Annotated in this window: 105 protein-coding genes and 1 riboswitch; of the genes, 51 read left to right on the top strand and 54 right to left on the bottom strand. The window is 39.0% G+C overall.

Annotated elements, in window-relative coordinates:
* Positions 1 to 33: 33 nt before the first annotated feature.
* The gene (gene punR / locus BTN98_RS06590; protein WP_060997489.1) at positions 34 to 936 is read left to right on the top strand and encodes a DNA-binding transcriptional activator PunR; all 903 of its coding nucleotides are present in this window, start codon (positions 34 to 36) and stop codon (positions 934 to 936) included.
* A 69-nt stretch (positions 937 to 1005) separates the two neighbouring features.
* On the opposite strand, the gene BTN98_RS06585 is transcribed toward punR, so the two are convergent.
* From BTN98_RS06585 to BTN98_RS20605, 15 genes are all read right to left on the bottom strand, one after another.
* Positions 1006 to 1614, bottom strand: coding sequence for a CDP-alcohol phosphatidyltransferase family protein (locus BTN98_RS06585; RefSeq protein ID WP_060997586.1), 609 nt, complete (start codon positions 1612 to 1614; stop codon positions 1006 to 1008).
* A gap of 17 nt (positions 1615 to 1631) precedes the next feature.
* Positions 1632 to 2267 carry an ATP-binding cassette domain-containing protein gene (locus tag BTN98_RS06580; protein ID WP_065190214.1) on the bottom strand — a complete coding sequence of 212 codons (636 nt, stop codon included), beginning with the start codon at positions 2265 to 2267 and terminating at the stop codon, positions 1632 to 1634.
* The gene (locus BTN98_RS06575; protein ID WP_060997490.1) at positions 2264 to 3940 is read right to left on the bottom strand and encodes an ABC transporter permease; all 1677 of its coding nucleotides are present in this window, start codon (positions 3938 to 3940) and stop codon (positions 2264 to 2266) included. Before BTN98_RS06575 ends, BTN98_RS06580 begins: the two co-directional genes overlap by 4 nt.
* A gap of 80 nt (positions 3941 to 4020) precedes the next feature.
* Positions 4021 to 5196 (bottom strand): ABC transporter substrate-binding protein, encoded by a 1176-nt coding sequence (locus BTN98_RS06570; RefSeq protein ID WP_060997587.1) that lies wholly within the window; start codon positions 5194 to 5196, stop codon positions 4021 to 4023.
* 53 nt (positions 5197 to 5249) lie between these two features.
* Entirely contained in the window at positions 5250 to 7415 is a 2166-nt protein-coding gene (locus BTN98_RS06565) for an FAD-dependent oxidoreductase (RefSeq protein ID WP_060997491.1), read from the bottom strand.
* Positions 7405 to 8034 carry a carboxymuconolactone decarboxylase family protein gene (locus BTN98_RS06560; protein WP_060997492.1) on the bottom strand — a complete coding sequence of 210 codons (630 nt, stop codon included), beginning with the start codon at positions 8032 to 8034 and terminating at the stop codon, positions 7405 to 7407. The genes BTN98_RS06565 and BTN98_RS06560 overlap by 11 nt, the downstream gene beginning before the upstream one ends.
* 469 nt (positions 8035 to 8503) lie before the next feature.
* Positions 8504 to 9091, bottom strand: a complete 588-nt coding sequence (locus BTN98_RS06555) for a TfoX/Sxy family DNA transformation protein (RefSeq protein ID WP_060997493.1) — start codon at positions 9089 to 9091, stop codon at positions 8504 to 8506.
* A gap of 375 nt (positions 9092 to 9466) precedes the next feature.
* A complete protein-coding gene (purR, locus tag BTN98_RS06550) occupies positions 9467 to 10471 on the bottom strand; it encodes an HTH-type transcriptional repressor PurR (RefSeq protein ID WP_060997494.1) in 1005 nt (334 codons plus the stop codon).
* Positions 10472 to 10854: 383 nt separating this feature from the next.
* Positions 10855 to 11652 (bottom strand): heme ABC transporter ATP-binding protein, encoded by a 798-nt coding sequence (locus BTN98_RS06545; protein WP_060997495.1) that lies wholly within the window; start codon positions 11650 to 11652, stop codon positions 10855 to 10857.
* The gene (locus tag BTN98_RS06540; RefSeq protein WP_060997496.1) at positions 11649 to 12686 is read right to left on the bottom strand and encodes a FecCD family ABC transporter permease; all 1038 of its coding nucleotides are present in this window, start codon (positions 12684 to 12686) and stop codon (positions 11649 to 11651) included. Before BTN98_RS06540 ends, BTN98_RS06545 begins: the two co-directional genes overlap by 4 nt.
* Positions 12687 to 12704: 18 nt before the next feature.
* Positions 12705 to 13625, bottom strand: coding sequence for a heme/hemin ABC transporter substrate-binding protein (locus BTN98_RS06535; RefSeq protein WP_412779398.1), 921 nt, complete (start codon positions 13623 to 13625; stop codon positions 12705 to 12707).
* Positions 13625 to 14041, bottom strand: coding sequence for an ExbD/TolR family protein (locus BTN98_RS06530; RefSeq protein ID WP_060997497.1), 417 nt, complete (start codon positions 14039 to 14041; stop codon positions 13625 to 13627). The genes BTN98_RS06535 and BTN98_RS06530 overlap by 1 nt, the downstream gene beginning before the upstream one ends.
* Positions 14038 to 14739: a MotA/TolQ/ExbB proton channel family protein gene (locus BTN98_RS06525; protein WP_060997498.1), complete on the bottom strand. Its 702-nt coding sequence runs from the start codon at positions 14737 to 14739 to the stop codon at positions 14038 to 14040. The genes BTN98_RS06530 and BTN98_RS06525 overlap by 4 nt, the downstream gene beginning before the upstream one ends.
* Positions 14740 to 14742: 3 nt before the next feature.
* Positions 14743 to 15024, bottom strand: coding sequence for an energy transducer TonB (locus BTN98_RS20610; RefSeq protein WP_240616110.1), 282 nt, complete (start codon positions 15022 to 15024; stop codon positions 14743 to 14745).
* Between the two features lie 200 nt (positions 15025 to 15224).
* Positions 15225 to 15518, bottom strand: coding sequence for a hypothetical protein (locus tag BTN98_RS20605; protein ID WP_105029969.1), 294 nt, complete (start codon positions 15516 to 15518; stop codon positions 15225 to 15227).
* A 405-nt stretch (positions 15519 to 15923) separates the two neighbouring features.
* Between BTN98_RS20605 and hutW the strand changes: the two genes are divergently transcribed.
* From hutW to BTN98_RS06495, 4 genes are all read left to right on the top strand, one after another.
* Positions 15924 to 17336: a heme anaerobic degradation radical SAM methyltransferase ChuW/HutW gene (gene hutW / locus BTN98_RS06510; protein ID WP_412779396.1), complete on the top strand. Its 1413-nt coding sequence runs from the start codon at positions 15924 to 15926 to the stop codon at positions 17334 to 17336.
* Between the two features lie 47 nt (positions 17337 to 17383).
* Positions 17384 to 17905: a heme utilization cystosolic carrier protein HutX gene (gene hutX / locus BTN98_RS06505; protein WP_060997501.1), complete on the top strand. Its 522-nt coding sequence runs from the start codon at positions 17384 to 17386 to the stop codon at positions 17903 to 17905.
* An 82-nt stretch (positions 17906 to 17987) separates the two neighbouring features.
* Positions 17988 to 18545, top strand: coding sequence for a heme utilization protein HutZ (gene hutZ / locus BTN98_RS06500; RefSeq protein ID WP_060997502.1), 558 nt, complete (start codon positions 17988 to 17990; stop codon positions 18543 to 18545).
* Between the two features lie 214 nt (positions 18546 to 18759).
* On the top strand, positions 18760 to 19155 hold the full coding sequence (locus BTN98_RS06495; RefSeq protein ID WP_060997503.1) for a hypothetical protein: 396 nt from the start codon (positions 18760 to 18762) through the stop codon (positions 19153 to 19155).
* A gap of 101 nt (positions 19156 to 19256) precedes the next feature.
* Here BTN98_RS06495 and BTN98_RS06490 read toward each other — a convergent pair whose 3' ends face one another.
* Positions 19257 to 19835 carry a hypothetical protein gene (locus BTN98_RS06490; RefSeq protein WP_060997504.1) on the bottom strand — a complete coding sequence of 193 codons (579 nt, stop codon included), beginning with the start codon at positions 19833 to 19835 and terminating at the stop codon, positions 19257 to 19259.
* A gap of 415 nt (positions 19836 to 20250) precedes the next feature.
* On the opposite strand from BTN98_RS06490, the gene hypB reads away from it, so the two are divergent.
* Genes hypB through BTN98_RS06465 form a run of 5 tightly spaced genes read left to right on the top strand, consistent with a single transcriptional unit; the run spans position 20251 to position 23720 of the window.
* Positions 20251 to 20985 (top strand): hydrogenase nickel incorporation protein HypB, encoded by a 735-nt coding sequence (gene hypB, locus BTN98_RS06485; protein ID WP_060997505.1) that lies wholly within the window; start codon positions 20251 to 20253, stop codon positions 20983 to 20985.
* 2 nt (positions 20986 to 20987) lie between these two features.
* Positions 20988 to 21227: a HypC/HybG/HupF family hydrogenase formation chaperone gene (locus tag BTN98_RS06480; protein WP_060997506.1), complete on the top strand. Its 240-nt coding sequence runs from the start codon at positions 20988 to 20990 to the stop codon at positions 21225 to 21227.
* The gene (hypD, locus tag BTN98_RS06475) at positions 21224 to 22345 is read left to right on the top strand and encodes a hydrogenase formation protein HypD (protein WP_060997507.1); all 1122 of its coding nucleotides are present in this window, start codon (positions 21224 to 21226) and stop codon (positions 22343 to 22345) included. The genes BTN98_RS06480 and hypD overlap by 4 nt, the downstream gene beginning before the upstream one ends.
* The gene (gene hypE, locus BTN98_RS06470; protein WP_060997508.1) at positions 22342 to 23373 is read left to right on the top strand and encodes a hydrogenase expression/formation protein HypE; all 1032 of its coding nucleotides are present in this window, start codon (positions 22342 to 22344) and stop codon (positions 23371 to 23373) included. The genes hypD and hypE overlap by 4 nt, the downstream gene beginning before the upstream one ends.
* Positions 23373 to 23720: a hydrogenase maturation nickel metallochaperone HypA/HybF gene (locus BTN98_RS06465; protein ID WP_060997509.1), complete on the top strand. Its 348-nt coding sequence runs from the start codon at positions 23373 to 23375 to the stop codon at positions 23718 to 23720. The genes hypE and BTN98_RS06465 overlap by 1 nt, the downstream gene beginning before the upstream one ends.
* Before the next feature lie 133 nt (positions 23721 to 23853).
* Here BTN98_RS06465 and BTN98_RS06460 read toward each other — a convergent pair whose 3' ends face one another.
* Both BTN98_RS06460 and BTN98_RS06455 read right to left on the bottom strand, forming a co-directional pair.
* Positions 23854 to 24444: an isochorismatase family protein gene (locus tag BTN98_RS06460; RefSeq protein WP_060997510.1), complete on the bottom strand. Its 591-nt coding sequence runs from the start codon at positions 24442 to 24444 to the stop codon at positions 23854 to 23856.
* A gap of 17 nt (positions 24445 to 24461) precedes the next feature.
* Positions 24462 to 25274 carry a pirin family protein gene (locus BTN98_RS06455; protein ID WP_060997511.1) on the bottom strand — a complete coding sequence of 271 codons (813 nt, stop codon included), beginning with the start codon at positions 25272 to 25274 and terminating at the stop codon, positions 24462 to 24464.
* 101 nt (positions 25275 to 25375) lie between these two features.
* Between BTN98_RS06455 and BTN98_RS06450 the strand changes: the two genes are divergently transcribed.
* On the top strand, positions 25376 to 26266 hold the full coding sequence (locus tag BTN98_RS06450; protein WP_060997512.1) for a LysR family transcriptional regulator: 891 nt from the start codon (positions 25376 to 25378) through the stop codon (positions 26264 to 26266).
* A gap of 150 nt (positions 26267 to 26416) precedes the next feature.
* On the opposite strand, the gene BTN98_RS06445 is transcribed toward BTN98_RS06450, so the two are convergent.
* The 8 genes from BTN98_RS06445 to torC all read right to left on the bottom strand — a co-directional run bounded on the left by BTN98_RS06445 (position 26417) and on the right by torC (position 37328).
* Entirely contained in the window at positions 26417 to 28159 is a 1743-nt protein-coding gene (locus tag BTN98_RS06445; protein ID WP_060997513.1) for a Kae1-like domain-containing protein, read from the bottom strand.
* The gene (locus BTN98_RS06440; protein ID WP_060997514.1) at positions 28156 to 28701 is read right to left on the bottom strand and encodes a HyaD/HybD family hydrogenase maturation endopeptidase; all 546 of its coding nucleotides are present in this window, start codon (positions 28699 to 28701) and stop codon (positions 28156 to 28158) included. Before BTN98_RS06440 ends, BTN98_RS06445 begins: the two co-directional genes overlap by 4 nt.
* 5 nt (positions 28702 to 28706) lie before the next feature.
* On the bottom strand, positions 28707 to 29453 hold the full coding sequence (gene cybH / locus BTN98_RS06435; protein WP_060997515.1) for a Ni/Fe-hydrogenase, b-type cytochrome subunit: 747 nt from the start codon (positions 29451 to 29453) through the stop codon (positions 28707 to 28709).
* A gap of 13 nt (positions 29454 to 29466) precedes the next feature.
* Positions 29467 to 31170 carry a nickel-dependent hydrogenase large subunit gene (locus tag BTN98_RS06430; RefSeq protein ID WP_060997516.1) on the bottom strand — a complete coding sequence of 568 codons (1704 nt, stop codon included), beginning with the start codon at positions 31168 to 31170 and terminating at the stop codon, positions 29467 to 29469.
* Positions 31171 to 31173: 3 nt separating this feature from the next.
* A complete protein-coding gene (locus BTN98_RS06425; protein ID WP_060997517.1) occupies positions 31174 to 32310 on the bottom strand; it encodes a hydrogenase small subunit in 1137 nt (378 codons plus the stop codon).
* Between the two features lie 429 nt (positions 32311 to 32739).
* Positions 32740 to 33387 carry a molecular chaperone TorD gene (gene torD / locus BTN98_RS06420; protein WP_060997518.1) on the bottom strand — a complete coding sequence of 216 codons (648 nt, stop codon included), beginning with the start codon at positions 33385 to 33387 and terminating at the stop codon, positions 32740 to 32742.
* Between the two features lie 152 nt (positions 33388 to 33539).
* Entirely contained in the window at positions 33540 to 36068 is a 2529-nt protein-coding gene (gene torA, locus BTN98_RS06415; RefSeq protein WP_060997519.1) for a trimethylamine-N-oxide reductase TorA, read from the bottom strand.
* 93 nt (positions 36069 to 36161) lie between these two features.
* Positions 36162 to 37328 carry a pentaheme c-type cytochrome TorC gene (torC, locus tag BTN98_RS06410; RefSeq protein WP_060997520.1) on the bottom strand — a complete coding sequence of 389 codons (1167 nt, stop codon included), beginning with the start codon at positions 37326 to 37328 and terminating at the stop codon, positions 36162 to 36164.
* Positions 37329 to 37527: 199 nt separating this feature from the next.
* On the opposite strand from torC, the gene torR reads away from it, so the two are divergent.
* The gene (torR, locus tag BTN98_RS06405; RefSeq protein ID WP_005368225.1) at positions 37528 to 38241 is read left to right on the top strand and encodes a two-component system response regulator TorR; all 714 of its coding nucleotides are present in this window, start codon (positions 37528 to 37530) and stop codon (positions 38239 to 38241) included.
* Positions 38242 to 38816: 575 nt separating this feature from the next.
* On the opposite strand, the gene panP is transcribed toward torR, so the two are convergent.
* Both panP and BTN98_RS06395 read right to left on the bottom strand, forming a co-directional pair.
* Positions 38817 to 40481, bottom strand: coding sequence for a pyridoxal-dependent aspartate 1-decarboxylase PanP (panP, locus tag BTN98_RS06400; RefSeq protein ID WP_060997521.1), 1665 nt, complete (start codon positions 40479 to 40481; stop codon positions 38817 to 38819).
* 162 nt (positions 40482 to 40643) lie between these two features.
* Positions 40644 to 41636: a DUF2860 domain-containing protein gene (locus BTN98_RS06395; protein WP_060997522.1), complete on the bottom strand. Its 993-nt coding sequence runs from the start codon at positions 41634 to 41636 to the stop codon at positions 40644 to 40646.
* Between the two features lie 414 nt (positions 41637 to 42050).
* Here BTN98_RS06395 and BTN98_RS06390 point away from each other — a divergent pair, with 414 nt between their 5' ends.
* On the top strand, positions 42051 to 43265 hold the full coding sequence (locus tag BTN98_RS06390; protein ID WP_060997523.1) for a patatin-like phospholipase family protein: 1215 nt from the start codon (positions 42051 to 42053) through the stop codon (positions 43263 to 43265).
* A 92-nt stretch (positions 43266 to 43357) separates the two neighbouring features.
* Here BTN98_RS06390 and BTN98_RS06385 read toward each other — a convergent pair whose 3' ends face one another.
* The 5 genes from BTN98_RS06385 to BTN98_RS06365 all read right to left on the bottom strand — a co-directional run bounded on the left by BTN98_RS06385 (position 43358) and on the right by BTN98_RS06365 (position 50375).
* Positions 43358 to 45805: a VolA/Pla-1 family phospholipase gene (locus tag BTN98_RS06385; RefSeq protein ID WP_060997524.1), complete on the bottom strand. Its 2448-nt coding sequence runs from the start codon at positions 45803 to 45805 to the stop codon at positions 43358 to 43360.
* A gap of 34 nt (positions 45806 to 45839) precedes the next feature.
* Positions 45840 to 47069, bottom strand: coding sequence for an outer membrane protein transport protein (locus tag BTN98_RS06380; protein WP_060997525.1), 1230 nt, complete (start codon positions 47067 to 47069; stop codon positions 45840 to 45842).
* Between the two features lie 351 nt (positions 47070 to 47420).
* A complete protein-coding gene (locus BTN98_RS06375) occupies positions 47421 to 48329 on the bottom strand; it encodes a manganese-dependent inorganic pyrophosphatase (RefSeq protein ID WP_060997526.1) in 909 nt (302 codons plus the stop codon).
* A 249-nt stretch (positions 48330 to 48578) separates the two neighbouring features.
* Entirely contained in the window at positions 48579 to 49580 is a 1002-nt protein-coding gene (locus BTN98_RS06370) for a GGGtGRT protein (RefSeq protein ID WP_060997527.1), read from the bottom strand.
* Between the two features lie 102 nt (positions 49581 to 49682).
* A complete protein-coding gene (locus tag BTN98_RS06365; RefSeq protein WP_060997528.1) occupies positions 49683 to 50375 on the bottom strand; it encodes an iron-sulfur cluster assembly scaffold protein in 693 nt (230 codons plus the stop codon).
* Positions 50376 to 50585: 210 nt separating this feature from the next.
* Positions 50586 to 50660: riboswitch (Fluoride riboswitch) on the bottom strand.
* A gap of 322 nt (positions 50661 to 50982) precedes the next feature.
* Here BTN98_RS06365 and BTN98_RS06360 point away from each other — a divergent pair.
* The 3 genes from BTN98_RS06360 (at position 50983) to emrD (ending at position 54679) form a co-directional block, all read left to right on the top strand.
* Positions 50983 to 52266: an alpha/beta fold hydrolase gene (locus tag BTN98_RS06360; RefSeq protein WP_060997529.1), complete on the top strand. Its 1284-nt coding sequence runs from the start codon at positions 50983 to 50985 to the stop codon at positions 52264 to 52266.
* 259 nt (positions 52267 to 52525) lie between these two features.
* The gene (locus tag BTN98_RS06355; protein ID WP_060997530.1) at positions 52526 to 53122 is read left to right on the top strand and encodes a GTP cyclohydrolase II; all 597 of its coding nucleotides are present in this window, start codon (positions 52526 to 52528) and stop codon (positions 53120 to 53122) included.
* A 342-nt stretch (positions 53123 to 53464) separates the two neighbouring features.
* Entirely contained in the window at positions 53465 to 54679 is a 1215-nt protein-coding gene (emrD, locus tag BTN98_RS06350) for a multidrug efflux MFS transporter EmrD (RefSeq protein ID WP_060997531.1), read from the top strand.
* A 120-nt stretch (positions 54680 to 54799) separates the two neighbouring features.
* Here emrD and BTN98_RS06345 read toward each other — a convergent pair whose 3' ends face one another.
* Entirely contained in the window at positions 54800 to 55126 is a 327-nt protein-coding gene (locus tag BTN98_RS06345; RefSeq protein ID WP_060997532.1) for an HI1450 family dsDNA-mimic protein, read from the bottom strand.
* A gap of 215 nt (positions 55127 to 55341) precedes the next feature.
* On the opposite strand from BTN98_RS06345, the gene BTN98_RS06340 reads away from it, so the two are divergent.
* Positions 55342 to 56112: a hypothetical protein gene (locus tag BTN98_RS06340; protein WP_065190216.1), complete on the top strand. Its 771-nt coding sequence runs from the start codon at positions 55342 to 55344 to the stop codon at positions 56110 to 56112.
* 40 nt (positions 56113 to 56152) lie between these two features.
* A complete protein-coding gene (locus BTN98_RS06335; protein ID WP_174545304.1) occupies positions 56153 to 58534 on the top strand; it encodes a DNA polymerase II in 2382 nt (793 codons plus the stop codon).
* Positions 58535 to 58590: 56 nt separating this feature from the next.
* Here BTN98_RS06335 and BTN98_RS06330 read toward each other — a convergent pair whose 3' ends face one another.
* A complete protein-coding gene (locus BTN98_RS06330; RefSeq protein ID WP_060997534.1) occupies positions 58591 to 58908 on the bottom strand; it encodes a hypothetical protein in 318 nt (105 codons plus the stop codon).
* A 259-nt stretch (positions 58909 to 59167) separates the two neighbouring features.
* Here BTN98_RS06330 and BTN98_RS06325 point away from each other — a divergent pair, with 259 nt between their 5' ends.
* Positions 59168 to 59470 carry a DUF1289 domain-containing protein gene (locus BTN98_RS06325; protein ID WP_105029968.1) on the top strand — a complete coding sequence of 101 codons (303 nt, stop codon included), beginning with the start codon at positions 59168 to 59170 and terminating at the stop codon, positions 59468 to 59470.
* Positions 59471 to 59503: 33 nt separating this feature from the next.
* Here the strand turns inward: BTN98_RS06325 and rplY are convergent, their stop codons facing one another.
* Positions 59504 to 59782: a 50S ribosomal protein L25 gene (gene rplY / locus BTN98_RS06320; RefSeq protein WP_060997591.1), complete on the bottom strand. Its 279-nt coding sequence runs from the start codon at positions 59780 to 59782 to the stop codon at positions 59504 to 59506.
* 308 nt (positions 59783 to 60090) lie between these two features.
* On the opposite strand from rplY, the gene BTN98_RS06315 reads away from it, so the two are divergent.
* The gene (locus BTN98_RS06315) at positions 60091 to 62226 is read left to right on the top strand and encodes a TonB-dependent hemoglobin/transferrin/lactoferrin family receptor (RefSeq protein ID WP_060997536.1); all 2136 of its coding nucleotides are present in this window, start codon (positions 60091 to 60093) and stop codon (positions 62224 to 62226) included.
* 98 nt (positions 62227 to 62324) lie between these two features.
* Here the strand turns inward: BTN98_RS06315 and gss are convergent, their stop codons facing one another.
* Positions 62325 to 64208, bottom strand: a complete 1884-nt coding sequence (gene gss, locus BTN98_RS06310; RefSeq protein ID WP_060997537.1) for a bifunctional glutathionylspermidine amidase/synthase — start codon at positions 64206 to 64208, stop codon at positions 62325 to 62327.
* A 304-nt stretch (positions 64209 to 64512) separates the two neighbouring features.
* On the opposite strand from gss, the gene BTN98_RS06305 reads away from it, so the two are divergent.
* The 3 genes from BTN98_RS06305 (at position 64513) to BTN98_RS06295 (ending at position 66178) form a co-directional block, all read left to right on the top strand.
* Positions 64513 to 64737 carry an amphi-Trp domain-containing protein gene (locus BTN98_RS06305; protein ID WP_060997538.1) on the top strand — a complete coding sequence of 75 codons (225 nt, stop codon included), beginning with the start codon at positions 64513 to 64515 and terminating at the stop codon, positions 64735 to 64737.
* A gap of 9 nt (positions 64738 to 64746) precedes the next feature.
* The gene (locus tag BTN98_RS06300) at positions 64747 to 65613 is read left to right on the top strand and encodes a hypothetical protein (RefSeq protein WP_060997539.1); all 867 of its coding nucleotides are present in this window, start codon (positions 64747 to 64749) and stop codon (positions 65611 to 65613) included.
* Between the two features lie 214 nt (positions 65614 to 65827).
* Entirely contained in the window at positions 65828 to 66178 is a 351-nt protein-coding gene (locus tag BTN98_RS06295) for a hypothetical protein (protein ID WP_060997540.1), read from the top strand.
* A 75-nt stretch (positions 66179 to 66253) separates the two neighbouring features.
* Here BTN98_RS06295 and radD read toward each other — a convergent pair whose 3' ends face one another.
* On the bottom strand, positions 66254 to 67996 hold the full coding sequence (gene radD, locus BTN98_RS06290; RefSeq protein WP_060997541.1) for a DNA repair helicase RadD: 1743 nt from the start codon (positions 67994 to 67996) through the stop codon (positions 66254 to 66256).
* 339 nt (positions 67997 to 68335) lie between these two features.
* Positions 68336 to 68569: a hypothetical protein gene (locus BTN98_RS20175; RefSeq protein ID WP_060997542.1), complete on the bottom strand. Its 234-nt coding sequence runs from the start codon at positions 68567 to 68569 to the stop codon at positions 68336 to 68338.
* Positions 68570 to 68817: 248 nt separating this feature from the next.
* Here BTN98_RS20175 and BTN98_RS06285 point away from each other — a divergent pair, with 248 nt between their 5' ends.
* The gene (locus tag BTN98_RS06285) at positions 68818 to 69468 is read left to right on the top strand and encodes an NlpC/P60 family protein (protein WP_082732125.1); all 651 of its coding nucleotides are present in this window, start codon (positions 68818 to 68820) and stop codon (positions 69466 to 69468) included.
* A 61-nt stretch (positions 69469 to 69529) separates the two neighbouring features.
* On the opposite strand, the gene BTN98_RS06280 is transcribed toward BTN98_RS06285, so the two are convergent.
* The 3 genes from BTN98_RS06280 to BTN98_RS06270 all read right to left on the bottom strand — a co-directional run bounded on the left by BTN98_RS06280 (position 69530) and on the right by BTN98_RS06270 (position 71691).
* Complete coding sequence (locus BTN98_RS06280) at positions 69530 to 70489, bottom strand: DUF3137 domain-containing protein (RefSeq protein ID WP_060997543.1); 960 nt, start codon at positions 70487 to 70489, stop codon at positions 69530 to 69532.
* Between the two features lie 13 nt (positions 70490 to 70502).
* Positions 70503 to 71057 carry a LemA family protein gene (locus BTN98_RS06275; protein ID WP_065190217.1) on the bottom strand — a complete coding sequence of 185 codons (555 nt, stop codon included), beginning with the start codon at positions 71055 to 71057 and terminating at the stop codon, positions 70503 to 70505.
* Between the two features lie 139 nt (positions 71058 to 71196).
* A complete protein-coding gene (locus BTN98_RS06270; protein ID WP_060997544.1) occupies positions 71197 to 71691 on the bottom strand; it encodes a GNAT family N-acetyltransferase in 495 nt (164 codons plus the stop codon).
* A 305-nt stretch (positions 71692 to 71996) separates the two neighbouring features.
* Here BTN98_RS06270 and rsuA point away from each other — a divergent pair, with 305 nt between their 5' ends.
* The 3 genes from rsuA (at position 71997) to BTN98_RS06255 (ending at position 74814) form a co-directional block, all read left to right on the top strand.
* Positions 71997 to 72695: a 16S rRNA pseudouridine(516) synthase RsuA gene (gene rsuA / locus BTN98_RS06265; RefSeq protein ID WP_060997545.1), complete on the top strand. Its 699-nt coding sequence runs from the start codon at positions 71997 to 71999 to the stop codon at positions 72693 to 72695.
* 229 nt (positions 72696 to 72924) lie between these two features.
* Positions 72925 to 74115: a Bcr/CflA family multidrug efflux MFS transporter gene (locus BTN98_RS06260; RefSeq protein ID WP_060997546.1), complete on the top strand. Its 1191-nt coding sequence runs from the start codon at positions 72925 to 72927 to the stop codon at positions 74113 to 74115.
* Between the two features lie 45 nt (positions 74116 to 74160).
* Entirely contained in the window at positions 74161 to 74814 is a 654-nt protein-coding gene (locus BTN98_RS06255; protein WP_060997547.1) for a DUF2913 family protein, read from the top strand.
* Between the two features lie 87 nt (positions 74815 to 74901).
* Here BTN98_RS06255 and BTN98_RS06250 read toward each other — a convergent pair whose 3' ends face one another.
* Positions 74902 to 76062: an MFS transporter gene (locus BTN98_RS06250; protein ID WP_060997548.1), complete on the bottom strand. Its 1161-nt coding sequence runs from the start codon at positions 76060 to 76062 to the stop codon at positions 74902 to 74904.
* Positions 76063 to 76269: 207 nt separating this feature from the next.
* Between BTN98_RS06250 and BTN98_RS06245 the strand changes: the two genes are divergently transcribed.
* The 4 genes from BTN98_RS06245 (at position 76270) to BTN98_RS06230 (ending at position 80559) form a co-directional block, all read left to right on the top strand.
* Positions 76270 to 77046 carry an AraC family transcriptional regulator gene (locus BTN98_RS06245; RefSeq protein ID WP_060997549.1) on the top strand — a complete coding sequence of 259 codons (777 nt, stop codon included), beginning with the start codon at positions 76270 to 76272 and terminating at the stop codon, positions 77044 to 77046.
* 273 nt (positions 77047 to 77319) lie between these two features.
* Positions 77320 to 78495 carry a PcfJ domain-containing protein gene (locus tag BTN98_RS06240; protein ID WP_060997550.1) on the top strand — a complete coding sequence of 392 codons (1176 nt, stop codon included), beginning with the start codon at positions 77320 to 77322 and terminating at the stop codon, positions 78493 to 78495.
* A 39-nt stretch (positions 78496 to 78534) separates the two neighbouring features.
* Complete coding sequence (locus BTN98_RS06235) at positions 78535 to 79320, top strand: AraC family transcriptional regulator (RefSeq protein WP_060997551.1); 786 nt, start codon at positions 78535 to 78537, stop codon at positions 79318 to 79320.
* 48 nt (positions 79321 to 79368) lie between these two features.
* Positions 79369 to 80559: an MFS transporter gene (locus BTN98_RS06230; RefSeq protein ID WP_060997552.1), complete on the top strand. Its 1191-nt coding sequence runs from the start codon at positions 79369 to 79371 to the stop codon at positions 80557 to 80559.
* 88 nt (positions 80560 to 80647) lie between these two features.
* Here the strand turns inward: BTN98_RS06230 and BTN98_RS06225 are convergent, their stop codons facing one another.
* Positions 80648 to 81322: a peptidoglycan DD-metalloendopeptidase family protein gene (locus BTN98_RS06225; RefSeq protein WP_060997553.1), complete on the bottom strand. Its 675-nt coding sequence runs from the start codon at positions 81320 to 81322 to the stop codon at positions 80648 to 80650.
* 23 nt (positions 81323 to 81345) lie between these two features.
* Positions 81346 to 82581 (bottom strand): MFS transporter, encoded by a 1236-nt coding sequence (locus BTN98_RS06220; RefSeq protein WP_060997554.1) that lies wholly within the window; start codon positions 82579 to 82581, stop codon positions 81346 to 81348.
* Positions 82582 to 82838: 257 nt separating this feature from the next.
* Here BTN98_RS06220 and BTN98_RS20750 point away from each other — a divergent pair, with 257 nt between their 5' ends.
* Entirely contained in the window at positions 82839 to 82964 is a 126-nt protein-coding gene (locus BTN98_RS20750; protein ID WP_268875317.1) for a hypothetical protein, read from the top strand.
* Complete coding sequence (locus BTN98_RS06215) at positions 82946 to 83491, top strand: C69 family dipeptidase (RefSeq protein ID WP_082732126.1); 546 nt, start codon at positions 82946 to 82948, stop codon at positions 83489 to 83491. Before BTN98_RS20750 ends, BTN98_RS06215 begins: the two co-directional genes overlap by 19 nt.
* A 66-nt stretch (positions 83492 to 83557) precedes the next feature.
* Here the strand turns inward: BTN98_RS06215 and BTN98_RS06210 are convergent, their stop codons facing one another.
* Positions 83558 to 84130, bottom strand: coding sequence for a hypothetical protein (locus tag BTN98_RS06210; RefSeq protein WP_060997556.1), 573 nt, complete (start codon positions 84128 to 84130; stop codon positions 83558 to 83560).
* A gap of 200 nt (positions 84131 to 84330) precedes the next feature.
* On the opposite strand from BTN98_RS06210, the gene BTN98_RS06205 reads away from it, so the two are divergent.
* From BTN98_RS06205 to BTN98_RS06195, 3 genes are all read left to right on the top strand, one after another.
* Positions 84331 to 84921, top strand: coding sequence for a TetR/AcrR family transcriptional regulator (locus BTN98_RS06205; RefSeq protein WP_060997557.1), 591 nt, complete (start codon positions 84331 to 84333; stop codon positions 84919 to 84921).
* Positions 84922 to 85025: 104 nt separating this feature from the next.
* Positions 85026 to 86054 (top strand): NADP-dependent oxidoreductase, encoded by a 1029-nt coding sequence (locus BTN98_RS06200; protein ID WP_060997558.1) that lies wholly within the window; start codon positions 85026 to 85028, stop codon positions 86052 to 86054.
* Positions 86055 to 86070: 16 nt separating this feature from the next.
* The gene (locus BTN98_RS06195; protein ID WP_060997559.1) at positions 86071 to 86685 is read left to right on the top strand and encodes a glutathione S-transferase family protein; all 615 of its coding nucleotides are present in this window, start codon (positions 86071 to 86073) and stop codon (positions 86683 to 86685) included.
* A gap of 100 nt (positions 86686 to 86785) precedes the next feature.
* On the opposite strand, the gene BTN98_RS06190 is transcribed toward BTN98_RS06195, so the two are convergent.
* On the bottom strand, positions 86786 to 88150 hold the full coding sequence (locus BTN98_RS06190; RefSeq protein WP_060997560.1) for a CynX/NimT family MFS transporter: 1365 nt from the start codon (positions 88148 to 88150) through the stop codon (positions 86786 to 86788).
* 96 nt (positions 88151 to 88246) lie between these two features.
* Here BTN98_RS06190 and BTN98_RS06185 point away from each other — a divergent pair, with 96 nt between their 5' ends.
* Together BTN98_RS06185 and BTN98_RS06180 are read left to right on the top strand one after the other, a co-directional pair.
* The gene (locus tag BTN98_RS06185; RefSeq protein ID WP_060997561.1) at positions 88247 to 89029 is read left to right on the top strand and encodes an AraC family transcriptional regulator; all 783 of its coding nucleotides are present in this window, start codon (positions 88247 to 88249) and stop codon (positions 89027 to 89029) included.
* A gap of 129 nt (positions 89030 to 89158) precedes the next feature.
* Positions 89159 to 89929: a class II glutamine amidotransferase gene (locus tag BTN98_RS06180; RefSeq protein WP_060997562.1), complete on the top strand. Its 771-nt coding sequence runs from the start codon at positions 89159 to 89161 to the stop codon at positions 89927 to 89929.
* A gap of 48 nt (positions 89930 to 89977) precedes the next feature.
* Here BTN98_RS06180 and BTN98_RS06175 read toward each other — a convergent pair whose 3' ends face one another.
* Positions 89978 to 90256, bottom strand: a complete 279-nt coding sequence (locus BTN98_RS06175; protein ID WP_060997563.1) for a C69 family dipeptidase — start codon at positions 90254 to 90256, stop codon at positions 89978 to 89980.
* 370 nt (positions 90257 to 90626) lie between these two features.
* Between BTN98_RS06175 and BTN98_RS06170 the strand changes: the two genes are divergently transcribed.
* Positions 90627 to 92201 carry a BCCT family transporter gene (locus BTN98_RS06170; RefSeq protein WP_060997564.1) on the top strand — a complete coding sequence of 525 codons (1575 nt, stop codon included), beginning with the start codon at positions 90627 to 90629 and terminating at the stop codon, positions 92199 to 92201.
* Between the two features lie 102 nt (positions 92202 to 92303).
* Here the strand turns inward: BTN98_RS06170 and BTN98_RS06165 are convergent, their stop codons facing one another.
* On the bottom strand, positions 92304 to 93770 hold the full coding sequence (locus BTN98_RS06165) for an SDR family oxidoreductase (RefSeq protein ID WP_060997565.1): 1467 nt from the start codon (positions 93768 to 93770) through the stop codon (positions 92304 to 92306).
* 544 nt (positions 93771 to 94314) lie between these two features.
* Between BTN98_RS06165 and BTN98_RS06160 the strand changes: the two genes are divergently transcribed.
* The 6 genes from BTN98_RS06160 (at position 94315) to BTN98_RS06135 (ending at position 102116) form a co-directional block, all read left to right on the top strand.
* Positions 94315 to 94986, top strand: a complete 672-nt coding sequence (locus BTN98_RS06160; RefSeq protein WP_060997566.1) for an ABC transporter ATP-binding protein — start codon at positions 94315 to 94317, stop codon at positions 94984 to 94986.
* Positions 94967 to 97426, top strand: coding sequence for an ABC transporter permease (locus BTN98_RS06155; RefSeq protein WP_060997567.1), 2460 nt, complete (start codon positions 94967 to 94969; stop codon positions 97424 to 97426). Before BTN98_RS06160 ends, BTN98_RS06155 begins: the two co-directional genes overlap by 20 nt.
* Positions 97426 to 98535 carry a lipocalin-like domain-containing protein gene (locus tag BTN98_RS06150; protein WP_060997568.1) on the top strand — a complete coding sequence of 370 codons (1110 nt, stop codon included), beginning with the start codon at positions 97426 to 97428 and terminating at the stop codon, positions 98533 to 98535. The genes BTN98_RS06155 and BTN98_RS06150 overlap by 1 nt, the downstream gene beginning before the upstream one ends.
* Before the next feature lie 12 nt (positions 98536 to 98547).
* A complete protein-coding gene (locus BTN98_RS06145; protein ID WP_060997569.1) occupies positions 98548 to 99237 on the top strand; it encodes a potassium channel family protein in 690 nt (229 codons plus the stop codon).
* Positions 99238 to 99396: 159 nt separating this feature from the next.
* Complete coding sequence (locus BTN98_RS06140) at positions 99397 to 100578, top strand: YcjF family protein (protein WP_060997570.1); 1182 nt, start codon at positions 99397 to 99399, stop codon at positions 100576 to 100578.
* The gene (locus BTN98_RS06135; protein ID WP_060997571.1) at positions 100575 to 102116 is read left to right on the top strand and encodes a GTPase family protein; all 1542 of its coding nucleotides are present in this window, start codon (positions 100575 to 100577) and stop codon (positions 102114 to 102116) included. The genes BTN98_RS06140 and BTN98_RS06135 overlap by 4 nt, the downstream gene beginning before the upstream one ends.
* 122 nt (positions 102117 to 102238) lie before the next feature.
* Here the strand turns inward: BTN98_RS06135 and BTN98_RS06130 are convergent, their stop codons facing one another.
* From BTN98_RS06130 to BTN98_RS06115, 4 genes are all read right to left on the bottom strand, one after another.
* Complete coding sequence (locus BTN98_RS06130; RefSeq protein WP_060997572.1) at positions 102239 to 103939, bottom strand: chitinase; 1701 nt, start codon at positions 103937 to 103939, stop codon at positions 102239 to 102241.
* A gap of 239 nt (positions 103940 to 104178) precedes the next feature.
* On the bottom strand, positions 104179 to 105201 hold the full coding sequence (locus BTN98_RS06125; protein ID WP_060997573.1) for an acyltransferase: 1023 nt from the start codon (positions 105199 to 105201) through the stop codon (positions 104179 to 104181).
* Positions 105202 to 105394: 193 nt separating this feature from the next.
* Entirely contained in the window at positions 105395 to 106084 is a 690-nt protein-coding gene (locus BTN98_RS06120; protein ID WP_060997574.1) for a DUF3334 family protein, read from the bottom strand.
* Positions 106085 to 106256: 172 nt separating this feature from the next.
* Entirely contained in the window at positions 106257 to 106613 is a 357-nt protein-coding gene (locus BTN98_RS06115) for a glutathione S-transferase N-terminal domain-containing protein (protein WP_060997575.1), read from the bottom strand.
* 304 nt (positions 106614 to 106917) lie between these two features.
* Here BTN98_RS06115 and BTN98_RS06110 point away from each other — a divergent pair, with 304 nt between their 5' ends.
* From BTN98_RS06110 to BTN98_RS06085, 6 genes are all read left to right on the top strand, one after another.
* On the top strand, positions 106918 to 107901 hold the full coding sequence (locus BTN98_RS06110) for a response regulator (protein ID WP_060997576.1): 984 nt from the start codon (positions 106918 to 106920) through the stop codon (positions 107899 to 107901).
* Positions 107898 to 108923, top strand: a complete 1026-nt coding sequence (locus BTN98_RS06105; protein WP_060997577.1) for a sensor domain-containing diguanylate cyclase — start codon at positions 107898 to 107900, stop codon at positions 108921 to 108923. Before BTN98_RS06110 ends, BTN98_RS06105 begins: the two co-directional genes overlap by 4 nt.
* 99 nt (positions 108924 to 109022) lie before the next feature.
* Positions 109023 to 109751 (top strand): tRNA-uridine aminocarboxypropyltransferase, encoded by a 729-nt coding sequence (locus BTN98_RS06100; RefSeq protein WP_060997578.1) that lies wholly within the window; start codon positions 109023 to 109025, stop codon positions 109749 to 109751.
* A 161-nt stretch (positions 109752 to 109912) separates the two neighbouring features.
* A complete protein-coding gene (gene nagK, locus BTN98_RS06095) occupies positions 109913 to 110824 on the top strand; it encodes an N-acetylglucosamine kinase (RefSeq protein ID WP_060997579.1) in 912 nt (303 codons plus the stop codon).
* A gap of 137 nt (positions 110825 to 110961) precedes the next feature.
* Positions 110962 to 112242: a DEAD/DEAH box helicase gene (locus BTN98_RS06090; RefSeq protein ID WP_060997580.1), complete on the top strand. Its 1281-nt coding sequence runs from the start codon at positions 110962 to 110964 to the stop codon at positions 112240 to 112242.
* Positions 112243 to 112440: 198 nt separating this feature from the next.
* Positions 112441 to 113766 carry a GGDEF domain-containing protein gene (locus tag BTN98_RS06085; protein ID WP_060997581.1) on the top strand — a complete coding sequence of 442 codons (1326 nt, stop codon included), beginning with the start codon at positions 112441 to 112443 and terminating at the stop codon, positions 113764 to 113766.
* A gap of 92 nt (positions 113767 to 113858) precedes the next feature.
* Here the strand turns inward: BTN98_RS06085 and BTN98_RS06080 are convergent, their stop codons facing one another.
* Positions 113859 to 115277: a basic amino acid/polyamine antiporter gene (locus BTN98_RS06080; protein ID WP_060997582.1), complete on the bottom strand. Its 1419-nt coding sequence runs from the start codon at positions 115275 to 115277 to the stop codon at positions 113859 to 113861.
* Between the last annotated feature and the right edge of the window lie 66 nt (positions 115278 to 115343).

Below are 115343 nucleotides of genomic sequence, written 5' to 3'. Positions count from 1 at the left end.
TTTAAACCATGCTTTCAAAAAATTTGATGTGATATGTTTTCCTATAATGATCTACAGGTTATTGACGTTGTTGCCCGTCGTGGCAGCTTTTCAGGAGCAGCAGAAGAACTACATAAAGTACCCAGCGCTATTAGTTATACCGTAAGATTGATAGAAGAGCGTTTAGCTGTCGAATTATTTGTTCGATTACATCGGCAGGTTAAACTAACACCTGCTGGGGAATATTTTGTCGAAGAATCCCGCAAAATAATTAAACAAATGCAGTTAATGAAATACCAAACTCAGCGAGTTGCAAATGGCTGGTCGCAAAATGTATCAGTTGCTTTAGATACAGTGGTGCGTCAAAGTCGCGTTAATATGTTGGTTCGTGATTTTTATGAACACTTTCCTGATGTTGAATTGCACCTTACGATGGAAGTGTTTAATGGAGTATGGGATGCATTGGCTGATGGCCGAGCAGACATTGCGATAGGTGCTACAGCAGCTGTGCCAGTGGGGGGCAGCTTTGATTATCGTGATATGGGAACATTAACTTGGAAATTCGTGATTGATCCTCAACATCCGTTAGCAAGTTGCGATCATCCATTAGAAGCGTATGAGTTGGCGCAATATCCCGCGGTTTGTTTAGAAGACACCTCACGAACATTGCCAAAACGGATCACTTGGTTGATGGATAATCAACGCCGTATTCTGGTTCCAAATTGGCACAGTGCGATGCAGTGTTTAAAGGCAGGGTTAGGTGTGAGTGTAGTACCCAGTCATATGGCTGTCCCATTAATTGAAACGGGAGAGTTAATTGAAAAAGAACTCGCTATCAAACCATCAGTTAGCCCATGTTGTTTAGCATGGAATACTGAAACTATGAATCCTGCGGTAACTTGGCTGCTAGATTATTTAGGCGATAGCGAGCAATTACACCGTCAATGGGTACGTTGATGAATCGCACAATAAGCGGAGTGTGAGGCGGCTGGATATAAGTGTTTATTTATATCCAGCGCTGCGGCACTAATTTTTTAAGGTGTGATAACCTGCCCAAATACGGGTGGAAGTGGTTATCCAACATAAAGAACCAAAAATCCATGCGATAGTGGCAAAGTGTTGTGGGAATAAACAAAATAGCACGAAGCAGGCGATGGTTTCAGTGCCTTCTGTTAGGCCACCAATGTAGTATAACGACTTTTGTTTATATACAGGGCTTTCTATATTACGTTTACTCGCCATGATAGCAAATGCAAGAAAACTTGAGCCGGTACCAATAAAAGAGAAGATTAAGAACGCACCTGCTATCGCATTTTGACTAGGGTCGGCCAGTACAAATCCAAATGGAATTAATGAATAAAATAAAAAATCCAGAGTTATATCAAGAAACCCACCGCAATCAGTGATCCCCTGCCGACGAGCAACCGCACCATCTAAGCCATCAAATAATCGATTAATAACAATAAAAAATAGAGCTAATCCATAATATTCAAATGCAAGAGCTGGTAGGGCAAAGAGGCCAATTGCAAACCCACTAAGAGTAATTTGGTTGGCACTAATACCATAGTTTTCAGGTAATGCCGCCAGCTTTGCTAAAGGTTGGCGTATAAGAGTAATGCTGTAACGGTCAAGCATGGTATTTTCCGTATTAATTAGTGCCAAGGCCAGTGTAAGACATCACCATCAGTGGGAATATCATCATCATCATGAGTAACCATTAATGCAGGAATGTTGCGTTGTTGAATTTGATCAAACACAAACTGACGAAATGCAGCGCGTAAGGTTTTATCTAATTTGCTAAATGGTTCATCAAGTAATACGGCTTGGGGTTGCGATAATAATAGTCGCATCATGCTGATCCTTGCTCGTTGCCCACCGGATATTTGATGTGCTTGTTGATGTCGTAAATCAAGCAAACCTAATTCGTCTAGTGTTGCTAATGCCATTTTTTTTCGTTGTGGCCCTTTTATTTGAGAAGGTAAGCCAAACGCTAAATTCTGCCAAACATTAAGATGAGGGAACAATAAATCATCTTGAAAAACAATCCCAATATGGCGCATATTCGGTGCTAGTGACATTATAGATTGCTGATTTAATTGAATATTACCCGTTGCTGTGAAGTCAGCAGATAAATGACCAGCAATTGCACTAAGAATGGTTGATTTACCACTACCACTTGGACCCATTAGGGTCTTTATTTGTCCATTTTCAACATCAAAGCTAAGAGGGCCTATGAGGATGTTATTGTTATTATGGCGTAAAGTCAGTTGTGAAACAGACAGCGTCATAAGGTCACCTTTGTTGTTGGTGTATCAGATGTTTGCTGTCTTGCAAACATCATCGCGAGAGTAAAAAATACTAAGGGTAATAGACCTTGTAAGAGGCCATAAACGGCGCTTATACGACGATCTTGACCACTTGCAAGAGTAACAGCTTCTGTCGTTAGGGTTGGTATACGCCCTGCGCCAAGCATTTGTGTCGGAAGGTACTGTGCCAAACTGACACTACATCCAACTGCAAATGCTAACCATAATGCAGGTTTTAATTGTGGAAATTTTACTCGCCACCATGTTTGCCACCCGGTGAGTCCTAAACTGCGTGCGGTTTGATCTAACCGTTGATCATAACTGCGCCATGGTCCATCTAACGTAAGGTAAATATAAGGGAATACGTACAACCAATGGCTCCAGCTGACCCATAACCAAAAATGTTGTCCCGTCACAAAAGAGACCGCTATTTGTATACCAAACAATAATGATAATTGCGGTGCAACCATTGGAATAGCAATCAACACCGTGGGAATACCGCGGAGGTACTTTTGGCGGTACTCGAGACAAATAATGACCATGATTAATGCGCAAAGGCTACTGGTTAACGCTAAAACAATGCTGTTACTTATCAGTTGTTGTAGTGGTTCAAGTTGTTGTTGCCAAAAACGAAGGCTGTATCGACTCGGTAATAAATCAGGAAATCGCCAACGTAGGGCAAATGACCACACAGCTAAAATTGGGAGCATGATTAATGGCAACAATAATAAGCCGTAACTGCATAAAGTTGCAATTGCTGATGATGGTTTAGAGTTACGTGAGTGAGTCGATTGTGCGCCACGATATTGCCATGATGTTGAGTATGATAAAAACCACCATTCAAGACTGCGTAATAATCCAAACGTGCTAATAACAATAGCTAATAATAATAATGCAGCCGCTGCTGCACGTGGAAGTTGAGTTAAATCGGCATCAGTAAACCATTGCCAAATGAGCATTGATAAGGTACTTGGGTGAGTAGGACCAATAATTAATGCCACATCGACCACTGCTAGCCCATAACCAGTAACGGCAAAAATTGCCAAACGTAATCTGGGTAACCATAATGGTAGAATGACGCTTCGCCATGTTTGCTGGTGGCTGTACCCGAGACTCACTGACACATTATAAAGCCGTCTTATATTGAGCTGCTTCAATATGTTCAGGCTCATTAATAATAAAAAAGGTGTCTCTTTAATCGCTAATGCAAACAGTAACCCTAAACCATAACGATCATGGATCAGGGTTGGGTATAGCGTATCAGCTAACCCAAGATGGTGCCAAATACGTGCCAGCCAGCCAGTAGATGAAAACAGTAATCCAAACCCAAGTACAAAAGCAACATGTGGAAATGCTAACAGTGGCGCTAATAAGCGTTCAATTTTTTGCCATTGTGTCGTTAGCCAAAAATGACGCAAAATTAAATAGCACCACCATAAAGCAAGTGCTGTGCTTCCTATACCTGTTAATAATGTTAACCCAATCGAATGACTAAGATCTGGCCAAGAAAACAGTTGTTGCCAACCTAATAATGAGGGTTGATGCATGTTTAATGCAGGTAACCATGCAGCAGCTGGCGCCAAAATACCCACAAAACCAATTATCAATGGGCTTGCAAATAGCAATAAGGTAACAATAAAGATAAGGGCTAACATAGGGTTTACATCGATCTCAGACGAAAAAGCTAACTTGCTATCATAGTGCAAGTTAGCTCAATTTATAATAACTATAACAATTAGTTACCGTATCTTTGTTGCCATTGCTGCTCAATGGCGGCTAGCCATGTCGGATTTGGCTCTGCAATTGCAGGATAGGGTTTAAAACTTTGTTGGTTATAAGGTGCGGGTAATAGTTTAAAAGCTTGTGGGCTTAAAATGGTGGGATCGCCCCATAAATTGGTATCGGCTTTACGTGCTTGTGCTTGTGGGCTTAACAAAAAATTAATCGCCACTAATGCCCCTGCTTTGGCATTGGCATTCCACGGAATCGCCAGAAAGTGAATATTGGTTAACGCACCGGCATTAAAAGCATAGGTTTTCGCTTTGTCGGTTAAATTACCATTGGCAATCGCAGCAGCTGCCGCATTTGGGTTGAAGGTAATGGCTAACAATAATTGTTGGTCATCAAGTAATTGTACCGTTTCTGCAGTACCTGCGGGAAATTGCTTACCTTGATGCCATGCCACTTTATGGAGTTGATCGAGATAATGCCACAGTGGTGCGGTAACACGTTCAAATAAAGCTTGATCTTGAGGCAATTTCAAGGGTTGATATAAAGCTTTTTTATCTGTAGTTAACTCTAATAATGCCGCTTTTAAAAAGCCCGTACCATGAAATTCTGGTGGCTTTGGATAGCTGATTTTTCCTGGGTGTTGCTGCGCTAAAGCTAATAATGCTTTAAAGCTTTTAGGTGGGTTTTTTAATGTTTCGGGATCGTAAATAAACACCAATTGTCCCACCCCCCAAGGTGCTTCTAGCCCTTGAGTAGGCTCTGAAAAATCTTTATCAATTGGCAGTGATTTATCAACATATTTCCAGTTGGGTAATTGATGAGTAAATGGTCCATAGAGCAAACCGTTTTGCTTCATTGAACGAAAATTCTCACCATTGATCCATACCATATCAACACTACCACCACTGTTTTTTCCCGCGGTTTTTTCGGCTAATAAACGTTGAGTGGTCTCTGCAATGTCAGTGACTTTAACTTGTTTTAGGGTGACGCCATAACGCTGTTGTAATTGGGTGTTAGCCCACAGTAAATAATCATTAATTTCTTGGCTGCCACCCCAAGCATTAAAATACACGGTTTCACCTTTGGCTTGAGTGAGCGTTTGTTGCCATGTTGGCGTAATGTGGGTGACAGTTGGTGCTTCACTAGCGTGTGCCGCAATACTACTGACAAGCAATGCCATTGCAACAGGTAGTTTTTTTAGAGTTTGAAAGCGTCTGTTCACAATTGATATCCTTATTTTTGGCGCGATGAATTGCGCATCCAGTGATGGTATTTTTTAACCCAAGCAAGTAATGTTTGGGGTGCATGGGCTTGTTTCCATACGCCGGCTGTATATTTTGCGCCTTCGCTCATGGTTGGATAAGGATGTATGGTGCCTAAAATCTTATTGAGCCCTAGATTGTGGCGCATGGCTAAGGTAAATTCTGCCAGTAAATCGCCACCATGATGACCAACAATCGTCACACCCAGAATTTTATCGCTGCCTTTAGGCGTTAAGACTTTAATAAACCCCTCATCATAGCCATCGGCAATAGCACGATCTAAATCATCAAGCCCATAGCGAGTGACTTCATAGTCAATATCTTGCGCTTGGGCTTCTTTTTCGTTAATCCCCACGCGCGCTAATTCAGGTGCAGTATAAGTTACAGCTGGGATCACAGAATAATCGACTTTGAACTTCTTAAGTGCACCAAACAAACTGTTTACAGCGGCATACCAAGCTTGATGAGCGGCAACATGCGTCAGTTGATAGGGGCCCGCAACATCACCAACAGCATAAATATTTGGGTATTGCGTTTGTAGATACTGATTAACCGCGACAGTACCGCGTGCAGTCGTGGTGATGCCAAGTTGTTCTAAGCCAAACCCTTGCACATTTGCTATGCGTCCTAACGCGACCATTACCGTATCAAATTCTATAGCAAGCTGGTGGTTATTGTGTTCTAGCAACACTCGTTGAGTTCGAACCCCGTTATCATCAATAATCGATTCAAACTTTACAGCGTTATGTTGCAATAAAACATTAACACCATCACTAGTGAGGGCTTGCTCAACCAATGTTGCAGCGTCAGTATCTTCATGACTCAATAGTTGTGATGAGCGTTCAACAACGGTGACTTCAGCGCCTAATCGACAGAAACTCTGTGCTAATTCACATCCAATCGGGCCACCACCTAAAATCAATAATCGTTTTGGAAGGGCTGTAAGTTGCCAGATGGTGTCTGAAGTTAAGTAATCAACAGTGCTTAAACCTGGAATGTCTGGCACAAGAGGACGGGCACCCGTTGCGATGACAATACTACGGGTTGTAATACGGTCGCCATTTACTTCAACTTCCCATGGTGACAAGATTTTGGCATCACCCGTTACGCAGTTAACCCCGAGTTTAGAGTAACGTTCGATAGAATCATGTGGCTCAACTTTTGCTATCACGTTATGAATACGGCCCATAACTTGTGCAAAATTCACATTGTCGATATGAGCATCGATACCCAATTTAGCAGCATTTTTAATATCAGCGACAGTGTGCGCTGCACGAATAAGCGCTTTAGAAGGAACACAACCGGTATTTAAACAATCGCCGCCCATTTTGTGGCGTTCAATTAACGTGACTTCTGCTTTTATTGCCGCGGCAATGTAGGCGCTGACTAAACCACCCGCACCGGCACCAATTACCACTAAATTTTGATCAAAGTGGGTCGGTTTTTGCCATTGCTGATAGCGTTTTTTATTTTCCATCGCTTTCATTATCCATTTCGCGATGAGTGGAAACAGCCCCAGTAAAAATAAAGATACTAAAACGGGCGCAGAGATAATGCCGCTTAATGATTCTATTTTTCCTAGTTGAGTACCTGCATTAATATAAACCGCAGTCCCTGCTAACATACCTAATTGGCTCACCCAGAAAAAAGTCCATGCTTTAATCGATGTTAATCCCATTAGTAGGTTAATTAGAAAAAACGGAAAAACGGGGATTAAGCGTAAGCTCAGTAAATAAAAAGCCCCTTCTTTGGCGATACCTTGATTTAATGTCGTTAAACGCTGACCAAACTTTGCCTGTACCCAGTCGCGTAAGATAAAGCGGCTAGATAAGAATGCCAATGTTGCGCCAATGGTGCTGGCAAATGACACCATGATCAAACTTGTCCAAAAGCCAAATAACGCAGCGCCTAGTAAGGTTAAAATTGATGCACCAGGAATAGAAAGGGCAGTAACTAACACGTATAGGCTAAAAAAGCTGACATAAGATGTTATTGGGTTTTCGGTAATATGGTGCTGTAACGCTAACTGTTCACGCTTGGCATATTCAAGAGTTAGAAAATGTCCTAGATCAAAATAGAACCAAGCACCAATAAATGCTGCGATAACAGCCAATAATAAAATTTTGTTATTTTTCATCTAAGCTCCTTGCTGGCTGTTCAGTTGAGGTCGAAGAAGCGTGAGTTGGTGGTTGTTGAGTATCATGGTTTGATTGCGGTTGAATCGGCAATGAGCAAAAACCTTGTGCCGGAACATCAAGCGCAGTATTAAATTTAGCGGATAAATTTTGAAAACTAATTAATGCTGTTAACTCAATAATATCATCACTGCTATACCACGCTGCAAGAGCAGCAAGTATTTCGTCATTAACCTGTTCACCAGTAATGGTCATGGCTTCAGTGTAGGTCAGTACGGCTTGCTCTTGTGCTGAAAAGTGGTTAGAAGATTGCCAATTTGCCAATGCTTTGATTTTATCGACTGAGTGACAGCGTTCAGCAAGTTTCATGCCGTTAGCATCAACGCAGAAGGCACAGTTATTCAGCTGTGATACTCGTACGCAAACTAATGATCGTATCACGGCATCAATTGGGGATTTTTTACGGTCAAGGTAACCAAAGAAAAGCGCCACTAACCAGAAGAGTACCGGTTTACGTCCCCATAACTTAGCAGGATTGAGTACTTTTCCAAAATGGCGAGCTTGTAACCACAGTAAAGGTTTTACCCATAATGAGAATGTATTTTTGGTTAATATACGCAAGGAATTTCCTTATAAAAAGTAAGTCACAATGACCTTAACTAGCAAGACCGGAATAAGTAACATTGTATTTCATTTAATAAGAAATAATTTGTTTATTCGAGCAATTGGTTGAAATTACAGCAACAAATTGAACCTTGATAGGTGGCAGAAAAGAGGTGATGGATATAATGATATGAGGGAGTTGATGAATGGTAAATAATCATTATCGAACGTTAAAAAGACGTTTAAGGCAGCAAAAGGGAACTGACAAATAAATAAAAAATAAAACAAAAAAATTACGTTTTATTTTGATATTTATATAATCTATTAGTGGACATTTTTAAATGAATAATATTATGCAATTCTTTTTAATTTAAATTCTATTGAGGGATGCTTTAAATAGTACATTAATGCCAAAGTAGAATAAATTAAAGAGGCACAGAGCCTCTTTATTCTTAAGCGTCACTTAGCCAGTTGACGAGTATATTTATTATAGTTTTGCTAGCAGTTCATTGCGTCTGCTTTCTGGTATTACTGACCAATGTTGGCCATGTATAGCACCTTCTAGTGCCCACAATAGTTCTATACTTAACGACGTTTCTTGTGTTTTTTGTAACGCCTTATAAGCTTCGAGTGCACCAATATCGTGTAGTTGCTCGATAGTTTTAACACCTATTTTTTTTAGCATTCGTTCATTTGAAAGCCGTAAGTTAGGTAAGTCCTTAATTCTATCTGGCGTACAGCAATCTTTGGCTTTTTTATCAGCTTGTGCCGCCTCAAGAGAATACTTTGCCTGCTCGACTATTTTATCTGGGTGTTGCCACCATTCATCAAGAATAGCGTAATGCTTTGTAATAACTGGGAAACCACGTTTTTTATAAATATATGGTTCTAGACCCGCTTGTTTAAATTCCTCTTCTGTTTTCGCGTTTGCGCGTAGGTGGAGTTTATTATTTACCACAAGAGCAAACATTGCTTCTCCTGCGAAAATACCAAAACCGCCAAACATCGAACGCGATTTTATATTACCTAAATGGTCTAATAGTTTTAATGAATCTTTTAATATTGGTTTGTCCATACTTCTACTCGGTGAATAAATGAGTGTCACCTAACATTAAAGTAGTTGTCACTTTACTTTTATTAATAAAGTTATTTACATCACAAACGAACTACTTTAAATCATTATGTATTACCTTATAAATAAACTTGTCAATAGCGAAAGTTTATTTAGGGATTGTAAGTCTTCTGCTTACTATTATATGTATTTACATAAATCATTATATTCGATCTTTTAAAAAGTTAAGTTTGAATATTAATGAAAGCTGGTGAATATGTGATATCGCTCATATTTCTTGGTAAGAAACAACGTTTTAATAGCGTTTTGAAGCAGGGAAATTATTTTGAGGGGAAAAAAAGCCAATATAATTATTGGCTTGATAAATAGATAACGCTATTAGCGTAGATCTTTAACAGATTTTCGTTCAACGATAGCAGGGGCCATCTCAAAAATTTGAGGTTCGTGATCTTTGTCCTTCATACGCTCCATCAAAATCTTAATCGCCGTTTTACCTAAGCGACGTTTCGGCTGGTGGATAGTCGTTAGTGGCGGTGCAAAGTAGGGCGCAAGGTCAATGTTGTCATAACCAATGATAGAAATATCATTCGGTACGCGTAGTCCTGCTTGTTCAAAGGTACTAATAAGTGCCATCGCCATAATGTCATTAAAGCAAAAAATAGCGGTTGGGCGATCGGCCATGGCAATATATTTTTCAGCAGCCTCGACAGCAGAATCACACTCAAAGTCGCCTTCAAGGATCCAGTCTTGGTTGACTTCTATATTTGCTTCTGTCATTGCTTTATTGAAGCCTTTTAAGCGTTCTCGACAGGTCGATTTATCATTGTGGCCAGATAAACAGCCGATACGAGTATGGCCACGATCGATAAAATATTTAGTCGCAATATAGCCACCTTGTTCGGCATTATCTTGAATCTTATCTGTATGTGGGCTTTCAGGGCCCCAATCCATTACTACCATTGGTAAATCTTTTTGGCGTTCAAGCAAATCTAATAATTTCTGATCGAGATCAGAACACATCACCAATAAGCCATCGACACGTTTTTCTGCCAGCATGCGTAAGTAATCGCGTTGCTTAGAAAGGTTACCTTCGGTATTACATAAGATCAGAGTGTAACCCTCACGGTAACAATATTCTTCAACACCATGTACAACTTCAGCAAAAAAAGGGTTGGTTGATTTAGTAACCAGCATACCGATGGTACGCGTGGTGTTACATTTTAAACTACGTGCCACTGCACTTGGTGCGTAGTTAAGATCTTCAACGGCAGTAAGAACTTTTTTCTGCGTTGCTTCTGCGACAAAGCGCGTTTTATTGATCACGTGTGAGACTGTTGTTGTTGAAACACCAGCCATACGTGCAACATCTTTAATGGTTGCCATATTTATTCTTCTAATAATGAGCGCTAGAAATGGTTCTAGCCAATTGTGTGGTACCAAATTGAGTAATCACTGAGAGATATAAAATCTATCTTATTTACGTTAATCATCTCGTTAATTATTCAATTTGGCACCGATAATGTGTTTGTTACAGTCTTAAATAGTATCCAACAACAAAATCCACATCTATTTGCGGCTTTATAATTATTACATATTTTTCAAGTGTAATCGCTTGCGTTCACATTTTACTGAGTGTTACGCGTAGTGCAACGATTCTATTGTTTTGGATTAAAATATTTGATGCTATCAACAAAAAAACGTAAATCTCAGCAAGTTTATCGCAGTGTCACTGAAATTTACTTGATGGACTCATCATGTGTGGTTAGTTAGCATGCTGATAATAGATAAGGATAATTATGGATAGGATGGGGGTGAACAGAAACTTGCCAACCATAGACAGCATTAATTACGGCGGGATCTAACGCTTGCCACGGTGTGCCGTCAGCCTGAATTCTTCCGTGTTGAATAATTACCATCCGTTGGGCATATTGCGCCGCTAAATTAAGATCATGTAATACCACGATCACCGCCGCACCTTGAGCTGCCATCGTTTGTGCCATTTGTAGGGTTTTATGTTGATGGGATAAATCTAAGGCTGAGGTTGGCTCATCTAACATTAAAATGCATTTATCATCGGCTTGGCTTAATTGGGTTAATACTCGTGCAAAATGGATCCGCTGTTTTTCACCACCAGATAAGGTCGGATATAACCGCTGGGCAAGTTCAAGCACATCGGTATTAGCCATTGTTTGGCTAGTGATGTGATCGATTTCTTGGCGAGATAAACACAACGGCATAGTGCCAAGTTCTACCACTTCTTTACAGGTAAAGCCAAAAGAGAGTGAGCTGTGCTGCGGTAGAATACCTAAATGGCGCGCCAGTTCTGCGCGTTGCCAGTCATTGATATCACGATTGAAAAATGCCACTTCACCACTTTCAGGCGACATCTCACCACATAAGATTTTAAGCAAGGTGCTTTTACCTGCGCCATTAGGGCCTAATAGCGCAGTAACTTGACCAGCTTTAATATCAATACTGAAATTATCTAATAACACTTTATTGGCTAATGTGAGCTGTAAGTTACGTGCTGTAATCGCCGTCGAGTGTGAGAATGTTACCGTCATGCGATTCTGCCTTTTTGCTTATTTAATAAATAGATAAAAAATGGAGCGCCTAAAATCGCAGTAATAATACCTACCGGAAGTTCTTGCGGTGCAAAAGCACTGCGGGCAATCATATCTGCGACGAGGAGTATTAAAGCGCCTAAAATCGCCGATATTGGCAATAATGTTTTATGGTTAGGGCCTGAGATCATGCGGCCTAAATGCGGAATAACCAGTCCAATAAACCCAATTGGGCCGGTTATCGCAACGGTGATCCCAACACCGGCAGCACACACAATAATTAAACTGCGTTTAAGGTGTTGGACATCAACCCCCATATGACGGGCTTCAGCTTCACCTAATAAAAACGCATTCAGTGCATTTGCTTGACGGTAACAATAATAATAAATTGTAATAAGGCTAATAAAGGCTAGCCCAATACCAGACCATGTAGCTCCAGCAAGTGATCCCATTGACCATAAAGAGAAATCACGTAGGGCTTGGTCATCAGCAATGTAATTTAATAACCCCAGTCCTGCGCCAGATATAGCACCAATTGCAACCCCTGCAAGCAGCATAACCACGACAGAGGTGCCGTTTTTATCAGTACCAAGGTGATACACCAAATAGGTGCTTATTGCGCCTCCTAAAAAAGCAAAAAACGGCACAGCACCAATGTTCATTAATAGCGGATAATGTGCCATTAGCGGAGCAAATAAAATGATTGCAAAGGCCGCTCCCAGTCCTGCGCCGCCTGATATACCAATAATACCTGGGTCGGCAAGAGGGTTACGAAATAACCCTTGTAACACGGCACCACAAATTGCCAATATAGCGCCAATCGCAATACATAATAATGTCCGTGGTAACCGTATTTGATGGATCACTAAATCAACATGAGTTGCAAGTTGGTGCTCGCCGGGTAATAGGGCAATAAAGCTGTCTTTATAGCTGATATCCATCGGTCCAATCGCAATCGAACTGAGTAACGCAAATAAAAGCGAACCGATACTGATCACGTAAATGACGGAGGGTGAAATACGAGTAACATTCATGACGTCATTGATCTCAAATTACGATTGTGGATAAAAAACACCATTAAGGCGCATGGCTTCATTAATACTGTGAATCCCTAATCCACCAATTAGAGCTGTGCCGTCAATCACCGCAATAGTATTGTTTTTTGCCGCAGGTGTTGCCGCTAACATGGGCATTTTTTCCAGCAATTGTTGCATGTTGTTAATTGATGCGGTGGTGCGATCACTTAATAAAATAATGTCTGGTTGCATCTGCAAAATAGCTTCTGTAGATACTGGCTTATAATTAGCGACTAATGGCGCAGCAGGATTAATTGCACCTGCTAAAGTAATAATGCTATCGGCGGTGGTATTTTTGCCTGCCACACTGATTGGGCGACCATCATGGATCATTAAGAACAACACTTTTTTTAAGGGGTGTTGCTGATCTAAATTGTGTTGTTCAATCTTATCAACGCTGGTTTGAAGTTGTTGCTTAAGTTGCTGCGCTTGTTGCTGATGTTGAGTTAATGCCGCGACTTGATCTATGCGATGGAATAAGTCATTCACTGTTTCGCCGCCATTGACGATATCCACTTCAATCCCTGACTGTTTTAAAAGGGTTAATGTTTTTGGTGGCCCCATTTCATCAGAGCCAATGATTTTAGTTGGCGCTAATGCAATTAGGCTTTCTGCTGATAGTTGGCGGTGATAGCCCACTTTAGGCAGGCTCTGTGCGACTAAGGTTTTACTAGTGACATCCACTGCAATTAATTGTTGCTGAGCACCTAAGGCATTAATAATCTCAGTAATTGCCGCACCAGCACTGATGATGCGTGGCGAATCTGAATTAGGTTGAGCCTGAGCTTGTGGTGAAAATAAGCTTGATGCTGTTATTAATAGTGTGATTGGTAACAGCATTTTTCGAGCAACGTGCCCCCAAGAAGGTGCAGTAAAAACAGAGTGTTGACGGTCCATCATTGTTGTTCTTCCATTAATAGTTGAGTGGCTTTGATGTCGTTTTTTTGTAGAAAAGCTAACAGTTTGAGCATTTGTTCGACTGAGGCTTTTTTATCTGCCCCAATCACTACTGGCTTATTGGGCGCTGCTTTGACTTTGGCTAATAGCTGTTGGTTAAAACTGTCCCAGTCGTTGATAGCTTGGCCTTGTAATGCCCAATGAGGCTCAGTTGCGACCAAATTGATAGTAATTGGATCAGCTTTAGTCGTTTGTAATATTTGGGTAGATGTTTGTGGTAAGTCGACATCTAACGCTTTGATTTGAACCGTCGCGGTCAGTAGCAAAAACACCATCACAATAAAAATAATATCTAATAAAGGGGTTAAATCAGGTGTTAAGTTATCGCTATTGTGGCGGTTATTAATCGTTATCATGCTGATGTACCACTATAAGCTGGGTTTTCTTCACAAGTATCACACGGCTTTACTGGACTATTCTCAGCATCAATATTCATACCTTCGAGCCACAAATTACAGCGGTTTAAGCTATGTTCAAGTTTTGCCATAATGCTGTCAGCCCATAGCCCTAATAATTGCGAACCAGTAATTGCGGGTAGGGCAATAATCAATCCAGCAGCAGTAGTACGCATTGCTAATCCCAAACCATCAGCAAGATCACTAGGGGTAACCGAGCCTGTAGAGAGGGCAATTCCTTTAAACATATCAATTAAGCCAAGCACAGTACCAAGCAAACCGAGTAATGGACTAATCACACCAATTAAGCTCAGTAAGCGTAATCCTGACCGTAACTGTTGACGTTTTTGCAATAACCAAATATTGGCCGCATCTTCTCGCAATGGTTTAGTAAAGTGGCGATGAGCAATCAACATCGCAATACCTTTACACAATAACGGTCGTTGGTGCTTGAGTTGGGCTGCTAATTGATCAAGTGCGCGATCGTCATGTCTATTTTGCTGCTCAAGTAAGGTTGTGACTTTGGTTTTACCAACACCGGTACAAAGAAAAACTTGTATTAAGCGTTCGACTAAAATCATGACCGTTAAGGCAGAGCAAGCAAGTAACGGCCATGTCATGAGGCCAAATTGTTGAGTAAGCGTGTCGACTACAGTCATGATTTAATCCAATTTAAAACGTACAGGGATCTGTACTCGGTGGGCAATTGCCTTACCGTTAACAATATGAGAAGAAAAGCGCCATTTCTTAATCGCTGCAATCGCTGCATTATCTAAAATCTGTGCACCCGATGATTTAATCAGTTTTTGTTTAAGTTGTTGTCCTTGAGCACCTATCCACACCTCAATCAATACTTGACCTTCAATACCACGGCGCTTGGCTAATTTGGGGTAATTAACCGGACTTGGTCGAGTTGCAAACGTTGGTTTTGAGACTAATTTCAATATCTGTGTCCCACTATTGTTAGTATTTTTTTGTGATTTATTATTTAATTGATTTTTAATTATTTTTTTATTGTTTTGTATATTTTTTTTAATGGTTGATGTGTTTTTTATTTTTTGTGGTGTTTTTTTAACTTTTTTTCTTTTTTTACAACCGCCGTTTTTTTTTTGTGGTTTTTCAGGCAATAGTTTTTTCGTTTTTGCTATTGTCGGTTTTTTTTGACAATCTTCTGAGTAACAGTGTCGGTGTTTGCTAAACGTTTTATCTTTGATTTTATAGGTTTTTTTACTGTTTTATTAACGGTTGGTGCTACAGGGGTAACCGTTGGAGTATTATTGCTCTTAGCGGGTGGCGTTGCTGTAAATGTTAAACTAACACGAGGGGTATCAGTACCCATAGTAAGTGTCAGTGGCTCTTTGGTTGGCATTGCAGCAAGGAACATACTGTGCACCAAAAGTGATACCGCTCCAGCGGCTATATAACGTTTAGTATTCACTCTTTTCACCTAAGGCCAAGGTGATATCGACGTCTATGGTAGCAATTAAATGTCTGTGCAAAATAGCGTCCTCACGATGCAATGTGTATTTTGTTAATATTTTTAATTGGTTAGCGATATAACATTCACAGCCCAGCTTGTTTTTAGCTATTATCCACGAAATGCGAATAATATCAATTATCATTTGCAATATTATTCAATGCAAAATATCATGCTCACCAACAACATTTATAAGCACTGATAAATGTGGCGATGTACCACTTTTACGCTGATATTATTGTGATAAGCATTTAGAAAGTGACAGTAAACCATTATAAATAGTGTGGTTAGTATCGATATATAGCCAACCTTATCGAAAATACTAATAACAACTGACGTAGAGGGGCTAGTGACATAGCCATTAAAATGATAAATGCCGACCGATTAACATTGCCAGCTAATATGCCCGTAATATTGGACACATCTGTTTTTGACCGTGATATTTTAGGTGAGAGTACACCCGATCCATTGCGGTTTGGTTTTCGACGTAAGTTATCAGCCCATGCTGGTGGCAGTCACCATGCACCTATTGCTGTCGAACAGATTCAGCCACTCACTCAACGTGTTTTGCAGCAAACGACGCCGCCTTTTAATAAGCGTTGTTTATACGTTCATATTCCATTTTGTCGTGTGCGGTGCACTTATTGCAGTTTCTTTGAATATGCTTCAAGCCAACGCTTAATTGATGATTATTTTGCAGCATTAATGGTTGAGCTTAAATTTAAAGCATCACAACCATGGACGCAGGCTGCCCCGTTTCAGGCGGTTTATATTGGTGGTGGTACGCCAACTGATTTAACAGCAGCGCAAATTAAACAACTTGGCACTATGATCCGCCGTTATTTTCCATTAGCTACTGATTGTGAGTTGACCTTAGAAGGGCGTATTAACCGTTTTAATGATGAAATGTTTGATTCAGCACTCGAAGGTGGATTTAACCGATTTTCATTTGGGGTTCAAAGTTTTGATACTCAAGTGCGTCGCCAAGCAAAACGGTTAGATGATCGCGAAGTGGTACTTAAGCGCATCAGCGAACTAGCAGCGACCGATCAAGCACCGATTGTGATTGATTTACTTTACGGCTTGCCTTATCAAAGTATCGATGTATGGCTATATGATCTTGATGACTTTCTTGATTCAGGCGCACACGGCGTTGATTTATATCAATTAATTGAAATGGGTAATACTCCGATGAGAAAAATGGTCGAACAAGGCCGTTTACCTGAGCCTGCTGATACCATCACTAAAGCCTCAATGTTTGAAATTGGGGTCGATTATATGGCTAAGCATCACTTACGCCGGTTAAGTGTTAATCACTGGGCGCGAGATAACCGTGAGCGGAGTTGTTATAACAGCCTAGCAAAAACAACCGCAGAAGTGTTGCCACTTGGTGCTGGTGCAGGAGGGAATGTTGGTGGTTATGGCTTTATGCAACACCGTAAATTAGAACGTTACATGGATGACGTTAGCCAGCAGCATTTTCCTTTGGCGATGATGGTTAAATCGTCATCCCATGCAATGATAAATACCACCATTAAAGCAGGATTTGATCGTGGTGTGGTTGTTGCCAAAGAACTCGATAAACAAGCAGGGTGGCCATTATTTAGTTATTGCTTACCGCTATTTGAGCGTTGGCAAAAAAATGGCTTCGTGACCTTAGAACAACACGGTAATCACCGTTATTTGAATTTAACCTTAGCAGGGCAATTTTGGTCAGTGACACTGGCGCAGGCGTTGATTCAAGTGGTAACAACAGCGATATCGAAAGGGCAACCGTAGCGATATTTCAACGTAAAATATTTATTAATTAAATAAGGATGATAACTGTGTTTACTCGCTATTCTCAGACAGAATTAAAAACCAAGGTTACTGATATTCTGCAACAAAATGACAAATTGCATGCTGGCGCTATCGCTGAACAATTACAAGTTACAGAAGGCGAAGTGGTGCTATCGTTACCATCAGAGTTGGTTGTGCCGTTAGTTGGTCATTTAGCCCAATCTATTGTTGAAGCCTTACCGAGTTGGGGAGTTGTGACAACAATTGTACATTCAATGGGCTCTATTTTTGAAGTTAAAGCTCCTTTCCCTAAAGGCAAGTTCGCCCGTGGCTACTATAATTTAATGGGTAAAGATGGCGAACTACACGGCCATTTACGCTTAGATCTAGTTGAATATATCGCATTAGTCAGCAAGCCATTTATGGGTCAAGAGAGCTACTTTATTGGCTTTTTTGCAGCCAAAGGTGAATGTGTGTTTAAAGTTTATTTGGGAAGAGATAAACAGCGTAATTTATACCCTCACCAAATTGAAAAATTCCACCAGTTAAAGCTATTAGCGAATCAATAACCTTCGTCAGTTAAAAAATAATAACAACATACACAAATAGAAAATAAGTCAGCCCGAATTAAAATGGAAGAAGGGATATAAAATGAGTGAAGTAAAACAACAGCGCTTACAAAACCGCTTAGGGCCAGAGATTAAAGAATTTCGTGAAGCGTGTTTAACACTGCAACTTGCAACCGTCGATATGAATGGCAAACCCAATGTGAGTTATGCGCCGTTTGCATTACTTGATGATGGTTACTATGTATTAATTAGTCAAATTGCCAAACATGCGCGTAATTTACTAGAAAATCCGCAGGTCTCTTTGATGATGATTGAAGATGAAACTGCAGCGAAAACCTTGTATGCCCGTAAACGATTAACCTTTGAAGCTGATGTCAGTGTGGTTGATCGAAATTGCGAGGGTTGGACGTTAGCTGTTGCTGCTTTACGTCAACGTTTTGGTGAAATTATTGATGGATTGAGTGGCTTAGAAGATTTTGTTTTATTCCGTTTAGCGCCAACTCAGGGGTTATTTGTAAAAGGGTTTGGTAAAGCGTTTCAAGTCAGCGGTGATGATTTGGTAGATTTTGTGCACCTAGAACAAGGCCATCGCCGTATTAAAGATGGTTCAGAAATTGAAACACCCGATGAGAAATTATAAAACGTTTATTACTAACGACTAACTATCACTAGTTAACCTATCATGCCTGCTGTTTATCACAGGCATGTGTTCTTTTAGGGCGTTATAGCAGACTCTAGCGACAGTGGTTGTTGATAAGTTGATCCCGATCATCGTAATTTAGAGCGTAACTTGAACTTGGTAAAATACCTGTGATAATTAGGTTATTAATTGCTTAATTATTCGGATAAAAATGATGACGGAAGAATATAAAAAGGGTATTTGGTTTGCCTATATTGCCAGTTTTCTGACCCCATTTACTTTACTATTATCAGGTATTATCGCCATTATTTATGCGGGTTATAAACTCGATAAAGGCACTGATGAAGTAACTTATAGCCATTACTACACCATTATTCGTAGCTTCTTTTTGTTTTTAACCTTTTTTGTGGTGTTAGGTGTGTCGGCTGCAACAACAACAGGCATGATTGCAGGGGCTGAATATTGGGTTCATAGTGATATTTTGGCTAATATTTTAAATGTTCTGCCTTTCATTGGTGGTGCGATTGCGATTGTGGCGATAGTGGTGTGGTTTGCAAAAATTATTAACGGCATGCGATTGTTAAGTCAAAATCAAGCGGTGAAGTTGTAACTCTGGCAGCTTAAATACAATCAAATTAAATAGCACCAATAAAAAAGGATAATCAATTGATTATCCTTTTTTTACGGCAAAGAGAGTCATCTCAATGGCGATTATTTCTTAAATTGCATTACAAGTTGGTCTAGTTGCTTAAGCAGATCAGTTGTTTTTGGATCTTGCTTTTTCATTGCATTAATAACGTCATCTTGTACTTGCTTGTCTTGCTTGCTGATTGCAGGATCATTCAAGATAGTGAGTTGTTGCTTCTCAAGTGTAGTACGGATAGTAGTAAATTCTTTTACTAACTCAGTACGCTTGTCGTTAGAAATATCTTTCTTTGTCGCTTCAACTTGAATTTCTTGAGCACGTTTAATTAGCTTTTCAGGTTGGTAACCCAATGCTTTTACTTTATTGTTAAACGCTGTTTCGTAAGCTTTCATCTCAGTGATAAGTTGAGGGTTTGCTTTTAGTGTTTCTACACGAATAGCGGCAAGCTGTTGTTGGATTTTACCAATTTCGCCAGCTACATGCTGTTGTTCAGCTGTGATCTGGTGAGACGAGGCCATAGGCACAGTCGTTGGCGCATCTTTAGCCATTGCTACTGCTGGTGCTGCTGCAAACGCACAAGCTAAAGCGATAGGCGCTGCAACTTTAAGAAGTTTAGTTTTTAAGCCAGATGTTTTAGTCTGCATTATGGTTTCTCTTATGTTCAATGAATAACGTTTCTATTCAAGAAAGGGTGAGAGAGCATCGTTAGCGAGTCTCAGCATTATAATCTTGAAGTGCTTACGACATAACATACGCACACTAATCTACTGTTATGTCAGATCAGTGTCATTAAGCCTGAAGCTAAACTGAATAAAATAAGTTTGCATTTTATCAGTTAGTCGAAAAAGGAGATATATATATAATATCAATCTAATGATCCGTAAAATAAATTATCACACAAATTGCATTATTCTTTTAAAGCATAGATAATCAACGCTCATAATTCTCAGAATTTGAGTGTTTAATAACCTGAACTGAGTCCTATTTGATTTTGTCTAACGTTATCGATCTGTTTGACTAATTCGTTAGCTAAAATCCCCCCCCTCTGCTGGAGTTCATATGTGCCAAGATTGCGGTTGCTCATTACCGAGAGGTGATCATCATCACCATCAATTACAAGCTAATCCACAATTAAATGATAAAAAGACCTTATCAGTTATTCATAAAATTCTTGATAAGAATGACGTGGAAGCTGCTCATAATCGAGCACATTTTGAAGCACAAAATGTGACGGCATTTAATTTAATGAGCAGTCCTGGTAGCGGTAAAACCACATTACTTGAGCATTTGCACCAGCATACCGATCTTAAATATGCCGTGATTGAAGGTGACCTAGAAACCTCGCGTGATGCTGATCGTCTAAAAGCACACGGTATTGACGCTTACCAAATTCAAACAGGTTCAGCTTGTCACCTTGATGCCTTTATGGTGCATGGCGCATTACACCATGTTGATCTTAAAAATCTTGATATTTGCTTTGTTGAAAACGTAGGTAACTTGGTTTGTCCTGCAAGCTATGACGTGGGCACACATAAAAATATTGTCTTAGTTTCTGTTCCAGAAGGTGACGACAAAATAGAAAAATACCCAGTGATGTTCCGTCGTGCTGATTTAGTATTGATTACTAAGTGCGATTTACTGCCGTATTTTGACTTCAGCATTGAAGAAGCGAAAGCACAGCTTAAAAAGCTTAATCCTGAGGTACAAGTAATTACATTATCAACTAAAGACGCAGCAACATTTGCCCCTTTAGTTACTTGGTTAACGGCGAATCAACGCCCACAGGAAGCGTAATCATGTGTTTATCTATTCCTTCTCAAGTAGTTGAAGTTCACGAAGATAATACCGTTACTGTTGATACTATGGGTGTTAAGCGTCGCGTTAGTTGCCATTTATTAATGGATGAGCTGGTGGTAGGCGAGTATGTGTTGATTCACATTGGTTTTGTAATGAGCAAAATCGACGATAAAGATGCACAAGAAAGTCTTGAAATGTATCAATTTATTATGGATGAATCAGGGCCACTTCCAATATGAGTTTTGATCTAAAAAAACTGTATGAAGGCTTTCGTGATGCCGATACAGTTTTAAACTTAGCTGAACAAATTAAGCAGTTGGCGGTTGATTTACCCGAGCCTATGCAAGTAATGGAAGTGTGTGGTGGTCATACCCATACCATTATGAAGTTTGGGTTAAAGCAGCTATTACCTGATAATATTGATTTTATTCACGGCCCCGGTTGCCCAGTGTGCGTGATGCCCAAAGAGCGTATTGATCATGCCGCTGCATTAGCGAGTCAACCCAATGTTATTTTAGTGACGTTGGGCGATATGATCCGTGTGCCAGGTTCTAAAGGCAGTTTGGCACAATACCGTGCTCAAGGGTGTGATATTCGACCTATTTATGACCCACTTGATTGCTTAACGATTGCGATTGATAATCCTGATAAAGACGTGGTTTTCTTTGCGATTGGTTTTGAAACCTCAACGCCAATGACTGCCATTTTAATTGAATTGGCTGAACAGCGTCAGGTTAATAACCTCTACTTTCACATTAACCATGTGCTAGTACCACCTGCGATTGATGTGGTAATGGCAGATCCTGCGGTGAAGGTAAATGCGTTTATTGGTCCTTCGCACGTAAGTGTTATTGAAGGTGCTAAAATTTATCGCTCGGTAGTTGAAAAGTACCAAACCCCAGTCGTTGTAGCAGGCTTTGAGCCGGTTGATGTAATGGAATCTATTCTGCGTTTAACCAAGCAAAGAGTTGCGGGTGTGGCAGAACTTGATGTGCAATACACACGAGCGGTAACCGAAGAAGGTAATACTGTTGCTCAAGCTGCCGTAAAACGTTGTTTTGATATTCGAGATAGTTTCCGCTGGCGTGGTTTAGGCCCAATCGCTAATTCAGCGTTACAACTAAATGAAAAATACCGTCATCGTGATGCTGAAATTAAATTTGCACAAATTTTGCCAATGACACCGATTGATGATCATAAGGCTTGTCAGTGTGGTGATATTTTACGTGGTTTAGCAAAACCAAAAGATTGTAAAGTTTTTGGTCGTGGTTGTACGCCACAAACGCCACTTGGCAGTTGCATGGTGAGTTCAGAAGGTGCGTGTAATGCGTATTTCCGATACCGAGGTGTGAAATGAGTGAACAAGATTTTTCAGCATTATCGACCACAAAATCGATTCAACTAAGCCACGGTGGTGGTGGTCAGGAAATGAATAAGCTAATTAAAGGCTTATTCTTTAAAGCGTTTGATAATGCCATTCTGCGCAGCGAAGAAGATGCAGCAGTATTGACCCTTGAAGGTAAAACTGCCTTTACTACTGATTCATTTACGGTGTCACCGTTGTTTTTTGCTGGTGGTAACATTGGTAAATTAGCCATTGCAGGCACTGTGAATGATTTAGCGATGATGGGCGCACAACCGCAATATTTAAGTTGTAGTGTGATTATCGAAGAAGGGTTTGAAATCGGTAAGCTTAAAACCATCGTTGAAAGCATGGCCACCGAGTTAAGTATCTCTGGTGCTAAAATCGTTTGTGGCGATACCAAAGTCGTGCCCAAAGGGTGTGCTGACGGTATTTTTATTAATACCACTGGTGTTGGTAAAATTATTCAAAGCGGTATTTCAGTACGTAACCTTGCTGATGGTGATGCAATTATTGTGTCGCGTGATGTTGGTCGTCATGGCGCAGCTATTTTAATGGCACGTGAAGGCTTAACCCTTGAATCAGAGCTTATCAGTGACTGCAATACGCTATGGCCTGCAGTTGAGGCACTTATTGCTGCTGGGCTTGATATTCATGCAATGCGCGATGCAACCCGCGGTGGTTTATCGGCAGTATTAAACGAATGGGCACAAGCGTCTGATGTTGGCATCAATGTCGTTGAAGATGATGTACCGGTGAGTGAAGAAGTGCGCGGTCTATGTGAATTATATGGTTTTGAACCGTTTGATTTGGCCAACGAAGGCACTTTCATTATTGCACTGCCACAAGCGCAAGCACAACAGGCGTTAGCGGTACTTGAAGCCTTTGCAGCCTGTGAAAATGCAGCAGTGATAGGCTCGGTTAATAGTGATCATAGTGGTCGAGTTATTTTAACCAGCGGTTGGGGCAGTCGTCGTTATTTAGATCTTCCTCAAGGTGAATTACTACCGAGGATCTGTTAATGCACGAGTATTCCATTGTCGGCGCACTTATCGAACAATGCGAACAACATGCCCGTGATAACAATGCTGATAAAGTCACTCGAGTTGCGATTAAAGTCGGTATTTTAAGTGGGGTAGAGCCTGCGTTACTTGAAACTGCTTTTCAGACTTTTAAGCTTGAAGGTATTTGCCATGACGCTGAGTTTGAAATGAATATTCAGCCACTGGTGTTATCCTGCCTTGAATGTGGTCAAGAAACTATTCATAACGAACGCAGCATTATCTGTCAGCATTGTGGTAGTAATCATACCCATGTTTTGGATGGTGAAGACTTAATGCTAATGCAGCTTGAAGTCGAGCAAAGCTAAATCGCATAAGCAGCTATCATCACTAAGAAAGGCCATATCAGTTAATGCTGGTATGGCCTTTTTTGTCTCGTCATTTCCTACCGTGAATGCCCGCGAGGGCGATAGGGAATCTACTCTCCGCGCGTCCTAGACCCTATTGTTTTGATAGTATTTCTTCAAATAATACCGTCATTAATTTTTGACCATTTTCTGTGGTCCAATCTTGTGCTAATTCTGCAATTAATTGGTTAGTTGAAGTTAGTGTTACTCCATTTGATTCCATGCGGCGCAATGCGGTTTCATCCGCTAATGTCGTTGGCGATCCTGAGCCATCCACGACAACTTGTACTCGATAACCTTCTTGAACAGATGTAAGCGCAGGGTAAACAACGCAAACGTCAGTGGTTATACCTGCAATGATTAAGTTTTTACGGCCTGTTGCAGCAACAGCTTTAGCAAAATTTGGATCTTTCATTGCATCGACAATACCTGCTCTTTGAATGCGTAATGCATACGCTTCAGGTACGGCTTGTTGCAACTCATCAAATAATAACCCTTGGACATTACTTTCTTGGCTAGAGGTTAAAATTAGAGGCATTCTTGTCTCTTTTGCAGCACGCGCTAAGGCTAATGTATTACGTTTAATTTGCTCCAAATCAGCAGAATGAACCCATCCCATAGTGCCCACTTGATGATCAATGAGAAGCATTGCACTGTTTTCTGGTGTGAATAGTGTGTTTGTCATAGTGGTGTTCCTTATTATTATTTCATCATTGTTTTAAGAAGTTGCGCAATATTTTGCTGGCCAATTTGGGCATTTTCGTAACTCGTGTGGACCGATGGCCCTGTGGGTAAAATCGGTTGTGCTAAAGAAGCCGCTGACACAAAAATAAATTCACTATTATCCGTTTCAGCGATGATCTCTAACATCGCAGCATTATCAATGGTGATTAATTGTTGGGTTGCGACACGCTCGCCAGATATTGAGATGCCACCTTTTAGTACATATATAAAGCGTGAATCCTGCTCTGGTGTCGGCGCATAACGCCAGTTGGCACCTCTGGCTGATAACGTTATATGATAATAGTTCATATCAATAATATGGCTAATTGGACTTTTGATCCCGGCGTATTCACCAACCAATATTTTCGTCGATGTATTTAGCTCTTTGATAATAGGTAGATTTTCGCTAGATACACCTTGATAGCGGGCTTCACCCATTTCGATGTTTTTGGGCAAAGCAGTCCAAAGTTGAAATGCCTCAAAGTGACCGTCTTGTGAGGTTAATGTTTCTTTATGCAGCGCGCCTGCACCCGCTACTAATAGTTGAACACTGCCTGTTGGTAATTTAGTAACGTTACCTTGTGAGTCTTGATGGGTGAGATCGGCATGAATAACATAAGTAATGGCAGCAATACCTGAATGGCCATGAAAATCGAATCCAGCTTCCGTTTGGGTCGAATTCAATTGGAAATGATCCCACATCACAAAAGGATTTAATTGCTGCATATTATCTTGTCGAATAAAGCTGTTTATTGGCCCATGACGCAGACCAGTATAGTTTGATTTAATCACGATAAACTCCTTCTGTTTGATGGAATAAGTGTATGCTTTAATCGAATGCTTTATTAGATGGTATAATTAAATTTATTTATCCCATATTTGTTGGCAATTGAATGATTGATTTAAACGAGATTAAGATCTTTGCAACTGTTGTTGAGATGAACAGCTTTGTTGATGCTGGCAAAAAGTTAGCCATGCCATCAACCACCGTTAGCCGCAAAGTTCAGCAATTAGAAACAGCGTTAGGGGTACGGTTATTAAATCGCAGCACCCGTAAATTATCGTTAACTAATTTAGGTGAAATTTATTACCAACAGGTGAAGCCTTTTTTGTATGCTATGGAAGAGGCAAATCAATCGCTACAACAGAGTCAGCAAATACCTGATGGCTTAATTCGTATAACAGCCCCGTTTGATTTCTCTGTTTATTATTTACAGTCAGTGATTAACGATTTTCTCGATAGTTATCCAACAGTGAAGATAGAACTGATCGTCAATGACAATCTACTGGACATGATTGATCACAACGTCGATATTGCTTTTCGTTCCGGTGAGCTTGCAACACCAACATTGATAGCGAGAAAAATACTGCGTAAGCAAATCATCTATTGCGCCAGTAAAAGCTATATCTCACACTATGGCGCACCTCAATCACCGAGTGACTTAATCGATCATAATTGTATTTTATGGCAGCAATCTGAAGCCAAGCAATATTGGACATTTGCGTATGAAAATGGCTTAAAAGAATTCCCAGTTAAAGGCCGTTTTGCTGCAGACAATACCCATTTACACATTACTGCAGTGCGTGAGGGCAGAGGCATTGCACGGTTACCTGAAGGGTTAGTTGAACAATATATTGATAGCGGGGAACTGATACCGATTTTATCTGAATATAGTCATGAATCAGGAAATATGTATATGGTGTATCCATCTCATCGCCTACAACCACAAACCACCCGCTTGTTTATTGATTATGTGATGGATACTTTTCATGGGTATCTGTAATGCTCAAACACGCGGTGAGTAGATCACGGATAGCTTCGTTCCTCAACTTCCGAGATGACGAATAATAGGCTGTGTTATTTCAACAAAACTCCTACAAAAAAGCCCCATCACTAACAGCAATGGGGCTATTTAATTCAATAAGATAAAACCTTAACGGCGACGCATTTTCAAGAACAATGCACCAGCGCTTAAGTTACTGCCATCAAGTTCTAATTTACGGTTTGCAACGATAGGGAAGTTCTTACCGACGCGTAAGCAAATACGATCTGCCAGCACTTCATTAGCGAAATCACTACCAGCAAGGGTTACGGCTTTAATACCTGTGGTTTCGTCCATACGCTCAATCCAATTAGCGATATAGTCCGCTAGAGAGTCCATAATGCCAAAGGCAAGTTTGTCGTAATCAACTTCATCAACCACGAGACAGAAACTCATTAAACTACCGACCATTTTTGCCCAATCAATCGTGCGTTTACCATCGACCATATCTAATGAGAAATCGACGCGGTGGCCTTTATTATCGGCATTTTGCAGTGATTTGGCGATCAGAGCATCATTAAGATATTGAACGTTATCTTGACTTGATTTAGATAAGCCTAGGATGGTTGCAGCAAGGGCAAATAAACCTGACAGATGATCATTACACTCATTTAAAATTAACTTATTAAGTGCGTTGTAGCTAACAGGAATTTGATGCTTAAATTTAGCTAATACTTCAGCTTGCTCACCCGCAGCCAGTGCAGCGATCATTTCTGAACCTGAATGTGGCAGAGTAGGCATAACTAAGAAGGTATCAGTACGGGTGAACTTATCTTGGCTAACAATTTCACCTGCGGCATGGCGACCAAAATAAATAGCAGCACTATGACGGCCAACACCTGATTCCAGCATACCGCCGTGCAGAGCACAAATAGGCAATGCATGCTCAGGAGCATCGTTGGTGTGATTAGGTTGGTAATCAAACCGAATTCGACGCTTGCTCCAATAGGCATTAAGGCCATTGATGCAGGCTTGGTCGTGTAACGGTTCAACAGATTTAAATGGTACTAATGGATGAATAACAGGATCACTACATACCTGACTCCAACCTTTATTGATTCGAGCTACTAGCGGTTGCAGGTGATTGGTTTCAATATGTAAATAATCAATACCACGCACGCGCAGCATTTCAGTTAATACCGTTAAGATACGATTGTAACTAAAGCATAGATCATACAAGGGTTGATCAAGCTGACCATGATGTTGCTTAGGACGTACGGTTACGCGTGGTTTTTCTAAGCTTGATAACGCTAACACATGCTGTGATGGCACAATAAAATGCATCGGCACATTGTTCGGGTTACAAATAATCACTTGTTGACGTTGACGGTGAGCTGCAGCAATTGGGCCGCGGCTTAAATGAAACTCATGCTGGTGGTTATTTGCTAGTGGTAAGCTAAAACTCACATGGCCAGTGCTAATGATGCTATCTGCCCATTGTTGAATTTGTTGACGATCGATAGAGGCTTCCACCGATGTTTCACCATGACAATGTGAGCAGGCAATAGAAATTTCACCAAATAACTCAGATTGATTATCACCTAATGCTGGTTCGCAATAGCTGCAAAATGGCAAATGATGCGGTGAGGTAATTAAAGGAACTACACGACCTTCACGATGGCGAATTTCTTTAATTGAAGAGTCGATTAACCAAATAGACAATAGAAAGTCTTTAGCTATTTGATCGGCTAATGCTTCAAGTTGGGGTTGAGTGCCAACCGCTTCAATTAAGTAACGGTTTTTATCATAACCAATGGTGATTTCTAACGTTTGGTTAGCGAGATAATCATTACATAATTGGGCGTAAAAAGGCACAGGGCGTGAACAGGTAAAAGAAAATTGAATTAATTTCATTGTTCAACGCCTCGCTTATAAGCTGTTGGAATCAAGCTGTTTATATCGATGTTATTAACTTTTTCACAGTGGATATTAAATTCGGATAGGTGACGAAGTAATGCTGTTTCCATTACTGGAATCGCAGCATTAATTTTAGAGGTTAGCCCCATATGCATAGGTTCTAATACCGTTGGTGTTACGCCAAGAACATAAGTTTTTGGGCGATCGCCAACCAAATCCATCATAATAAGTGTTTGCAGCATCTCAACTTCGTGAGCACTACCTTGCCAATCAATTTCGGCAGGGGCTTTGTCGAAGTCAAAGAAGTACACTTCGCCAGCATCCACATCAGCAGCGTTAACAGTATCAACCACAATTAAATGATCATATTGGGTTAACGTTGGAATAAGACAATGCGCTAGCGTCCCGCCATCAATAAGATCAATCTGATGGTCAGGGTGCGTAAAGCGGTAGTTTTCAGTGAGATAATTGACGAAATGTACGCCGACTCCTTCGTCGGCGTACAAGACATTGCCAATACCAAGCAGCAATATCTTCATTTGCGCTAGTGGCCTTTATTTTTTGAATGACTATTGTGGTGAGCATGATGCTGAACCGGATCATTACCCTCATGTTCATCTTTAACATGAACAGGGTGATAGTCGAAACCGGACATAATGGCATCAGCAGAACCGTTACGGAAACGGATCCCTGTCCAAATCACCATATATACGTGGATCAATACAAAAATAATGAATGCCCAAGTAATATAATGGTGCCATTTACGTACTTCATCTAACCCGCCCATCGCATAAGCGACCCATTGAGCTGGTTCCCACATCATGCCACCAATACCTAAGTGGTATACATTAGCATATAGCGTTAAGCCAGTCACACACATGAAGATTGCAGCGATAGAAATACCTGCATAAACCATAAGTTGCAACGGACCATAAGCACCATGGTGAGGTGCATTACCCATCCAAAAATAGGCTTTAATTTGTTGAACCCAGCTTTTCGGGCTAATAATATCTTGCACCGAGCGCCGTTCAACATTACTGCGACTGAAGAAGAACAGATAAACACGAATCAGCGTCACAGCTATTAAAATAAAGCCTAACACTTCATGTGCTAATCGAATCCAACCTTGTTCAAGGACATTGGTACTGCCTGGAGCAACCAAAAATGGCCATGCAATATAAAAGCCGGTGATCACCAGACCAAAAATTGCAAACGCACGTAACCAGTGACATAAACGGATAACGAATGAAAATACATAGGATCGTTTATACAACACGGTATCTGTTGACATGATAAATCCTTAGTTACATTGCCTGAGCTGGAATACGGAACTCACTTAATGATTGGCCTTTGTAATCCATTACGTGTACTGAACACGCCATGCAAGGGTCAAACGAGTGAATCACACGTAATACTTCTAATGGTTTTTTCGGATCTTCAAGTTGTAGGCCAACTAAAGATGCTTCGTATGGCCCGATTTTACCGTTACCATCAATTGGACCTGCGTTCCATGTTGTTGGTACTACTGCTTGGTAGTTTTCAACTTTAGCGTCTTTTATACGTAACCAGTGACTTAAGAAACCACGTGGTGCTTCAATGATACCCACACCTTTATATTCTTTATTTGGATCAATGGTTGGTTCAATGTAAGTGGTTTGGTCTGAATTGAGGTTAGTTACCATCGATTCAAATGTCTCTAAACCATGACGAGTGATGGTAAGTGCATGCAGCATACGGGCAGCAGTACGACCAAGAGTGGTAAATAATGCCGCAGCAGGTAAACCTGTTTGCTGTAAGAATTCGTTCACTATTGATGTAACACGAGTGTTACCTTTAGCATAGTTAACTACCATTGTTGCTAGTGGGCCAACTTCAACTGGTTCACCATTGTAACGTGGTGATTTAACCCAAGAGTATTTACCTGCTTCATTGATTGTTGGGCGTTTACCGACAATAGTGTCACGCTCAATAAACGGTGTATGTTCAGGAATCGTTGTGCCATCGTATGGGTGTTGCGGTTGATTAGCGTCATACCAAGAGTGAGTCACATCTTCAGCAATCATATTAAGATCAATAGCTTCTGCTTTAGATAAATCTTTATTGCGAATAACACCACTTTCAAAAAGATGATCATCAGGATTTAGCAAAATAGATTCGCTACACATGAAGGTATCAACGTTACAGCCACCTAATACACTTGGCTCTTTAGCATAAGCTGCGGCAGCCATTTTAATATCGGCTTGGTAGACACGCTCAATGAACTCAGCAACATGAACATACTTTTGCTTAAATTCTTGCAGGCGAGCAGGGTCTAGCATGTCACGTACACAGGTTACACCACCAACAACAATTGATTGTGGGTGCGGGTTTTTACCACCCCAAATAGCCATTGCTTCTGCTGCAACCCGCTGAACTTCTAGCGCTTTAAGGTAATGACTTAAACCAATAAGGTTTTGTTCTGGTGTGAATTTATAGGTTTTATTACCCCAATAAGCATTGGCGAATGGCCCTAACTTACCGGTGTTAACTAAACCTTGCACTTTCTCTTGTGCTGCACGTAAATCACCTTCACCAGCTGCCATTGGCGTAGCGGAGTACTTCATCGCTTCAACAGCGGCTTTTGCTGGATCAGCACTTAATGCAGATACAATATCTATCCAATCTAAGCCATGTAGAATATAGAAGTGAACAATGTGGTCATGCATTTGCAGAGTAGTAAGAATTAAACTACGAATATATTTCGCATTAAGCGGCACTTGTGCATTAATCGCATCTTCTACTGCTAATGTGCCGCAAAGGTAGTGTGATGATGTACATACACCACAAATACGTTGTATAAGCAGGCCCACATCATAGGGTGTGCGGCCTTTCAGAATAATCTCAAGACCACGGAACAGGGTAGATGATGCCCATGCCTTGTTGATTACATTATTAGCATCAAGTTCAACTTCGATGCGTAAGTGGCCTTCGATACGAGTAATGGGATCGATTACGACGCGCTTGCTCATGAATTATTCCTCGACTTTCTTAGCAAAAATACTACTCACTGCATGGGCACCAATACCCACCGCAGTAACACCTAAAATAACAGCACCAATGGTATCGGCCGTGGCATCTAGACCATGCACTGGTTGGCGACTTAATGGCTTTTCAAAATCAGCCATGTCATCCCAGAAATCAGGCTCTGAACAACCGATGCAACCATGACCTGCAAGTACTGGCCAGCTAGTGTGAGCGTTAAAACGTTCTGTTGGACAGTTGTTATAGGTGTAAGGGCCTTTACAACCCATCTTGAATAAGCAGTAACCTTTTTTGGCATTATCATCGCCAAACTCTGTTACGAACTCACCGGCATCAAAGTGACCACGACGCTCACAGTTATCATGAACACGTGCACCATAAGCCCACTTAGGACGATTAAACATATCTAATGCAGGTAGGCGACCAAACATGATGTAGTACATTAATGTACCAGTAATATTGGCAGGGTTAGGTGGACAGCCAGCGACATTGATAACAGGACGATCAATCACAGCACCAACACTTTTCGCGCCAGTAGGGTTAGGGCGCGCTGCTTGTACACCACCATAAGATGAACATGTACCGACACAAATAACGGCAGCGGCATCTGCAGCAACGCGTTTAATTAGCGATAAACCTGTTTCTGCTTGGCTACCTAAGGTTAGGAAAGTACCGTTGTTTGCTGTAGGGACTGCACCTTCAGCAGCAAGCAGGTATTTGCCTTTGTAAGCTTTCATGGCGTTATCAAGGTTTTCTTCTGCTTGATCGCCGGCTGCTGCCATCAGTACTTCTTGGTATTCAAGCGAAACATGCTCAAATAATAACGCACTAATATCAGGCGTAGTGCTACGTACTAATGATTCAGAACAACCAGTACATTCAGCCAAGCTCAACCAGATAAGTGGTACACGATCTGAAAGCTCAGCAGCTTCTGCAACCATGGTACTAAAAGGTAGGGGTAGTGCCAGCAATGAAGTGATGGTTGCACTCCAGATCATGAAGTCACGACGAGTAATGCCATTTTTTTCTAATTTTTTTTGGAAAGATCCCTCACGAAGAGGTTTCGTTTTTCGAAGCTCAGCAAGACGTTTCTGGCCGAGTTCAAAAAGGGCTGCATGCGAGTCCATCTATCAACCTTTTTAGCTATGAATAAATATACGTTATTGGTATTGCCTTGTGATTTTATGATTTAAATAAATACAATTATTTGATCTGAATCAGATTTTAAAATTTTGTATGACAATATAAAAAATCAAAAATGAGGCTATGCATAAAACAGAAAACGGTAATGAGAAAGACTATTATTTTAATATGTTATAATGAATATTAATGATTTAAGTGCATGATAATAAATAACTTGTTATTTTTAGCACAAAGAGCGTGATGATCTGTGTAATGCGTAGTTATGCAAGATAAAATGGCATTAAAATATAAATCTTTTGAAGGGATAATTTGGCACTAGCTAAAATGAGAAATTTTTAGATATCGCGTATAAAAAACGCCCTTATTAGGAGTAATAAGAGCGTTAAAAGTCTATTGTTTTTGGCTAAAAAGCGTTATTCACCCGCAAGAAATTTCTTATCTAGCATACAGAATGCAAGCAGTAGATTTGCCGCCGCGGCATAGAAGCCAAATTGATCATGTCGGTGACATTCTTTAACAAATAACGGTAACCAGTTTAGTAGCATGGTATCGATGAATGATAACTGTGACTGCATTAATGCTTCACGTTGTTCTTCTGTTTGCTGTTGGTTACCCATGATGATTAGATTACCCATGAAGTCTAATTCAATCGCAAGGTGATCCGCTGGCTCATTAAAGTCTTTACGCTGTGTAATATCAAAAGAGGCCATCAGCTCATGCATTTCTTGAGCAGGTTTATCGTTTAATAAACCCGTCGTGCCAACATACATTGATGCGTAAGGTAGCGCACCTGATTTAGGCGTACTTAAAAATAAACCACAAAAATCCGCAGCAAGTTCTAGTTGTTCGTCATTGCGAGCATGCGATTTTTTAATGGCAGCACGAAAGCTATCTACTGGTGCTTTTAATTCTTCTGTCATACCAAGACCAGACAGAAACGTATACATCTCACCGCCATGGTATTCATGTAAATCTGCATCAGTTAATTCGCGAGCGAACAGTGATGACATCCACCAGTAGATTTCAGCACGTTGTTCGTTGAATGCGATAAATTCTTGCATGGTCACTCCAGACATAAAACATATTCAAATAAAGCAATTAGGCAGAGTATACCTAAGGGTTATTAGAATAGGTTCTAAAAAATGAAATAAAGGCGATGAAATTATTGTTCATCGCCTTTATAGGTTAATTTACTACGCTAACAACGGATTAATTACTTATCCATTGCAGGGAATAGTGGGTCGATACCTTCTTCGTAGATAGGACCGTTAAAGCCTGTTACTGCATGAATAGGGCCAGTATATTTCTCAATCTGAACCAGTGCAGCTGCCGCAGATGTTGCTTGTGCTAGGCTTGAACTACCGATGTCTTCAGTCAGTACGTTAGGATCGCCGTAAGTACAGATAGTGCCAGCTTTACCGCCTTCTAATGGGCTGTACCATGCACCTTCTTGCAGACGACAAACACCAGGTAGGTAATCGTCAGTCACAACAGCACCTGCCATTACTTGACCACGGTCGTTGAAAACACGCACGATATCACCAGATTGAATACCACGTGCTTTTGCATCTTCAGTGTTGATGAAGATAGGCTCACGGTCAGCTACAGCATAAGTTGCACGGAAATCCGTTGACGAACATAGCTGTGAGTGTAGGCGATCTTTCGGGTGCGTACTTTGCATGTTAATCGGGAAACGATCAGAGCGAGGACCACCGTGGCTACGTTCTGTTTTCTCGAACCACATTGGGTGACCTTGACAGTCGTTGTAACCCATATCTGCAATTGTCTTACAGTAAATTTCAATCAAACCTGATGCTGTACCTAATGGCTCAAGATCCGGTTCTTTACGGAATGATTCGTGACGGATCCACTCTTTACCAGCAGGGAATTCAATGAAGCCTTCACCATCCCAGAATTTCTTGAAGTTAGGCATACGAACACCTAGACCACGACCTTGTAAACGCGCGCCGTTGTAGATTTCTTCAATCCACTCCATTTGCGTTTTACCACCAGTAAATGCTTCTTCGCGGTTATAGCGAGAACATAGTTCACTGAAGATTTCAAAGTCATCTCGAGACTCAAACATTGGTTCAACAATCTTACGCAGAGCAATAATACCGGCATTAGAGTGGTTACCGTACTGCTCGATATCGTTACGCTCGTAAGTGGTTGTTGCAGGTAATACGATATCTGCAAAACGACACGTCGCTGTCCATTGGTGATCAATCGATACAACAGTTTGTAGTTTAGTCCACGCCTTGATCATTTTGTTACGATCTTGGTGGTGACCAAATGGGTTGTTACCACTGAAAATAGCCATCTTCATAAATGGATATTTGAGCTTCTGACCGTTGTAATCGATAGTCTTGCCTGGGTTATCAATACAGTCAACAAAACGTGCAACTGGAATGAAAGTAGAGTAACCGTTGTATGAACCGCTATGAATTGGGTCAACACCTGTTACACCACTAAAGCCAGACATTAGTGGACCGTTAGAGGTAATTGAACCCGCATCATTGTAGTGCCAGCCAAAGCCAAAACCACCGCCTGGTAGACCGATTTGGCCCAGCATTGCAGCAAGAACAACCAACATCCAAGCATACTGCTCGCCGTGTTGCATTCGCTGTAGACACCAGCCACCAATAATCTGAGTACGGCCTTTAGCCATTGTGCGAGCAAGAGCGCGAATATCATCAGCTTTGATACCACAAATCTTTTCTGCCCACTCAGGATTTTTAATAACGCCGTCTGTTTCGCCCAATACGTAAGGCATAAACTTATCAAGACCCGTTGTGTAATCAGCAACGAATTCTTTGTTGTATAAGTTTTCAGTGTATAGCGTGTGTGCAATCGCCAGCATTAATGGTACGTCAGTCTGTGGGTTAACACGGATCTGCTCACCACCAACGGCTTTTTGAGTGCAAGAAACCACAGGATCGACGTAGATCACTTTGATTTCTTTGTTCTTCACTTTCTCTGCAAGTTGCTCATAGTATTGGTATGGGCTGTGGTCTGGTACTAACCAACCCACTTGCAGGTTTTTAATTGGGTCAGAGGCCCACATCACGATAGTGTCAGTGTGTTCAAGCACTAGTGGCCATGATGTTTGTTGTTCGTAAACTTCCATTGCACCAGCAACGTAAGGAAGAATTACTTGTGCAGCACCAGTAGAGTAGTCACCCATTTTTCCTAGTGTTGTACCGTGAAGGCTAACACCACGCTTCATCATGGTACCTGCGTTATGCAGTTTACCTACTGACTGCCAACCTGTATGACCAGCGTAAAGTGCGCTTGGACCAAAGTTGTCCTGTACGCGCTCCATTTCATGGTATAGGAAGTCTAATGCTTGCGACCATGGCACACGTACAAAGCGGTTATTACCACGTTGGGTTGTATCTGACTTGTAGCCTTGCTTTAGCCAATCGATACGAATCATTGGGTACTTAACACGTGCAGGGTTATAAACCACTTCACGTACCGCTTTGATCATATCGGTTGGGTTTTTGTCTTTTTCAAACGGTGTTGTTTCAGTCCATACACCATTTACAACTTTAGCGCGGAAAGCACCCCAGTGAGAACCTGATAGAACGTCACCAGAGAAGGCTGCTTTCACTTCATCAGCTGCCATCGCTTTACGAGGTGCTAGCAGGCTAGTGCCAACAACTGATGCAGCACTTGCTACAGCAAGGCCAGAAAGAAAGCGGCGGCGTGAGATGCCAGTTTTATTAGTTTGAGTCGCCATAGTTGGAGAATCCTTAAACTTTAATTTTTATCGATGGGGCGGGGATAGTTATTATCGCCCGCCTATCATTTAATCGTTTATTGGAGCGCTGGATTAATGCGCGCCAGCACCACCTGTATCGCTGCCGTGGTTCTGAAGATATTTAAGTAGTGTACGTTCTTCAGTCTTAGTCAGACGGTAGTAAGAGCTCATGGCTTTCAGACTTGCGATCCAGCCATTTGCAGTAAAATGGCCTGGGTCTGGCGCCGCGTGACAAGCGTTACATGTAGACGCGTACATATCTTCTGCGTAGTTCCAGATTGGTTTGATACTATCAATCATGTCTGATTTAGTTACCCAACCTTGAACACTGATGTTTTGCCATACAATGTTAGTTGCAGGGTCAGTTTCTTCTTTAATGATTTTCTCGTTCGCTTTGATTTCGCCACGAATAGTTGCCTTAAAGACACGTTTACCCATGTACTCAGTCATTACGCGACCTTTACCTGCTTTTTCTAACCAGCCGTTTACTTCAACTTTTAGCATGTCGCCTTTACGTTCAAGTACAGTAACTTCTGAAGCAGGAAGTAATTTACCTTCTGATTTACCTTTTGGATCATCAGTTGCAAAGATATCTTTTTCACCTAGAGAGTAAAGCTTCTCGGCTGTTGCACCTTGAGAGGTTGCTTCAGCTTGTAGGTTTTGGAAATCTTTCTGGAAACCGCCAGCCATGTTTGGTAATTCGTGTGCAATACCTTTGTGACACTCAATACAGTTCATGTCTTTTGCTGCTGCATCAGTCATTGCCGCTGCTGCTTCAGGTGATTGCTTAGCGTGATCCATTGCTGAATAGTTATGGCAACTCTTACATGTGCTTGAGTTTTGTTTTTCCATACGCTTCCAAACCATCTGAGCTAGCTCTAAGCGGTGCTCTTCAAATTTTTCAGGAGTGTCGATTTTCTTAGTAATAAACTGGTTATATACATCTTTTGATGCCATTAACTTTGTTTCTACCATACCAACTAAATCTTTCGGTTGGTGACAGTCAACACAATCAGCACGTACGCCAGAAGCATTTTTGAAGTGTACCGATTGGGTATATTCTTCGTAGTTTTGCTTCATGGTATGACAACCAACACAAAACTCATTGGTTGATGCGTATTCAAAACCTTTGTGAACAGCAAAAATACCACTAACGGCGATACCAATACCAACAAGTACAAGAGCAAGGATTGAGTACTTGCTACTTGGTTTTGTCAACATCTGCCAAATTTTCTTCATCTTGAAAGATTCCATTTAAAAAGAATGCACACCGTAGGGTACGGTGACGGTTAAAATTTTATGGGGTAATCTTATTGTCACGATATGAATAAGGTTAACGCAACGAATGAATAGCAAAGGCATAGTTATGACAAATTGTGAATGGTCTTAGTTTGTGCTACCGTTCAGTTAGAAAGCCAAAAACTAAAAAGAGAACGACATGACCCATCACGTACTTGTTGTAGAAGATGAAATTGTTACCCGCACAAAATTGGTTGGGTATTTTGAGAACGAAGGATACAAGGTAAGCCAAGCAGACAGTGGTGCGCAGATGCGCGAGATAATGGCAACGGAAAAAATTGACCTTGTAATGCTAGATATTAACCTGCCAGGTGAAGATGGTTTAATGCTAACTCGTGAGCTGCGTAGCCGTTCTGAAGTAGGCATTATTTTGGTGACTGGACGTACTGATAGTATCGATAGAATTGTCGGGTTAGAGATGGGCGCAGACGACTATGTAACCAAGCCTTTTGAACTGCGTGAATTGCTTGTTCGAGTTAAAAACTTGTTATGGCGCATGACGTTAGTCGAAAAAGCGCGTGATGAAACCATGGTCGAAATGCAGGAAGATAACATCATTCGTTTTGGCGAGTGGCAGTTTGATATTAACAAGCGCGCACTGACTCATAACGGTCTTCCTGTGAAGCTAACTAAAGCAGAATATGAGCTGTTAGTTGCCTTCTCATCACACCCTAATGTAGTGCTTAGTCGTGAGCGTATTTTGAACATGTTGAGCCATCGAGTTGAAGCGCCAAATGACAGAACAATCGATGTTTTAATCCGTCGTATGCGTTCGAAAATGGAACTTGACCCGAAGAATCCACAAATTTTCGTTACCGTTCACGGTGAAGGTTATATGTTTGCTGGTGACTAATTTATACCGACATTGAGTGACTATTGTCGAGTTGTTAACAAATATTTATGACATAAATTGACATAAAAATGCCCTATTTAAAGCAAATAGGGCATTTTTTTGGCTTCAGTTGTTGTGTTTTTTGATTTAAATCAATATTTTGTGAGATATTTTTTTGGGTCAAAAAGGAACAAAATGGAGTATTGAGAATTATTATTAATTGCAACGTGTTTTTGTAACAACTTGGAAATAATATTAATCATTTTTAGTATCAGTTGCTAAGCAATCAAATAACAGCGCCATAAAAAAATGAAATCTTATGAACATGCATTTTGAGCAATATTTCCTTGAAAAATCGATTTTACCCAAAAAGCACTTTTTAAGTGGGTAATTGAATGAATATAAACAAGGGTAAACGGGACTATTTTATGGCGCTATTCATACTATAAACATCCACTGTTCATAGTTAGATCGCGAGTTATTCATAAGATAGTCATATATTGAATACCGTTTACCATTCAGTTTAATGAGAGAAATGGGCAAAAAAATGCGAGATAAGCTAAATATTCATAAAATATCGTATAGAAATAAAGGCGTTATATGTCGATTTTTGCGCTTTTTTTTGTTATTTGATCAGTCAAAGTAATGATTTCAGGCAGACTAATTGTACTTTGTTGTGCAAGTTGCTGTTGCTCAATCAATACATTTTCTAAAATCTCAGTAGTTGTAAGTGGATTAGCTAGCACTACGCGAAACACTGTTGTTGGCTTGCGTTGCCATTTTTCTGGTGTGATACGGGTACGGGATACAAACGATTTACCAGATTCTCGCTGACGTTTTTGAATGAATTGGGTGAGATCGTTTAACAATTCTAACAGTTGATCACGTTGTTCTGGTGTTGCGTGCAGTAATGCTTGTTGCGTTTTAGCTGGTACATAGCGGTAAGTCAGCAGGCATAATTCTGGGTGAGTAACTAATTCAAACTCGGGATGTTGTTCAATGCAATAAGCAAAATAATGCGCTTTTTCAATGCTATTATTAATCAGAAGTTCATAGCCTGGACGGCTAATAATATTCATGCTGGCATAGAGTAGCATTGCCATTCCACTGCGCGAACCTTCAAGCGTATGACTACCTAGATCTTTAGATCCTTTACGAAGAATATATTCAGCGTGATGTTCAATTGCTGTCATTAACTCTGGATTTTTAAATATCACCATGCCTGCGCCCATTGGAATATAGAGCTGTTTATGGGCATCAATGGTAATCGAATCGGCTCGCTCGATACCTTTAAGTAAATGACGGTACTTATTAGACATTAATGTCGCACCACCCCAAGCGGCATCAACATGAAAATGACACTGATGTTCTACGGCAATGTCTGCGAGTTGATCAAGAGGATCAATATTGCCAGTCTCAGTCGTACCTGCAATGCCAATGATGGCAAAAGGTTTAATATTGTTACGCTTTAAATCAGCCAGTGTTGTTTGTAGAGCATCAAGATCAACCCGGTTATTATCATCAGTTTTAATTGCAATAAGACTGTCACGTCCTATACCTAATACATCTGCTGCTTTTTTAAGAGAGTAGTGACCACGCTCAGAGACTAAAATAGCAAGATCATCATAGCCATAATGTCGCATTGCGCGCAGTAATCCTTGCTGACCAACTCCTGTAAATTCACCATCAGGTTGTAATGCGGCATTACGGGCAACCCAGAGTGCTGTAATGTTAGCGATGGTACCACCAGAACAAAAAGCCCCTAAAGAATGGTCGGCACTGTGCATCCATTGTTGATAGAAACTTTCATTTTGATTGAAGATTAACTTATGCAGCATACCCAATACTTGGCGCTCAAGTGGCGTAAACGCTTTTGAGGTTTCTATTTTTACTAAGTTTTGGTTAAGTGCAATCATGATTTTAGATAAAGGCATCATGAAGTAAGGCAGGGCAGAAGTCATGTGACCAATAAATGTCGGTGCTGCAGTATGAACAGATTGAGCAACTAATTTATTGAGTAATAATTGGGTATGATCAGAAACAAACGATGGAAGTTCAGGAATATTGGCGTTAGAGAAATCTTTTTCAATTTCTGCCAGCGGTTTTTCTGTGGCTGCGATATGGGTACGCAGAAACTCATTGAGATTTTCTGACAGTTCTTTTTCAATCAAGCCTAAGGTTGAATCCGGAGCTTCTGGTACAGTGAAAATGCGATGCAAGGATTCTAGAGATGCATCAGCAGTACGATTATTAGCCGCCATAATTTATTTAACGTTTCCATAACTTTGGCAAAGAGTGTTCAATCTAATCGATATTTTGATGGATGTCTCGAATTATTTCGGAATGGTTAAATTAAAACCACTCCGAAATACAAGCTATTTATTCACAATAAACTCAAGCAATAGCTATAAATTGCATTGTCATTAGAATTTATAGTTTAAGCCGACACTGACTAACATATCGTTACTGTCATAAAAGTTGATATTTGATTGGGTTGAGCTATAGCCAATCAGAGAAACTAAGCCCCAGTTTTTCCAATTAAAGGGTTGGTTATATTCATACGCTAAGAATGCACCAAACTTATTATCTTGTTGCTTTTTATTAAATACCGGATGGGTGGCATCAAATAATGCTGTTTTATAACTTAGAGTAAAAGCAAGGCTAGAATGAGGTAACAGCTGAATAATGGTTGCAGCTGCGCCATAGATATTATTGCTCATGGCATGACCGTCTGCATCTATATTGGTGAAGTTTACTGCTGTACGTAGAATCAAACTACGGCTAAAAGGTTGTACAAATGTACCTTCAGTATAAAGAACGTTAGCATTGCGATTTAATGATGCTTTTTCATTAGAGGTTAGATGTAGTAAAGGATCGTTGCCACTATTTTCATGATCAATACTGAACTTACCGTAGGCGATTTGGCCAGAAAAACGTGAACCACGAATATTATCCAGCTTGACACTAAAGGCATTAATATTAGAGTTTGTTTTGTTACGCTTCACACCTTGCAGGTAAGGATCTTGCCATGTTTTTTGACTTAATAAGCCAGGAATATAGCTTAGAGTTAGTGTTGAAGTATCAGCAAATTTTTGTCGGTATCCTGCTTCAATATGAAAACGTCCCAGTGCGATATCGGAACGGCTGGTACCAAAATAGAGTTGTTTGTCACCACTACTAAAGGTGTAATTTAGGCTACCAATAGGTGCGACGAACATTTTAGTCTGATCATTACCATTATTATTTAAGTTTTCAGTAGTATGATTATCACTATTAAATTGTGAATTTGATTTGTTGTAGCCAACCATTAAAGAAATTTCACCGCCAATACCTGGTGTCCAATCGACAGGTTTTGCCATCGCTGTCGTGGAAATGATTGTAGTAGCAATTAAGCTTACAGTGAGTAATGGTTTCATTTTGTTTCCTATAAAATAAGCCACGTATATATATGGTAGTACGCCATTTTATTGATGGTATCGCATGAATATATAAAGCGCTAACAGTGTGATCAAAATTATAATTATTGTAATTGATATTGATTTTCTTAACAATCTAACCATACAATTAAGTTAATAAACTGTTACAAAATAAGGGTAGTTAATGATGAATATTGAATTAAAAATAGCGCTAGTAACCGTAACGATTACGCTTTTTACACTGGCCAGTTATGGGTTGGTTGCTCTGCATGCGTAATACTCAAAATAATAAAGATTAGATAATTATCGTGGGATTTTATAAAAAATATTTCCTATAGGTATGTATAGATTGTATATTCGATTCTCTTAGATATATTAATGTATGCTTTTGGGCATATTTAACAGGGAGAATAGATGAATTATCTTCCATTTAGTCTGCGTGATTTCAATGATCAATCCATTGCCGATTTTTCGTCTATGATACACGCAGCCCCCCACAAAAAAATGGCGTTAATCGTTCAAGGTGGTGGTCAACGCGGTATCTTTTCTGCGGGTGTGCTTGATAGTTTTCTTGAACATCAATTTGATCCGTTTGAATTGTATATCGGTACTTCCGCTGGCGCGCTTAATTTATCTTCTTTTATTAGTCGGCAGCCTCGGTTTGGTTATCATTTTATTCGTGATGTTTCAATGGATGATAATTTTTTTAACCTTTATAAATATCTCAGTAAACAACAGCCAATGAACCTCGATTGGGCATTGCAACAAGTATCACCATCAGGTTTATATCCATTAGATATAGCAACTGCGCATAAAACACTAGTTCATCGTACAGCACTCGCGTGTGCGACCCGTAAAGACACCCTGCAAGACTATTATTTACCTATGTACCAACAAGATTGGAGCGAGGTGTTATTGGCAAGTTGTGCTATTCCGTTACTTTATAATCAGCCTGTTAATATGAATGAGTTGCAATGGGTGGATGGTGGAGTCAGTGCTGCAATTCCAGTAAAAGAAGCATGGCGGCGCGGGGCTGATTTAGTGGTCGTTATTCGTACTGAACCGCTAGAAGATAATCATCCAAGTTGTAGCGCCAATGATGAACGAGGTATTTTTGATGACTGGCGCGAAAATATTGAAACGCAATTACCTTATTATATTGATAAGTTAAGCCTCAATGAGTCGCTTGATAAAATAAAAAATATTCACCAAGAGTTGAGTCAACGATTTGAACAGTGGCGACAAAATTATTGGGAAGATGAAACAAGTGAGTCGTCGAATAATAAATTTATCGATCAATCTGTAGTTAAGAAGAGTTGGTTTTCACAGTTGAATATAGAGCGATTATTACAGTTAACAGGACAGGGAACAAATTCTGAAATATTAGAAATGCTAGCGCGCTATCATCATACTTATCGAGATGTGAATGACTTTCTGACAAATCCACCTCAAGGATTACAAGTGATTCAAATTGCGCCAGAGAAAACGCTAAATAGCAGTGCTTTATTAAGTAGTTATGAAGACTTAGAGCTTGATTACCATCAAGGACTGCAAATAGGCGAGCAGTTTATTCGCTCTTTTTCTCAGATACTCAATCAAAAAACCAGTTTGATGCAGCATCTACGCTAGATTATGTTTATTTTCACTGAATAATAGAATGCCTTGATAACCAAAGTAAAATATATATTCAATTGATTATCAAGGCTATTTATTAGGCTATATTACTTATTTAAGAAAGTTGTCATATCAGCCTGCATCTTCGTTGTGGTTGCTTTTGATTCATCAACAGTAAAATTATCATTAGCTGTTGGTTGAGTAACTTCTAATAATGATGTGTGGCTGCCAGGTGTATATACTTTCCAACCTTTAATGTCATTATTTGGTGTTAACTCCAGTTGTTTAATCAGAGGCTCAGTACCCGTGAATGGTGAATAAGGTAAGTTACTAGGTGTAGTAATATTTGGGATCGTACTGTCACCTGTCACCATTTGTACTAATACAGGTACCGCTGTTGGAATGCCTTTAGCAAGGTTAATTGGGTCAACAGGATCCATTACAGTTTGTGCGGCATAGGCAAACTTAACGTAACTCTCTGTCCATTGAGCGAATAAACTCGGGTTATTTTGTTTAATCGCGCTAATGTTATTAGCATAACACTTATTTAAGTCTTTATTGTTATCGTCTTGAGCGTTATAGCAAACATTCAGTGTTTGTAGAAACTTACCTGTTTCAATTACTTCAGGAGTTATTTGGGTCGGGTTTGATACAGTACTTTGTAAAATTCCTGCTTTTAGAAGACCGCCAAAACTGCCTGAATTTAATAGTAAGTAGGGGATTTCTGCGCCAGGGTTTGCTAATGCTAGTTTATTGATAGCAAAGTATTGTTTATCAAACGCAGGGTTCATTGTTGGACGATTAGCAATATTACCAACATTGGTACCAACAATTGCACCTAATGAATGACCTGTAAAATTAACACCGTTATTAGGATTTAACATCTCTAATGGTGAAACAGTGTCTGAATTTTGGTTATTTTGTTGTTGCTGAATATGAGCAAACAATGAGCCAATAGAGGCACGCAGATTGACGACATCAATAGTACTTTGGCGTAAGTTATCTCGTGCAACGGTTAAGTTTTCAAGATTAAGGTACATAGATGGATCGATTGCGGCATTTTTATAGTGGCTATTGCCGTTACTATCGATGATATGAATACCACGATCTTCACCATGTAATGGCTGGTTTATGGCAAAAATAGCACGGCATTGATCACCAATTAACGTTTCAGCTAAAGATGGTAACCCATCACTGTGTGCTGTTAATACACTTTTATCCGATGTAATACCGTGTTGGAAGATAGTGACATCGTTAGCACCTAGCGTTTGGCATTTTTTATTGCTTGGAAGTACTAACGTATAATCAATAGTTTGTACTGATTTTAGTTCAGGAACGGCGCTGTAACGAGTGATCAAACGCGCAGGATCCAGTTGTTTGCCATTAGCTAAATACAGCGTTTTACCCGTTAATTTGGTTAATACTTCAACTTGTGTTTGTGGATTAGTCGCAACTTGTGCCATATCTTGTAGTGACACATTAGCAGCCGCTAACTGGTTTAAAATAGTGGTTTTATCTGCATCACTGCCATTACTTAACACATATTTGATTTTAGCAAGGCTAGGCATACCACTTTTCCAAGGGGTATTCATGAATTTGTTTGGTCGAATATCTAAGTAATAAGGTAAAGAAAGTTTACCGTGATAAATACGGACATTACTTTTACCATTTACTTTATTGGTATCCTCAACTTCTACAGGTTGAGAGAAGGTAAACAGTTTATCAAGTTGTGCTGGTGTAACGGTTGGTGCAATAGCAGAACCTTTCCAGACCGTGTTTGCACCGTTCTGTAGTGCCTCTTCAGTTGCCATTTTTGCGGCAAATAACACATCACCAGAAGATAACGTCGTAAACCACGAAGAGAAGATAATATCGCGCTTTTCTACAATACCGTGGAAAGCTTCTTCGGTTGCATGAGTAATTTTTTGCGCAGGTAACAATGCTGGTGCTGGTGGCAGTTTATCTGACTTTAACAACGCATATGAGTTACTCATACCGACAGCTTGGCCATTAACGTCTTTAAGATCGTCAGTAATAGCAAACATATAGTTACTTGCTGGATCTAACGGCTTAAGTAAAATAACGATTAAGTTATCACCTGAAACTGTTACGACAAAGTCGCCAGCTTGTTGGGTTAGACGTGTTGGTTTTGTGGTGTCGTCAGGATTAGTTGGATCGCCTGATTTTATTAAATAGAAACCATTTGCTGCTGTTGTTGGATCAAGATTTTTACCCGTAAAATTAATAGTGATTGGCTGAGTGGTGCTCCACCCATCAGTTTGACCCATAGCGACTAATGGATCTGATGTGTTAGTTTGATCTTTCGCCATTGTTTCAGTTGCAAGGGTACCATCTTGCACATCCATGGCTAAATATGTCGGTAGTATTAGCTTTTTATCTTTGGCAAGCAGATCAAAATTAATTTTTGTTTCAGCCTTTAAGCTTGCTGCAATATTTGGATCAATCGGTGATTGATTCTCTAAGCTGCTATTACCTTTACACGCCACTAAGCTAAGCGCAGAAGTTACTAATAATGCGATTGAACGTATTTTCATTGTGATTCCTAATGATTTTATAGTTTATTTCGCATTAAAAGCGGTAATTAACTTGGGCGGCTGCTAGGTAAGCTTTACCTGATGACGTTAAGCTGTCTTTCTCACCGACAGGTGTTTGCTCGATAAAATCAGCTTTTTTACTGTGAATATAAGTCACACCGAGATCGACAGAAAGAGCAGGGCTGTAATGGTAAGTCGCACCTGCTGAATACCAATAACGGTCGGTATCTGGAATACTTAGTGTTGCTTGTCCCGCTTGCTGATCAATGGCGAAGCCATAACGCAGTGTCCATGTTGGATTGAGGGTGTAAGTTGTACCGACAGCCCAACGATAAGTATTTTTAAAGTTTTCTTTCTTAACAAAACAACTGCCGTTAGCACACTGGGAGCTTGTCGCTTTAATTTGTTTGAATTTGTTATATTGCGTCCATTGCACACTATAGCTAATTGCCCATTGTGGGTTAAGCTGGTGGAAGCCTGAAAACTCAGCAATAGCAGGCAATGGTAGCTTAAGGTTTGCTGCAACAGTTTCATTGGGTTTGGATGTAGCTTGGCCCAAGTAGTCAGTAAAATGGCCACTAAAATTGAGATCTACTTGTGAGCGGTAGCTTAATCCAAAACGGTTATTATTATCGAGTTCATATAACGCCCCAATGTTCCAACCCCAGCCCCAACTTGTACCTTTCATATCGATAAGGTTATGACTTGGTGCTGCGTAAGATAAAGAGCCTAAACGACGATTAAACTCTGCGGTACCATAAACAAGACTAATACCACCACCAATGCTCAATTTTGGTGATAGACGATAAGCAATATTAGGATTGAAATTAACTGTTTCTAATGATGTTTTACCCGCTAAACTGCCTGCTTGCATCGCTTTTGGATAATCGGTTGTCACGCCATAATTACTGAAAATGGCTAAACCAACCGCTGTTTTGTCATTAAGCGGTTGGATGTAGTATGCCGCAGGAACAAAACTGATCGGTGAAATATCTTTTGCTGTTTCATTATGAGTGTGATCATCAATATCAATTGATGGGTTGATAACACTGGCAACACCTGAAACTTCAGCATTCTTAAAACGTGTCATTGCTGCGGGGTTGCGAGCTAATACTGCTGCCGTATCTGCGACAGCGGCATCACCTGCGTAAGCACGTCCAAGACCTGCTGCTGAATGTTCTGATACTTGATAGCCGGCAGCATACGCTTGGCTGGAAAGCATTGCTGTAATAATTAAGGCAATATTATTTTTATTAATGGACATTATGCTGTCTCTCTATAATTGCGAGTAGCTTCTTGCTGTTTCACCCATCAATGACGGTGGGATTTTTAAGAGAGAGAAGTATAGTTATACCTCAATAGAATAATAAGCAAAGATGGACAAATATCACAATAAAATGGTTTGTTTGGTTATACTTTGTTCATATTGATGGTTTATAGATGATTTTTGACTGATGAAATTGTTAAAGTATTTACTCTAATTTTGGCGATGTAAGCGATAAAGTTTTACATATTAGGCGACGTTCTCTGTATTTTAGTTAATGTTTACTGCGAATTTTGACCAAAAAAAAGGCCCTTTTAAAGGACCTTTATTCTCAATAATCGTGGTGATTATTTACTTTGCAAGTACTGTTTGTAGCCAAGGCCAGCCTTGCTTCTTACGGCTTAGAGTATTTTCCATCATTAATACGCCATCAGTCGCATGAGTATCAAGAATGTGATTCCAATCACCAGTGTAAAGTAGGCGTGTAGTGCTGGTTGTGATGTCTGTTAACATCAATGCCGCCATACCAAGACCGTCTTCATCACAACGACGCTGAAGATCAGCTTGAAGCTCTTCAATCATGCTATCAACTTGCTCAAGTGTCGCAAGTTCGATTTGACCAACAACAACGTCACGATCGTTGAAAGGGTAGCCTTTAAGGTCTTTCTCAACAAGTTGAGCTGCTGTTAAACCTGCGATATCAGTTTTAGCAATAAGAAGCGCTTTGATAAATGCTTCTAGATCTTGTACGTCAGCAATTTGAGCAAGCTCATGTACAGCATCTTTATCTTTTTGAGTACATGTTGGAGAAGCAAAGCCTACAGTATCAGATAGGATCGCTGACATCATAAGTACTGCTAGTTCACGAGTGATCTCGTGACCTTCAATCTTGAATAAATTGAATAGCACTGTACAAGTACAGCCTACAGGCCAGATCCATGCTTCCATTGGGTTAATTGTCATTACATCACCTAGGCGGTGGTGGTCAACAATACCTACAACTTCAGCTTCAGCTAGATCATCAGGTGCTTGAGCAAGATCTGAGTAGTCAACTAGCCATACTTTCTCGCCAGCAACGCTTGTACGTAGCTCAGGAGCTGTAACACCAGCCATCTCAAGGATATGCAGTGTTTCACGGTTCATTTCACCTTGGCGAATTGCTGTCGCTTCAAGGCCACGAGCTTTAAGAAATGCTGTACAAACTAGTGCAGAACAAATGCTGTCACTATCTGGGTTTTTGTGACCTACAACTTGGATCATGATATTTCCTTTACTTTATCTGTAACAGCGCAGTGCTGTGTAACATATATAAGATGAACTTGATTCTTTATTGATTATACCCTGAAGACAGAGTGTTTTATAGGGATAAGCGTGATCAAGAACTTGGGATGGGGGAGGATTTTAGAGTATTTTGTAGAAATAACAATTAAGACAAACAAATAAAGGCGCGAGTGTCTAATCTCGCGCCTTTTTCGTTATTTGAAGATAAACTTTTTTAATTTACTGAGCTTATTTAGCTGCTTGCTCGATAGCAACAGCAACAGCAACAGTAGCACCAACCATTGGGTTGTTACCCATACCAATAAGACCCATCATTTCAACGTGAGCTGGTACAGATGAAGAACCTGCAAACTGAGCGTCAGAGTGCATACGACCCATAGTATCAGTAAGACCGTAAGAAGCTGGACCTGCAGCAACGTTATCAGGGTGAAGTGTACGACCAGTACCGCCGCCTGATGCTACTGAGAAGTAAGCTTTGCCTGCTTCTAGACGTTCTTTCTTGTACGTACCAGCAACTGGGTGTTGGAAACGTGTTGGGTTAGTTGAGTTACCAGTGATAGAGATATCTACGTTTTCACGGTGCATAATTGCAACACCTTCACGTACATCATCAGAACCGTAACAGTTGATGTCACCACGTTGTGTTTTAGAGAAACGACGCTCAGAAACAACGTTTAGTTCACCAGTAACGTAATCGAATTTAGTTTCAACGTAGTTAAAGCCGTTGATACGAGCGATTAGGTATGCAGCATCTTTACCAAGACCGTTAAGAATAACGCGTAGTGGGTTAGTACGTACTTTGTTAGCGTTTAGGGCAATTTTGATTGCGCCTTCAGCTGCTGCGAATGATTCGTGACCTGCAAGGAATGCGAAACATTGTGTTTCGTTGCTTAGTAGACGAGCGCCTAGACGACCGTGACCAATACCTACTTCACGTTGATCTGCAACAGAACCAGGGATACAGAAAGCTTGTAGGCCTTGACCTAGGAATTCAGCAGCTTCAGCAGCTGTTTTTGCGCCTTCTTTAAGTGCAATAGCTGTACCTAAAACGTAAGCCCAAGATGCGTTTTCAAATGCGATAGGTTGTGTTTCTTTAACGATGTTGTATGCATCAACACCATTTTCATTACAGAAATCACGTGCTTCTTCTAGTGAAGCGAAACCGTACTGTTCTAGTACTGGAGTAATTTTTGCAATACGACGATCAAAACTTTCAAATAATGCAGCCATGATGGAGTTTCCTCTAATTCGGTAAAAACAATTTCAGTGACGCTGTAACTCTTAAAAAGTTAAAATAAACGCGTCATTTACTTGTGTGATATAGGTCTATGATTACTCGTGACGAGGATCGATAGTACGAACTGCTTCATCAAAGCGACCGTATTGACCCATTGCTTGTTCCATTGCTTCAGCAGCTGGAACACCTTTACCGATAGATTCCATCATTTTGCCTACGTTTACAAAACGGTAGCCAATGATTTCGTCGTTGTCATCTAGTGCAATTTTAGTTACGTAACCTTCAGCCATCTCCATGTAACGAGGGCCTTTTTCACGTGTACCGTAGTGAGTACCTACTTGGCTACGTAAACCTTTACCTAGATCTTCAAGACCAGCACCGATTGGTAAGCCGTCTAAAGAGAATGCAGTTTGAGTACGGCCGTAAACGTACTGAAGGAAGATTTCACGCATTGCAACGTTGATAGCATCACACACAAGGTCAGTGTTTAATGCTTCAAGGATTGTTTTACCAGTGATGATTTCTGAAGCCATTGCTGCAGAGTGAGTCATACCAGAACAACCGATAGTCTCGATTAGTGCTTCTTCGATGATGCCGTTTTTAACGTTAAGTGTTAATTTTGCTGCGCCTTGTTGTGGAGCACAAGCACCAACACCGTGGCTTACACCAGAAATAGCAATAACATCTTTAGGGCTAACCCAGCGACCTTCTACTGGAATTGGCGCTGACTCGTGCATTGGACCACGAGAGATAGGACACATGTTTTGAACTTCACTTGAGTATTGCATTGCTCTGCCTCATAGACACCGCTGTTAGGCAATAAGATAATACAAAAGGTATGCATTAGCGTATTGCTGTTAGCAGTGTAGAATTGATAATTCGTTATCGTACAGATAATGTGACGAGGACTATATATGTTAACAACGCGACGTGTTTGAAACGAATATCGCTAGGTATTCAACAGAGAAATAACACGGTCCTCGACAATTAAAAGCCGAATGTTGTCAGACGTCATTATCCTTAAAGAAATTCGTTAAGGCGGTTAAAGGAGGAACATCATCTCCCGCTATAAAAGATAAATAACAATTCTTTTATAGCAACAAAACTGATTTTATTATCTATTTTGCTAATAGGACAAATATACGCTTTTTTTTGTATTCAAGATCATTTAAATTTTGGAAAAAAGATTTCAATTATGAAATCATTAACTGATAATTATTCTTATTATTAATTTCGTTTGTTTTAGATAGTAGCTCTGTTATTTAAGTTGTTGATATTTAGTTGTTTTGTTTTATGTTTCTAATATTCAAAAAACATATATAACAATATTTATATTAAATGTATTATTATTTAATCAATATTAAATGATAATTGTTTTTATTAACTTATTGGAGAATGTCATTGCAAGACTTTATTTATAGTGATCAACTTTGTTTTCGATATATAAATATTAATGTTCCTGTTAATTATGAACAAATAACCGACGGTTCATTGACGATCTATGCGCGAGAAGTCGTTCATAAATCAAACATAGATAAAAATCTACCTTGGTTAGTGTATTTGCAGGGCGGTCCTGGCTTTGCAGCGCCACGACCCGAAGCTAATAGCGGCTGGCTAAAAACGGCATTAAAATATTATCGCGTACTTTTACTTGATCAACGTGGCACTGGCGCAAGTAGTGCCATTACTCATCAAACGTTAGCGGGAAAGACTGCTGAGCAACAGGCTGAATACTTAACCCATTTTCGAGCTGATAACATTGTTCGAGATGCGGAGCAATTACGCCAATATCTTGGTATTAAACAGTGGGCGTTACTAGGACAAAGTTTCGGTGGCTTTTGCGCATTACATTATTTGTCTTTTTATCCACAAAGCTTATCACGCGTTTTTATCACCGGTGGTATACCTTCAATAACAGCAACCGCTGATGAAGTGTATCAAGCGACTTATAAAAGAGTTGCTGATAAGAATAAAGCATTCTTTAAACGTTTTGCTGGCGCACAACAACAGTGTAATGCGATTGCGGAGTATCTTTCAAAGAACCAAACGTATTTGCCAAATGGACAATTATTCACAGTTGAGCAATTTCAGACATGGGGTATAACATTAGGAGGAACAGGAGGGGATCTCGCGATGTATTATGCGCTAGAAGACGCATTTGTCGATATCGAGGGACAACAACAACTGAATTATAACTTTCTTAATACCATGTTGAATCAGCAAAGTTATCAAACCAACCCTATTTATGCCATTTTGCATGAAGCGATATATTGTCAGCAACAAGCTTCTGAGTGGTCAGCTGAAAGAGTACGTTCTCAATATCCACAATATCAATACCAACCGGGAAAAGATGTGAGTTTTACTGGTGAAATGGTGTATCCGTGGATGTTTGATCAAATGACATGCCTACAACCATTACGTGAAGCTGCGCATTTACTGGCACAAAAAAAGGATTGGCCGCAATTATATTGTGCGCAACAGTTAGCCAATAATACCGTACCCGTTGCCGCCGCAGTATATGTTGAAGATATGTATGTTGAATATCATTATAGCTGTGAAACTTTAGCATTATTATCGAATGCTAAATCATGGCAGACCAATCAATATGAACACAATGGATTACGTGTTGATGGCGAGCATATTCTAGAACAACTCATAGCATTAGCCGATATGCTTTAAAGGGTGATATAAAGCCAATAAGAAAGGTGTACTTATTTTCTCACTTATGTTGAAAATGCAGCTTGTTGATATAAACGTTATAATATAACATTTATATTTATGGCACTAAGTGGTAATGTAACGCATTCAAAATTACTGTGGATTAATGATCCTGTTCGATTTTTGATATAGTTGTTGTTAATACCTTAATTTCGGTATTATTTAGTCATAATCAAATGCCCCTTTACAGCAGGGACATGAAGCAATGCTTAGGAAGAATATGGTAAATGTTAGGGCAAGAGTGCCTTTTAAAGTAGGTCTTAACAGCAATATCCCCGCTGAATTGCTTTCGTTCAATGGTCTTGAATCAGGCAAAGAGCACGTTGCTATTATTTTTAAAGGCGCAGATAAAACGCTGGCTCCTCTGGTTCGTATGCATTCTGAATGTTTAACCGGCGATGTGTTTCATTCTTCGCGTTGTGATTGCGGTGAGCAGCTTGATGAAACTATCGAAAAAATGGGCAGTGTTGGCGGCATCATCCTTTATTTACGTCAAGAAGGTCGTGGCATCGGTTTATATAATAAAATTGATGCGTATGAATTACAGAGCCAAGGTATGAATACCTATGAGGCTAATAATCATCTTGGTTTTGGTGATGACTTACGTGAATTCTCTGAAGCAGCCCAAATGTTGAATGCATTAGGGATCAATGAAATACGTTTAGTAACCAATAACCCTAAAAAGATTTGTGATTTAGAACAACACGGCATCAATATTATTGAAGTTGTTGGTACTAAAGCACATGTGAAAGACGGTAATGAACATTATTTGAAAGTGAAGGCTTCACACGGTAAACATCGTTTAAAGTTTGACTAATGATAGCGTTAGAATTAAGTAGCCCCGTAATATTTTCATTGTGACTGAAATGAACCTATTACGGGGCTTTTTTTGACTAAAAATAGCTGTTATCCCTGCCATTTATTCAGCATTAGTTTTTCTAATGCAATTGATAATAAACTATCGTGCTTTCATGGTTAATATTCTCTTGTTAGTTATTGATCAGAAGATTACTATTTGCGCTTATTTTACAGGCATAGATACTATTTAAACGAACATACTTCGTCTTAAATAGCAGAGATACTCTATTCTATATTTTTCTTCTTTCTTAATATGTTGATTACTAATAATTAACGTACAATATTAATCTTTTTGAGGGTGATGGTTGTGATTAAGCAATCTTCGGCTAGTGGCATGAGTAAAGTATTACTTCTACTCATTATTTTGGTTGCTGTTGGGCAAATGACACAGACAATGTATGTGCCAGCAATTCCTGACATGGCAACATTTTTTTCTGTAAAATCCGCATACTTACAAGCAGTAATGGCTGTATACCTAATTCCTTATGGGTTATCACAGTTTATTTATGGTCCATTATCTGATCGTATTGGCCGTCGCCCAGTGATTATATCGGGCATGGTTATTTTTCTTATTGGTACTATTGGTACATTATTATCATCAAATTTTCACTGGTTTTTAGTTGCGACCTTTATTCAAGGATGTGGTACTGGTTGTAGTGGTGCAATGTGCCGTACTGTACCGCGTGATAGCTATGATGGTGATGATTTACACCAAGCGAATAGTTTAATTAGTATGGGGGTTATTTTATCTCCACTGATCGCACCAGTTTTGGGCGGCTACCTTTCTAAACATTTAGGCTGGGAATCAGTTTACGGATTTCTGTTAGTGTTTGGTGCAGCTGTTACTGTTGCAATGATGAAATTTTTTAGCGAAACATTACCACCAGAAAAACGTCATGCAGAGCGTGTATTGGTGAGCTACCGTTATGTATTAAGTAATCGTCGTTTTCAAGGCTATGTTATTTGTCTTATTGCAACATTTGCAGGTATTGCAGTATTTGAAGCATCAGCAGGGGTATTACTTGGTAGTGTATTGAAATTAGACCCAATTACGGTAAGTTGGTTGTTTATTTTACCATTACCAGGTTACTTAGGTGGAGCGTGGTTATCAGGCCGTTTAGTTCGACGTTTAGGTATTGATCGCGTATTAGTTATCGGCATGATTGCATTGGTATTGGGTGCGGTGACGATTATCATTCCTGGTTTTGCTGGCTTAGTAACAGTGACGAGTTTGATCGGCGGTGCATTTTTGTATTTTGTTGGTACTGGTATGTTAGCGCCCGTTGCAACGACTGCGGCAGTGCAACCTTTTCCTAATCATGCAGGAACAGCAGGGGCTGTACTGGGCGGACTACAAAACGTTGGTGCTGGCGCTGCAACATTAGCGGCATCATTTATGAGTGCACAAAGTCAATTTAGCTTAGGTGTTGTGATGACAGTAATGGCAATTATCGTGGTGATGAGTTTGTGGTGGATCCGTTACAGTAAACAAGATACAACTATTTTGGCTAGCTAATCGCTTTAAGTGTTAATTATAGTGTTAGTACAATAAAAGGCGCGGAATATAACTTTCAAAAGAGTAAATCTCTAGTTGATAGTATATTCCGCGCCTTTTTATATGGAGCAGCGTTTGAACTTAGTCACGCTTCCATAAAATATGACAGCCTTTGTTCTCAGGATCGCGGCTGATCAGTAAACGAGCGAAAACATCATCAAGTTCGTCATTTTCTTCGTTAACTAGACCAACACACACTTCCGCGTAAAGATCTTTATCAATTTCACAAGCAAGATGTTCTTCCCAGTCATCACGAGTTTCAACAACTTCAGCTGCACCACGATCATCAAATTGCATCGTAAATAGTAATACGTCTGCTGGCTCTAAGTTATCCGCTGCCATTTCTAGAAAAATATCGTATGCAACGTCAATAACATCATCGTATGACATAAGGTTTTCTGTTTCCATGATACTGATTGATCTCTATCTATGTGTAGTGATGTTATTATACCGAAACCCTTGGAATATGCGATATTTAGCGACAATGGTTGATTCTAATGCATTTGGTATCGAGAGGGTGTCGATAAAAATAGGCTTTATAGGGTAAGTTAATGACAAAAAAAGATAATAATTGTCGTTAATATTGTCATTAATATAGGTAGGTTATGTGATGAGTAGATGTTGTGGCTAAGTTTTTACCTTGTTTGGATAATCAAATCGCTTTTCAATTAGATTTTATGCCATTGCTGGTGGCAGCTGTGACAGATTTACAGGCGCAAGTGGAGACATTACACAGTATTTATCTAAATGGTAGTATCGCTTACCGACAGGCAACAAAGGGATGTTCTGATCTTAACCTTACAGTGGTGATAACAGCGCCATTGACAGCGGTAGAACAACATCGTATCGCCGTTGTGTGTCAGAATTTACAGCAGCATTATCCTGTTGTTACCAATATTGATATTACATGGTTATTGCTTGATGAAGTGCTCTCTATTACCGCAATCTTTAAGTGGGGTTTTTGGCTAAAACATTGCAGTGTCTGTTTATACGGAACTAACCTTGGTGAACAATTTGGTTATTTTGAACCATGTTGGGAGATCTCAAAAGTCTTTAACGATGATATAGCCGCTTTTTTAGAGACTATGCAGCAGCAAATTAGGCGCACAATAAGCATGGTTGAGTATCAAACGTACTGTCGCCGTGCGGGTAAAAAAATGCTTAGAAGCTGCTTTATGTTGGTAGCATGTCGCATTGATGGTTGGGCTTATACCGATCAACAGTGTGCAGATTATTTCTTAACAGTTTACCCTGATAAAACAACCGAGATTGAACGACTATTTGTGTTAATTAATGGTCCGGTAGTCCCTAAAAAAGCCTCATTATTTTTGTTATCGCAATGGGGGGGGTGGATTGTGAATGAGTTTAATCAAATTGAACGAAAAATAGGTTAACGCTGTTATTGTCATATTAAAGTAGATTGAGGTTTCTTTGCTGTCACATTCAACTGGGTTTGTATTAACTCGTCAAAGTCGAGATATTAAAGGACAAACGGAAATTGTTCTGTGGGTGAAAACGGCCACCGGTCCTTATCGATTATCGATTGTTGGTGATAAACCGGTTCTTTTTATCTGTGCGAGTCAGCAGCAGCAAGCCATGGAAATTATTCGCGCGGCTAATATTGCGGTGCAATGGAAACCATTAGCTCTTAAAACATTTCAACATCAACAAGTCGTGGGGTGTTATAGCGACACGGTCCGTGACAATCTTATTATCAGCAAATGTTTGCAGGCTGAGGGCATTAAGCCGTTTGAAGCGGATATTCGATTGGCCGATCGCTTTTTGATGGAGCGTTTTATTCGCGGTAGCTTAATGTTTACTGGCGATGTTAAATCACGTAATGGCTACCATGATGTATTGTTTGCCAAAGCTAAAGCGGCTGATTACATTCCTGATTTAGCCTTAGTATCGTTAGATATTGAGTGTTCAGAAAAAGGGGTTTTGTATTCAATCGGTATGCACAGTGAGATGGATAGTCGTATCATCATGGTTGGAGAACAGCCTGCTGATTATCAAGCGAATGATGAGCTATTTATTGAATGGGTAACAGACGAAAAAGCGTTATTGTTGGCATTAGAATCATGGTTTATTGAGTATGATCCTGACATCGTCATTGGCTGGAATGTGATTGATTTTGATTTTCGTCTATTACTGCATCGCGCAGAATGGAATAAGATCAATCTTCGCATTGGCCGAGGTAAACAAACGCCACACTATCGTCGCTCGACTCAAAATGTCAATCAAGGCTTTATCAGTGTTCCCGGTCGTGTGGTGATGGATGGTATTGATACGTTAAAGACGGCGACTTACAATTTTCGTTCATGGTCCTTAGAAGCTGTCGCACAAGAATTATTAGGTGAAGGTAAAGCGATTCATAACGTGCATGATCGTATGGCTGAAATTAACCATATGTTTAAGCATGATAAATTATCGTTGGCTAAATATAACCTTCAAGACTGTAAACTCGTCACGCGTATTTTTAAACATACCCATTTATTAGAATTTGCCATAGAACGTAGCCGTCTTACAGGGGTTGAACTGGATCGCATTGGTGGTTCAGTTGCCGCATTTACTAATCTTTATATGCCACAACTACACCGAGCTGGATATATCGCGCCTAACCTAGAAAGTGAAAATTGGATAGCTAGCCCTGGCGGTTATGTGATGGATTCTAAGCCAGGTCTTTATGATTCGGTATTGGTATTAGATTTTAAGTCACTGTATCCATCAATTATTCGCTCGTTTAGAATCGATCCAATGGGGTTAGTTGAAGGCTTATTATTAGAAGAGGGTAAAGCTGAACATCAAGCTATTGCTGGCTTTCGTGGTGGTCAGTTCCATCGAACGCGACATTTTTTACCTGAAATGATTGAGTCGTTATGGGCGGCACGTGATCGTGCTAAACGTGATGGCGATAAAGCTTTCTCACAAGCGATTAAGATCATTATGAACTCGTTTTATGGTGTTTTAGGTTCATCAGGTTGTCGTTTTTTCGATCACCGTTTAGCGTCATCAATTACCATGCGTGGCCATGAAATTATGAAGTTAACCCGTGAGTTGATTGAAGAAAAAGGTTATGAGGTGATTTATGGGGATACAGATTCAACGTTTGTATCACTTAAAAAGAACCATTCTCAAATAGACGCTAATATCATTGGCAATGCTTTAGTGGATCATATCAATCAATGGTGGCAGCAGCATCTTCAACAACAATATGGGTTAGTATCAGCCCTTGAAATTGAATATGAAACCCATTATCACAAGTTCTTAATGCCAACAATTCGCGGCCAAGAAACAGGCAGTAAAAAACGCTACGCAGGATTAGTTTGGCGTGGTGATGTTGAACAAATGGTTTTTAAAGGTTTAGAAACAGTACGTACTGATTGGACGCCACTCGCTCAACACTTTCAGCAAACACTGTATTCAATGGTATTCCATGATCAGAATGTTGATGATTATATTCGTGACTACACCAATCGTACCTTGGCCGGCGAGTTTGATGATCAATTAGTGTATCGAAAGCGTTTACGGCGTAATTTAGATGATTATCAGAAAAATATTCCGCCACAGGTTCGTGCTGCACGATTAGCAGATGAGATGAATGCGAAATTAGGACGGCCTTTACAGTACCAAAACAAAGGTGCGATAGAATATATATTTACCACATCAGGTGCTGAGCCCGTTGAATATCGTCAAAGTGCTATTGATTATAATCATTATTTAGAGAAACAATTAAAACCTGTTGCTGATGGTATTCTTATTTTTATTGGAAAGTCGTTTGATAATATAACTGCACCACAGTTAGGTCTTTTTTAATAACAAAATAAAACGCGCCGTAATTAGAGGCGCGTTTCTATTTTAACAACAGTTATTTAATCAAAGTAAATGACGTTCTTTACAGCATCAACTGTTGCTAGAATTGGATCGAAATTAATTACACCGCGGTTTTGAGTACAAATTTTATAGACATTATCACACTCAAAAATAGCTAAAATCTCATCGTCAGCGCGAAAAATCTCAGGGGGTAATTTCCCAACTTCACCGATACATTCAATGCCTTCATGGGTCCAAACTAACTTTTGAATACGTTTGTCATTCGTAGGTGTCGGTGCTGAAACATGCTCTGCAATTGATGAGTAAACAGACTGTGCTTGATCAACATCTTTAGCCAATGGTACAAAAAAATCCATGGTTCCCTCCAGTTCATACATTAATTATATAAGAGACAAATAATGTATTTAATCAATAAATAAATTGTTATCTACCGTGATAATGTAATTAACCTTAGCAGAACTAGTGACTAAAAATCAACATGGTAAAATAACAAATAATACTTTTAATAAATATGTTGCTTTAATATTTTTAACAAAACGCGTGGGTTTGTACGATTTAAATACAGTTGATATAGAATAGATTATGCTAAATAAATACAGCAGGAACCGTTAAAGAGTGGAGAAATATGGAGCAACTGGATTTTTTGATGTGCCCAGTCCTTGTGTTGGCTGTTGTCAGGTCAATAATCGAGGCTATTGCAAAGGATGTTATCGTAGTCGTGATGAACGTTTTTATTGGCAGCAGATGACGGCAGATCAAAAAATAAAGGTCATAAAATTATGTCGGCAGCGGTATGTGCGAATAATGCGGCGTAAACAACAGCAAAATAACCCTCAAGAAGCTGATGTTCAATCACCTCAACAACCATTTATATTCAATGACTTTGAGAAAGGTGGGTATAAAAAAAGCACTCCGTAGAGTGCTTTTTTGAAGAGTTTTATGAACACGCAATTAGATGCGTTTAAAGTCCATGTGCTCAACCTTTGGCTTGTACACGTGACGTTGGATGTCTTGAGGCTTAACCTTAACTTCCTGGCCATCGATTACAAGAACAAAACCTTCGTAGAACTCAGGCTTATCCATTTGGTTGATGATATCACTGTGCTTAAGAGTGATAGCTACTGGTGCAGCTTCGCCACCGTAAACGATTGCAGGGAAGTGATCAGTAAGACGTAGGCGGCGGCTCGCACCTTTACCAAGGTCTGTACGTACAGTTGCATTAAATTTCATAATCAATACTCTTTGATTTAATAATTCACTAAGTAATGCGACCTTACTTAGCGTCGTAAAACGAGCGCGCATACTAACAATCCCAATAAGGACATGCAAGCATATTAGGTGTGATATGAGTTTTTTTATTATATCTGCGTATTATTGATGAATATTTCGACGTTTTCCTTAGTTTTTATGTGGCTAAACAACTGCTTATTTTGTAAACCTATTTCCTGATAGTTGAATGATAATGATAGTAATTATCATTTTGGTGCGTATAATCATCATCGAACCGTATCGTTGGATTTTTGTTAAAGCAGGGAATTATGAATAAGCAACTAACACTTATCGCCAGCTCGCTCGTTATGGCATTTTCTTCACCATCACTTTTTGCGCAAGATAGCGTTTCTCAATTTGATGAAATTGTTGTTTCAGGTACTCGAACAGAAGAAGCGATAAAAAACATACCAGCTTCAATCGCTAAAATAACGTCTGAACAAATGAATAAAAACCTCGCTACAGACGTCAAGCAAGCATTGAAATACGAACCTGGTGTGTCTGTTAATGGTCATGGTCGATTTGGTATGGAAGATATTACCATTCGAGGCATGAAAGGCAGTCGCGTTAAAGTATTAGTCGATGGAGTTGAACAGCCTGCATCTTATAATCCTGGTGCAGATGCGATGCGTAAAAATAGTAATAACTATGAAATTGATACGCTAACAGCGATTGAAGTTAACAAAGGACCGACATCGACACTTTATGGCAGTGATGCTTTAGGTGGTACTGTGATTATGCGTACCAAAAATCCTGAAGATTTATTACAAGGTGAAACATCACATGTAGGCTTGAAAAGTGGCTATGCCAGTGCCGATGATCAATATAAATTAGGCGTAGAGGCTGCAAAACAAATCGGTGACTTGGAAACAATGTTCATCTATACCTACCGTAATGGGCATGAAACCGATGCTTATAATACCCATGATGATAGCAAAGGTGTCACACGTAAATCGGCTGATCCATTAAATATTGAATCGCATAACGTATTAGCTAAAGCTTTCTATCAAATAAACAATGCTAACCGTATTGGTTTCACAGGGGAGTATTACACACGTAATGCGAATGGTGATATTTTATCGCGTGATGGTTATACGATAGCGCCCGGCTTTACTTATACTAAAACCCGTGGTGACGATGAAGACTCTCGCAAACGCTTTGGTTTTGAACATGAGTGGTTAGCTGAAAATGTGATGTTTGATTCACTGAAATGGCAACTCAATTGGCAGCAACAACGTAGCCAGCATGATAATTATGATCATACTGATAGGCTTGGTGATCGTAACCGTTATCGTGAAGGTAAAGACACCAGTACGCAATTTGATATTCAGTTTGCTAAATCGATTGAGTTGGCGCAATCACGCCACCAACTGACATATGGCGCGACAGTTATTAATGATAAGTTTGATCTAAATTATATCGACTATAACTTAGATAAAGGCACTTCAAAACCCGGCCCAACCGAAGTACCAACAGCAAAATCTGAAAAACGCGGCGTATTTATTCAAGATCAAATTTTCTTGTTGAATGATAAAGTTGTAGTGACAGCTGGCGTGCGTTATGACGAGTTTAAAGCTAAGCCTGATGCCGATTCTGGTTTAAAAGATCATGATAGTGATGCATTTACTGGTCGTTTAGGTGCTGTTTATCATTGGACCAATAAATTTAGTACTTACGCTCAATACAGTCAGGGCTTCAGAGCACCGACACTATATGAAATGTATTACGATAAAGATAATCAAGCACATGGTTATAAGATTGTCTCTAATCCGAATCTTAAACCAGAAGAAAGTAATTCTTACGAGTTAGGTTTCCGTGCTGAAAACCATGTAGGTAATGTAACGGGTTCTGTTTTCTATAATGATTATTCTAATTTTATTCAAGAAGTAACAACTGAAGTGAATAACTTTAAAACAACAACTAATGAAAATGTAGAAAAAGCAAGTATTTATGGTGCAGAGTTATCTGCTAATTTATGGCTTGATGAAATTATTAACGCACCAATGGGTACTTATGCCAAAGCGAGCATTGCTTATCAAGATGGCGAAGATAAGCAAACAGGAAAAACGCTAGATACCATTGCACCATTAACGTCTGTGGTAGGTATTGGTTATGATGCGCCAAATGAAACATGGGGTACGGCATTAGATGTAACCATGGTTGCGGCTAAAGATAATTGGCAAGATAAAAATAACCTTAACGTAGCTGGCTACACGGTTGTGGACTTAACGACTTATTACCACCCAGTAAAAGACATGACTGTACGAGCTGGCCTGTTTAATGCGCTAGATAAAGAATATTGGCAGTATCAAGATATGGCAGGGGCTAACAAGACCACTAATGGTATTGAGCGACGTAGTCAGCCTGGGCGTAACTTTGGTATTAATATTAACTATGATTTCTAATCGATTACGGTAATTTAAAATACCCTAAATAAGCCGTGTGATGATCTTATATTATAAAGAACATTTACACGGCTTTTTTTATTGTTGGTATTTAATCATTAGCTATTTTTTAGCACTGCATTATCTTCAATTACAATTAATGGTTCAATATCACTGTCTTTTTTAATTACCAGTGAATCATCTGAACGTAAACACACACCGCCGTAATTACCATCGACAGTAAAAGTACAAACCTGAATATATTTATTCGCTACTTTAGGTAAACACCATAGTTGCTGATAGATATTTTTCTGGTTATTAAATTTGCCATCGGTGGTATCTAATACAGAATCGTTATGACTGACTAAATCAATATTGCTGCCACAGCGGCCTGCTATGGGTTTTACCGCATAGCCGGTTTTACGAAGTTCATCAGTGATTGTGAAGTCGGTATTCAATAAATAATGGTGGTGGGGGAATAAAGACCACAATACAGGTAATATTGCTTTGTTACTTGGGATCACAGTCCATAGTGGCTCAAATACTTTAATTTCAGGGCGAAGCAAAACATCGATTAAGCGCACTTTAGTATCAGGGTAGCCCGTGTGAATAGGCACTGCGGCATATTCAGTGCTGTTGACTTCGCGTACTTGATCCATTGCAGTTTCCCATGCCCATGTTTTCCATACACATTGAATTAAACGTTGGTCGTCATCGATTAATTGTCCAATACTGTTCCAATAGATCCCATCTAAGCCTTTAAGTATTTTGCTCTCAATACCCGCTAAGGTTAACGCTTTTTGCATGAATAATGCGTGATAATCTTCCTCTGCATCATCATCTTGCATGATATGCACAAAATCGTACTCTTGGCTGTATTTCCATACACTAGCAAGTTCATTAAGTAGATCTTCTGCTGGACTATTTTCAGTAATATCCCCCCCTTGTTCAGCCCATTTTTGAATGATCAAACACGCCTCTGTATGACAAGATGCGGAATCAGCATTGTATTCATACACCTTCAACCCATCTTCAGACATGCAGAAATCAAGGCGACCCGTTAACATGCTATGACGGTGTTTTTGCCACGATAATCGTAAACGAGGCCAGAGTATTTTCGGAATATCAAACAGTTCAAGTAAGCTATCGTCTTGCAATACTTTATCTGTGGCGTGTAAGTACATTAAATGCAATTCGTTGGTTGCTTTGGCTAATTCATGTTCAGCGCTTTCAGATATGGTGAAATAACGGTAAATATCATCGTTAAGTAACTGGTTGCTATTCGCTTGCTGGTAAGTTAATTCAAGCGGATCGGTTTCATCTAACCAAGGGCTTGAAAATTGTGCTTGGTTATCACGATAACGACATTGAATATTCAGCAACTGTGGTGAAGGAGAGGGTTGAGGTAAACAGTCATGTGCTTCAATGTTATAAGCCATCCAGCCTAAAATTTCAGAATCATCAAAAGTATCTTTAATGGTGTAGCAACCGTTTTCAACTTGTAAGGTTAATTCTCGAGTCCATTGTTGACCTAATGGCAGTGGCTCAAAGGTGACGTTTTGCTCTGCGATCATCACCTTATTATCGATAATTTGAGTAATAATGGCAACATGACCGGTATCTTGAAATTCACCGCCTTTTTGCCATATCAACAATGAACCTGCGACAGGCGCTTGGCGAGAACCATTAGCAAATGCATAAAGCGGTAAGATTTTATCGTTAACGACTTGGCGTAAGAAACGCAACGAAAAAATCTCATACGCCATACCAACATCGGTAAAGACCAAGCCATAATTGATATATAAAAAACGGCGTGCAAACTCAACACATTGCCATTTATAGCCCATGTATTCACCATGCACATAGCTACGCATGGCAGAATCATCAGCGTATTCATTTTCATTAATGGTGTTGTAATCAGAAGAGTAAATCGCAATACCTCCAGGGGCATAGCCCAATAAAGTACCGAAAGGAGCATTATTTGAAGTGTTGTTTGTGTTCATTATCTTGGCCTAGTTGATGAGTTAACTTTGTACGACCGATGATGTGGCTCAGAGTATTGAGCAAGTAAAGTATGCATTCGCATCAGGGGGAGTATAGAAAGAATAATTTTTTAATAAGCTAAAACTTTCATAACTCGTTTTCAATGAAGAATATGAAATTGTAATTATCTTTCAATGATTTGAATTATTAATGCAATTGAAGAGTATTTGAGAGTGATTAAAAATCAACATCAGTCGCAGTTTATAACAGCGTTTTTTATTATGATGGATTTAGATCGAGCTTATCTTTTCAAAGGGACTGAAAATGACAAACAAAAAACAAAGAGATATCGAAAAACAATATTCAAATGCTGAGTTTGCTGCCAAGTTGCGTCGTTTGGCTGATGCAGTAGAAAACGGCACACGGTTTGAGATTCAAATAGCAGGTGAGCGCATTTACGTACCTGTTGATGCTGAATATAGTGTAGAGCATGAGCGTGAAGGGAATGAAGAAGAAATCGAGTTTCAAATTAAATGGCGTAATGATTAAGAGCTAATAATGAAAAACAGAACCGTTGTTACATTATGTTGTTGTGCAGCATTGCTATTTTCTATTAAGAGTGCAACTGCTGTCAATAATGATATTACTTGGGTTAGTCCAACAATTCTTGATTTAAAACAAGCGCATAATCTTTGCCCATTAATTAAAAAATCAGCCAATACCTTTATTAAAGAAACCAATGATGCAATCAAAGAGGGTCTAACGATAGTTGAGCCGTCTTTATATCAATGGCCTTTACAGATAGACGGGAAACCTTATCTCGCGGTGCAATATTCTTCATCTATATACTGTGGTTCACGAGGTTGTAGTACTTACCTTTATGCGCTTAACGGCAGCGAGTGTACTGAATTAGATTTTCCTCATATTTCTCAGCAAGATATTGGTGTGAAAGGTGATCACCTCTACGTTCAAGGCGATCGTTGTGGTATTTGGTCACTGGCCGATGAACTCCACTATGTGATTAATCTGCCAAATTGCGACGATGATAAAGAGTGGGATTTATCGACAGTTAAAACCTTTGGTGATTACACTGTAGCGCAGTCTTATCCAGAGGGATCTGGTAGTTATGTTGGCAAAATGGCATATGTGCAAGTAGGTGGTACACGACAAACACTCACGTTTGAAGCGAATGAAGCAACAGGTTGGTTAACTTATAATGTGGATGGCAAAGTCGTGCAGTTAATTATTGATAACGATTTTATCAGTGATTCACAGCTTGATATAAACGTAATGAGTTTAATAAAAAATGCCCACAAGATGAGTGTTGTAGTTGATAACACAGTCTATGACGTATCAACCAAAGGATCGGGTGCAACCATGATTTACTTGAATGAATTTCCACGCTGGGTGGAGCGAGTAAAGTAAATCTAAAAGGATTATAACATTGTATTTCAACCAATAAATTATATTAAGAAGTGATAATTTTTACAGTAAAAGAGTTTGTTGCTGGTGGAATGGTTTATTTTGAGGAGGTAGTTAAAATATATGGCTGTCCAGAAATCTTTTTTTGCAATATAAGCGTAAATCATAAGAATAAGCGTCTAGACTGTAATTATTCAGATTAATGCTAGAGGTTTATATGTTAAAAATATCACTTATATCTGTGCTGATATTAGGTTCTTTGCAAGTGTTTGCAGAAAAACCTATGGATAATGCTATTACTGCTATGTGTGATAACTTAAAAAGGTGCACCATTGAACATTTAGAAATGAAGCAAAAAGTTGATGATAAAGGCAAGGCATTGATTGTTGGAGCGTTTGATAAGAAATGCGATTCGATGAAAAGCCACTATCATCATTATATAGAGCACAATCCAGAGATTCATGATGATGCTGTTGCATGTATACATCGTCTATCTACATCAAGTTGTGAGGATTTATTGAACGATAAAGAAGATGCAAATTGTTTAACATTTACAAAAGATAAATAATAGAAATAGTGTTGAGTAAAATAAGAGAGGCTAACTGGTAACATCTCTTATTGTATTTTTGAATGATATTACTGCTTATTTCTGATACTGATCCAAATCAAACAATTTATCTCGAATTGCCCAGAAGCGGCCACTTTTGCGGGCAATAATAATTTCTGGCGGTCGTAATCGGTGTTCATTGTTTGCAACTTTTGTTGGGGCGGTATCAGTAAAAGGACGATGTCTATCGACTAAGTGTGGGTTAATAAACTTAGTTAGAAAATCATTCTTTTGGGTTTTGGTTGATAACTGCCAAATCTCGTTAATCTCGTTGTCTTCATCGCCAATATAAACCACTTTAAGTTGTGGCTTACCAAACTTGTTTTTCCCCGGCTCTAAACGCATGTCGGTACACTTCATGATCATCGCGTCTTTAAGTTTTAATGCTTCACGCAGTTTCTTATCTGGATCCACCATCACTGCATCGCATTGATGGCAACGTCGAGCTGCAATATCGTTATCAGCGCCGCATTCTTCGCAATATTTAGCGCGGAAACGGTAACCACATTCTTCACGCTCACCAGTGTCATCATCTTCAAAATAGCCTTGGCAACGACGACCGTAATGCTCAACCAGAAAACCTGCAGGATCAAGTTTGCCCCAAAAACTATTATTGAAACCGCAGGCAGGGCAGGGAACCATCACTACTTCACTGTCGCTATTGGGTTTAGGATCGCCTACTTCTGGTTGGTAGAGATCGTAACAGTTACCCGCATATTCAAGAATTAGGCAGTCTTTTTTACCTTCAAATAATCGTAAACCACGACCAACGATTTGTTGATAAAGGCTGATTGATTCTGTTGGGCGTAACACGGCGATTAAATCGACATGGGGCGCATCAAAACCGGTGGTTAATACCGAGACGTTAACCAAATATTTGATTTTTTGTGCTTTAAAATCATTAATGATCCGATCTCGCTCATCAAGAGGGGTATCGCCGATGACAAGTGCTGCATTTTCATGAGCAAGGTATCCCATGATTTCTTGAGCATGATTAACGGTCGAAGCAAAAATCATGATCCCACGGCGCTCTTTTGCATAATCAATCACTTGATCAATGATCATCGGTGTTGCGCGACCTGATTGTTCTATCACACTATCAAGATCGGCTTCTTTATAATGACCGGTATTTGATGGTGTCAGTGATGAGAAATCATAGCCTAATACAGCCATATCCATGACCTTTGGCTCAGTTAAAAAGCCTTCATCAAGTAGGTAACGGATGGGTAATTCAAAAATACAATCTCGAAAGAAGCGCTCTGACTCGGTTTTTACTTGGCCTCGAGTGTGATATTTATAAATCCAACCCATGCCTAATCGATAAGGTGTGGCTGTTAGTCCAAGCACTTTGATATTGGGATTGACAGTTTGTACGTGTTTTATGACTTTACGATAAGCACTGTTTTCATCATCAGGCACGCGGTGACATTCATCGATAACTAATAAAGAGAATTGTTCTTTAAATTTATCGAGGCTATTTGCCATTGATTGTACAGAAGCAAAAACGACCTGCTGATCGGTTTCTTTTCGGCCTAAACCTGCGGAAAAAATAGCGGCTTTAAGGCCATAGCTTTCATACTTTGCGTGGTTTTGTTCAACTAATTCTTTTACATGAGTAAGCACTAAAACGCGGCCACGAGCAATACGGGCTAATTCTGCGACGACCAGACTTTTACCAGCCCCTGTTGGTAATGCAAGTACGGCGGGAGAGCTATGTTTACGAAAGTAATGTAGGGTAGCGTTAACACTATCTTGTTGGTAAGGGCGTAAAGTATACATATTGTAAATCTGCTACAAATAAACTTTGACTAGTGTACATTTAACCAGTGGTTTAGCAAGTCAATAGGTTGATTTTATCATGCTGAAGACACTTAAAATTCAACAGCAATATTTAACTTATGCTGCTTTGGTTAGACTTGCGATAACTGTTGATATTGATAGGCGTTTTGACTGACCTCTTTTAAATAACAGCAATGATTGTACGTTGCTATTGTTGGACAACTAGCTTGTGGTTGGCTTGTCATTTTTCCCAATCGCTTCAAGTATCCCATTCTGTATAGTTGTGGTATTTGTTTAGATTTTTGACAAGCAGCGGAGTGTTGTTTAAATACCGTTTCGTCAAGGCCGATAATAATGGCTTTTTTTATTTGTTTTTATTGGGGTTAAGTTCTCGTTAAGCTGTTGTTGAGCAGACTTATAAGTCTGTAATTGTAGAGCCATAATTTCAGCAGAGTGCTGTAGGTTGCGTAGTCCCATTTCGTATTGTTTTATATTGTAATGGGTGTCTGCGGCAAATACTGAGGAACAACTTAAAACAAACAGCAGAGAAGCGATAGAAAACGAATTGCGCATTGGTTAAACCTATTCCTAATTGAGATGTATCGAAACGGGTAGGCTTGTAGATTAATGTGTCATTTATATTATGAGTGATAACAAATATCATAATGTGAACTGTCAAGAAGATATTCAGCTATTTAGCGTAGTTCAATGTGCTGTTATTGAATTTATATATTGCACAAATATAGTAATATACTCATTAATAATAATGTTACATTGTAACTAAGCTATGATTTTTACTTATAATTAAAAAATTACGACCAATGCTTTATATTTTTAGAATTATTATTATTTTATCGGCATTTTTATCATGGTATGCCGCTGCTTCGACAACAAAAACGACTGTTCATACGAAAGTGCATCATGCTCGCATTTATCGTCATTACTCACATAAACACCAAGGACATTTGATACACCACCATACAGGGCATGTGTATAAGAAGCACCATCACTTAACAAAGCAACAAGAATTGCACCATACACGGCATGTGCATAAGAAGTACCATCACTTAACAAAGCAACAAGAATTACGCCATTTACGGCTTGTTAGACATAAAATTTTTCATGCATATTATGGCTGGAAGGGAACGCCTTACTATTTTGGTGGTTCAAGCCATCGAGGGATTGATTGTTCGGCATTTGTTATGAAAATGTATCGCCAAGTTTTTCATCGTTATCTGCCTAGAACAACGTTAGGTCAGGTAAAGTTAGGACGGCGTGTTCGTAAAGATCAAGCTAAGTTAGGGGATTTAGTCTTTTTTAAAACAGGCCATAATGAGAGACATGTTGGTATTTATCTTTCTCATGGGGATTTTATGAATTCTGCTAGTTCGCGTGGAGTGTCGATTTCAAATTTACATCATATTTATTGGCAGCGACATTTTTGGCAAATTAGGCGATTAGTGACAATATAAGTAGTTATAAAAACGGAAGCTCTTGAGCTTCCGTTTTTTATGGTTGTGATATAGGATTTGTCTATGGTTTCGTCCATATTCGTGTATTGAGATCTAATTCATCAACGATATTAATCACAAACTGAAGATCATAATAAATCGATGCAATAAAGGTTAAAGAGTCTGCTTGCTGAAATAACTTGGGCTCAAAGTAGTTTTTCGAGCTTGAAATTGCGATATAGAGATGATCATTAACAAATGAAAAAGCAATCGTATGTTCAGAGCGGTTACTGAAATTAATCAGTCGTTGTATCATTGCAGGTGAGAGTAGATAACGTGCTTCGACTTGATCGTTACTATATACATTAAAAAGTTTAGAAAATTCAGGATCTTCGAGAATAACCTGTTGTTGGTTATTAGTGAATATATCTGATAGCTTTTGACCCATAGCAGAAAAAATATTGTGGTTATTGGGCATGATGGTTGTTTGACCAGAAAAGTGCTTATTTGCATCAGCAATGAAAAAAAGCCCTTTAAAAATAGTATGCCATTGATCTTGGTTCTTGCCGCTATTATCACGACTTTGAGTTTTATATTCTGTATGTAACTCAGAAAAGCGCAAATGGGTTTTATCTAGTTGACCTTCAATAAGATCTTCACCCCGATAACGATCATATTGACGACCAAAAAGAGCGCTGTTTTTGTAATCTTGTTCATCAATACATTGTGTTGGTTGATAGCTAAAGCTGCTATCAATAGAGCTAATGAGCTTAGTAACTATTTTATGTTTATAATCTTTTTTATATTGATCCCAACGTTTGCTATATAAACGATGCATAACAATCGCAATGATAATCGAAAAAATAATACCAAAGGCTTGTAAATCATACATAAAACTCAAGGGAATAACAGTTACGGCAAATCCAATTCCAATTACTAATGATAGCCAATATTGTTTGATGACGTTTTTACGATCATGATCAAGTGCTTCAAGTTGTGGCTTCAGATGCATTTCATAAAGTACAGTAAGCTTACTATCCATGGGCGATCATGTCCTATTGCTTAAATAAACGCGCAGCATCAATATTGGCACGCTCGGTGTCAGCAATTTCAAATAACGGTAGTATTGTTAGGCGCATTTGTTGAGCAATGATACTTGATGGGAACATTTCAATGCCATTGTTATAGCGTGTTACTGCCGCATTAAAACTCCGTCGTGCCGCTGATATTTGCTCTTCTGTTTCGTTAATTGAGCGCATGAGTAATTCTATATTTTGATTGGCTTTAAGCTCGGGGTAGGCTTCGACTGCGACTTTGAAGTGAGAAACTGCTGCAGAGATTTTTTTATCTAGCTGTGGCTTATTTACTGACTCAATTTGAGTTGATTGTTGGCGTAATGCGGTGAGTTCTACAAGCACAGATTGTTCATGTTTCATATAGGCTTTGGTGGTTTCAATTAAATTAGGTAATAAATCAAACCGCTTTTTAAGCATGACATCGATACTGGCTTCTGCATTAGCCACTTGATTTTTTTTACTGATGAGGCTGTTGCGCATTGCTACATATAACAGCGCAATCAATACCACAAAGATAATTATACCTATTAGCATTTCTATTTTCCTTTATATAAACCAGCAAGCAAAAATAATGATTGTTATAGCTAGCCGTAAGGTTACGCTCTAGTTATAACGAAAAAAGCCTTGTCAAAACAAGGCTTAAATTCAGATTTATTATTATTATTAGGTCTATTTATGAAATAGCAGTAAGAGCAATATGGGATTCAGTAAGGATTTTTGTCATCATGCAAAACTGACGACGGGGTGTAAATCCATGCTTTTCATAGAAATTACGCGCTCCGGCGTTACCAATATTCACTTCGAGCGATAATGCTTTAACACTATCTTGAATCACTAATGTTTCTAGCTGTGGTAATAACTCAGTACCGATACCATGCTGACGCCACTCTGATTTCAAATAGAATTGATCGATTAAGCCAATTTTTCCGCCATGCTCAAGACTAAAGCTATAACTGACGATAATATGACCAGCGATATATTTCATACCATGCTGTTCGACCTCAATGAACCATGCTTGTCCTAATTCTGGGTCATTTAATAATTGTTTAACGGCCTGTGTTGTTTGTTCCGCTTTTTGAGGTAAAGCTTCATAGTCAAACAATTCATCTATTAATTTGAGAAATTTATTTAGCGAAGAAAGTGTTGGTGTGCTGAGAGAAATATTCATACTGAGTCCCTAAGTTAAACCCTTATCTTTGAAGGCTTTATTGATTACAACGTGTAAGTAAGTTGTTGTATTTGCATAGAGTGAATGTTTTTTTAATTTGTAATCTAGCAGATATATGACAATAGAGTCATAGAAATGTTCATATTTTTGATGAAATGGCATTAAATTTAACAATTTTCATTTTAAAATCAGGTGTTATTACAAAGTGCTCACCGTATGAATGTTGAGGAAAACAAAGTTTTTAATGCATCTGTGTGATTTGCTTCCTATAATACCGACCCATTTGTAAGTAGCGGAGCCAGTCAATGAGGCTTGATAAATTCTTAGGTACCACTTTAGGTATCACCCGTAGAGAAGCCGGTAAACTTCTTCGTGACAAAATGATTGAAGTTGATGGCGAAATAGTTCGTAGTGCTTCTTTCTCTGTCGGTGATGATAACGACGTAGAATTTAACGGTCGTCCACTTCGGCTACAAGGGCCTCGTTACTTCATGTTGAATAAGCCTCAGGGTTTTGTTTGTTCACATGTTGATGATTTCAATCCTACTGTTTTTGTATTGTTCGATGAAGTAAGCCCTGAGAAAATGCATGTTGCTGGTCGTTTGGACAGTGATACAACAGGCTTAACGTTATTAACTGATGATGGTCAATGGTCACACCGCATTACTTCACCGCGGCATGTGTGTGAGAAAGTGTATTTTGTAGAAACCGCGGATCCTATTGTTGCGGAGAATATTGCTCAATTTGAAGCAGGCGTACAATTAAATGGTGAAGATGGACTTACTCGCCCTGCAAAATTAGAAATTGTTGGTGAGCGAGAAGGGGTGTTAACCATCACTGAAGGTAAATATCACCAAGTGAAGCGTATGTTTGCAGCTGTTGGTAACCGTGTGGTTGGTTTACATCGTGAACGAGTAGGCGCAGTTGAGTTAGATGAAGATCTTGAACCTGGTCAATACCGCCCATTAACGGCTGAAGAAGTTGCGTCATTTCTAGCGAAATAGCATTATTCGTGATGGAGTGATACCAAGAAAGCATAAGCATTATTGTTTATGCTTTTTTTTATACTTGAAATATGAAATGATTATTATTCTCTTATTTTAAGGTAAGTTAGAAATTTTTTATTTCTTATTAGGAAAGAATGAATACCATTTTTTAGCGTACAATAGGTTCATTGTCTCTTTCATAGCAATTATATCCTGCTTATCGTTGTTATCTTATAAAAGAATATTTATGACTCAACAAGCCTCATCTAAATTGAGTTTACAGCTCATTCTCATTCTCGGTGCAATTGCGGCTTTAACTCCTTTTGCTATCGATATGTATTTACCGGCAATGCCTAGTATTGCTAAAGACTTTTTGGTGTCGCCAAGTGCCGTTCAAGTTACATTAACGGCATATACTGCGGGCTTTGCCTTTGGTCAGCTCATTCATGGCCCGTTAGCGGACAGTTATGGTCGTCGGCCGATGTTGATTGCGGGGACGGTAAGCTTCTTAGTCTTAACAATTTTAGGCGCGTTAAGTACCAATATTAATGAATTAACCATTATTCGAGTGGCGCAAGGTTTTGCTGGCGCTGCTGCAGCGGTGATTATTGGTGCCTTGGTGCGTGATATGTTTGAACGTGAAGAATTTTCACGAACAATGTCGTTTGTTACTTTAGTGATGACGATTGCACCGCTAATTGCGCCAGTTTTAGGTGGTCATCTTTCTGTATGGTTTGGTTGGCGTGCTGTTTTTTGGGCATTGGCTATTTTTGCCGTTATTGTGCTGATCTCGATACTGTTTAAAATTAAAGAGACATTGCCGAAAGAAAAACGGATGCCATTTCATATCTCGTCAATTCTTAAAAACTATAAACGATTACTATCAAATCCAGTTGCCTTTGGCTTAATTTGCTGCAGCGGCTTTTCTTTTGCAGGTATGTTTACGTTTTTAACTGCCGGTGCATTTGTTTACATCGATATTTACGGTATTAGTGTCGAGAATTTTGGCTATTATTTTTGTTTAAACATTCTTTGCATGATTCTATTTACAAGCATTAATGGCCGTTTTGTAAAGCGCAAGGGTACACATTGGATGTTACGCTTTGGCTTGATAATTCAATTAATTGCCGGCGTATTGTTACTTATTGGGCAATGGTTAGATTTGGGACTATGGGGAGTGGTTATTCCCGTTGCATTATTTATTGGTACACTTTCTACTATCGGTAGTAATACCATGGCATGTTTATTATCGAGTTATCCTCAAATGGCGGGTACGGCTTCATCTTTAGGTGGAACGTTCCGGTTTGGTATTGGTTCGATTGTTGGTGGGCTGGTTGCTTTAATGCCAGACAGTAATGCATGGCCAATGGCATTGACGATGGCATCATGTGCTATATTATCAGCTGGTTTTTATTGGTTCCTTGCACGCACAGCTTAGAGGTTGTGTCGTGGTTTGATATTTTTGGATTGTTTGAAATAAATCATGACCATTTTTTTTAATGAAATTTACAATGTAGTTAGTAGTGGATTAACCGCCTTACAAGAAGCGCAAGCAACAGGTAAAGCACAGAAAAATCCTGTCAGTGAAAGTATTTTTTTAAGCGCTTGGGTAACAAAAGTACTTAAACAACATAGCTTTGATCGTTGTGTCGTGAAAACACTGCAAGAATGGCAACAGCAATCACGTACGATGGGTAAAAATGCACAACTAAAACTGCATTTTTCGCGTTTAGCTGATACTTACGCGCAGGTAACCAATGAGCAAGGTCAATCAACCGTTATTACGCCTGCGGTGATGACAACGTTTTATACTGCGCTAGAACAGCAAGATTGGTTAGTAACCAATGAATATGAAGTCAATCGTAAGGTTAGCCATCATACAGATGGTAAAGCATCGTTAGTGGTTTGTTGTGCTCAGTATGCCGAAGCAATGGGTGATGGTGACGAGTTAGTTAAACCTTTATCTTTATATGTACGTGGTAATGCGCAGCAATTTATTGATATTGCTTACCAACATGGCATTTTGCTTTATAAAATTACTGATTATAAGTCGAAAGTTAAGTTTCATGGTGAGTATGTGATTTACCCGCATAATGCTGGTGGACATCTGCCTGAGCTACCAACAGCGACGCTTTAATCGTTATTACTGATATACATAAGTGCCGTATGTGTTAACCACGCATACGGCATTTTTTATCGTTTAATGTATCTGCCTCGTTGATAACTATATTGCGTTACGTGCTAGTGTTAACTTAGTGAACAGTTGTTTAATGATGACCAGTACTAAACAACAACCGCCACAAGTTAATAGTGTGATGGCTAAATTACCTGTTGATGCGGCAAAATCTAATCCAATACCAATAATGAGGTAATAGGATAATCCTAATAAAGCACCCGCGCTGCCAAGGTGGTTACGATAATTGACTAAAGCGGTACTAAATAGATTTGGTAAAGTAAGACCAAAAGCAACAGAAACTAAAGCCATTGGAATAAAGAACCAAATTGTATCTTGTAATAGGTAAACCCCGCTACCTGAGACAACCATCAGTATCATCGCGATAAAAACAATAACATCACCGTTTAGTTTATAGTGAATTAGCTTTATATTAATCAGTGATCCTAATATCGAACCAAAGGCTAAAACAAAACCGGTATAACCAAATAGTTTTACACTTGCCCCCAGTTGCTCAAACATAAATGGAGCAATACTGTAGTATGAAAAGAGTGCCACGTTAGCCAATCCGATCATTAATGTAATGTACCAAATATGACTATCACGGATCATTTTATTGGCTACAGAGAGCAAGCTATCACGTTTAATGTGTTTAGGTTTAGTTTCAGGTAGCTGAAGACTTGACCAGATAAATAACAGGGTGATGAGTACAATCATTGCCGCGAATACCCAAGTATAACCACCATGGTCTGTTAGCCAACTGCCGATCATCATACCGAGTACTGGGCTAATCCCAACTGATGTTGCCGCAATTGAGAATAGTCGCGATAATTCAAGGCCTTCAAAGCTGTCTCTTAAAATCGTTTGAGTACATACAGAGCCGACTGCAGCGCCAAATGCGCAAGCTCCAAAACCATATAAAAATAGATCAAAGTTAGGTGCTAAATAAGTTGCTATCGCGGCAGTAATAAATAGTGCTAATCCAGCTAACGTTGAACGACGGCGACCAATGATGTCGCATAACGTTCCCCAAAAAACGACACCCAAAGCAAAAGCGATAAAAAAGATGGATAAACCTTGAGCTGCATTTTCAGCACTAACAGCAAAATGATTTTTAATCGATGTTAGTGCGGGGCTATACATGGTTTCAATAAGTTGTGGAAACATCAATAGCGCAATGGCTAACGGTGTTGATATTTTTTTTATATTCATTTTCTATATCCTGTTTATGCAGTAATACCTCACTTATATTCATGCTTATATTCACAACGTTGAAAAAGTGAATATATTTGCAATTAATAATAATGTTGGTGTTACTGTTATTTCAATATGGAAAATTATATAGTGTTTAAATATGGTGTAATATTAACATCGGGACGTTATATATCACTTTAAGGACAAATTGATAAGGATAGTCAAATGGCTTACATTTCGATAGAACAACAGTTTTGTGCAGACGATTATAATGGCTTAGTGATTGGGCTTGCAGCTGATTTAGGTAATCATGATTCAGGTGAGCATCGGCATAATAAAGATCAGTTATTGTTCTCACATCATGGTTGTATGGTGATTACCTTAGAAGGGGTTAAGTGTGTATTGCCACCAATGAGAGCGGCATGGATACCTGCTGGCGTGTTACATAATGCCCAAATGAACAACGTAACCCATTATCGTTCATTGTATTTTGATCAAGTATTACAACCACAACTTAGTCGTGAGATGAAGATCATCGATATTAATCCGTTGATGTCGGCATTACTTGAAAGAATGGCATATTGGCCATTTGACAAACCTAATCAGGAGCAATTAAATACTGTTAACCTGTTGATAGAGGAACTAAATTTTGCAACTGATAGTCATTTGAATTTACCTCTACCACACGATATACGATTACAGCAATGGCTAGCCGATATTAATCACCCTGACTTTTTAGCTCCGAGTTTAGCTCAGTTAAGTCAGCTTGTAGGCGCAAGCCAAAAGACAATAACCCGCATTTTCAATAAAGAAACAGGCATGCCATATCAAAGTTGGCGTCAGCAGTGGCGGTTGTTAGCTGCGATTGAATTGCTTGTACAAGGACAGCGGATTTCAGATATTTCATATCGACTTAATTTTGCTAATGACAGTGCGTTTATTTACTTCTTTCGTCAAAAAACGGGATTTACGCCACTTAATTTTATGATTGAACTTAAATAATAAATCTTGCATCCTAGAACAGTTATTAAATATAGAATGCTAAAATTAGCCAATATTGACTGATTTTTTATGGCAACTTAACTATAATTAAGCACCAAAACCGCTTGATATATTATGTAATAAAAAATTGATATAAGGCTCTCATCTTGATGGTTTTTAAGTTGAATATTCATCTTTATAAGTCATGATAATCTTATTAATTACTATAAATGATATTGTTATTATGCAATTAATATAAATATTACTAAGGCTAACAGAATAATAAGGATATCCATGCCTGTTTGTTGTACTAAATATAAAAATGAACATATTTCTATACCTTTGATTTTATCATTTGATGAAACATTAACTTTTTTTCCATTTGTATTGGAATTTTATGACTGGCGTGACGGTCTTGCTATGTATCGTGCTTATCCTGATGGCCATCGAGAATTATTGGAAGGAAGTTGTTCGTTTTATATCGAGCATATAGAGTCATTAGCAGGCGGTAAAGCATGGATTGACAGTATTCCAACACAGCTGGTGAATAAAGCTCGTGCATATGCTGATCTTGGTGTTTATATGCTAAAAATTGCGGCAATGAGCGCTAAAGCACGCCATTTATTATCCCAACGACCAATATTACTTTATCTGATGTGTGAGCGTTATCCCTTAGATCATGAGCAGGTTGTCTCTTTATGTGAATTGGGACAGCGGCAGATATTAGCCCATTTAGGCTTAGCATCATGCCGCTCAGCATTACGGTTTATTGATCGTATTCAAAGTGATTTTTCTACCCGTTCGATTGTGATCGTTATTCATCGCTTATTAGATCCACAAACCAAGCCATTTATATTGTTCCGCCATTATCAGACCATTACCACGCTAACCTTGCAAGTTTATTTACAATGGCCAACGCTAACAGGCACTAAATTAGGCTTTTATTTAATTAAAGCCTCGCAACGAGAAAGACTACAAATTAATCAAATCTTGTCGGATGTATTTCAATTAGGCTATCGAGTGCTTGATGTCGATTCAGTGCGACGTATTCATGCTGCAACATCATATGATGAGCTGAAACAATTACATGATCGTTGGCTTATCGCACAGCGAACAGCTAAGTTTGTGCCTGATCCGAGTTGCGACAAAGCGTATGATATTCCTTTTGCTGGTAACAGTAATATTGTGCCAATTCGCAATTACCAGCAACTTGAATCTGAAGGTATTGAACAAAATCACTATGTTGCTATTTACCACCATCGCATTATTAAAGGTGAATATCTGGTGTATAAAATGCATATGCCGGAAAGAGTAACGATTGGTTTAAAGCGCCATTATTTAGCCAATGGTAGGGCGAGTGATATCTATACAGTTGATCAAATTCAAGCCCGTAATAATCGTATGCCATCTTATGAAACCTTAGAAACGGTTTACGGTTGGTTAGACAGCATGAAGTCGGTTAAGCCATAATGCGGCTTGAATTTATTATTCTATGCGTAAAGGAAATGCATGCGGTTACTTCACTTAATTAAACGTTATGCCCCGACAGAAGAAAAAGCGCCGCATTGTCATAACGATTTTGTCCAACTTTTCTATATCCACCAAGGTTGCGGTATTGCTAGAACAGAAGACAAAAGCATTTTAGCTGTTGGCGGCCAGCTTATTTGGGTGCCACTAAATCATCGTCATCATTTAAAACTACTAAAAGATTCCTGCTTAAGCATTATTCACGCATCTCCTAATGTTATTCCATATTTCCATGATGAGATGGGGATCATATCGACTAACCGCTTAATGGTACAGGTGATGGCTGAAATTGAGGCGCAAAGTGCTGATTGTGAAAAAGATTATGATAGCAATAGCGATATTCAACACCATTATTTAGCAGTATTTGTTGATCAACTTAAGAAGCAAAGCTATCAAAACGATATTTATCAAAGTAATCAGGATATTGATAAACGGTTATTACCGATCATTGAAGCTTTAACCTTACAACCAGATATTAAACTATCTTTAGATCGCTTTGCTGAGCATTGCGGCGCATCTTCTCGTACCCTCAATCGTCTATTTATAAGTACCTTTGATCAGCCTTTTCGTGAAATAAGGCAGCAATTAGTGATGGAGAAAGCATGGCAGTTAAGTCGATCAGGTGTTGCGCATACGAATATTGCATTAGATTTAGGTTACAACAGCTTATCTGCCTTTTCTCATGCCTTTAATCGTTTTAAACAAGATAAAGCTAGCCACAAGTTGGCGAAAAATCGCAATCCGTTGGCGTTCGTTCAACAACAATAGTAACCGTAGAACTTTAAAATAAAGGCATCAACTAAGGAGATTGTTTTCATGTCTTTACTACGTTTACTCTCTATCAGTTTATTAATGGCGTGCAGCTATTTCTTTGCCTCTGATATGTATGCACCTAGTTTACCAGTGATGTCTGAGGCGCTGAATGTGTCATCGACAGCAGTACAACAAACGGTGAGTGCGTTCTTTATTGCATTAGGTTTAAGCCAATTAGTCTGTGGTGCTGTCGCAGAACGTTTTGGTCGTCGTCCGATCGCGATATTAGGTGCAGCAGTATTCATTATCGGTTCAGCCCTTTGTTTACACGCAGATCAACTATCAAGTTTAATTCTTGGACGTATCGTGCAGGGTATTGGTGTTGGATCGTTATTTTTATTATGCCGAACCATAATGCAAGACTCATTGACGAAAGATCAGTTAGTGGATGTTATGTCATGGTTTAGTATTTTATTTATGTGTTTACCCGCGTCGACGCCTGCGATTGGCGGTTATTTAGAAAGTCATTTTGGTTGGCATAGTAGTTTCTGGTTTATGTTGGGATTAGCGGGACTACTGTTTGTGGTTATTATTTTTGGTTTAAAAGAAACCCACTTAGAAAAGAATATTCATGCAACAAAACTAACAGTTATTGCTCGTGATTACACTATGATAGCAACCAACACCCAGTTTTTACGCTATTTAATTATGATGGTGATGGCAAATGGCGGCGCACTGGTGTTTTATTTGATGGGCGCGTTTATTGCTAAAGATCAATACCATTTACCGGCGCAATATTTTGGTCTTTCTTCATTGTTATTAATTAGTTGTAGTTTGTGTGCCCGTATTTTTTATATTCGTTTTCTAAAATATACCCAGACAGAAGGTCGAATCATTAAAGTAGCAAGTTATATTATGTTGCTTGGTGCGCTGACGATAATATCGAATACCGTGTTTCACAGCATGGTGATGATTATGATCGGTATGGGCATCTATTGTTTTGGTGCTGGTTTAACAACCTCGGTTGTGGCAGTCAACGCACTGTATTTATTTCCTGAGCATAAAGGACAAACGGGGGCACTGTTTGGTTCATTACAAATGGTTGGGATCTTTACGTTAACTTTTATTGTTAGTCATTTAGCAAGTGTTGAGTGGATGATGGCATGTGTACTCATTACTATGGCGTTAGTGAATATTTCAGTACAACGCTGGTGGAATGATAATTCATTAGTTTTAAGGAAAAGTGGTTGTTAGCGAAAGCTTCAACTGAAAAACGCCCTGATCTAGAATTATAGAAAAGCAGATAGGGCGTTTTTTATATCAAGATCTTTTTTATATTGCTTTAATCAAGATCGCTACGTTTTAAGATCAAATTTGGGTTCGGGCAGTTATTGCGGTAGAACGTCAGCTCTGCAGGATCCACCACACCAATATAATCATCTTTATTTGTTCCCATATCCTCAATGATTTGTAAGTGCAGGTGAGGGGCCCAACCGCCATTTTCTGCTGTTGTACCCACTGCGGTAAATTGTTCTCCAGCGGTAATAATATCACCGATGTTTAATGTGGCATGTGCTGCTTGATGTAAGTGACCATATAGAGTGAAAAAAGTTATTCCTTCAAGCTGATGGCGTAAAATAACCGTTGGGCCATAATCCCCGTCACCTTGGTGATTAGCAATGCTATGTACTGTACCGTTGAGCGGTGCAAAGACAGGCGTAAGTGCTGCAACACCTAAATCGATACCCATATGAACAGTGCGATTTTGATTGTCACTAAAGTTAGCTTTATCTTGATAAATCAGACGCTGTTCTGCGTAACGGCCAATCACAATTTCAGCATCAATAGCTGTAGCTTGGCGGACTATTTCATCGGCAAAGCTGTGATCTGCGGTGACATTTTTCCAAAGTTCACTACTTGGTGAAAGATCGACGATTAATCCGCAGCCAAATTGGAGTGTTGGTGAAATAACGGGGTGAAAACAATGTGCAGCAAGTGTGCGAGCTAATGATGTCATCAGCAATGTCCTTGTTAAAGATATTAATAAGCAGCAACAGTAACTGTCGCTTTTTTACGTGGCACTAAAATCATTGCAATTAAATACCCGATAGCGGCAATTGCTGTCGGTAGAATTAAATCAATGTTTACAAATACACTGGTTAAATAACCACTTAATGTCCAGGCTAAACCTACCATTGCACTAGACAGTGCCATGACCCACCCTTGATCGGCCTCACTGGCTCTATCTGATAATGCTGTAATGTAAAACGGAAATGAAATCGCAACCATCACCGCAGTAAATATCATCGCTGCAATATGGGTATTTGGTGTTGGTGTAATAGCTAAAAGAACCATACCCATTGCAGCAAAAAGGGTGGTGATACGTAAGGCCGTATGCACATTAATACGCGCGAGAATAATGCGTGGAAGCAGTAATAATGAGCTGATCATGACCACACCAATTGCCATCATGAAATATTGGTAGAAGCTACTTTCAACGCTGATATTCCATTTTTGTGGAAAAATAAACGCAATGTTTTGAAAGTATAAACTCCAACTAAATTGACAAATAAACACAATCGCTAAACAAGGTAATAAACCGGCTTGGCTGCGCTTTAATGGTGCGATAAAAGAAAGAGGGTTCTCATTATTTAACGACATTTGAGCAGGTAATCGCACTAAATTCAATAAGATGAGACAAACAATAGCAATAATTAAACAAGCATAAAATGGAGATTGAGTACCATAAGTTGCTGATAGTTTACTGCCTAATGCTGGGCCAAATGACATTGCAGCTGTCATAACTACAGCGACTAAACTCATTAAGGTTGCTTTAGTTTTTCCTCGGCTATTATCAGCCAAAATAGCTTGTGCAATCGGCTGACTTGCAGAGCCGAGGCTATTGATCATATTGCCAGCAAATAATAATGCAATTGAACCGACAACAATGGCATAGATGGGCATAACAAAGCCAATTGCAGCAATAATTAAACACAATACCATTGTCGCTTTGCGGCTAAAACGGTCGGCAAAACGGGCAATTAATGGTGTAAAAAACATCGAGATAAAAGGGGCCGCCGACATTACAGTGCCAAACAAGGTTCGTCGTTGTTCAATTGGCATATTTTGCGCGATGGCGATTGAGTGATCGGTTAAAAATAAGCTGACATATGCTGGGATCGTAATAAAAAAACCAGCAGAACCAAGAAAAATAATGCAATAGAGTGTCAATAATGTGGTTGGTTTTAACGCCAAAGGTTGGCTTGAAGTAGGCATGTTTGGTGCGATTCCAGCGGACGATAATAATCGACTATTTTAATCGGGTATTATGTTGAATCAAGCAATTACGCTATTTATATTGATAGTAATAGTTAAAGTAATCTTTTAGCACGTGATCTTGTGAGCAAACAACAATGAAACGTATGTTTATAATGCATATGTGTATAGAATGCGGAGCTTTAAAAAATAAATATAAATTTATTTAAGATTGTGTATTGGTGTTTGTTGGTAGCGTGTAATTAAAGAGAGAATTAATGAATATTACTATTGTATTCAGTTTAGTCGTAATTACGCTTATATCGATGTTGAGCCTAACTGCTGAAGCGAATACTGGCTTAATTTTGCTAAAGCCTTTGGTGTCATCGGCGATACCGCATTAGCTCATTCTGGTGATCGGCCTATTCGTGTCGATCGTCAAATAGAATCGCATATTATTCAGTTAAGACCCAATATGCCGATACCTTTTCAAGGGGTTATTTGGCAAAGCTACGGAATATTGTCAGAGTCAATTTTAATTCCGCTCTATGCTGGGTTACATGGTTTTCCTGCAGCATATAAGACCGGAACAGATGAGTATTCTGATGACTCTGGTTATTGGCAATTTAGAAGTCTAACAACGCTTGCTACCACACACCCTATAAAGTATTTATCGTTTATTAATAACAATTGGCAACGCGCACAGCATAAGATTTATCAAACCTTTGCCAACACAGATAAACGATTAATTAGCCGTTATCAACAAGATCCAACTGTCGCAGTTAAAGCATCGGCAGATTATTCAACAAGACAACTAAATCAAATGCTAATGTTAGCAAAAAAAATGCGCTATAGGATCATGACAGATTTAACCCAAAGTACAGAAAATGGTTATTTAAGCTCGACTTATATGAATATTATAAGTATTTAAAAACAACAACGCCTTGTAGATAAATGACTCACTACAAGGCGTTATTTTTAGGCAATAGGTAGACAATTACTGATTAAGTGTAATTTCAGTATCTAAATCTTTTAATGCCATTTTTTGAATGTTAATACCAAACATCATTATGATAAGACACCAGTTTAGGTAAGGTAATTTACCGGCACGTAAACTGTCATTGACGTTTTCTGGCTTCCAATTAAATAATGCTGCGATATTGTCAGTTGTCATTTCTGCAAATAAACCACTGTCGATCAATTTAGCGAATTGATCGCTCGTTGGACATACAAACGTATTTTGACTACCAAATGCAGAAGGCTTAAATAAACGCAATACACGTTTAATTTCATCAACCTCAATCACTTTACCATTGGTTGCGATGTTAGGTCGGCCAATAAGTGCGGCAATAAAACACCAGCAAGGGTAAGGAATTGAAGAAACATCTAATGGCTCTTTCTTATATTTAGCTGTCCAGTTACAGATGTTTTTTTCTTGCAGGCCAGTTGCTAATGTAAGTTGCTTGGCATCATAACCATTATCTTTCAATAAGTTGATTGCTTCTGCAACCTCAGAAACTAGAGGCTTGCTCCACGTTGCAAAAGGGGTAAAGACATTTTCTCTAATCAAAACGATATTCCAATTGACAGTGTAATTCGAGTACTTTGCTAATGGTGTTGATCATACGTGTTCGGCGCTATATGTCTATTAATATCCGCTGTTATAAATAAGATAGAAACAAGGCCTTGATAATAAGTATTAACAACACAATCAAAAGAATGATTACAAAAGCCTAGACGACTGGTCTAGTCGGGTCTATAGTTGAGGTTATGAATACAAAAACACACGATACACGTCAGCATATTCTTAATATTGGTTACCAACTTGTGGTTGCTAAGGGGTTTACTAATGTTGGCTTATCAGAATTATTAAAAACAGCAGCTGTGCCAAAAGGTTCTTTTTATCATTATTTTAAATCGAAAGAGCAATTTGGTGAGGCGTTAATTGAAGATTATTTTGAATCTTACCTAGAGCATGTCGCCGCGATTTTAATCCAAGGCAAAGGCAATGGCTTTGAACGCTTAACTGACTATTTTTCACGTTGGTTAGAGATTGATAATGGTACCTGCAACGTCAATAAATGCGTGGTTGTGAAGCTAAGTGCTGAAGTATCAGATCTCTCTGAGTCAATGCGAGAAGCATTAAAAAATGGCGCATATCGCATTGTTAATTTAATTGCGCAGTGTATTGAAGGTGGCATAAAAGATGGCTCGATCATAGTAAAAGACAGTCAATTAATGGCACAAACATTGTATCAATTATGGCTTGGTGCCAGTTTATTTTATAAGTTGAGCCAAAATTTGCAGGTATTACAACAAGCATTAGTAACAACTAAAGTTCAACTACGTGCTGAAATTTAAATAATTAAATGATAATTATCCCGTTATAAAACTACGGGATTTTTTACAACGCAGAACTAGACGACTGGTCTATTGCTGGTGTTAACAATGAAAAGGAAAGCTCAATGACAAACGTAAATCGTAAAATCGTATTAGCTTCTCGCCCTGTAGGTGCCCCTGTGGTAGAGGATTTTTGTCTACAACAAACTGCCGTACCAACGATAACGGAAGGGGAGGTTTTACTGCGTAGTGTGTATCTATCTTTAGATCCGTATATGCGTGGCCGTATGAGCGATGCTAAATCATACGCAGAGCCTGTTGCTTTGGGTGAGGTGATGGTTGGCGGTACTGTATGTCAAGTTGAGCAGTCCAATCATGCTGATTACCGACAAGGCGAATGGGTATTATCTTATTCAGGCTGGCAGGATTATGCAATTTCTAATGGTGAAGGATTACTTAAATTAGGCATGCATCCAACACATCCATCTTATGCATTGGGTGTGATGGGGATGCCTGGTTTTACCGCTTATATGGGGCTACTTGATATAGGCAAACCGCAACAAGGTGATACGATTGTTGTTGCAGCAGCAACAGGTGCAGTTGGTTCTATGGTTGGCCAAATTGGTAAAATCAAAGGTTGCCGTGTGGTTGGTGTTGCGGGTGGTGAACAAAAATGTCGTTATGCCAAAGAAGTGTTAGGTTTTGATGATTGTATCGATCATAAAGCAGATGGTTTTGCTGAGAAATTAGCAAAAGCATGTGAGAAAGGCATTGATATTTATTATGAAAATGTGGGTGGTAAAGTGTTTGATGCGGTGTTGCCATTATTAAATACCGGCGCACGTATTCCATTATGTGGATTGATTTCTCAATATAATGCTACTGAATTACCGCAAGGCCCTGATCGTATGTCGATGTTAATGGGAACACTATTGGTTAAACGCATTAAAATGCAAGGTTTCATTATCTTTGATGATTATGCTGATCGCTATGATGAATTCGCTGCAGATATGAGCCAGTGGTTGGCTGAAGGTAAAATTCATTATCGTGAAGATTTAGTTCAAGGATTAGAAAATGCACCACAAGCATTTATTGGTTTATTAGACGGTAAGAATTTCGGAAAGCTAGTTATTCAAACTAATTCAGCGCAATAACAAGGTAGATTATATTATGATCACATTGCATCACTTAAATAAGTCACGTTCAAAGCGCATCATTTGGTTATTAGAAGAGCTAGGGTTGGAATATGAAGTAAAGCCGTATCTTCGTGATAGCATTACTTTTTTAGCCCCACCAGAATTGAAGGCTGTTCACCCATTAGGCAAATCTCCCGTTATTGAAGATAATGGAATAGTGATTGCTGAATCAGGAGCTATTACTGAATATTTGATTCAAACGTATGGCGCAAATCTAGCTCCTAAGCTTGGAACAGTGGCTTATGTTGAATATTTACAATGGTTGCACTTTGCTGAAAGTTCGGCAATTTTACCGTTACTATTAAAGATGTTTGTTGCTAAAGATGGCGCAAAAACCAATTTCTTAGAAGGTTATGCTGACGGCGAAGCTGAAAAAGTGATCGGCTACTTTGAACAGTGTCTTGAAGGTAAAACCTATTTGGTTGAAGAACGACTCACTGGAGCGGATATCATGATGTCGTTTATTGCTGAAATACTGCAAAATAATGGCATGATAGGGCATTATCCTAATATTCAACGCTATCAAGTGCAGTTAGCAACTCATGATAAATTTGGCAAAGCTGATCAGATTGAGCATCAATTTGGTTAACGCGAGCGGTAATTAGATAAAGGTCACGTTAAGTGGCCTTTTTTGAATGTTAAAAATCGCTACCAGCGGGGTATGCTGGTAGCGATATCTTGATGCAAGATTACTGTTTATTTCCAAGCGTGTTTTTCAGTTGGTCACGCTCTTTAGTAATACGCTGTAACTCTGCTTTTAGCTGTTTAATCTCAGCATGAACATCAGCATGAGGATGAGATTTAGCTTGCTGTTCTGTGTCTTCGATAATGATATCTTTGCCGCTCTGAGTGCGAACAATAATATGTGAACGACCTGCAAATAACGCTAACAATGCCCATATAATACATACACCTGCGGTCATAAGTAGTGGTGTGTGCCAGCTACCTGTCATTTCATGTAATGAACCAAAAATGATAGGACCTGTTGCTGCAAGTAGGTAACCCATACATTGCGCCATACCTGATAGTGCTGCAGCTTGATGTGCGTCATGAGTACGAATACCGACGAACGATAGACCAAGAATAAAACCACCACCACAGCTGAAACCGAAAGCAATAACCCATACAATTGCGTGCTCTGGCATAAATAGTAGGCCAAGAATACCGACGAATGACAGTATCGCCATTGCCACACTCATACCACGCTTATCTTTCATTTTTGCCATTAGTGGAATAAGTACTAATGCTGGAATCGCTGTTGAAAGTTGAAGCATACCGTGAATATAACCTGCTTGGTTTTCTGTGTAACCATTATCAATTAGGATACTAGGTAACCAGCTGATAAAGATGTACATAATGAACGAGTTAAGACCAAGGAAAATCGTTACCTGCCAAGCTGCAGCTGAACGCCATAAGTAACTATGGCTATCAATATCAGCAGTATCAGCTGATGGACGAGTATGACCACTTAACTGTGGTAACCATACTAAGATAGACAGAGCTGGAAAAATAATGACACCAGCAAGTGAGAATGCCCAGTTTGGAATAGCAGTAATATGAAGTTTTTCTGCTAAATTAAACAAAGGAATAGCAGAACTAGAGCTTACTGTTGAACCAATACCCATAACAAGCACATAAACAGCTGTTAATGTTGGTACTTGAGTTGGAAAGTCTCTTTTAAGTAAACTTGGTAGTAATACGTTACCAATGGCAATACCGACACCAATAATACAGGTACCTAAAAACAGCATTGTGGTTGAACCAGAAGAACGAACTACGATACCTGCTGCGACGAGTACCAGTGCCAACATAAGTGAGGGCTCAAGTCCCATTTTTCTTGCTAGGCCAGAAGATATTGGTGAGAAAATGGCAAAGGCTAGCAAAGGTAATGTGGTAAGCATACCGGCTTGTGTAGCTGATAAGCCAAGATCATGAGAAATAAAATCTAGAATAGGACCTAGACCTGTGATTGGTGCACGGAGGTTACTTGCAATTAGCAAGATTCCTGCGATCACCAGCGCTGGATGCGCAATCTTACGTAAGTTGTGTGACATATCAGTCTCCTATAAAAGCGTTGGAATAATAATAAACTTTACTTTTATTTCTGTATTCGGGTATATTGACAACTTGTATCTAAAAACGGACATATCATGAATTTTAAAACCAGTTTTATGGAATTTGATACCGATCTCTACCCACAGAAGGTACTAGCATTACGTATTGCTGGTGTTGAAAAAGAAGAGGAAGTGCCATTCCACCAACATCATAAAGGTCAGTTAGTGATGCCTCTGACAGGGTTTGCGAAGTGTCATATAAATGATGCAGTGTGGATGGTGCCAGCACATTGCGCTGTATGGATTCCAAGCCAAGTACCACACAGTAATCGAATTTCACCAGATGCTGATGTCTGTATGCTATTTGTTGAGCAAGATATTATCGGCATGCCAAATAAAGCTTGTACACTTTCTATTTCACCTTTATTGCGTGAGTTAATTGTTCGTCTTGCTCAAGAAGAGCAGGATTACGATAAAGAAGGGTCAGTAGCACGTTTAGTGGATGTATTAGTTGATGAATTAATATCAATGCCAACAGAGCATTTTGATTTTCCGATTCCGGCAGAACATCGTTTAAACCAAATTGCAAAACGGTTACTGGCAAATCCAGGTGATAGAAATACAGTAGGTGAGTGGGCGACGCAGTTTGCAATGAGTGAGCGAACATTAGCACGTCTAGTTAAGCAGGAGATAGGCTTAACATTTGGTCGTTGGCGTGGTCAGTTACATATTGTGGTAGCACTTCAAAAACTATCAATGGGTGAGTCAGTTCAACGTGTAGCAGAAGACTTAGGCTATGAGTCTGTAAGCGCGTTTATTTTGTTTTTTAAAAAAACCTTAGGACGACCACCAAAGCAATATATGAAAGAGCGAGAATAAACAAGTGTTAACAAAATGCATATTAGTAACTGGGTTATGGATAAACGACATAAACATAGTGATCAAGCTAACTGCATGATAAATTAGTCTACTTTATTAGTATTTTTTGTTTTGAGTAAGGAATACGCTATGTCCCGATGGTTAGCCTATCACGGCGATAGTATCTATTTGGATGAGTTAATTTATCAACCAGAACATTCATTAATTCAGCAAAGTGTTGAATCAAATAAGAAACGAACGATTCGAGTTAATGGCGATGGGTTTGGATTGGGGTGGTATTCTCATCGCGCATTACCTGGTTATTACCATGATATTTTACCAGCATGGGGGGATGAAAATTTACGATCATTAGCCCATCATATTAGCTCACACCGTTTTATGGCACATATTCGCCATTCAACAGGCTCACAAGTATCACGGGTTAATTGTCATCCGTTTGTGCTTGATAATTGGATGTTTTTGCATAACGGTCATATTGGTGGCTTTGATCAGGTTAAATTTACGCTGGTACGTCAATTAACAGAAGAACTATTTTTAAAACGTGTGGGAACAACCGATAGTGAATTGATTTTCTTGATGATGATTAAAAATGGTTTGAGAGTCGATCCGATTGCTGCGGTTAATCAGACACTCTATGAAATTGAACAGGCGATGGAAGATAAGTCGATCACTGAACCATTAACAACATCATTGTGTATTTCAGATGGCGAGCAGTTTTGGGTGGTACGTTATAGTTCTGATCATCAGCCACCTCCTGTCTTTCTTCAACGATCATCAAATAAGACGATCATTGCATCTGAGCCTTTAGATTATTCAGATTCATGGCAGAAAATCCCTCGTCAAACAATTACTCATATTGTGAACAATCATTGTACTCAATATGATCTAATTATTGATTGATTAATTTTTTACTATCGTAAGTTAAAAAAGGCAGTTATATACTTTCAACTAGAAAAAGAAAGTTAATAATTGCCTTTTTGATAGCAATAACATACAGAAGCGTAGGCCTAACTTGCAGAATGTGAGATTGATAAGTTCTAAAGAAAGATACTTATCGGTATCATTAGGAAGAAAACGTTGTAGTCGACTTTGATTGGCAGAAACAAAATAATCATGATTATCCAGTTTAGTTGCCATCCATTGATGACCACTGCCTGTTTCTAAATACCAGATCCCCGTTTTATCAACACAAGCGACACCAAACCCTTCAACTATCCCTTTCTTCAATAATACTGCCTAATAGTTGCACACCATCTTTGGCTGTTTTCGCGCGCGCAAAAATCACAGTTACTGGATTGTGAGAATCGACAAAGTGCTCACTAAGTTTGCAATTATTATCACCAATATGATTTGTTCAGTAATTAATTTAGAGTGTGCTAAAACGTATTTTTAAAATGTATTTTTTATGGTTACGATAATTTTTATTTGTTGTGATTTGTTTTTGTACGACAAAAATATAAGTTTCTGTTTTTAAATTACAAAGTAATAGAAATGTTTGTAATTGTGCTTTTTCATTGAAATTTAAAGATAAAATTATCTGGTGTTAATATAAAGATACTGATAGTGTGTCTTCCCTCACACACAGCGTGAGACATTTATGCAACGCAATACAAGCCAAATTAGTAATGATACAACACCAAATATTGTTATGGGACTAAAGGGTTTAGATAATAAACTTGTTCCAGCACTAACGATTGGGTTTATTTCCTTATTCGTCCTTTCTGCTTTAATTGATATGCCCGCTTTCACGGCAATGATTCAAACATCATTTAGCTCTGCAGCCAAAACCTTTGGGTCAAGCTGGCAGTGGTTGATGTTAATTAATTTTTTCCTAGCATTAATTATTGCAATTAGTCCATTAGGTAAAAAAGTCATGGGTAGTGTCAGTAAACCGACAATTGGTACGTTTCGTTGGTTAGCAATGATCATGTGTACACTACTTGCTGGTGGTGGTGTTTTTTGGTCTGCAGCTGAGCCTATTTATCACTTTATGACACCTTCGCCATCATTTCCTGGCATAAAAGGCGGTACACTGGCCGCTGTCGCTCCGGCATTAGATCAAGCCTTTTTACATTGGGGATTTCTTGCTTGGGCAGTATTAGGTACGTTATCAACAATTGTTCTTATGTATGCTCACCACGATCATGGCATTAAATTACGTCCACGCGCTTTATTATTTCCACTTTTTGGACACCGTTTAGAGAACCATTGGGTAGGTAGTGTTATTGATGCTTGTGCAATTATTGCTGTTGCTGCTGGTACTATCGGTCCGATTGGCTTTTTAGCATCGCAGCTAGGTTATAGCTTAGAGTTATTAACCGGTTTAGAAAATAACACTCAATCTCAGCTTATTATTCTGGCAGTTGTGGTCGCGATTTATTCGGCTTCTGCAGCGTCAGGTATGGATAAAGGCCTCCAATGGCTATCACGCCTTAATGTTATTGGTGCATTTGTACTATTAGCGGCAATGTTGCTTTTAGGACCAACAACATTCTTACTCAGAGAGTTTGGTTCTGCTTTTGGTAGTTACTTACAAAATATGGGCACAATGAGTTTAACGACGGCCAAGCCTGAGTGGAACGTGTGGTGGACATGGTTCTTTTGGGGCTGGTTTATTGGTTTTGCACCAATGATGGCGATTTTTATCGCTCGAATATCTGAAGGCCGCAGTATTCGTAGTTTGATCTTATGCGTTGCTGTTGGTGCACCGATTGCGACAAACTTTTGGTTTGCAGTACTTGGTGGTACAGGTATTTCATTAGAGCTTAACACCCCAGGTATCATCTCGGGACCATTAAATGATGGTGGTTTACCGTCGGTATTATTAGCAACGTTATCTAATTTACCATTGAGTTATATTTTATTGCCTGCTTTTTTAGTGTTGACGACAACTTTTGTGGTTACCACGGGTGATTCAATGGCATATTCAATTGCAATGGTAGTGTCAGGAGATAATGAACCGAGTAGTAAGCATCGTTTATTTTGGGCGATTACTATGGGTGTTGTTGCTGCAGTATTATTACTTGCCGGTGATGGTGGTTTAAATGCGCTGCAATCGTTTATTGTTATTACTGCAGTGCCTGTTTCATTACTGATTGGATTAACTTTACTAAGTGGACCAATTGCAGCATTAAAAATGACATGCTCATCAAAAACGACCGAAACAGCGTAATAAAGTGCATATGATGTGATAAACACATTGTAAGTTAAGTGATTATAAATAAAACCGAAAGCATTTAATCGTGTTTTCGGTTTTTTATGGGGTAATGAAGGGTTATTTGGTATCGATATTACCTTCTTGTATTTTAGCTTTACAGCGCTTCACTAAGGCGTGAGTCATGCCTCGGAAAATAAATAAGTGTGCTGGCATCATTGCAAACCAATACAGTAATCCCATGAAACCTTTTGGGTGCCACCATGCACGAATATCAACTGTTCGATGATCGCCACAATCTTCAATTGTGAACTCTAAACGACCTAAACCAGGGGCTTTCATACCAAATAATAAAGATAGGAAATGATTTTTTTCTAGGCTAATCACTTTCCATGAATCGATTTGATCACCAAGTTGTAACTTGTGTGGATCACGACGATGACGTTGTAGCGCATTTCCACCAATCATGGCGTCCATCCATTCGCGAACACGCCATAAGCTATTAGCATAAAAATAGCCTTCTTCGCCACCTATCAGCTGTACTTGACGCCAAAGATCTTCACAACTTGCGTCTGTTTTAAGCGTATAACCCGCTTGTTTAGGGTAATAGCCATAACCTGTTTGCCAACGTAATAACGCGTCAGGATCAAATCCCCAAATTTCACTCTTCACTAACTCAGTATTCATTGCTAGCGTTTCTTGGATCGCTTCTTCATAGCTAAGTAGATGTTGAGGAATTCGGCGCTGAAGCTCACTACCATCAGCAGGAAGGTCGCAACTTAACCCTCCAATCAGTGCGCGTGCAATATTGGTTGGAACTGAAGTGATGAAACGTAACCAGTAAGCCGCCATTTTAGGACTTAACCATTTTAATGGAATGACGCGAATGTTTTTACCATGCATTTTACTTAGTCTGACCATTTGATCTTTATAAGTCATTTGCTCTGGGCCCGCGACATCTAAAATAAGATTATGTTCTTGAGGGCAGTCAATAAGCTCTGTAAGGTAATAGAGCAGGTTACGTAATCCAATGGGGGAGTTACGAGAAGTCACCCAACTTGGTGTTAGCATAATCGGTAGGTGATAGACAAAATCTTGCATTACCTCAAAGGCGGCAGAGCCTGGGCCAATAATAATACCGGCGCGTAGTTCTGTTATACATTTCCCACTTTCACGAAGAATATTCCCTGTTTCTTTACGCGCGGTTAAGTGTTTTGATTGTGATGTATTTATATGTGGTTGTAATGCACCAAGATAGACAACATGTCCTACGTTACTAAGACCGAGATAATGGCTAAAACGACGTGCACAATCGAGTTCAAATTCTATAAAGTCATGGCCGTGGTTCATACCGTGGACTAAGAAATAAACTGTATCAATATCTGTAAATAGTTCGGTTAAATCCTGATCGATATCTAAATCTAATTCAACAAGCTTTAAATTATCAATGCTTCCCCAACCACGTTTTTCTAATAATTTAAGATTACGTCCTGTTGCTCTTACGTGATGGCCAAGTTCCAATAAGTTAGGCACTAAATGACTGCCGATATAACCAGAAGCTCCGACGACAAGAATATTTTTGCTCATTAACTAACCACTCTAAATTCCGTGTTGCGATATAGGAATGCAAAAATGCTGAAAATAAATGTTTTAAGATCGTATTTTTAGATAATGGCTTTTTATTGATTAAAAGCAATTATAAACTTCAAAAGATGATAGTTTTTATTGGTTAATATGATTATTATCACTACGAATATTATGGTGTTTAACGCATATACTGAATCTACGATATAAATTAAAACAGTATTCACTGTAGTAGGACTATAGCTATGTTTTAATAACTAATCTTGTTTATTTTTATATTAGGGAAGAGCTTTTTTATCATAGTTATTAATGTTGAAATTTAGGTAATGATATTGCTTTTAGTGATTGTTTATTGTTCTTATTCTGTAGCTATCTATTGTTAAAGTCTAATATTTTATTTTATAGGGAGTTAAGTGACAATACTTAATGCCAAAACTGTTATATCAAGGATAAAGCAGGTAATATTGCATAATTATTTATGTTGGTTATTAGAGACCAACATAAAAAGTAGTTAATGTGTAATGCAAGTAAACGTTGGTGATGGAACATGTTACGACTATCTGAACTCTGCAAAGGTTATCTAGACGGTACTGAGTATCATTCTGTACTTCAGGGGGCTAATTTATTGCTAAATCCTGGCGAGCAATTAGCACTTATGGGTGAGAGTGGATCAGGGAAAAGTACGCTATTAAATTTAATCGCAGGGCTTGATAAGCCTGAGTCGGGTGAAATATGGTTAGGTAATATTGGCATACACGCGATTTCTGAACGCGAGCGTACCGCGTTTCGCCGTAAAAATATCGGTTTGGTATTTCAACAATATAATTTATTACCAACGCTAACGGTTGCAGATAATATTCGTTTTTGTCGTCAGTTAAAAGGCTTAGCTGATGACGATAAACTATGGTTAAAACTTATTTCCGCACTCGATTTGAGACCTTTATTATTACGTTACCCTGAAGAAATTTCAGGAGGCCAACAGCAACGAGCTGCGATTGCTCGTGCTATTTATATGGAGCCGACATTGTTACTTGCGGATGAACCGACCGGAAGTTTAGATGAACGTAATGCTGATGCTGTTATACGGTTACTTATTTCATTAACGAAACAACTTCATTGTACGTTATTAGTCGTGACCCACAGTGAAAAAGTTGCTGCCCATATGCAGGGATGTATTCGTTTGCAAGGAGGTCAGCTAAATGTTGCGCCCCGTAGCTAATGCTCTTTGGGGGCATTATCGCCGTCATCCTCTGCAAATTGTTTTAGTTTGGCTTGGATTAACATTAGGCATTGCGCTATTAGTTGGTGTAATGGGCGTTAACCAGCAAGCGAAAGAAAGTTACCGTAAAGGCGAGCAACTTTTTTCCAATCCATTTCCATACCGTATTCGTCACGCTCAAATTGGTATGAATGTCCCGCAAGGTTTCTATATTCAAATGCGTCGTGCAGGGCTTAAAAGCTGCGCACCATTAATTGAGTACCGCATTGTTACCGAGAAACAACGTGATTTCCAATTATTAGGGATTGATCCCGTTGCGATGTTGGGCGCAATAAAAAATACAGTTATTGATGAAAATAAGATCAAATTATTAACATTAATGCATCCACCATATTCAATCATGCTTGGAGAGCAATTAGCTAGTTATATTGGAATCAAAAGTGGTGATATGCTAACTCTTGATTCGGGTCGACAAATTGGTCCGATGAAAGTAATCAGTGATAGTCGTATGAATGATTCTCGTATGGTTGCTGATATTGCACTCTTACGTGAATTAAAGCCAAGCTCAGGATTTAATTCTGTTGTTTGTGGCGAGATGAGCCGCAAACAGTTAATGAAATTAACCCATATTTTGCCACCAGGTTTAACATTAGAACGTAAACAAAGCGCTAAATTAGAACCCTTGACGAATGCATTTCATTTAAATTTATTCGCTATGGGTATGCTTGCATTTGTGGTTGGGTTATTTATTTTCTATCAAGCAATGTCGTTATCGTTAGCACAAAGACAGCCGCTTGTTGGTATTTTACGCCAACTTGGTGTGACAGGTGCTCAGCTTGCAGGGGCATTAATTGGTGAGTTGTGTCTATGGGTAATACTGGGGCTTATTGGCGGTAATATTATTGGACTATTGCTAGCACAACAATTATTACCATCGGTTGCAGCATCATTGAATGATTTATATAACGCCAATGTTAGCCTTCAAGTGCATTGGAATTGGCAGTGGGGTGCGGCAAGTTTAGCCATCGCTATTTTTGGTTGTGCTTTTGCTTGTACATGGCCATTAGTACGATTAATTAAATCGCCGCCAGCACGTTTAGCAACTCATCTATCATTAGTGCGTTTTAGTGGTCGAGAGTTTGCGTGGCAAGCGTTGTTTTCTTGCGTGTTTATCCTCGGTGCTTTTGCTGTTTATAAATTACCACACGGGCAACTTGCTGGGTTTGCGTTAATTGCATTTATTTTGATTGCATCTGGCTTAATGATGCCTTACTTATTGTGGTTACTATTTCACCTTTTAGGCAATATAAGTCGTAGAGCCCGTATGCGGTGGTTCTTCTTCGATGCTGCAGCAAGCTTAAGTTACCGCGGTATAGCAGCAATGGCATTTATGCTGGCATTGGCATCGAATATTGGCATGGAAACCATGGTGGGCAGTTTTCGAAACACCACTGAAAATTGGCTTGAGCAACGATTGGCTGCCGATATTTACGTTCGTCCTTCGATGAATATGGCACCACGTATTTCAAAATGGCTGCAAGAGCAACCAGACGTCGAGCAAGTATGGTGGCGGTGGCAAAAACAAACGCCATCAGATAGCGGCACTATTCAAGTCATGAGTATTGGTCAAACTGTCGGTGAGAAAAAAGCACTGTCACTAAAAGAGGAAAGTCTTAATTATTGGCAAAAACTACATCATACTCGTGCGGTAATGGTTAGCGAATCTATGGCATTAAAACACCATTGGAAAACTGGCGATATTATTAATCTACCTGCGCCGATGAATGAAGGTTGGCATGTTGTTGGTATTTATTATGATTATGGTAATCCTTATGGACAGGTGCTTATTTCTCAAAAAAAATGGCAACGCTTTTGGCCGCATTCAGGACAAGTAGGACTAGCTATTCATTTAAAAAATGGTGCAAAGGCAGAGCTATTATTGGCCAAGTTAGGTGAACAATTTAGATTACAGCCAGAACGCGTTCGTAACACTGCCGCATTAATGAAACAAGCGATGGTGGTATTTGATCGTACTTTTGTTGTGACATCAACGTTGGGTCATTTAACGCTATTTATTGCTATTTGTGGATTATTCTTCGCAACAATTGCGGGTGAAATGTCTCGACAGCGGCAATTTTCATTATTGCGTTGTATGGGAATGACCGGAATGGAATTGACATTACTTGGTGGTGGGCAATTACTGGTTATTGGTTTGATGACCGCATTAATGGCATTACCGCTAGGGTTACTTTTAGCCCAGTTATTGATTGACGTAGTATTGAAATATTCATTTGGTTGGACAATGCAAATACAGTATTTCCCGTATGACTATTTGTTGACATTAAGTACGGCTTTATTGGTGCTATTAGTCGCAGGAGCGTGGCCAGTATGGCGTTTAGTGCGTCGTTCTGCGATTTTATCTTTACGAGAGTCATTTTAATGAGCGCTACAACCAAAGGATCGCGTTGGCATTTATTTTCTGTCGCGATCATAATTATAAGCATGATGTTATTAGGTGGTTGTGATGATCAGCCCGTGCGAAGTAACACCGTAAAAACACTGACTCAATCACAAAACTTTGTATTTGAACCGGTGGTTAAAGGTGAGCCCATCATTTTTCCTCGAGATTATGGTGAGCACCCTCAATATCTTGCTGAATGGTGGTATTTAACCGCAAATCTAAAAACAGAAACAGGGAAAGAAATCTCGGTGCAATGGACGCTATTTCGAATGGCAACCAGTGATGACGAGCTGACGGGTTGGAAAACGCCACAGATGTATATGGCGCATGCGGTGATAACCACGAAAAAGAAAATTTGGACAGCAGAAAGATTTGCACGTGGGGGAATTGGTCAAGCAGGGGTGAGTCTTAAACCGTTTCGTGCTTGGCTAGATAATTGGTCATGGCGAGCACCAACCAGCAATCCTTTTCCTGGTGAGCTTGAATTCTCTGATGATGATATGTTAGCTCGATTAAATATCAATCAAAATGGAACGATTATTTTACAAGGTGATAAAGGCTATAGCCAAAAACATCCGCTACTTGGTATTGCTTCTTACTATTACAGTGCGCCATTTTTGAATATTGATGGAATCATTGAGTTAGATGGTGAGCAATATAAAGTTGATGGCCGTGGTTGGTTTGATCGTGAATGGAGCAGTAGCATGCTCAGCGCGAAACAGCTGGGGTGGGATTGGTTTTCGATTCATCTTGAAGATGGTAGTGCGTTAATGGTGTCACAGTTACGTGAAAAAGGACAAACACCTTATTTTATCGGTTCACGTTCGTGGCCTGATGGTACTATGGTGACATTAGATAATAATCAAATTCGTATGAAGCCAATGCATTTTCGAGAAGTCAGTGGTATTTCTTTTCCATTAAGTTGGTTAATCGAAATTCCATCGCAAGGATTAAAACTTCAAACAAATGTTGTACGGCGTGATCAGTGGTTACATTTTTTATTCCCGTATTGGGAAGGCCCAATAAACGTGACTGGGTCACAAAAAGGTAAAGGGTTTATGGAGCTTACAGGGTATGAACAACAATAAGGAATATTGTCAATGTTGAATAAAAAAAGCCAACACATTAATAATCAAAACAATTTCTTCTATTTGACATTAGCTTTAGTGTTCTTATTGATCAGTGCATCGTTAGATAAAGTGATCACATCGGGCCTGTTGCAATACATACTTGAAGCTTTTACATTAATAACTTTCGGTATTTGCCTATTAAGTTTACGGTTTGATAAGAGTTGGTTTAGATTTTTATTATCGTTAGTGGTTGCATGGCTGGTGGCGGTGATTACTCGCGCAGTTTTAGGCGTCGAAGAAATAGAAGTGATCATGTTGTTACTGATGTTTATCTTTTTTTATGGCACTTTTCGTTCAATCATGCGGCAAATACTGTTTACTGGCTCGATTAATACCAACAAAATCATTGGCTCAATGACCTTGTTTTTATTGCTTGGTTTAATGTGGGCTATTGGTTATTTAATTTTAATTCACTTCTTGCCAGGATCATTTCATGGAATTAATAAAGGCCCATGGCATGAAAACTTTGCTGATGCGGCTTATTTTAGTTTTGTAACCTTAACCACTCTGGGTTACGGCGATATTTTACCTATTACCCCTATAGCTAAAGTATTTGCATATCTTGAAGCGATTGTAGGGGTGTTTTACATGGCAATCGTGGTATCAAGTTTAGTTAGCTCAAGCCGTGTGCAGTATTTTAATGATAATTCTGATGATTAAACAGCGTTATCAATTAGGTTTATAAGGTTATAAAAAAGAGAATAGTCATTTAGATTATTCTCTTTTTTCATTTAATGCTATGTTGCTAATACTGATTAAACAGCGATATATGAAAATAGAGTCAATAACTGTTTTACTATTTTAGATATAGAAGGTGATATGAATCGCTTCTTTAAGAAAGTTTATCAATATATAAATCCCAACGTTAACCCTGATTTGGCGCCTGCGTTTGATGAATGGCAAAAACACATACCAACATTATGGCTACTAGGGAAAACAGGGGCAGGTAAATCAACTATTATTCAGACTCTTACAGGTAATAGTTTGGTTGAAATAGGCAATGGTTTTCAACCTTGTACACGAACAGCACACCAGTACCTTTATCCAGTTGAAAGCCCGTTAGTGTGTTTTCTTGATACGCGAGGATTGGGTGAGGCGGATTATGATCCTAGTGAAGATATTGCGATGTGTAGTGGCAAAAGCCATGCATTGCTGTTGGTAATGAAAGCAGAAGAGCCGGAGCAATCAGGCCTATTAAATGCTTTAAAACAGATAAAACGCAGCGGTGTAATTAAACATTTGCTGGTTATTCACACTGCGGTTAATAGCATTGTTGATACTCAAGAACGCCAACGGGCGATTGATTATAACCACCAACGAGTGATGGACATCTGGGGAATAAAGTCTGCTCAATGGCAATCACAAACTGCTACTATCTATCACCCTATAGTGGTTGATTTGATCCCTGATGATGAACAGTTTATCGGCCTTGATGACTTACATCATGCGTTAAATGATGCGCTACCGATGTTGAGTTTATTATCAAATCAACAAGCGCATACTAATCGTGAAGAACAAAATTTTTACCAGCTGCGTCAAGAAGTGTTGTGGTACGCAGGTGCTGCTGGTGCTAGTGATGCAATTCCTGCTGTGGGGTTATTTAGTGTGCCAGCTATTCAAGGTAAGATGCTGCATAGCCTTGCCAATCAGTATGGTGTTAGCTGGAATAAGAAAGATTATGCTGAATTTGTTGGTATGCTCGGTTCTGGTTTTTTATTGCAATATTTATCTAAATTAGGCTTGAATCAATTAGTGAAGTTTATTCCTGCTTATGGTCAAACCGTAGGGAGTGCAACGGCAGCTGCGATGAGTTTCTCATCAACTTATGCTATTGGCCGCGCTGCTTGTATGTATTTGTATCACCGTAGTAAAGGCGAACCAATTTCTAAAGATCAAATTAAATTGGCTTATCAACAAGCATTTACGACTGTCAAAAACATAGCGGATCGACAACAAGTTACTCAAGCATCGAAAAGCAACATCGAAAAGGACAGCCAATGAAACGGATCAGTAAAAGTTATCAGTTAATCAATCAACTTTCAGAAGGTTTTTTGCCGTTAGTGATGTCGGCTATCTGTTTACCGGTATTGGTATTAGCGGGCTTTGGTGTAGTTGATCTTATTCAGCAAGGATTATGGTGGTTATTCTTTGCCATTATTGCTGGTGGCTGTTTATTGGCGTTTGTACCTTATTGGTGGCTGCGCCGTAAACGTGTCGTTGCTGATGCTGTCATTGATGATATTGCACCATTACGCGTAGCAGCTAATCCTCAATGGAGCGAGCACGATCATCAAGTGTGGCAACAAATGACAGCTGTGATAGATAAACAGCTAGCGGAAGATGCGGCATGGGAAAGTTTACAAGCCCATGCTTATGTGTTGGTGGCTGATGTCGCGGCACAATATCATCAACAATCAAACACGCAAAAACTGGCATTTACAGCGCCAGAGTTTTTAATGATGGTTGAAGAGGTGAGTCGTCGTTATCGTCATTTTTTACAGCAACATGTACCATTTTCAGAAAAAATCACTCTCACAAGCTTGAAGCAAGGTTATGCACTTAAAGATAAAATGGGGTATGCAAAAAGTGCTTATGACGTTTATCGTTTATTTCGTATAGCGACCCCCACAGGTTGGTTAGCAGAAGTACGAGGATTAGTCGTTGGTAAGTTATTTGATGATGTCAGTGCTGAAGTCCAAGCTAAATTAAAAGCAACGTTACTCCAAGAAGTGGCATCAGTAGCGATTGATTTATATGGTGGTCGTTTTAAGCTTGATGATGCCGCCGTGCCCCATAGTCAGCTACACGATCAAGATAAACAAGCGACAGCGATAGCGGTTGAGCCATTGCGTGTAGCTGTTGTGGGTCAGGTGAGTGCTGGCAAATCCTCGGTGATTAACGGCTTACTGGGTGAAATTGCTGCTGAAGTGAGTGCCTTACCGTCAACCGATAAAGTCACGACCTATAAATGTGAAGTTGAAGGGCTTGATTTAATAAATCTTATCGATTTGCCCGGTATTGATGGCAGTGTAGAAACCGATAAAGAATTGCTTAAACAAATGACTCAAAGTGATATGGTTATTTGGGTATTAAAAGCTAATCAATCATCACGTCAAGTTGATGTCGCTTTAAAGGGATCATTAGATAATTTTTATAAACAACAGCAAAATCAGCATCGAAAAGCGCCTAAGGTGATCATGTTGGTGAACCAAGTCGACAAACTTAAGCCGATTGATGAGTGGTTACCGCCTTATGACTTAAATGCCCCACAAACCCCAAAAGGACGTATTATTGCTGACGCTGTAAAATATAACTGTGAAATTATGGACGCTGAATATATTTTGCCGTTTTCTGTTAGTCGTGATCGTATTCCCTATAATCTTGATAGCTTACAATCACAGCTACAGCAGGTTTATCAAGATGGTATTAATACCCAACTTAATCGTCGCCGTGCGCAAGGAGAGACGATTGATTATAGTGAGCAAGCGAAGCGACTATATCGATTAGGTAAATTAGTTTTTGATGCGGCAACAAAATAACAGTTATTGCGAACAATAAAAAATGGCCTTGATAGTAAGCATCTTTAAGTATAAGACGTTTATTATGAGGCCATTTTTATTGTGTTTAATGGTTAATGTAATTGTTCAACAAACCGAAAAGATTAAGGTAATAAAACCCACGGATTGCCTGCTGTTGGGGTGTTACCTTGGCTCCACCATTTCGCTTGGTATATTTTACCTTGGTAGCTAACTTTATCATTACCGTTATAAACAGCATTAGTTTCCCATACTGCAACATCAGCAGGTAACTCTGGTGTTGGCTTTTCATCGGTTGGCGGTGTTACTGGTGGTGTGACAGTGTCATCTGTCGGTGGTGTTACAGGTGGCGTAACTGTGCTATCAGTTGCCGCTTTAATTAACTTCCACGGGCCGCCTAAATCAGGTTGATCACTTTGTGTCCACCATTGAGCTTCATAAATTGCACCTTTGTAAGATACTTGCTCGCCACCAGTATAGACTTTATTTTGCTCCCAACTTGCTACACCATCAACGGGTGGATCGGTTGGATCAGTTGTACCGCCGCCAGCATCTGGATCTAATTTATCGACTACACGAACGGCAGGCCAGTTAGCATGAGAACCATAGAAGTTAGCTACACACTTTTCATAGTCGCCAGCAACAAGAGCAGAATAAGCCGTTTGGAAACCCACTAACTCACACTCAAACGAGACACCGCCTGGACGATCTGGATAATATTTCCAGTTTGCATCCCAGTTAGTGTAAAGCACATCAGTTGCACCATTTAGATTTAAACTGCCATAAGGAGTTTGTTGCCAACAAGTATTGGTTTCATCACTTTTTAATGGAATTTGATAGTTTGCAACTAAGCCTTCCCAATAACGAATACGGTTAACAGGCTGGCCTTTATCTTTGTTTTGTTCGCCACACTCAATACCACCATTGATGACGTTAATTGTGGTACCAAAGCCATAACCAATACCAGCATCTGTTTCTCGCTGTGAAGGAGTCCAAGTACGATCGATGACATGTAACATGGCTGGTTTAGGTGCTTGAGGTGTTAAGAAGAACCAGATAGCCGAAGCGAGATTGAGCCAAGAGTCAGCCACAAGCCCTGGGTTATTCAGCAATACTGTTGCATCGCCGTCAAACATAACTTCAGAAAAAGCGCCATAGTTAAAGTGGTAGGAGAGTTGTTTTGCGCCACGCCCAAAGTAACCTTGCCCCTCAGCACAAGGCCAGCGTTTATTTTGCCAATCATCTTGACCACAACCTGTGGTGTAACCTGGTTGACCTTCAGACCATCCCATTTCACGCACATGCACTAATGCTTGTTGCCATTCTTCTAGTCCTAGTGGATTATCAGAGATGTTTTCAATACTAATATGGCCGCCAGTTTCTTGGGCGAAATGGGCAAAAGCAGTAATAATGGATTTCTTACAAATAGCGTCAGCATCACGGCCATCAGTGTAATCACCACAGAAAGCGGGGAATTTACCTATTGCACGTAAAAAACGAGTATATGTATATTCAGGAGCTGCCATTTGAGTGAGGTAATTCCATTCAGTTTCAGGAAAAACTCGCTCGACGCGTTTTACGTTATCAGGGTTAGTATTCAATCCTGGTGCGATATTTTCAACGACAGTATTTGATGCTGTCGCTAATGCTTTCGCCCAAACATCATACATAGGATCAAGGGTTTTTGCGTTTTCTGCTGCTATTATTTCGGAACGTTCAATAACATAACCACCGACATTATCAGGATCTGGTTGAGGGGTCATTGCGTAACTATTAGCAGCAAAAAAGCTACCAATGATGAAAGATAGCGGATGTAATTTAGCCATTGAATCATTTCCTTATCAATAGAACAAACAGAAATTATTAACAATGTTATCTGTATGTAACTAATAGAGGCAATCATGCGAGACTAAAAGCGTGTCATTGCGTTGAAATTTAGTTAATGCTTAAACATTTTTTGCATTGAAAATGATGTTTACAGCTTTGTTTACTCATTATCTAGGTAAAAAAAAGTCCTTATAATCGTGATGACCATAAGAACTTTTTAATAGTATCAGTTATTGATTTAGCGTACGAGGAAACGCGCTATCGGTGTTTTACGTAAACCTCGAACAATAAGTGTCGATACAATCAATACGACAGGTACTGCCAAAATACTCGCAATAATTGAATTAATGCCTAATAGTCTGACAATATTTAAATAATAAATCACAATAATAAGATGACAGAGGTAAATACCTAATACATCTTTACTTAATGTATGGGTGATTTTATTGTCACCAAAGTTTGGTTTAGCCAATAAAGCAAAGAAAATACCTAATGCCCATAGCGGAGTTCCCAAAAGGAAATCATGGAAAAAAGATCCATTTTCTTGTAGGGATAAGTAGTTTGCTTCACCAATAAATAATGCAAATCCAATGACTAACATTATGATGCTGTATTTTAAGTTAATACTGATATTACGACGACGAACTTCAAACCCAAGCATAATCATAAAGGTACTAAAAAATGGACCGTTACGAGTGAATATCGGCGAGCTTAAATCTGTCATTTGGGCGTAACTTCCCGCCATTAAACCAAAGATAAACAATCCGCTAGCCACAGGGATAATCAATCGTTCTAGCTTGAAACGTAATAGGATAGTAATAACGGTTAACCCGCTGAGTAAACCCGGAATATACCAAAGGTGTACTAATCCCCCTTCAAAAAGAGTATTTAATGGCGTTGCTAATAGTTTTTGCCAGTACATTCCGCGTTCAGCAAAATAGCCATCGGTTGCTACAATATGAAAGTTAAACGGTAAAATGAGATAAATAATGCTCCATGATGCCCACATGATCAGTAAAGGACGAGCATAGCGCCATAAGTAGGGAATGCGCTCAGTTGTTAAACGAGGTTGAATGAAGTAACCAGCCATAATAAAAAATAGTGGTACAGCAAAACGACTCATTTGATTAAGACCCATGCCTAATAATGGTTGGCCGTTAAAGAGTGGCGCTTGCATAAAAATTTGGCAATGTAAGGCAATAATAGCGATAGTAGCGATAATTCGACCACATTCAAAACTGGCAACACGAGATTGAGACATTATTAAAACTCACGAACTAGAAGTGGTGTCGAAATTATATGGATTTGAGGATTTTGTAAATTGCATAATGAAATGAAATAACGTTAATGATCACATAATTACATTATAAAGTGGTATTAACAGTAAGTGACAACGCATAAAATGTAAGTAGGCAACAATGTATTTATAAAAAGTCACCTACTGATTAAAATATTTATAATCCTAATTGTTCAAGTAAATCTTGATTGTCATTATTATTGTCGATGGGTTTATTTTCTGAAATACGTTGGTTTTGTTGTTGAGCAACATAGGCTGTTTCAAAAATGGTATCAGGATCTTGTTCATCAACTTCAAAAGCTTCGAGTTGAATAAATTCAGTCTTATCCATTGCGAGTTCAAGATAAAAAATATTGTTATTACTGGTGGTAAAACTGACGCGCCGAACTTGTGGGCGATCTAGATTGGTATCAACCGACAATATAATCTGTTTATGTAATGCCAACATCTTGGGCTGGTTTTGAGTAATTGAAATGTTCAATTCTCGTCCAATTTTACCAGTGAAATCTCCAACGACTTGGTTCATTAACTCCCCTAAAATGTTTGCCACGTCATCTGCAGTATGATGGATGGCAAGATCTGTATCTGTAAAACCCATGCGTAGCATATAATTTTGATAGAGCTCCATAGCGGCTGGTGCAGAGAAATTGGTAACAACTAACCCGGTAAAGCCGCCATCAAATAAAACAAAACATCCGATATCTGGTTTTAAACTGGTTTTATTAATTTTTTGTACCATCGGTGAGTATTTAATTTGACTGTCTGTGGCGCGTGACAATACATCAGCAAGAGAGTGACATAATTTTATTAAAATATCGTCAGTGGTAATTGTATGATTTTTTCTCATATACAGCCCTGTAGAACTTATTTATAACCAATAAGTGAAAAATTCAACGGTTAAAAAAGCCGATAACCATTCTGCTTTTATCCGCTAGAGATAAAAGATATGAATATGTATCGGCTTCTAACAGCAGGACTTGAATATTTATTTGCTGATATGGTGTTATTTGTTGCTGATGTTAAGCAAATCGCTTATCTAAATACGCAATAATATCGTTTGATTCATACATCCAGGTGATTTGGTCATTTTCTTCAATGCGTAAACAAGGAACTTTGCGCTTTCCACCTTGCTCTAACAGTTCTTTATCCCAAGGCGCAACTTTAGCGTCGCGAGTAATAAGTGGTATATTTAAACGCTTTGCATGACGTCGTACTTTTACACAAAAAGGGCATGTTTCAAATTGATAAAGCTGCATATTGGCGACAGCAGCATCAACAGCCTGCTGCTCTAACGTATCGCGTTGCATTCCGCGTGGTGAAAAAATGGCATTAAGTATAAGGATGATGCGACCGACAATCCAACGAAGAGCTTTCATGTATATTATCCTATGGCTGATATAAAAATTATGTCCTGATTCTATTATAAAAAAGCTGTTGGGTAACTATATGGCCAATGATTATATTTACTTAATGAAAGCGATATTGATTTTAGGAAACAAAAATGAATTTATAAAATAAATATAATAAGGTCAAATATAAAATTTATTTTTTATTTTTACTTTTTTTTTGGAAGTAAGCTCAATATTTAGATGTATGTCACTGAATGCATAATTTATATTACAGCAGATTGTTGCTTTGCTTTATACTGAATTTAAGTTTCGTGGGTAAGTGATTAATCTGATGATTAAAAAGATAAATATTCTCATTTGTGACGATTCAGTATTGGTACATAAGTCCATTACACGATCCCTACAGTCATGCACTAATGCGACTTTTTTCTATGCTGGAAATGGAAAAGAGGGACTTGATCACTTAAAAAATATTGATATTGATATTATGTTTTTAGATCTAACCATGCCGGTGATGGATGGTTTTAGTGTAATGAAATCGTTACCTGTACGCGACTTTAAAACCACAATTATTGTGTTATCTGCTGATGTTCAATGCACTGCAATGGAAAGAAGTTTAGCATTAGGGGCAGATTATTTTTTACCGAAGCCTTTTGATCATAAACAGTTGATAAAGCTTTCTCAGCGCTTAGGACTAGTGTTTGATAGGACGAAAGATTCAGTCATAGATACACATTTAATTAGTGAGCACTCAATAGATAATATTCGTGAAATAGCCAATATTGCCCTTGGAAGAGGGGCGGCTATCATTTCCGATCATTTAGGCGATTTTATTAAAATGCCGTTACCCAATGTGGCATTTATGAAAAGCAGTGATTTATCTATGGCGATTGCTGATATTCGTAATGATAATCAACTTATCGCGATAACACAGCGTTTTGTCGGCGGTGGTATTCACGGCGAAGCTTTAGTTGAACTACATGGTAAAGATATTCATGTCTTTGGTGAAAAATTGGGTTTTAGTCAAACCGACGAATATAAAAATGAAGTTGTTATTGACATTGCAAATTTAATGGTGTCTTCTTTTTTAGTAGCATTATCAGAGCAAATATTAATACCATTTTCAGTTCGGCAACCCATTGTTCTTGAAGAATATATGAATTTGCATCATACGCAATGTGATACAAATACCTATTTCACCATTGAATATACCTATAAGGCCGAGATATTAGATGTTGATTGTGATGTCTTATTTATTATGGATAGCCACTCTCTAACTATTATTAATGATAAAGTGATGGAATCATTACATTGAACGGAATATCTTTAGCTGATTTTCATTTAACGATGCAAGTATTAGATAATCTTGATGCGGGTGTTGTTATATTAGATGAGACCTATAATGTTTGTGCATGGAATACATTCATGCAAGCATATAGTGGTATTTCTAGTACGCAGATTATGGGTAAATCGCTATTTGATGTAGTACCTGACTTACCTCAGTCGTGGTTGAAAAATAAAATACGATCGACGTTCAAGTTACGAATGCATTCCTTTTCTGCATGGGAAGATCGGCCATGGGTGTTTCGTTTTTTAAACTTTTGTCCAATATCTAGTAGCTCAGATATTATGTATCAGAATATGACCTTAACACCATTACGATCATTATCAGGTGAATATAAGCATATTTGTTTAACTATTACTGATGTTACTGATATTGCTAAAAACAAAAATCATCTTCATGAATCAAATAAACAGCTGACGCATTTAAGTATTACAGATCGACTAACCCAACTTTATAATCGGGGCCATTGGGAAAATTGTTTAGCTGACGCATTTGAGTATTGCCAGCAAACGCAAACACCAGCAACGTTAGTGATGTTTGATATTGATCATTTTAAACGTGTTAATGATACTTTTGGTCATGTCGCGGGCGATGGAGTAATAAAAGTTATCGCTGATGTTTTACGTCGAACAAAACGACAAACAGACATTGCTGGCCGTTATGGTGGTGAAGAATTTGGTATTATTTTACCTGGAACATCAGCAGAGCTTGCAGGTTACTTTACCGAAAGGCTGCGTAACCGTATTGAAAAAGAAACGGTATTTGATGATCAGCGAGGGATTGTTAAAGTCACAATCAGTCTTGGTGTGTGTGAGTGGAACCCTAAACTAAGCGATTATAAATCATGGTTAGAAAAATCTGATTTAGCGTTATATGAATCAAAGAAAAAAGGTCGTAATACCACCACAATTATTAATAGTGATGATTGCTACACAGACAGTAAAGGAGAGTTTATCTTAACGGCGGTTGAAGCAAATACGACTATAAATTAAACAATATTATGCTAGCCATCCTGTAATATTGATAATGACTGTATGTTTAGTACGGTTTATGTAAAATGCAGGCGTTTTTCCTGTTTTAGGTTAGTCGCTATGCGCATTCATGCTGTACATACTCTTTATGAAGAACGTCTTGCACGTTCAACTCGTCCTTTCCTTGCTCGTGGCTGTAAAGTCCAACGCTGTCGTCAATGTATGTTGCGTACGCATCTGTGTATTTGTGAACATCGTCCATTAGCCAAATCAAACGCGGCTTTTTTATTGGTAATGTTTGATGACGAAATTCTAAAACCGAGTAATACCGGTCGATTAATTGCAGATGTGTTTGAAGATACTTTTGCTTATATTTGGTCGCGCACTGAACCTAACGTTGAGATGTTAGCATTATTAGATGATCCTCAATGGCAGCCTTATGTGGTTTTTCCTGCGGAATACGCACCAGAAAGAGAAGCGAAGACAATAGAGCTTGAAACAGGGAAGCGACCATTATTTATAATGTTAGACGGCAGCTGGGCGGAAGCTAAAAAAATGTTCCGTAAGAGCCCATACCTTGATCGTTTCCCGCTATTGTCGATTAATCCAGATAAGCCATCACGTTACAAAATGCGTGAAGCATCAAAAGAAAATCAACTGGGTACCGCTGAAGTTGCGGCCAGAATTATCGATGTTTTTGGTGAGCACCATAACGCTGAGCTACTAGATTTATGGTTCGATGTTTTCCGCGAAAATTATATTGCAGGTAAGATGAATCGCTTAGTGCCTGAGGAATCATCACTGGCTGTATTAGAAAAATTTATGTCGATTGATGAAACATCGATTTAAAAATGTGATGCTGACTGAATAACATTAAAATTGAGTTGAACAATAACTGCTGAATTAGCCGTAGATCACAGTCACTTTTGGTCTAAATGTGGATAATTTTTAGTATATTTAATGAGTTATAAGCTCACGGTGTAGTTAAACATTATTTGTAGGAGAATAGGATGTACTACGGCTTCGATGTAGGCGGAACTAAAATTGAATTTGGTGCATTTAATGAAAAACTAGAGCGCGTAGCAACAGAGCGTGTACCAACACCGAGTGATGATTACGATAAACTTATCGATACGATTGTGTCTATTATTACTGCTGCAGATGTTAAATTTGGTTGTGAAGGTGCTGTTGGACTGGGTATTCCCGGAATTGAAGATGCACGAGATGGGACTGTATTAACCTCAAATGTCCCTGCAGCCAAAGGACGTACATTGCGCAAAGACTTAGAAGCAAAACTGGGTCGTAGTGTCAGCCTTGATAATGACGCTAACTGTTTTGCATTATCTGAAGCATGGGACGATGAACATCAAGATGCACCGTCAGTATTGGGGCTTATTTTAGGCACTGGTTTTGGTGGTGGTATGGTGTTTAACGGTAAGGTCTTTTCAGGCTTAAACCATGTCGGTGGTGAGTTTGGTCATGCGCGTTTACCATTAGATGCATGGTTACATTTAGGTGAAAACGCACCATTATTTGATTGTGGTTGTGGTCAAAAAGGCTGTATTGATAACTATTTGTCTGGTCGTGGTTTTGAACAGATTTATGCGCATTATTACGGTGAAAAACTAAAAGCAATAGAGATTATTGAACGCCATGCTGCGGGTGATGAAAAAGCACAACAGCACGTTGATCGTTTTATGGAAATATTAGCAATGTGCTTTGCTAACTTATTCTCGGGTGTTGATCCTCATGTTGTGGTGTTAGGTGGTGGTTTATCTAATTTTGAATTAATTTATGATGAATTACCAAAGCGTTTACCTAAATACTTATTGTCAGTGTCACAAGCACCAAAAATTGTAAAAGCAAAACACGGTGATGCTGGTGGCGTTCGTGGTGCTGCTTTCCTGAATATTAAACAGTAACTATTATGTAATTCAGCAATATTTATTGTGTAACGAAAAGCACTTCATGGCGAAGTGCTTTTTTTTATGTTAGAATCCGCGCTTGTTTTCTTATGCCGCTCTATTGGTATAAGCGTATTTATTGCTAGGAATACACTATGTCGTTTGAAACGCTCGGTCTTCACCCTAAATTATTGCAAGTTGTTACAGAGTTAGGTTATGAAAAGCCAACAGATGTGCAGCTGCAAGCGATTCCATTAGCATTGGCTGGGGATGATGTGATGGCTGGGGCACAAACGGGTACCGGAAAAACAGCAGCATTTGCGCTTCCTATTTTACAACGTTTAATGACATTGCCATCATTGACAGAACAGGGAATAGAAGACGCTAAGCCCCAACAAGGTGCGAAAATTCGCGCTTTAGTGATCACGCCAACCCGTGAATTGGCACAACAGGTCTACGATAGCTTTATTGCATACAGTAAATATACTGAACTGAAAGTTACTGTTGCTTATGGCGGCACTAGCATGAATGTTCAAATAAAAGCATTAAAAGCTGGTGTTGATATTTTAATTGCGACACCTGGTCGCTTACTTGACCATGTTTTTGTCGGTAATGTATCACTTGCGAATGTAGAAACATTTGTGCTTGATGAAGCAGATCGTATGCTTGATATGGGGTTTATTATTGATATTAACCGTATCATGAAGCGCATGCCTGCTGAGCGACAGACATTATTTTTCTCTGCTACCTTTTCAAAACAAGTTAAAAAATTAGCCTTTAGTATTTTAACTGATCCTAAAATGGTGGAAGTAACACCTGAAAATATAGCAGCTGATACTGTTCAACAAATGGTATATCCAGTAGATAAAAAACGTAAATCGGAATTGTTAGCTTATTTAATTGGTTCGCGCAATTGGCAGCAAGTGTTAGTGTTTACTAAAACTAAACAAGGTTCTGATCAATTAGCTAAAAGTTTAGGTTTAGATGGCATTAAAGCTGTTTCAATTAATGGTGATAAAAGTCAAGGTGCTCGTCAGCGCGCTTTAGATGATTTTAAAGCGGGTAAAGTGCGTGTATTAGTAGCAACGGATGTGGCTGCACGTGGTCTAGATATTCAGCAACTAGAGTATGTTGTTAACTTTGATTTACCGTTTAATGCTGAAGATTATGTTCATCGTATTGGTCGTACAGGCCGTGCAGGAAATATAGGTTATGCGATCACATTAATGAGTCTTGATGAAGAATGGGCATTAAAAGCGATAGAAGAGCTATTAGATACTCGTTTACCACAACAATGGCTTGAAGGTTATGAACCTGATCCAAGTTTAATTGAAACCGTGTCTGTTCATCGTGGAGCATCTGCAGAAAAACGTCGCGCTAAGGCAAAGAGTAAAGTACACCAAAATAGAGGGAAAAACGCTCAACGTCGTCGTTAAATAACAGTCATTTATATCTCAAAAAATACTAAAACGTCGCTGAATTGCGGCGTTTTTTATTTATATGCCATGTATTGCACCTGTATTTTTAAAACTTTAATAATATTAGTTGTTTAACCTAATATTGTCTGCTAATTTATCATTTTCGCATGTAGTATTTTACATCGGTTTTGGCTGTGATAATATTTTGAGGTATTTATGGCGGGGTTAAATAAATGGCTTCGTTCAATTGTCTTATTTTTAGTCTTTTTCACCATAGTGGCATATGGATGGTATCTTTTTGGCGGAGCACAGAAAGAATATATTGTTACGCCTCAAAATAGCCAATATAAAATTATTGATGACTCAGTCCAAAGTGGGGCAACAACAGCAACATTAGAAATTAATAAGCATAGTGTATTTTTAGAATGCAATATTATCAATAAAGCTAAGTGGCCATTTTGTGAAATAGCGATTTCGTTGACTAATTATATTGATAAAGGGATCGATTTAAGTACTTATCACTCAGTGGGTATTGATATTGATTATACGAGTCCACTTGAAGATGAACGCGTAAGAGTATATTTACGTAATTTTGATCCAACCTATGCAAATGTAAATGATCCAATATCATTAAAGTTTAACGCGATTGAATATTCACCGGGTGTTGATGATGGATTGAAGATTTTCCCATTGCGAAACTTTCAAGTGTTATCGTGGTGGATCGCTGAAAACAATATTCCTGTCGATAAGTCGAGTCGGCAATTTGATAATATTTCAGTGATTGAAATTGCTACAGGAAGTTATGTTAAAGAGTCCTATTATGCTATTCGATTAAATAGATTAGTATTTTATGGTGAATGGATATCAGAATCATCTTTAGTTAAAGCATTGCTATTATTGTGGGTTGTTACCGCTATTATCATTATTATGAGTGAACGATTTATTCTTGATAAAAGAATAAAACACACAGAAGAGCGTAGCCAGCGTTTACGTGACGCCAATCGATTGTTATATAACAAAAGTCTAAAATTTGAACATTTAGCCTGTACTGATCCATTAACGCGGATTAGAAATCGACATACTGTAACTGAATGGTTAGAAGAGATAACTATTCAAACTCAATCAAATGACATTCCTTTCTCAATGATTTTTATCGATATAGATCATTTTAAGGCGGTAAATGATACTTATGGTCATGGTTTTGGCGATACGGTATTAGTTAAATTTGCAGAAACGATTGATAAACTAATACGGCGTTCTGATATGTTTGCTCGTTGGGGGGGAGAGGAGTTTGTACTTTTCTGCCCTGAAACGAATATGAGTACAGCTGTTGAAATTGCGGAAGAAATTAGAGAAACGATTGCAAACAAAGTCTGGGATTTTGATCGCGAATTTAAGTTAACCTGCAGTTTAGGTGTTGCTGAATTAGTTAATGAATCTAGTGAAGAGTTTATTCATCGTGCTGATTTAGCGTTATTAAAAGCAAAAAAAATGGGTAGAAATCGAATAGAAATAAGCTGGGAGCACCAACAGCTTAGATAAGATTGATAAAAAAAGCCGAATATTGCATTGTATCCATTTTTATGGAGAACTTCAATAGACGGCTTTTTTTTGAGTATAGATATCAGTAAATATTAACTCTCTAACACAATATGCCCAGTGGCAACCATATAAATAGCAAATAAAGACAAGAGAATTAATACAACAACGAAAATACGTTCTTTACCAACAAAGGAAGGTTGATTTAACTCTTTCTTGGCTTTAATGAAGAAATATAGCCCTGGTAAATATAATAAAGAAGCTAATAGTAAGTGGCTTAACCCTGAAGCATAAAGTAGCCATAAACCATAGATCGTCGAACCTAAACCGATAAATAATAATCTACCGCGGTTTTTATTTTTAATCGCAAGTTTTAGTGTATAAGCCGCAACAAGGAAGTAGGGAACTAAGATCATTTCTGAAGCAATTATGAGTAATGAATTATAAGTCCCGCCAGCATAGATAACAGCAAATAATGAAATCTGAATACAAATAATGGTCAGGTTAAGGGCTTTAATCGAGGTACCTGCACTATTCTCTTTAGCATAAGACTTAGGGAACATATTATTTTGTGCAGCTAGTAGTGGTGCTTCTGTAGCGAGTACTGTCCAACTTAAAAATGCACCACTAACAGAGACCAATAAACCACAACCAATAATAATTGAACCCCATGGGCCAAGAATATGTTCAAGCACAAGTGCCATTGATGGATTATGGAATTTAGCTAATTCAGGTGTGGAAATAACACCCATAGAAAGCAGTGTAACAAAGACATAGATAATAAGTGCTGTCAGTAGTCCAAGAATAGTCGCTCGGCCGATATCACGACGGTTACGAGCTCGTGATGAAACGATCACAGCACCTTCAACACCGATAAATACCCATACAGTAATAAGCATGGTGCCTTTAACTTGGCTTAGCAAGTCATGCTGGGGACCAAATTCTAAACCTGTAAAATCAAAAGTAAATGTATGCCATTTAAATGCAACTAAGGTACAGAAAATAAATAACACTAATGGAATTAATTTAGCAACGGTAGTAATAGTATTAATAGTAGCAGCTGTTTGTACACCTCGTCTTACGGATGCATAAACAAGCCACAATAGAACAGATGCGCCAACAATTGATTGCCAAGTGTTACCCATGCCAAAAATAATATGACCAGGTTTGTCAAAGAACATACCTAAGGTGCTAAAAACAATCACAAGGTATGACACATTGGCAAGCATTGCACTTAGCCAATAGCCCCAAGCTGAACAAAATCCAACAAAGTCGCCAAAGCCTGCTTGTGCGTAACCAAAAACACCACTATTAATATTAGGTTTTAGTAATGATAAAACTTGAAAAGACATAGCAAGGAATATCATGCCTACACCCGTAATAGTCCAGCCGATTATAACTGCTGCAGGGCTAGCAACAGCTGCCATATTTTGTGGCAGACTAAAAACCCCCGCACCAATCATTGAGCCGATTACAAATGCAGTTAATGCACCAAATCCGAGCTTATTATCCATTCTTAAACCTAGTATTTAAATTTTAATTTACTCGATTATATGGATTTTCATTATGCGTAAAAGCTA

It is taken from the genome of Photobacterium aquimaris, from assembly GCF_002954455.1.
In the GTDB taxonomy this organism is placed as follows: domain Bacteria; phylum Pseudomonadota; class Gammaproteobacteria; order Enterobacterales; family Vibrionaceae; genus Photobacterium; species Photobacterium aquimaris.
The sequence above is the reverse complement of the archived record's forward strand: the minus strand, read 5'-3'. Positions and strand labels throughout refer to the sequence as shown.

What these genes read in the sequence shown, in the direction of transcription:
- punR (WP_060997489.1), top strand. Translation starts at nt 34, where the DNA reads ATGTTTTCCTATAATGATCTACAGGTTATTGACGTTGTTGCCCGTCGT.
- BTN98_RS06585 (WP_060997586.1), bottom strand. Translation starts at nt 1,614, where the DNA reads ATGCTTGACCGTTACAGCATTACTCTTATACGCCAACCTTTAGCAAAG.
- BTN98_RS06580 (WP_065190214.1), bottom strand. Translation starts at nt 2,267, where the DNA reads ATGACGCTGTCTGTTTCACAACTGACTTTACGCCATAATAACAATAAC.
- BTN98_RS06575 (WP_060997490.1), bottom strand. Translation starts at nt 3,940, where the DNA reads ATGTTAGCCCTTATCTTTATTGTTACCTTATTGCTATTTGCAAGCCCA.
- BTN98_RS06570 (WP_060997587.1), bottom strand. Translation starts at nt 5,196, where the DNA reads ATGGCATTGCTTGTCAGTAGTATTGCGGCACACGCTAGTGAAGCACCA.
- BTN98_RS06565 (WP_060997491.1), bottom strand. Translation starts at nt 7,415, where the DNA reads ATGAAAAATAACAAAATTTTATTATTGGCTGTTATCGCAGCATTTATT.
- BTN98_RS06555 (WP_060997493.1), bottom strand. Translation starts at nt 9,091, where the DNA reads ATGGACAAACCAATATTAAAAGATTCATTAAAACTATTAGACCATTTA.
- purR (WP_060997494.1), bottom strand. Translation starts at nt 10,471, where the DNA reads ATGGCAACCATTAAAGATGTTGCACGTATGGCTGGTGTTTCAACAACA.
- BTN98_RS06545 (WP_060997495.1), bottom strand. Translation starts at nt 11,652, where the DNA reads ATGACGGTAACATTCTCACACTCGACGGCGATTACAGCACGTAACTTA.
- BTN98_RS06540 (WP_060997496.1), bottom strand. Translation starts at nt 12,686, where the DNA reads ATGAATGTTACTCGTATTTCACCCTCCGTCATTTACGTGATCAGTATC.
- BTN98_RS06535 (WP_412779398.1), bottom strand. Translation starts at nt 13,625, where the DNA reads ATGGACCGTCAACACTCTGTTTTTACTGCACCTTCTTGGGGGCACGTT.
- BTN98_RS06530 (WP_060997497.1), bottom strand. Translation starts at nt 14,041, where the DNA reads ATGATAACGATTAATAACCGCCACAATAGCGATAACTTAACACCTGAT.
- BTN98_RS06525 (WP_060997498.1), bottom strand. Translation starts at nt 14,739, where the DNA reads ATGACTGTAGTCGACACGCTTACTCAACAATTTGGCCTCATGACATGG.
- hutW (WP_412779396.1), top strand. Translation starts at nt 15,924, where the DNA reads ATGATAAATGCCGACCGATTAACATTGCCAGCTAATATGCCCGTAATA.
- hutZ (WP_060997502.1), top strand. Translation starts at nt 17,988, where the DNA reads ATGAGTGAAGTAAAACAACAGCGCTTACAAAACCGCTTAGGGCCAGAG.
- BTN98_RS06495 (WP_060997503.1), top strand. Translation starts at nt 18,760, where the DNA reads ATGACGGAAGAATATAAAAAGGGTATTTGGTTTGCCTATATTGCCAGT.
- BTN98_RS06490 (WP_060997504.1), bottom strand. Translation starts at nt 19,835, where the DNA reads ATGCAGACTAAAACATCTGGCTTAAAAACTAAACTTCTTAAAGTTGCA.
- hypB (WP_060997505.1), top strand. Translation starts at nt 20,251, where the DNA reads ATGTGCCAAGATTGCGGTTGCTCATTACCGAGAGGTGATCATCATCAC.
- BTN98_RS06480 (WP_060997506.1), top strand. Translation starts at nt 20,988, where the DNA reads ATGTGTTTATCTATTCCTTCTCAAGTAGTTGAAGTTCACGAAGATAAT.
- hypD (WP_060997507.1), top strand. Translation starts at nt 21,224, where the DNA reads ATGAGTTTTGATCTAAAAAAACTGTATGAAGGCTTTCGTGATGCCGAT.
- hypE (WP_060997508.1), top strand. Translation starts at nt 22,342, where the DNA reads ATGAGTGAACAAGATTTTTCAGCATTATCGACCACAAAATCGATTCAA.
- BTN98_RS06465 (WP_060997509.1), top strand. Translation starts at nt 23,373, where the DNA reads ATGCACGAGTATTCCATTGTCGGCGCACTTATCGAACAATGCGAACAA.
- BTN98_RS06460 (WP_060997510.1), bottom strand. Translation starts at nt 24,444, where the DNA reads ATGACAAACACACTATTCACACCAGAAAACAGTGCAATGCTTCTCATT.
- BTN98_RS06450 (WP_060997512.1), top strand. Translation starts at nt 25,376, where the DNA reads ATGATTGATTTAAACGAGATTAAGATCTTTGCAACTGTTGTTGAGATG.
- BTN98_RS06445 (WP_060997513.1), bottom strand. Translation starts at nt 28,159, where the DNA reads ATGAAATTAATTCAATTTTCTTTTACCTGTTCACGCCCTGTGCCTTTT.
- BTN98_RS06440 (WP_060997514.1), bottom strand. Translation starts at nt 28,701, where the DNA reads ATGAAGATATTGCTGCTTGGTATTGGCAATGTCTTGTACGCCGACGAA.
- cybH (WP_060997515.1), bottom strand. Translation starts at nt 29,453, where the DNA reads ATGTCAACAGATACCGTGTTGTATAAACGATCCTATGTATTTTCATTC.
- BTN98_RS06430 (WP_060997516.1), bottom strand. Translation starts at nt 31,170, where the DNA reads ATGAGCAAGCGCGTCGTAATCGATCCCATTACTCGTATCGAAGGCCAC.
- BTN98_RS06425 (WP_060997517.1), bottom strand. Translation starts at nt 32,310, where the DNA reads ATGGACTCGCATGCAGCCCTTTTTGAACTCGGCCAGAAACGTCTTGCT.
- torD (WP_060997518.1), bottom strand. Translation starts at nt 33,387, where the DNA reads ATGCAAGAATTTATCGCATTCAACGAACAACGTGCTGAAATCTACTGG.
- torA (WP_060997519.1), bottom strand. Translation starts at nt 36,068, where the DNA reads ATGGCGACTCAAACTAATAAAACTGGCATCTCACGCCGCCGCTTTCTT.
- torC (WP_060997520.1), bottom strand. Translation starts at nt 37,328, where the DNA reads ATGAAGAAAATTTGGCAGATGTTGACAAAACCAAGTAGCAAGTACTCA.
- torR (WP_005368225.1), top strand. Translation starts at nt 37,528, where the DNA reads ATGACCCATCACGTACTTGTTGTAGAAGATGAAATTGTTACCCGCACA.
- panP (WP_060997521.1), bottom strand. Translation starts at nt 40,481, where the DNA reads ATGGCGGCTAATAATCGTACTGCTGATGCATCTCTAGAATCCTTGCAT.
- BTN98_RS06395 (WP_060997522.1), bottom strand. Translation starts at nt 41,636, where the DNA reads ATGAAACCATTACTCACTGTAAGCTTAATTGCTACTACAATCATTTCC.
- BTN98_RS06390 (WP_060997523.1), top strand. Translation starts at nt 42,051, where the DNA reads ATGAATTATCTTCCATTTAGTCTGCGTGATTTCAATGATCAATCCATT.
- BTN98_RS06385 (WP_060997524.1), bottom strand. Translation starts at nt 45,805, where the DNA reads ATGAAAATACGTTCAATCGCATTATTAGTAACTTCTGCGCTTAGCTTA.
- BTN98_RS06380 (WP_060997525.1), bottom strand. Translation starts at nt 47,069, where the DNA reads ATGTCCATTAATAAAAATAATATTGCCTTAATTATTACAGCAATGCTT.
- BTN98_RS06375 (WP_060997526.1), bottom strand. Translation starts at nt 48,329, where the DNA reads ATGATCCAAGTTGTAGGTCACAAAAACCCAGATAGTGACAGCATTTGT.
- BTN98_RS06370 (WP_060997527.1), bottom strand. Translation starts at nt 49,580, where the DNA reads ATGGCTGCATTATTTGAAAGTTTTGATCGTCGTATTGCAAAAATTACT.
- BTN98_RS06365 (WP_060997528.1), bottom strand. Translation starts at nt 50,375, where the DNA reads ATGCAATACTCAAGTGAAGTTCAAAACATGTGTCCTATCTCTCGTGGT.
- BTN98_RS06360 (WP_060997529.1), top strand. Translation starts at nt 50,983, where the DNA reads ATGTCATTGCAAGACTTTATTTATAGTGATCAACTTTGTTTTCGATAT.
- BTN98_RS06355 (WP_060997530.1), top strand. Translation starts at nt 52,526, where the DNA reads ATGGTAAATGTTAGGGCAAGAGTGCCTTTTAAAGTAGGTCTTAACAGC.
- emrD (WP_060997531.1), top strand. Translation starts at nt 53,465, where the DNA reads ATGGTTGTGATTAAGCAATCTTCGGCTAGTGGCATGAGTAAAGTATTA.
- BTN98_RS06345 (WP_060997532.1), bottom strand. Translation starts at nt 55,126, where the DNA reads ATGGAAACAGAAAACCTTATGTCATACGATGATGTTATTGACGTTGCA.
- BTN98_RS06330 (WP_060997534.1), bottom strand. Translation starts at nt 58,908, where the DNA reads ATGGATTTTTTTGTACCATTGGCTAAAGATGTTGATCAAGCACAGTCT.
- rplY (WP_060997591.1), bottom strand. Translation starts at nt 59,782, where the DNA reads ATGAAATTTAATGCAACTGTACGTACAGACCTTGGTAAAGGTGCGAGC.
- BTN98_RS06315 (WP_060997536.1), top strand. Translation starts at nt 60,091, where the DNA reads ATGAATAAGCAACTAACACTTATCGCCAGCTCGCTCGTTATGGCATTT.
- gss (WP_060997537.1), bottom strand. Translation starts at nt 64,208, where the DNA reads ATGAACACAAACAACACTTCAAATAATGCTCCTTTCGGTACTTTATTG.
- BTN98_RS06305 (WP_060997538.1), top strand. Translation starts at nt 64,513, where the DNA reads ATGACAAACAAAAAACAAAGAGATATCGAAAAACAATATTCAAATGCT.
- BTN98_RS06300 (WP_060997539.1), top strand. Translation starts at nt 64,747, where the DNA reads ATGAAAAACAGAACCGTTGTTACATTATGTTGTTGTGCAGCATTGCTA.
- BTN98_RS06295 (WP_060997540.1), top strand. Translation starts at nt 65,828, where the DNA reads ATGTTAAAAATATCACTTATATCTGTGCTGATATTAGGTTCTTTGCAA.
- radD (WP_060997541.1), bottom strand. Translation starts at nt 67,996, where the DNA reads ATGTATACTTTACGCCCTTACCAACAAGATAGTGTTAACGCTACCCTA.
- BTN98_RS20175 (WP_060997542.1), bottom strand. Translation starts at nt 68,569, where the DNA reads ATGCGCAATTCGTTTTCTATCGCTTCTCTGCTGTTTGTTTTAAGTTGT.
- BTN98_RS06285 (WP_082732125.1), top strand. Translation starts at nt 68,818, where the DNA reads ATGCTTTATATTTTTAGAATTATTATTATTTTATCGGCATTTTTATCA.
- BTN98_RS06280 (WP_060997543.1), bottom strand. Translation starts at nt 70,489, where the DNA reads ATGGATAGTAAGCTTACTGTACTTTATGAAATGCATCTGAAGCCACAA.
- BTN98_RS06275 (WP_065190217.1), bottom strand. Translation starts at nt 71,057, where the DNA reads ATGCTAATAGGTATAATTATCTTTGTGGTATTGATTGCGCTGTTATAT.
- BTN98_RS06270 (WP_060997544.1), bottom strand. Translation starts at nt 71,691, where the DNA reads ATGAATATTTCTCTCAGCACACCAACACTTTCTTCGCTAAATAAATTT.
- rsuA (WP_060997545.1), top strand. Translation starts at nt 71,997, where the DNA reads ATGAGGCTTGATAAATTCTTAGGTACCACTTTAGGTATCACCCGTAGA.
- BTN98_RS06260 (WP_060997546.1), top strand. Translation starts at nt 72,925, where the DNA reads ATGACTCAACAAGCCTCATCTAAATTGAGTTTACAGCTCATTCTCATT.
- BTN98_RS06255 (WP_060997547.1), top strand. Translation starts at nt 74,161, where the DNA reads ATGACCATTTTTTTTAATGAAATTTACAATGTAGTTAGTAGTGGATTA.
- BTN98_RS06250 (WP_060997548.1), bottom strand. Translation starts at nt 76,062, where the DNA reads ATGAATATAAAAAAAATATCAACACCGTTAGCCATTGCGCTATTGATG.
- BTN98_RS06245 (WP_060997549.1), top strand. Translation starts at nt 76,270, where the DNA reads ATGGCTTACATTTCGATAGAACAACAGTTTTGTGCAGACGATTATAAT.
- BTN98_RS06240 (WP_060997550.1), top strand. Translation starts at nt 77,320, where the DNA reads ATGCCTGTTTGTTGTACTAAATATAAAAATGAACATATTTCTATACCT.
- BTN98_RS06235 (WP_060997551.1), top strand. Translation starts at nt 78,535, where the DNA reads ATGCGGTTACTTCACTTAATTAAACGTTATGCCCCGACAGAAGAAAAA.
- BTN98_RS06230 (WP_060997552.1), top strand. Translation starts at nt 79,369, where the DNA reads ATGTCTTTACTACGTTTACTCTCTATCAGTTTATTAATGGCGTGCAGC.
- BTN98_RS06225 (WP_060997553.1), bottom strand. Translation starts at nt 81,322, where the DNA reads ATGACATCATTAGCTCGCACACTTGCTGCACATTGTTTTCACCCCGTT.
- BTN98_RS06220 (WP_060997554.1), bottom strand. Translation starts at nt 82,581, where the DNA reads ATGCCTACTTCAAGCCAACCTTTGGCGTTAAAACCAACCACATTATTG.
- BTN98_RS20750 (WP_268875317.1), top strand. Translation starts at nt 82,839, where the DNA reads ATGAATATTACTATTGTATTCAGTTTAGTCGTAATTACGCTTATATCG.
- BTN98_RS06205 (WP_060997557.1), top strand. Translation starts at nt 84,331, where the DNA reads ATGAATACAAAAACACACGATACACGTCAGCATATTCTTAATATTGGT.
- BTN98_RS06200 (WP_060997558.1), top strand. Translation starts at nt 85,026, where the DNA reads ATGACAAACGTAAATCGTAAAATCGTATTAGCTTCTCGCCCTGTAGGT.
- BTN98_RS06195 (WP_060997559.1), top strand. Translation starts at nt 86,071, where the DNA reads ATGATCACATTGCATCACTTAAATAAGTCACGTTCAAAGCGCATCATT.
- BTN98_RS06190 (WP_060997560.1), bottom strand. Translation starts at nt 88,150, where the DNA reads ATGTCACACAACTTACGTAAGATTGCGCATCCAGCGCTGGTGATCGCA.
- BTN98_RS06185 (WP_060997561.1), top strand. Translation starts at nt 88,247, where the DNA reads ATGAATTTTAAAACCAGTTTTATGGAATTTGATACCGATCTCTACCCA.
- BTN98_RS06180 (WP_060997562.1), top strand. Translation starts at nt 89,159, where the DNA reads ATGTCCCGATGGTTAGCCTATCACGGCGATAGTATCTATTTGGATGAG.
- BTN98_RS06170 (WP_060997564.1), top strand. Translation starts at nt 90,627, where the DNA reads ATGCAACGCAATACAAGCCAAATTAGTAATGATACAACACCAAATATT.
- BTN98_RS06165 (WP_060997565.1), bottom strand. Translation starts at nt 93,770, where the DNA reads ATGAGCAAAAATATTCTTGTCGTCGGAGCTTCTGGTTATATCGGCAGT.
- BTN98_RS06160 (WP_060997566.1), top strand. Translation starts at nt 94,315, where the DNA reads ATGTTACGACTATCTGAACTCTGCAAAGGTTATCTAGACGGTACTGAG.
- BTN98_RS06155 (WP_060997567.1), top strand. Translation starts at nt 94,967, where the DNA reads ATGTTGCGCCCCGTAGCTAATGCTCTTTGGGGGCATTATCGCCGTCAT.
- BTN98_RS06150 (WP_060997568.1), top strand. Translation starts at nt 97,426, where the DNA reads ATGAGCGCTACAACCAAAGGATCGCGTTGGCATTTATTTTCTGTCGCG.
- BTN98_RS06145 (WP_060997569.1), top strand. Translation starts at nt 98,548, where the DNA reads ATGTTGAATAAAAAAAGCCAACACATTAATAATCAAAACAATTTCTTC.
- BTN98_RS06140 (WP_060997570.1), top strand. Translation starts at nt 99,397, where the DNA reads ATGAATCGCTTCTTTAAGAAAGTTTATCAATATATAAATCCCAACGTT.
- BTN98_RS06135 (WP_060997571.1), top strand. Translation starts at nt 100,575, where the DNA reads ATGAAACGGATCAGTAAAAGTTATCAGTTAATCAATCAACTTTCAGAA.
- BTN98_RS06130 (WP_060997572.1), bottom strand. Translation starts at nt 103,939, where the DNA reads ATGGCTAAATTACATCCGCTATCTTTCATCATTGGTAGCTTTTTTGCT.
- BTN98_RS06125 (WP_060997573.1), bottom strand. Translation starts at nt 105,201, where the DNA reads ATGTCTCAATCTCGTGTTGCCAGTTTTGAATGTGGTCGAATTATCGCT.
- BTN98_RS06120 (WP_060997574.1), bottom strand. Translation starts at nt 106,084, where the DNA reads ATGAGAAAAAATCATACAATTACCACTGACGATATTTTAATAAAATTA.
- BTN98_RS06115 (WP_060997575.1), bottom strand. Translation starts at nt 106,613, where the DNA reads ATGAAAGCTCTTCGTTGGATTGTCGGTCGCATCATCCTTATACTTAAT.
- BTN98_RS06110 (WP_060997576.1), top strand. Translation starts at nt 106,918, where the DNA reads ATGATTAAAAAGATAAATATTCTCATTTGTGACGATTCAGTATTGGTA.
- BTN98_RS06100 (WP_060997578.1), top strand. Translation starts at nt 109,023, where the DNA reads ATGCGCATTCATGCTGTACATACTCTTTATGAAGAACGTCTTGCACGT.
- nagK (WP_060997579.1), top strand. Translation starts at nt 109,913, where the DNA reads ATGTACTACGGCTTCGATGTAGGCGGAACTAAAATTGAATTTGGTGCA.
- BTN98_RS06090 (WP_060997580.1), top strand. Translation starts at nt 110,962, where the DNA reads ATGTCGTTTGAAACGCTCGGTCTTCACCCTAAATTATTGCAAGTTGTT.
- BTN98_RS06085 (WP_060997581.1), top strand. Translation starts at nt 112,441, where the DNA reads ATGGCGGGGTTAAATAAATGGCTTCGTTCAATTGTCTTATTTTTAGTC.
- BTN98_RS06080 (WP_060997582.1), bottom strand. Translation starts at nt 115,277, where the DNA reads ATGGATAATAAGCTCGGATTTGGTGCATTAACTGCATTTGTAATCGGC.